We start from the raw sequence: 111,350 nt of genomic DNA on the forward strand, positions 1-111,350 counted from the left end.
ACGTGGTGAGCGAGATGACCGATGTCCGCAATCGCGAACTGGCGGAAGTGACCCGCGCCGATGATTTCGTCGTCAGCAACAAGCTGGTGAGCTTGATGCTCGCCCAGGCCTCCGAGAACGAGTTCATGGCGGCGATCTTCGACGAGTTGCTCGATGTGGAAGGATCAGAGATCTACATGCGCCCGATGAGCGACTATGTGGATATCTCGCAGCCGGTGAACTTCTACACGGTCGCGCTCGCAGCGCTTCGCCGCGGCGAAATCGCCATCGGCCACCGCCGCCAGCGCGACAGCGACGCGGATCCTCGTAATCTCGGCGGCGTGACGGTCAATCCGAATCGCTCGGAACTGCTTGCTTACACCGAGAAGGATATGGTGATCGTGCTGGCGCAGGATTGAGGGAATGAACCGCGCCCCGGGACGCGAAAATCTGTTAACCGAGGCAGAGCCTATCACTTGCAACAGGCGAGCTTGTCCGATGTGATGCGCGCCATGGATGCGCCGGACCGCTATTGTGGCCCCAGGTGCTTTTGCGATGGGAAACCTGCATGGCATTCGCGGACAACACCAAGCGACTCGCGGTTCTCATTGACGCAGACAATACATCCAGCAAAATCGCAGATCGGCTCTTCGAGGAGGTCGCGCGTCTCGGAGAAGCGAGCGTAAGGCGCATATACGGTGATTTTTCCAGTCCCCGCATGAAGGGGTGGACCGAGACGCTCACCCGGCATGCGATCGTGCCGCAGCAGCAGTTCGCCTATACTGTTGGTAAAAATGCCTCGGATATCACCCTCGTCATCGACGCGATGGATCTGCTCCACACCGAACGTTTTGGCGGCTTTTGCCTCGTCTCGTCCGACAGCGATTTCACGAGGCTGGCATCGCGCATTCGTGAGCAGGGGGCCGATGTCTACGGATTTGGTGAACAGAAGACGCCGGAAAGTTTTCGCCAGGCCTGCAGCCGCTTCATCTATACGGAGAACCTGTCCGTGGATCCGCCAGTGGAGCGGGAGACGAAACCGGCACCTCCGGGCAGCCCTCCGAATGCCGCTGTTCCGATCATCAAGCGGGTCTTGGTCGATATCGACAGCGACGACGGCTGGGTCGCTCTATCGACCTTGGGTACACGGCTATCCAATCTGAAGTCGGACTTCGATTCCCGTACCTATGGTTCGTCGAAGCTGAGCGATCTCGTGAGGAAAACCGGCGCATTCGAGGTGGAGACTGCGGAAGGAAAGGCGATGCGCATCAGGCTGCGTCGCAAACCATCGCAGAACTAGTTCAGAAATTATTTTGGAAAGAAAATGGTGGGCGATGAGAGACTCGAACTCCCGACATCCTCGGTGTAAACGAGGCGCTCTACCAACTGAGCTAATCGCCCGTCCGCTTACCGGATCATGTCCGCCGCGTCGGTGGCCGTGATCTATGCGGATCGCAGAATTTCCGCAAGAGTTTTTCTCGCAATTTTTTCTTTTTTTGCGAAGGCCCCTGCATTGGCGTGTGGAAAACGTTCGAGAATCCCGCAAATGCGCCTGCGGCCTGGTGTCGCGAGAAGAGGGGAGGCGAGGAGGGTTGTCGAGGGCTCCGGGATAAATTTCGGCCGGTCATGGTTTTGTCTTGAAACCTGCTTGACACCTCCAGATGAACCCCGTAGAGAGCCGCTCAACGACAGGGCAAGCCCGGTCGCCGGGGGCCACTTGATCCCCATTCTGGAAATGCGCGGGTGTAGCTCAGTCGGTTAGAGTGCCGGCCTGTCACGCCGGAGGTCGCGGGTTCGAGCCCCGTCACTCGCGCCATTCCAGGAAATATCAAGTCAAGGCCGTCTCTTAACGGTCGCCGTGGGTGATGCCCACGACAATGCGCGGGTGTAGCTCAGTCGGTTAGAGTGCCGGCCTGTCACGCCGGAGGTCGCGGGTTCGAGCCCCGTCACTCGCGCCACTTTATAACCGGAAAACTGTCGATACCTGCGGTCTTTGTGCACCGCGATGCGGATTGCACGCGACAGGCTTTTTACCCGCTGGTAAGGTGCTCTTCGGTATCGAGTGAAAAGGCTTCCGCTGGACTTGCGCTGGCTGTCCGCCTGCGCTAACCACGGCTCGTTGCAACTCTCTTTCGGCTTGTCGGCTCCGCCCTAAATGCTTCGTGGCATTAGAGACAAGCAGGGTGATATGATGACTGAACTGCTCAGTTCCTACCTTCCGATCGCCATCTTTATCGGTATTTCCCTCGTCATCGGCATCGCGCTTCTCGTGGCGCCGTTCGCCGTGGCCTACAAGGCGCCCGATTCGGAGAAGCTGTCGGCCTATGAGTGCGGCTTCAACGCGTTTGACGATGCGCGCATGAAGTTCGACATCCGCTTCTACCTGGTGTCGATTCTCTTCATCATCTTCGACCTCGAAGTCGCCTTCCTGTTCCCCTGGGCAGTGTCCTTCAGTGCGGTTGGCTGGTTCGGCTTCTGGTCGATGATGGTTTTCCTTGGTGTTCTCACCATTGGCTTTGTCTATGAATGGAAGAAGGGGGCGCTCGAATGGGAGTGATCCAGTCCGACGCCACGATGGTGGCTCCGCAGGCCAAGGGCATTATTGACCCCAATACGGGCAAGCCCATCGGCAGCGATGACCGTTTCTTCGGCGAGATCAACAATGAGCTCGCCGACAAGGGTTTTCTTGTCACTTCGACCGACGAGCTGATCAACTGGGCTCGCACCGGTTCTCTGATGTGGATGACCTTTGGTCTGGCCTGCTGCGCCGTCGAAATGATGCAGCTGTCCATGCCGCGTTACGATGCCGAGCGTTTCGGCTTCGCCCCGCGCGCCTCACCGCGTCAGTCCGACGTCATGATCGTCGCCGGCACGCTGACCAACAAGATGGCACCCGCGCTGCGCAAGGTCTACGACCAGATGCCCGAGCCGCGTTACGTCATCTCGATGGGCTCCTGCGCCAACGGTGGCGGTTACTACCACTATTCCTATTCCGTCGTGCGCGGTTGCGATCGTGTTGTGCCGGTCGACATCTATGTGCCGGGCTGTCCCCCCACGGCAGAAGCACTGCTTTACGGCGTGCTCCTGCTGCAGAAGAAGATCCGGCGTACCGGAACGATCGAGCGGTAAGGCGAAGGGACTGATAACATGAGTGAAGCCCTGAACGAGTTGGCATCCTACCTCGCAGAAATGCGTGGCGCCCTCATCGCTTCGAGCGAGATCCGCTTCGGCGAGCTGACGCTGACGGCGAAGTCGGAAAACCTGATTTCGCTCCTGACTTTCCTGCGCGACGACGTCCAGTGCGGCTTCGTCAACCTGATCGATATTTGTGGGGCAGACTATCCGAAGCGCGAAGACCGCTTCGACGTGGTCTATCACCTCCTGTCGCCGCGTCAGAACCTGCGCATCCGCATCAAGGTCGCGACCGGCGAGTTCAAGCCTGTGCCGTCCGCCTGCCCGGTTTTCCCGGGCGCCGACTGGTTCGAGCGCGAAACCTGGGACATGTACGGTATCCTGTTCACGGATCATCCGGACTTGCGCCGCATCCTGACGGACTACGGTTTCGAAGGGCATCCGCTGCGCAAGGACTTCCCGACGACCGGTTTCGTCGAGGTCCGCTACGACGACTCGGCCAAGCGCGTGGTCTACGAGCCCGTCGAACTGAAGCAGGAATTCCGCAGCTTCGACTTCCTCTCGCCTTGGGAGGGCACGGACTATGTGCTGCCCGGCGATGAAAAAGCAGCAAAGTGAGCGGAAGGGCAGGGACCATGACTGAACACAACGTCCGCAACTTTAATATCAATTTTGGGCCTCAGCATCCGGCAGCCCATGGCGTTCTTCGCCTTGTTCTCGAGTTGGACGGTGAAATCGTCGAGCGTGTCGATCCGCATATCGGACTGCTCCATCGCGGCACCGAAAAGCTGATCGAGACCAAGACCTATCTGCAGGCGCTGCCCTATTTCGATCGTCTCGACTATGTCGCGCCGATGAACCAGGAGCATGCCTATTCGCTGGCGGTCGAAAAGCTGCTCGACATCCAGATCCCGATCCGCGGCCAGCTCATCCGGGTGCTCTACTCGGAAATCGGCCGTATCCTCTCGCATCTTCTGAACGTCACAACGCAGGCCATGGACGTCGGTGCGCTGACGCCGCCGCTCTGGGGCTTCGAAGAGCGCGAAAAACTGATGGTGTTTTATGAGCGTGCCTCCGGTGCGCGCATGCACGCCGCCTATTTCCGTCCCGGTGGGGTTCACCAGGATCTGCCGCATGACCTCGTCGAGGACATCGGCAAGTGGTGTGATCAGTTCCCGGAAAAGCTGGATGACATCGACGACCTTCTGACCGGCAACCGCATCTTCAAGCAGCGAAACGTCGACATCGGCGTTGTCAGCCTTGAGGACTGCTGGGCCTGGGGCTTCTCCGGTGTCATGGTGCGCGGTTCGGGTGCTGCGTGGGATCTGCGTAAGTCGCAGCCGTACGAATGCTACGCCGATCTCGACTTCGACATCATGGTCGGCAAGAACGGCGATTGCTATGATCGCTACCTGATCCGCATGTTCGAAATGCGCGAGTCGGTGAAGATCATGAAGCAGTGCGTCAATCGTCTGCTGGGCGATGCCAAGACAGGTCCGGTTTCGTCTCTGGATGGCAAGGTCGTGCCGCCGAAACGTGGCGAGATGAAGCGCTCGATGGAAGGCTTGATCCACCACTTCAAGCTCTACACCGAAGGTTATCACGTGCCGGCAGGCGAAGTGTATGCCGCCGTTGAAGCGCCGAAGGGCGAATTCGGCGTCTACCTCGTCTCCGATGGCACGAACAAGCCTTACCGCTGTAAGATCCGTGCGCCGGGTTATGCGCATCTGCAGGCCATGGATTTCATGTGCCGCGGCCATCAGCTGGCAGACGTATCCGCCATCCTCGGCTCCCTCGACATCGTGTTCGGAGAAGTAGACCGCTGATGTTGAGAGCTTTCGCCGCAACCGTCCTCTGTCTTGCCGCCGCCACCTCTGTGGTGGCGCAGGACAATGACGCTGTTTCGACGAAGGCAACCGTGTCGATGGCCAAGCTGATCGAGCAGGGCTACGAGATCAAGAGTTCGTCCTGGACGGGATCGAAACTCTTCGTGTTTCTGCAGAAAGACAAGTCGGCCTATGCCTGCGAATTCGCCAATGTGACGAATACGCGGTGTGGTTCCATAAACTGAGACAAGGCGTGAGGAAGTATGTCCGTTCGTCGACTAGCCGAAGAGCAATTCCAGCCCGCAGCGTTTTCCTTCAACGCGGAAAACATCGCCTGGGCTGAGGCCACCATCCGCAAGTATCCGGCGGGCCGCCAGCAATCGGCGGTCATTCCGCTGTTGATGCGCGCGCAGGAGCAGGAAGGCTGGGTCACCAAGGCGGCGATCGAGTATGTCGGCGAAATGCTCGACATGCCCTTCATCCGCGTCTTAGAAGTTGCGACCTTCTACACCCAGTTCCAGCTGAAGCCGATCGGCACCCGCGCCCATATCCAGGTCTGTGGTACCACGCCCTGCATGCTGCGTGGCGCGGAAGATCTCATCCACGTCTGCAAGTCGAAGATCCATCCGGAACCGCTTCATCAGAATGCCGATGGCACTCTGTCCTGGGAAGAGGTCGAGTGTCAGGGCGCCTGCGTCAATGCACCGATGGTCATGATCTTCAAGGATGCCTACGAAGACCTGACGCCGACACAGCTCGAGCACATCATCGATCGCTTCGCCGCAGGCCGTGGCTCCGACATCAAGCCTGGTCCGCAGGTCGACCGTGTATTCTCCGCGCCAGTTGGTGGTCCGGTCACGCTGACGGATGCCATCGAGCCGATCCGCTTTGCTGATGCGCCGGCTCCGGACGTCGCTGCAGAAGCCTCGGTGCCGCCGGCCAATGCGGGCCGACCCGTCACCGATACGCCGGTCACCGATCCGAAGCTGAAGACGCCGGCGACCGACAAGAAGGGCGCTGCTGAAAATCTCAAAGTCAAGGGTGATAGCGCCGATACGGCGCGCCCCGTGAAGGAAACGGCTGCGGCACCGGTGGCATCTTCTGCCGTTGTCCTTGACGAGAAGAACCGTCCGGCCGGCATCGAGCGTCCTGCAACGCCTGATGATCTCAAGATGATCTCGGGCGTCGGTCCGAAGATAGAGGCCACGCTGAACGGCCTCGGCATCTACACCTTCGAACAGATCGCCAAATGGAAGAAGGCGGAGCGCGAATGGGTGGATACCTACCTGAAGTTCTCCGGCCGCATCGAGCGGGACGACTGGGTCAAGCAGGCCAAGGCGCTCGCCAAGGGCGGCGAGGCGGAATACATCAAGGTCTTCGGCAAGAAGCCGCGTTGAGGGTTTAGGATATGTTGAAGGATCAGGATCGCATCTTTACCAATATCTACGGCCTCAAGGACAAGTCCCTGAAGGGGGCGATGTCGCGCGGCCATTGGGATGGTACGAAGCAGATCATCGAAAAGGGCCGGGACTGGATCATCAACGAGATGAAGGCGTCGGGCCTGCGTGGTCGTGGCGGCGCCGGCTTCCCGACGGGTCTCAAGTGGTCCTTCATGCCGAAGGAATCGGATGGCCGTCCGCATTATCTCGTCGTCAATGCCGACGAATCGGAGCCCGGCACCTGCAAGGACCGCGAAATCATGCGCCACGATCCGCACACGCTGATCGAAGGCTGCGTCATCGCCGGTTTCGCCATGGGTGCACACACGGCCTATATCTACGTTCGCGGCGAATACATGCGCGAACGCGAAGAGCTGCAGCGCGCCATTGACGAATGCTATGACGCCGGCATTCTCGGCACGAACAATAAGTGCGGCTGGGACTTCGACGTCTATGTCCATCACGGCGCCGGCGCCTATATCTGCGGCGAAGAAACCGCTCTGCTTGAAAGCCTTGAGGGCAAGAAGGGCCAGCCGCGTCTCAAGCCGCCTTTCCCGGCGAACATGGGCCTCTATGGCTGCCCGACCACGGTCAACAACGTCGAATCGATCGCCGTTGCCCCGACCATCCTGCGTCGTGGCGCCTCCTGGTTCTCGTCCTTCGGCCGTCCGAACAATGTCGGCACCAAGCTGTTCATGGTATCCGGCCACGTCAACAAGCCCTGCACCTTCGAAGAGACCATGGGCCTGACTTTCCGCGAAATCATCGAAACCCATTGTGGCGGTATTCGCGGCGGCTGGGACAATCTGCTCGCGGTCATTCCGGGCGGTGCATCCTGCCCGGTCGTCAAGGGCGAAGACATGGCTGACGCGATCATGGACTTCGACGGCATGCGCGAGGTGAAGTCCTCCTTCGGCACCGGCGGCATGATCGTCATGGACAAGTCGACCGACATCATCAAGGCGATCTGGCGCATTGCGGCCTTCTTCAAGCATGAGAGCTGCGGCCAGTGCACGCCGTGCCGCGAAGGCACCGGCTGGATGATGCGCGTCGTCGAGCGCATGGTGAAGGGGAATGCCCAGAAGCGCGAAATCGACATGCTGCTGCAGGTTTCGAAGCAGGTCGAAGGGCACACGATCTGTGCGCTGGGTGATGCGGCAGCCTGGCCGATCCAGGGCCTGATCCGCAATTTCCGCCCGGAAATCGAAGCGCGCATCGATCAGTACACGCGCAACGCGATCGCCCACGGGGTGGTCATGGAAGCGGCGGAATAAGGACGGATAGGAATGGTGAGCGGTTCGGACAAAGAGGGAAAGGGCCGGCCGGGCGATCCGGCTGACGTTCCCCCCGTGTCCGACGCGACCGATCCACTGATGAACCCGGCGGCCGCTCTGGCCGCTGCGACGGCATTCGGCTTCGGCATGGCAGCCCAGATGAGCCGGTTTTTCCTCGGCTCCCTGCAGGGTGCCATGGACCTGACCGGAGAGCTTGCCCGCCAGCTGGAAGACGAGCGCAAGGCCAAGGAAGCCAGCACGGCGGCTGAGAAGGTTATGCAGCCGAAGGCGGAGGCGGTGACGGAAGAGGTAACGGCTGCACCCGCTGCGCCCGAGCCGAAGACGGCAAATGCAGGCCCGTCGAAGGCTCAGCCGAAGACGGTTGCCAGACCGGCTGCGAAGGCCAAGGTCGAGGCGTCTAAGCCGCTGGCCAAGGCTGTGGCAAAGACGAAGGCGGCGAAGCAGCCGGTAGCGGTGATCGCGACGAAGGCGGTCGAGCCAGCCGAGACTGCGGCGCCCGCAAAGATGTTGAAGGCAGCGCCGGTCCGCAAGGCTGGCAAGGCCGACGACCTGAAACGGATCGACGGCATTGGGCCGAAGCTCGAGCAGGTGCTGAAGGGCAGGGGGATCACCCGCTTACAGCAACTGGCCGAGATGGAGCCGGAGGCGCTGGAGGGGCTGGACAGGGAGCTCGGGCTCGACGGTCGCACGCTGCGGGATGACTGGGCCGGTCAGGCCAGACGTCTGGCAGGCGGTAAGGCCGCCACCGACAAGTAATTTAGGGTTCGACGGCGCCGGCGCGTCTTTCGGACTGGGGACATTGAACGGGCGGCAAAACCCTGAGGGTTGGGTCGCCGGTGGAGCTGAAAGGCTCCGGAGATGCGCGAAAGCGTGAGGCAGGAAGGCGAATATGGCAAAGCTGAAGGTCGACGGTAAAGAGATCGAGGTTCCGGATCATTTCACGCTGTTGCAGGCGTGTGAGGAAGCCGGCGCCGAAGTCCCGCGCTTTTGTTTCCATGAACGACTGTCGGTCGCTGGCAATTGCCGGATGTGCCTCGTCGAAGTGAAGGGTGGGCCGCCGAAGCCGGCAGCCTCCTGCGCCATGGGCGTGCGCGACGTGCGCGGCGGCCCGAACGGGGAGCTTCCGGAAGTTTTCACCAACACGCCGATGGTCAAGAAGGCCCGCGAAGGCGTGATGGAATTCCTGCTGATCAACCACCCGCTGGATTGCCCGATCTGCGACCAGGGCGGCGAATGCGACCTGCAGGACCAGGCTATGGCCTTCGGGATCGACAGCTCGCGTTACACCGAGAACAAGCGCGCCGTCGAAGACAAGTATATCGGACCGCTGGTCAAGACTGTGATGAACCGCTGCATTCACTGCACGCGCTGCGTCCGCTTCACCACCGAAGTCGCCGGTATCGCCGAACTCGGCCTGATCGGCCGTGGCGAAGACGCCGAAATCACAACCTATCTCGAGCAGGCGATGACGTCGGAGCTGCAGGGCAACGTTGTCGACCTCTGCCCGGTCGGCGCGCTGACCTCCAAGCCCTTCGCCTTCACCGCCCGCCCCTGGGAACTCGGCAAAACCGAATCGATCGACGTCATGGACGCACTCGGTTCGGCAATCCGCGTCGATACCCGTGGCCGCGAAGTCATGCGCATCATGCCGCGCGTCAACGAGCAGATCAACGAAGAGTGGATCTCCGACAAGACCCGCTTCATCTGGGACGGCTTGAAGACACAGCGTCTTGACCGCCCCTACGTGAAGAAGGATGGACGTCTACAGCCTGCTAGCTGGGCCGAAGCCTTCGCCGCCATCAAGTCGGCCGTCGCTTCGACCTCCGCCGACAAGATCGGCGCCGTCGCCGGCGATCTCGCTTCCGTCGAAGAGATCTTCGCGCTGAAGTCGCTCGTCAACGCTCTGGGATCGACGAATACCGACTGTCGCCAGGATGGGACGGCAGTAGATCCGTCGCTCGGTCGCTCGACCTATCTCTTCAATACCTCCATCGAAGGCATCGAGGCTGCGGACGCGATCCTGATCGTCGGCGCCAACCCGCGTTACGAAGCGGCCGTGCTCAACGCCCGCATTCGCAAGCGCTGGCGCCGTGGTGGCCTGCCGATCGCGCTGATCGGTGAAGGTGGCGACCTGCGTTACCCTTACGATTACCTGGGCGCAGGCACCGATACCCTGGCTGATCTCGTTTCCGGCAAGAACAGCTTCGCCGAAACCCTGAAGGCCGCCAAGAACCCGCTGATCATCATCGGCCAGGGCGCTCTGTTGGGCGCTGACGGCGCCGCCGTGCTCGCCAATGCCGCCAAGCTCGCGCAGGATGTCGGTGCGCTCACCGAAGAGTGGAACGGCTTCTCCGTTCTCCACACGGCCGCATCGCGCGTCGGCGCACTCGATCTCGGCTTTGTGCCGGGGCAGGGGGCTGTTACGGCCGGCCAGATGCTGTCGTCGCTCGATGTTGTCTTCCTGCTCGGCGCAGACGAATTGGACTTCTCGACCAAGACCGCCAAGTGCGTCGTCTATATCGGCAGCCATGGTGACAACGGCGCGCATTTTGCCGACGTCATCCTGCCGGGCGCGACCTATACCGAAAAGTCGGGCACCTGGGTCAACACCGAAGGCCGCGTCCAGATGGGCAACCGCGCAGGTTTCGCGCCGGGCGAGGCTCGTGAAGACTGGGCGATCCTGCGCGCACTCTCGGACGTGCTCGGCAAGAAGCTGCCGTTTGATTCGCTCGCCCAGTTGCGCGTGAAGTTGTACGAAGCTTACCCGCATTTCGCCGAGATCGACGAAGTTGCGCCGGGCGCTGTTGCAGATATTGCTGCACTGGCGAAAAAACCGGGCAAGTTGGGCAAGTCTGTGTTTGCGTCGCCGGTCAAAGACTTCTATTTGACGAACCCGATCGCGCGTGCTTCGGCCGTCATGGCTGAGTGCTCCGCATTGGCCCGCAACAATTTCAAGGCTGCGGCAGAGTAAGGGCAGGAGACCATGGATAATTTCGTTTCCACCTATGTATGGCCTGCGGCCATCATCGTCGGTCAGTCGCTGCTTCTGCTCGTCTGCCTGCTGGTGTTCATTGCCTACATCCTGCTCGCCGACCGCAAGATCTGGGCGGCTGTTCAGCTGCGACGTGGCCCGAACGTCGTCGGTCCCTGGGGGCTGTTCCAGTCCTTCGCCGACTTGTTGAAGTTCGTCTTCAAGGAGCCGATCATTCCGGCCGGCGCCAACAAGGGCGTTTTCCTGCTGGCGCCGCTGGTCGCCGTGACGCTCGCGCTTGCGACCTGGGCCGTTATTCCGGTCAATGCGGGATGGGTGATCGCCAACATCAATGTCGGCATCCTCTTCGTCTTCGCTGTCTCGTCGCTCGAAGTCTACGGCATCATCATGGGTGGCTGGGCTTCGAACTCGAAATATCCTTTCCTCGGGGCGCTCCGCTCTGCGGCCCAGATGGTGTCCTACGAAGTCTCGATGGGCTTCATCATCGTCACCGTGTTGCTTTGCGTCGGCTCGCTGAACCTCTCGGACATCGTCATGGCCCAGACGGATGGTCTCGGCACGCGTCTCGGCCTGCCGGCCTCCTTCCTCGACTGGCACTGGCTCGCACTTTTCCCGATGTTCGTGGTCTTCTTCATCTCGGCATTGGCGGAAACCAACCGTCCGCCCTTCGACCTGCCGGAAGCCGAATCCGAACTCGTCGCCGGCTTCATGGTCGAGTACGGCTCGACGCCCTACATGATGTTCATGCTCGGCGAATACGCGGCCATCGTTCTGATGTGCTCGCTCACCACCATCCTCTTTCTCGGAGGCTGGCTGCCGCCGGTGGACATCGCGATCCTGAACTGGGTGCCGGGCTTTATCTGGTTCGTTCTCAAGGCGGGCTTCGTCTTCTTCCTCTTCGCGATGGTGAAGGCATTCGTCCCGCGCTACCGCTATGACCAGCTGATGCGTCTCGGCTGGAAGGTTTTCCTTCCGATCTCGCTCGCCATGGTCGTGATTACCGCATTCGTGCTGAAGCTGATGGGTTGGGCGTGATGACGCCCGATCGCAACCTCAGCTGCATTGGAGAATAAGATGGCAATTGCACAGGCTATCAATTCGCTCTTCCTGAAGGAGTTCGTCGGCGCGTTTTTCCTGTCGATGCGCTACTTCTTCAAGCAGAAGGCGACGATCAACTACCCGTTCGAAAAGGGCCCGGTTTCGGCGCGCTTTCGCGGTGAACACGCGCTGCGTCGCTATCCCAACGGGGAAGAGCGCTGCATCGCCTGCAAGCTGTGCGAGGCGATCTGTCCCGCCCAGGCCATTACCATCGAGGCTGGCCCGCGCCGAAACGACGGCACCCGCCGCACGGTGCGCTACGACATCGACATGGTGAAGTGCATCTATTGCGGTTTCTGCCAGGAAGCCTGCCCGGTCGATGCGATCGTCGAGGGACCGAACTTCGAGTTCGCCACCGAGACCCGCGAAGAACTGTACTTCGACAAGGCACGGCTTTTGGATAACGGCGACCGTTGGGAACGCGAGATCGCGCGCAACATCGCGATCGACGCACCGTATCGCTGATCCCTCCGGATCACGTCCTGGCGGGACTTCCGCCTTCGCCAGGACAACTCAGGTTTTGTAACGGGCATGACGGTGGGGATACCGGCCATGCCTTATCGGGCGACGGGGCAGGGCCCACGTCCGGGGGAAGATGAAAAGGCACCACCATGGGTCTTCAGGCTCTCTTTTTCTATCTCTTCGCCTTCATCGCCGTGGCTTCGGCCTTCATGGTGATTTCGGCACGGAACCCGGTCCATTCGGTCCTGTTCCTCATTCTCACCTTCATCAATGCGGCGGCACTGCTGCTGCTCACGGGCGCTGAGTTCCTGGCGATGATCCTTCTCGTCGTCTATGTCGGCGCGGTTGCGGTCCTCTTCCTCTTCGTCGTGATGATGCTCGACATCGACTTCACCGAACTGCGTGCCGGCGCTGCAAAGCATGCGCCTGTCGCAGCGCTGATCGGTCTGATTGTCGCGATCGAATTGATCGTCGTCATCGGCGGCAGCGTCATCAGCCCGGCGGCCAAGAGCGCGATCACGCAGCCGATCCCGGCCATCACGGAGCGTCAGAACACCCAGGCGCTGGGTGACGTGCTCTATACCGACTATGTCTTCTTCTTCCAGATCGCAGGCCTGGTTCTGTTCGTCGCCATGATCGGCGCGATCGTGCTGACCCTGCGTCACCGGACAAACATCAAGCGCCAGGACATCTCGGCCCAGGTCGCCCGCACACCCGAGACTGCCGTCAAGGTGGTCAAGGTCAAGTCGGGCCAGGGCATCTGAAGCGAGCACGAGGTCAAGGAACGTAAATCATGGAAATCGGTCTTTCCCACTACCTGACGGTCAGTGCACTGCTCTTCACCCTGGGCGTCTTCGGTATCTTCCTGAACCGCAAGAACGTCATTGTCATTCTGATGTCGGTCGAATTGATCCTGCTCGCGGTCAACATCAACATGATCGCCTTCTCGCATTTCCTCGGCGACCTTGTCGGCCAGGTCTTCGCGCTGTTCATCCTGACGGTGGCTGCAGCGGAAGCCGCGATCGGTCTCGCCATTCTGGTGGTCTTCTATCGTAATCGCGGCTCGATCGCCGTCGAAGACGTCAACATGATGAAGGGCTGACACGGCTATGCTCATCTACAAAGCTATTGTCTTTCTTCCTCTGCTTGGCGCGCTGATTGCCGGCCTCGCTGGACGCCAGATCGGCGCTAAGGCGTCGGAATACGTGACCACCGGTCTGATGATCATCGTGGCGCTTCTCTCCTGGGTCGTCTTTTTCCAGGTGGCGCTCAGCCACGAAGCCCATGAAGTGATCAAGGTCCCGGTCCTGCGCTGGATCCAGTCCGGCGGCATAGACGTCGAATGGGCGCTGCGCGTCGACACCTTGACGGCGGTGATGCTGATCGTCGTGAACTCGGTCTCCTGCCTGGTTCACCTCTATTCGATCGGCTACATGCACCACGACCCGCATCGGCCGCGCTTCTTTGCCTATCTGTCGCTCTTCACCTTCGCCATGCTGATGCTGGTGACCTCCGACAACCTGCTGCAGATGTTCTTCGGCTGGGAAGGCGTGGGTCTGGCCTCGTATCTGCTGATCGGCTTCTGGTTCAAGAAGCCGTCCGCCTCGGCTGCCGCCATGAAGGCCTTCATCGTCAACCGCGTCGGCGACTTCGGCTTCATCCTCGGCATCGGCGCCGTCTTCGTCATGTTCGGCTCGATCAATTTCGAGACGATCTTTGCCTCGGCGCAGTCTTATCTGCCGGCTGAAGGCGCAGGCTCGCCGGAAGTCGTGCTGAACCTCTTTGGCCTGCAGCTCGACCGCAGCCATGCGCTCACCGGCGCCTGCCTGCTGCTGTTCATGGGCGCCATGGGTAAGTCGGCCCAGTTCCTGCTGCACACCTGGCTGCCGGACGCCATGGAAGGCCCGACACCGGTCTCGGCTCTGATCCATGCCGCAACCATGGTCACCGCCGGTGTCTTCCTCGTCGCCCGCATGTCGCCGCTGTTCGAACTGTCGCATGATGCCCTGACGGTCGTCACTGTCGTCGGCGCGATCACGGCCTTCTTCGCCGCAACCGTCGGTCTGGTGCAGAACGACATCAAGCGCGTCATTGCCTATTCGACCTGTTCGCAGCTCGGATACATGTTCGTGGCGCTCGGCGTCGGCGCTTATGGCGCGGCCATCTTCCACCTCTTCACCCATGCGTTCTTCAAGGCGCTGCTGTTCTTGTGCGCCGGCTCGGTCATCCATGCCGTCGATGGTGAGCAGGACATGCGCCACATGGGCGGCCTGCGTCCGCACATCAAGTGGACCTTCTACATGATGCTGCTCGGCACGCTCGCGATCACCGGCGTCGGCATTCCCTTCACGCCCTTCGGCTTTGCCGGCTTCTTCTCCAAGGACGTGATCATTGAAGCGACCTATGCCTCGCATTCGGCCGTCTCGGGCTTTGCTTTCTCGATGTTGGTCATCGCCGCGCTGTTCACGAGCTTCTACTCGTGGCGCCTGATGTTCCTCACCTTCTTCGGCAAGCCGCGCGCGTCCGCAGACGTGATGCATCATGTGCATGAATCGCCGATGGTCATGCTGCTGCCGCTCTTCCTGCTGGCGATCGGCGCCGTCTTTGCCGGTGTCGTCTTTGAAGGCTTCTTCTACGGCCACGAATACATGGAGTTCTGGAAGGGCGCGCTCTTCACCCTGCCGGAGAACGAACTGCTGGAAGAATTCCACCACGTTCCGGCCTGGGTAGCGCTCAGCCCATTCATCGCCATGGTCGTCGGCTTCGTTACCGCCTGGTACATGTACATCAAGAACCCGTCGACGCCGAAGAAGCTGGCAGAGAGCCAATGGCTCCTCTACCAGTTCCTGCTCAACAAGTGGTACTTCGACGAACTCTATGACTTCCTCTTCGTCCGCTCGGCCAAGGCGCTTGGTCGCTTCCTGTGGAAAAAGGGCGACGTTGCCACCATCGACGCCTACGGCCCGAACGGTGTTGCCTCGGCGGTCGGCGGTCTCACCCAGCGGGTCGTGCGCCTGCAGTCGGGTTACCTCTATCACTATGCCTTCGCGATGCTGATCGGCATTGCGGCCCTTGTTACCTGGATGATGCTCGGGAGCTCCTTCTGATGACCGATTGGCCCATTCTCTCGACGGTCACCTTCCTTCCCCTGGTTGGCGTCGCTCTGCTTCTGCTGACCCGTGGAGACACCTCTCTCGGCCGCCGCAACATCCTCAACGTCTCGTTGCTGACGACGGTGTTCACTTTCGTCGTCTCGCTCTTCGTCTGGATCAACTTCGACAATTCCAATGTCGGCTTCCAGATGGTCGAGGAGCATGCCTGGCTCGGCACGGGCATTTCCTACCGCGTCGGCGTCGATGGCATCTCGGTGCTCTTCGTCGTCCTGACGACGCTACTCATGCCCTTCTGCGTGCTCGCCAGCTGGACGTCTGTCGAGAAGCGTCTGAAGGAATACATGATTGCCTTCCTCGTCCTCGAGACACTGATGCTCGGCGTCTTCGTCTCGCTCGACATCGTGCTCTTCTACGTCTTCTTCGAAGCGGGCCTCATTCCGATGTTCATCATCATCGGTGTCTGGGGTGGCAAGGACCGCGTCTACGCGTCCTATAAGTTCTTCCTCTACACGCTGCTCGGCTCGGTGCTGATGCTGCTCGCCATCATGGCGATGTATTGGGAAGCCGGCACGACCGATATCGCAGCCCTTCTGCAGCATGACTTCCCGCCGCAGATGCAGACCTGGCTGTGGCTCGCCTTCTTCGCGTCGTTTGCCGTGAAGATGCCGATGTGGCCGGTCCACACCTGGCTGCCGGACGCACACGTTCAGGCACCGACGGCAGGTTCGGTCATCCTGGCGGGTATCCTCCTGAAGCTCGGCGGCTACGGCTTCCTGCGCTTCTCGCTGCCGATGTTCCCGCTCGCCTCGGACTACTTCGCGCCTTTCGTCTTCTCGCTGTCGGTCATCGCGATCATCTACACCTCGCTGGTTGCGATGATGCAGGAAGACATCAAGAAGCTGATCGCCTATTCGTCGGTCGCCCACATGGGTTATGTCACGATGGGTATCTTCGCTGCCAATACGCAGGGCGTGCAGGGTGCGATCTTCCAGATGATCAGCCACGGCTTCGTCTCCGGCGCGCTCTTCCTTTGCGTCGGCGTGATTTATGACCGTCTCCACACCCGCGAAATCGCGGCCTATGGCGGCCTGGTCAATAACATGCCGAAATATGCGCTGGCCTTCATGGTCTTCACCATGGCCAATGTCGGCCTGCCGGGTACATCGGGCTTCATCGGCGAATTCCTCACCTTGATCGGCGTCTTCCGCGCCAACACCTGGGTGGCGCTCTTCGCTGCGACCGGGGTCATCCTGTCCGCCGCCTATGCGCTCTGGCTCTACCGCCGGGTTATCTTCGGTGCGCTGGAAAAGGAAAGCCTGAAGAGCCTGCTCGATCTTTCCGCCCGCGAAAAGCTCGTGCTCTACCCGCTGATTGCCCTCACCATCTTCTTCGGTGTCTATCCGGCGCCGATTCTCGACGCGACGGCTGCTTCCGTCGATCACCTGGTGAACAACTATTCCGCAGCCTTGCAAGCAGCCCAGTCTCTGGCGCTGATTGCGAACTGACGACAGGATCCTTTGGACATGACCGTTGAAACTCTCATTGCAAGCCTGCATCTGGTCACGCCGGAACTGATCCTGGCCGTGGGTGCCATGGTGCTGCTCATGATCGGCGTGTTTTCCGGCGATCGGTCGACCAACGTCGTCACGGGTCTGGCCGTTGCACTGCTCGTCTTCTCGGGCGCCTGGCTGATCTTTTCGGATCCGTCCGGCCAGGCCTTCAACGGCGCCTACATCGCCGATGGCTATTCCCGTTTCATGAAGATCCTCGCCTTGATCGGCTCGATCACGGCGATGATCATGGCTGTCGGCCACGCGCGCTACGACCACCTCGACAAGTTCGAGTTCCCGGTTCTGCTGGTACTCGCGACCCTCGGCGTCATGCTGATGATCTCGGCCAACAACCTGATCACCCTCTACATGGCGCTTGAACTCCAGTCGCTCGCGCTCTACGTCGTGGCCGCGATCAACCGTGACAGCCTCCGCTCGACGGAAGCCGGCCTCAAGTACTTCGTGCTCGGCGCTCTCTCGTCCGGCATGCTGCTCTACGGCATGTCGCTGGTCTACGGTTTCACCGGCAACACCGGCTTCGAGCAGATCGCTGCCGTTTTGTCGCAGGGCGAACCGGGCCTCGGCCTGATCTTCGGCCTCGTCTTCGTACTGGCCGGTCTTGCCTTCAAGATCTCTGCCGTGCCGTTCCACATGTGGACGCCTGACGTTTACGAAGGCGCACCGACCCCGGTCACCGCCTTCCTGGCTGCCGCCCCGAAGGTCGGCGCCATGGCGATCCTGGTCCGCATCGTCATTGACGCCTTCCTGCCGATCTTTGCCGAATGGCAGCAGATCGTCGTTTTCATCTCAATTGCCTCGATGGTGCTGGGCTCGGTTGCCGCGATCGGTCAGAAGAACATCAAGCGACTGATGGCTTATTCCTCGATCGGCCATATGGGTTATGCTCTGGTCGGTCTTGCTGCCGGCAATGACACCGGCGTCGCCGGCGTTCTGCTCTACATGCTGATCTATCTCGTCATGACGCTCGGCACCTTCGCCTGCATCATGGCGATGCGCCAGAAGGAAGGCGGCAATGTCGAGAACATCGATGATCTCGCTGGCCTTTCGACCACGCGTCCCTTCATGGCCTTCGTGCTAACCGCGCTGATGTTCTCCCTTGCCGGCATCCCGCCGCTTGCCGGCTTCTTCGCCAAGTACTTCGTCTTTGTCGCCGCCATAGAGGCCAAGCTCTACGCTCTTGCCATTATCGGTGTCATCGCCTCGGTGATCGGTGCCTACTATTACCTGCGCATCGTCAAGGTGATGTGGTTCGATGAAGCCAAGGGCGAGTTTGCACGCACGGCTGTTGAGTTGCGTCTGGTCTTTGGCCTGTCCGGTCTCTTCGTCGTCGGCTACGTCCTCTTCGGTGGACCGCTCGGCACGGCTGCGGAAGCGGCAGCAAAGACGCTGTTTAATTGAGCGGCGTCGGCAAGGCCCGCCGGATTTCGATCGATGATTTCCGGCATGTCCCATTGGACGAGGTTTCGTCCACCAATACCGAAGCACTCGCCCGCGCTCGCGCGGGCGATTCCGGTTTTCTCTGGATCACCGCTGAACGCCAGACCGGCGGACGCGGTCGTCGTGGTCGCGAATGGGTGTCGGAGCGCGGCAATCTCTATTCCTCGTTGCTGCTTGTCGACTTCGCACCGACCGAGGAACTGAGTTCGCTGCCGCTCGCCGTGGCGCTCGCCGTTCATGAGACGATTGTCTCCGTTATGCCGCCGGGTTCCGCGACCGTTGATATCAAGTGGCCGAACGACGTCCTGATCGATCGCCGTAAGACTTCCGGCATTCTGCTTGAGGCCGAGCGACTGCAGGACGGTCGTATGGCTTTGGTCATCGGCATCGGCATCAATATCCGGGCGCGACCGGATCTTGCGCAATATCCGGTGACATCGCTCGCCGACCAAGGCGTGTCGATCTCGCCGCAGGAGCTTTTTGCCCGGCTCTACGTTGCTATGGCGGATGCCTTGTCTGTTTGGGACCGGGGCAGGGGGATCGCTGAGATCGTTGCCCGCTGGCGCCGTGTCGCCTGCGGCATTGGTGAGAAAATCACGGTGAACCTGCCGGACAGGTCGATTTCAGGTATCTTTTCTGGAATTGATGATAAGGGACTTTTGTTGCTCGACAGCGCGGCTGGAACTCTGTCCATCGCCGCCGGTGACGTGTTTTTCGGGTAAGACGGATCGGATAGAAAGAATGGCCAAGAACGACGAACTGGTTTTCCTGCCGCTGGGCGGCGTGGGGGAAATCGGAATGAACCTCGCATTGTACGGCTATGGCCCGCCGTCCAATCGCCAATGGATCATGGTCGACTGCGGTGTCACTTTTGCCGGCCCGGATCTGCCGGGCGTCGACCTCGTGCTTCCCGACCTGCGCTTCCTGAAGTCGCAGAAGAAGAACCTCAAGGGCATCATCATCACGCATGCTCATGAAGACCATTACGGCGCGCTGAACGATCTGTGGCCGGGCCTCAACGTGCCGGTCTACGCCTCGGGCTTTACCGCCGGCATGCTCGAAGCCAAGCGTGACTATGAGGGCTCGCGTGCCGAAATCCCGATCACACCCTTCAAGCAGGGCGACCGCATCAATGTCGGCCCCTTTGAGATCGAAGCCATCGGCGTCAACCACTCGATCCCGGAGCCGATGTCGCTGGTGATCCGTACGCCGCTTGGCAATTTGGTGCATACCGGCGACTGGAAGATCGACCAGAACCCCTCGCTGGGGCCGCTGACCGATGAAGCCCGTTTCCGTGCAGTGGGTGAAGAAGGTGTTCTCGCCCTGATGTGCGATTCCACCAATGCCCTGCGTGACGGCGTGTCGCCATCCGAAGAGGAGGTGTCCGAAGGGCTGCGCAAAATCATCGAGGCAGCCGAGGGTCGCGTTGCGATTACCACCTTCTCGTCGAATGTCGGCCGTATCCGCTCGATCGCCCAGGCGGCCGAAGCCGCCGGCCGCGAAGTGCTGTTGCTCGGCAGTTCCTTGAAGCGGGTCACGGCTGTCGCCGACGACATCGGCATCATGCAGGGCCTGCGCCCCTTCATCGCCGAAGACGAATACGGCTTCATTCCGCGCGACAAGGTCGTCGTGATCCTGACCGGCAGCCAGGGTGAGCCACGTGCAGCGCTTGCTAAGCTCTCGCGCGATGAAATGCGCAATGTTGCCCTGACCTCGGGCGATACCGTGGTCTTTTCGTCCCGCGCCATTCCCGGCAACGAAAAGGCGATCCAGGACATCAAGAACGGTCTCGTCGAACAGGGCGTGCACATCATCACCGATGCGGAAGCACTGGTGCATGTGTCGGGCCATCCGCGCCGCAACGAACTCTTGAAGATGTACGAGTGGACCCGCCCGCAGATCCTCGTGCCGGTACATGGCGAGGCCGCCCATCTTGTCGCCCAGACTGAACTCGGTCTGCAGGCAGGTATCAAGACCGTGCCGCGGGTGCGCAATGGTGACATCCTGCGTTTGGCCCCCGGGCCTGCCGAAGTCATCGATCAGGCACCTTTCGGTCGTGTCTACAAGGATGGTCGTCTGGTCGGTGACATGGAAGAAATGGGCATCGGCGACCGCAAGAAGCTGTCCTATGTCGGTCATGTCGCGGTCAATGTCGTGCTCGACAGCCGCTTCGACTTCCTCGGGGACCCCGATGTCGTGCCGATCGGCCTGCCCGAATACGATTTCGAAGGCGAAGCCATGGAAGACACCCTCTACGACGCCGTGCTCGGCGCCGTCGAAAGCATTCCCCGCAGCCGTCGCAAGGATCTCGAAACCGTGCGCGAGGCCATCCGCCGCGCGGTACGCTCGACAGCGAACGAGGTGTGGGGCAAGAAGCCGGTTGTCACGGTATTCCTGACCAAAGTCTGACAGACGGCGCGTGGACCCTCGCTTAAGCTGGTGCCACGTTAGCTGAAGCCATGCCGGAGGTTCTTATGCTGGGCCGCGTTAATCACATCGCCATCGCCGTACCCGATCTTGCGGCCGCGACTGCAAGTTACAGGGACATACTCGGCGCGCATGTGTCGCAGGCCCAGCCACTGCCCGAGCACGGGGTGACCGTTGTTTTCGTCGAATTGGAAAACACCAAGGTCGAGCTCCTGGAGCCGCTCGGCGCGGAATCGCCGATCACGGCTTTCCTCGCCAAGAACCCTACCGGCGGCATGCACCACATTTGTTACGAGGTGGTCGACATTCTCGCCGCCCGCGATCAGCTTTCGGCAGCCGGCGCACGCGTGCTTGGCTCCGGTGAGCCGAAGATCGGCGCCCATGGCAAGCCTGTCCTCTTTCTCCATCCCAAAGATTTCTTTGGCACGCTGATCGAGCTTGAACAGGTATAAACGACCGGGCTCCTCGTTCATTTTATTGTCATGCGACGCTTTGACCTTTGTCTGTCGGGGCCTCCGGCATTATAGCAATCCGATCCGCCCACCGTGACCATCGGGCGGCCTGAACGCGGAGAACGATCTATGCCATTCCTCTCGGGCCTCGCCGTCTATTTCGTCATCTGGTGGCTAACCCTGTTTGCAATCCTGCCGATCGGCCTGCGCACGCAGGAGGAGGATCAGTCCGTCGTGCCCGGCACTGTGGCAAGCGCGCCGACCCGCTTCCGTGGCGGCCGCGTCATGCTTCTCACCACGCTCGTCTCCGGCGCCATCTACGGCGCCTGGTTCCTGGCTGAAACCTATTTCGGATGGGGTTTCAAAGATTTGCCGGTGTTCGTGCCGGGCCTTGTCCAGCAATAATCAATTCCGCGGAAATGGACCATCTTGCGCTGGCGCGTCTGTTGGATGGGCTTGCGGCACAACGGCCTGATGTAAGGGCAAAAAAAAACAAGGTCGAAAGACCTTGTTCAAAAATATCGCGTGATCCTTCACCAATTAAGGGGCAGCGACAAAGCGCGCCTAAGATCTGATCCTCCCAAGACTTTACCGCGACTATGGCAAAGATTTGACCTCCCTGCCTCTTTTATGGGCTGAACCTAGCCCAAACTATGGACGTTGTCACCCCCAATTCTTGCAGAATTGTAACAGTCTCCCAAAAAATTTTTGGTATGCGGAATTGTCGCATCAGCGTCATGTGATGACCTTGAGCCATGCTCATTATGCAAGGAGGAACGGGTTCTGCGTCTGGCTGTGGGCGAGCGGGCTCTCGCCTGCTTGCGGGTTTTCTTCTGAAGTCCAACCAGCTATGAACGCATCCTGATATCCGTCTTCAATCGCTGATTCCGCGCGGCCGCGCGGCATCGTCAAACGTCTGGAATCCGTTATGCGTCTGTCGCGCTACTTCATGCCGATCCTCAAGGAAAACCCCAAGGAAGCGGAAATCGTCTCCCACCGCCTGATGTTGCGGACGGGCATGATCCGCCAGCAGAGCCAGGGCATCTATTCCTGGCTGCCGCTCGGCAAGCGCGTGCTCGATAAGGTGAACGCGATCATCCGCGAAGAGCAGAACCGCGCCGGCGCCATCGAGCTTTCCATGCCGACCCTGCAGTCGGCCGAGCTTTGGCAGGAAAGCGGACGCTACGAGGACTATGGCAAGGAAATGCTGCGCATCAAGGACCGGCAGGACCGTCCGATGCTCTATGGTCCGACCAACGAGGAGATGGTCACGGACATCTTCCGCTCGTCGGTGAAGTCCTACAAGAGCCTGCCGCTGAACCTCTACCATATCCAGCTGAAGTTCCGCGACGAGATCCGTCCGCGCTTCGGCACCATGCGCTCGCGCGAATTCCTGATGAAGGATGCCTATTCCTTCGACCTCACCCAGGCCGACGCGATCCACTCCTACAACAAGATGTTCGTCGCTTACCTGCGCACCTTCGACCGTCTCGGCCTGCGCGCCATCCCGATGCGCGCCGACACCGGTCCGATCGGCGGCAATCACAGCCATGAATTCATCATCCTCGCCGACACCGGCGAATCGGAAGTTTTCTGCCACAAGAGCTTCGTCGATTTCGACATCCCCTCTGTTGATACCGATTTCGACGATGTCGCTGGTCTCCAGAAGATCTTCGACAAGTGGACCTCGGTCTATGCCGCGACCTCGGAAATGCATGATGAGGCCGCTTTCGGTGCCATCGGCGAGAACGACCGCCTGTCGGCACGCGGCATCGAGGTTGGCCACATCTTCTATTTCGGCACGAAATATTCCGAGCCGATGGGCGCCAAGGTTCAGGGACCTGACGGCAAGGAGCACCTTGTCCACATGGGATCCTACGGCATTGGCCCGACACGCCTTGTTCCCGCCATCATCGAAGCCTCGCATGACGACAACGGAATCATCTGGCCGGCTTCGGTCGCGCCTTTCGATGCCGTGGTGATCAACATGAAGGCCGGCGACGAGGCCTGCGACAAGGCTTGCGAGACGCTCTATGCAGCGCTGCAGGCTGCCGGCAAGGACGTGCTCTACGACGACACGGACGACCGGGCAGGGACCAAGTTCGCGACCGCCGATCTCATCGGCGTTCCCGTCCAGATCATCGCCGGGCCGCGTTCCGTGGCATCAGGCGAAATCGAACTCAAGGATCGCCGCACCGGCGCCCGTGAGACGATGACGATCGAGGCGGCGATCAACAAGCTGACCGCCTGAGCGCGATGGCTTTGACGCTGTCGGACAGACCTGAAGGCAAGGAGTGACCATGGCGAGCAAGGCTGCTGGCAACGAGACGGCAGGATCCGCGAAAGGCTCGCCTGCGCGCGCCTTTTCGGGCTTCGAGCGCATGGTGGCCTGGCGCTACCTGCGCGCCCGGCGCAAGGAAGCCTTCATCTCGGTTATTGCCGGTTTTTCCTTCATCGGCATCATGCTGGGGGTCGCGACTCTCATCATCGTGATGGCGGTCATGAACGGCTTTCGCACCGAGCTCGTCTCCCGCATTCTCGGCATCAATGGTCACATGATCGTCCAGCCGGTCGATCAGCCTCTGTCAGACTATGCCGATCTGGCGACCCGCTTCAGTGCCGTCCAGGGCATCAAAATGGCGCTGCCCCTCGTCGAGGGTCAGACGCTCGCCTCCGGTCGCGAAGGTGCCGGCACCGGTGCCTTGGTTCGCGGCATCCGGCCCGACGATCTGACCAAGCTTTCGGTGGTTTCCTCCAATATCCGCCAAGGCGACATGGTCGGCTTTGCCACAGGGCAGGGCGTCTTGATCGGTTCGCGCATGGCGGCCCAATTGGGCCTGTCCGCCGGGGACACGATCACGCTCGTCTCGCCGGAGGGCGACGTCACGCCGCTCGGCGTCAATCCGCGCGTCAAGTCCTATCCGGTCTCTGGCATCTTCGAGATCGGCATGTCGGAATACGATGCCTCGATCATCTACATGCCGCTCGAAGAGGCGCAGCTCTATTTCAACGTCGAGGGCATCGTCCAGTCGATCGAGCTCTTCATCGACAATCCTGATGATGTCGACCGGCTGCGCCCGCTCGTCGAACAGGCTGCGGGCCGCCAGATCTTCATCACCGACTGGCGCCAGCGCAACCAGACCTTCTTCTCGGCCCTGCAGGTCGAGCGCAACGTGATGTTCATGATCCTGACGCTCATCGTGCTCGTTGCCGCGCTCAACATCATTTCCGGCCTGATCATGCTGGTGAAGGACAAGGCCAGCGACATCGCCATCCTGCGCACCATGGGGGCGACCTCGGGCGCCATCATGCGAATCTTCTTCATGACGGGGGCGGCCATCGGCACTGCCGGTACGTTCGCCGGTGTGATCCTCGGTGTCGTCGTCTGTCTCAACATCGAGAGCATCCGCCAGTTCTTCTCCTGGGTCTCGGGCACTGTTCTCTTCGATCCCGAACTCTATTTCCTCAGCCAGTTGCCCGCCGACATGAATGTCAGCGAGACGGTGTCCGTGGTGGTCATGGCGCTCAGCCTGTCCTTCATGGCGACCATCTTCCCGGCCTGGCGGGCCTCGCGCCTGGATCCCGTCCAGGCGCTGCGATACGAATAAGGATGCCGATCCCGATGGCCAATGACATCGTTCTGTCTCTTGCCGGCATCGACCGCCATTACGGCCAGGGCGAAACCGTGCTTTCGATCCTGAAGGGTGCAGATTTTACCCTGCGCACCGGTGAGACCGTCGCGCTCGTTGCGCCCTCGGGTACCGGCAAATCCACCCTCTTGCATGTCGCCGGCCTGCTGGAGCATCCCGACGGCGGTGGAGTTACGCTCGGCGGTATTCCCTGCCAGGAACTGCCGGACGAACAACGCACCGCGATCCGTCGCAACTCCGTCGGCTTCGTCTATCAGTTTCACCATCTGCTGCCGGAATTCTCAGCGCTCGAAAACGTGATGATGCCGCAGCTGATTGCCGGCCTGACCCGCAAGGAAGCGGCCGAGCGCGCCAAGCAGCTGCTGGATTACATGCGTGTCGGCCACCGCGCCGACCACCGACCGGCCGAACTCTCCGGCGGCGAACAGCAGCGTGTGGCGATCGCCCGTGCGGTTGCCAATGCGCCGCTGGTGCTGCTTGCCGATGAACCGACCGGCAACCTCGATCCCGAAACGGCATCCTACGTCTTTTCGGCATTGGAAGCGCTCGTGCGCCAATCGGGCCTGTCGGCGATGATCGCCACCCACAATCACGAGATCGCGGGGCGGATGGACCGTTGCGTGACGCTCATCGACGGCAAGGTCGTCGAGATCGAGGCCTGACCCTCCACTCCATCGCTGCTCATTATGCGGACGGGACTTTTGTTCCCGCTTCCGGCCGGGCTTTTTTGGGGTTGACGCAAGAACGAAAAGGGAACAAGATGAAAACATAGAGGAACAAGGAGACGGACATGACCGAAATCATTCGTGACGTTGCTGCATTCACCTCCATGGCCGTATTTGTTGCCAGCATGACCCTCCTGATGCTTGCGCTCTGAGCGGCCGCCGTTGAAACCTGTATACATGTGTCCGTCGCGGCAAACGTGACTGGACTTCGCAGTCCCGACCATCGAAAATCCCGCTGATTCAGTGCAGTGCGAGGGTGATCGACATGGGCGAAGGCAACAGCGGAGTGGACGCTCCATCGGGTCCCATGGTCGGACCGGGTTTTGTTCATCTTCGCGTGCATTCAGCCTATTCGCTCCTTGAAGGCGCGCTGCCGCTCAAGAAAATTCTGGGCAAGGCGGTGGCCGACGACCAGCCCGCGATTGCCATCACCGATACCAACAACCTGTTCGTCGCGCTTGAATTTTCTCAGAAGGCGATCGGTGACGGCGTGCAGCCGATCATTGGCTGCCAGCTGTCGATCGATATGGAAGATTCGACGGGAGAAAAGCGCGGCGGCAACGGGCATATGCCGGACCTGCCGTCCATCGTCGTGCTCGCCTCGGATGCCGCGGGTTACGAGCGGCTGGTGGATCTCGTCAGCCGCGCCTATCTGGGCGGCGATGCCGGCCAGCCGGTCCATATAAAGCTGTCTTGGTTACAGGAGAGCGGCACTGAGGGCCTGATTGCGCTCACCGGCGCTGCCGGCGGTCCGATCGACCGCATGCTGCGGGATGGCCATTCCGCCTCTGCGGAGGCGCGCCTCTTGGCACTCAGGCGCCTCTTCGGAGATCGGCTTTATGTCGAATTGCAACGGCATGGCAATTACGACCGGACCCATGAGCGCCGGGTGGTGCAACTGGCTTACGACCACGACCTGCCGCTTGTCGCGACCAACGAGGCCTTTTTTCCGACGCGAGACGACTATGATGCGCATGATGCCCTGATGGCAGTGGCGCACAACGCCATTGTCTCTAACGACGACCGCTTCCGCCTCACACCCGATCATTACCTGAAGAGCCGCGCGGAGATGCAGGCGCTCTTCTCCGATCTGCCGGAGGCTCTGGAGAATACGGTCGAAATCGCCCGCCGCTGCTCCTTCGTCCTCTCGACCCGCAAACCGATCCTGCCCCGTTTCACCGGCGGCAGCGACGATCCGGAAGAGGCGGAACGCGAGGAAGCACTGGAACTGCGCCGTCAGGCGATTGAAGGCCTCGATAACCGCCTCGCAGCGCTCGGCATGGCACCGGGTTACGAGGAGAAGGACTATCGCGACCGGCTCGAATTCGAGCTCTCGGTCATCGAGCGCATGAAGTTCCCCGGCTACTTCCTGATCGTTTCGGACTTCATCAAATGGGCCAAGCAGCATGACATCCCGGTGGGACCGGGCCGTGGTTCGGGTGCAGGTTCGCTGGTCGCCTATGCGCTGACCATCACCGACGTGGACCCCTTGCGTTTCTCGCTGCTCTTCGAGCGCTTCCTCAATCCGGAACGCGTCTCGATGCCCGACTTCGACATCGACTTCTGCCAGGAGCGCCGCGAAGAGGTCATCCGCTACGTCCAGCGGAAATATGGCCGCGAGCAGGTGGGGCAGATCATCACCTTCGGATCGCTCCAAGCCCGTGCGGCCCTGCGCGACGTCGGTCGTGTGCTGGAAATGTCCTATGGCCAGGTCGACAAGATCTGCAAACTCGTGCCCAACAATCCCGCCAACCCGACGCCGCTCTCCAAGGCGATCGAGGAGGAGCCCAAGCTGCAGGAGGCCGCCGCCGAGGAACCCGTCGTCGCGCGCCTCCTCGAAATCGCCCAGAAGATCGAAGGGCTCTACCGTCACGCTTCGACACACGCCGCTGGTATCGTCATCGGCGACCGCCCTTTGTCGAAGCTGGTGCCGATGTACCGCGATCCGCGCTCCGACATGCCGGTCACTCAGTTCAACATGAAATGGGTCGAGCAGGCCGGTCTGGTGAAGTTCGACTTCCTCGGCCTGAAGACGCTGACCGTGTTGAAGACCGCCGTCGACTTCGTCGTCGAGCAGCGCGGTCATAAGGTGGATCTGGCGGCGATCCCGCTCGATGACAAGCTCACCTACGAGATGCTTTCGCGCGGGGAAACTGTCGGTGTCTTCCAGGTGGAAAGTGCGGGCATGCGCAAGGCTCTGATCGGCATGCGTCCCGACTGCATCGAGGACATCATCGCGCTGGTGGCGCTCTATCGTCCGGGCCCGATGGAGAACATCCCGGTCTACAATGCCCGCAAGCATGGCGAGGAGGAACTCGCCTCCGTTCACCCGAAGATCGACTATCTCTTGAAGGAAACGCAGGGCGTCATCGTCTACCAGGAGCAGGTCATGCAGATCGCCCAGGTTCTATCGGGCTATTCGCTCGGCGAAGCCGACCTTCTGCGCCGCGCCATGGGTAAGAAGATCAAAGCCGAGATGGACCAGCAGTCGGCCCGTTTCGTCGACGGCGCGATGAAGAACGGCGTGTCGAAGCCCCAGGCCGAGAACATCTTCGAACTGCTGGCGAAGTTCGCCAACTACGGCTTCAACAAGTCGCATGCCGCGGCCTACGCGATCGTCTCCTACCAGACCGCCTATATGAAGGCGCATTACCCGGTCGAGTTCCTGGCTGCGTCCATGACCCTCGATATGGCCAACACCGAAAAGCTCGTCGACTTCCGTCAGGATGCCGGACGCCTCGGTATCGAAGTTGTGCCGCCTTCGGTGCAGACGTCTTTCCGCCATTTCCAGACCGGGCCCAACCGCATCTATTACGCACTCGCTGCCATCAAGGGTGTCGGCGAAAACGCAGTCGAACACATCGTCGAGGTCCGCGGAGACAAGCCTTTCGAAAGCCTGGAAGATTTCTGCCTGCGCATCGACCCCAAGCAGATCAACCGCCGTGTTTTTGAAAGTCTGATCGCCGCCGGCGCCTTCGACTGCTTCGGCCGTGACCGTGCCGAACTGATCGGCAGCCTTGACCGCATCATGGGCTATGCCCAGCGTGCCCAGGAAAACGCCGTAAGCGGCCAGTCCGACATGTTCGGTTCAGGTGGTGCAAGCGGTCCGGAAAAGATCGCCTTCGCGCCTTACACGCCGTGGCTGTCGTCGGAAAAGCTGATGCGCGAGTTCCAGGTGCTCGGCTTTTATCTGTCTGCCCATCCGCTCGATGCCTATCGCAGCCTTCTCGACAAACTGCGCGTCCAGAATTTCGCCGATTTCTCGGTCGCGGTGAAGCAGGGTGCGACGGCCGGTCGTCTGGCCGGAACTGTCATCTCGAAACAGGAGCGCAAAACCCGTACGGGCAACAAGATGGGCATCGTCACCTTCTCTGATGCATCAGGCCAGTATGAAGCGGTGCTCTTCTCCGAAGGCCTGAACCAGTATCGCGACCTGCTCGAATCCGGCAAATCGCTGGTCATCACGGTCGCCGCCGAAGAGCGCCCGGAAGGCGTTGGCCTGCGCATCCAGACGGCGCAGTCGCTGGAGGAGCAATCAATCCGCATGCAGAAGGCGATGCGCGTCTATGTCCGCGATTCCGGCCCCTTGCGTGCAGTCGCTGCCCACCTCAACGCTCGCGGCGACGGCCTCGTCTCCTTCATCGTCATCAAGGACGAGGGCAAGCGCGAGATCGAGGTCGAGCTCACCGAACGCTTCCGTATCTCACCCGAAATAGCTGCCGCCATGCGCTCGACGCCGGGCGTGCTGGATGTCGAACTGGTGTGAGGAGTTTCAGCCCTTCGTCCGCGTCACGGTAATGAAATCCGTGCCGTCGCCGGTCTCTGGCCCGATCCCGCTGTCGGAGATGGTGATCGACGAGCCTTCGCTCAGCATCGTCTCGATCTTGGCGCGCACGTCGTCTGGAATATCCAGGCGGGCGAGGGCGGCTTCGGCGGTGAAGAGAGCCGCATCATCAGCCGGTTCGGTAATGCCCAGCCGCTTCAGCGTTGGCGCCGGCAGGTGGTTGTCGATGCTGACGCTGCGCCAGTCGACCTTGCCCTTGAACCGGTCGACGTGGCTTGCTTCGAGGAAATGCGTGCCCAGCCCCTTTTCCGGTTCCCGGATACCAATTGCCGCCTCAAACACCGGCTTGAACTTCTGCCGCACCAAGATCTGTCCGGCGAGTGGCTTGTCTCGCCCAGCGGAGGCGGAGAGTTCGGTGATGAAGCGGGGCGAGAGGAGTTCGCCGTCCTTCTCGATCGACTTCCAGCGCTTGTAGCCACGGATGGCCGCCAGCGTCTGGCTTCCCAGCACGCCGTCTGTCGCACCGGCATCGAAGCCGAGCTCGGTCAGCATTTCCTGAACGTCGCGGACCTCCTCGCGCTGGCTGCGCCGGGTGATCAGGATACGGAGCGGCGGCTCGTCTTCGAGCACCAGTTGCGCGGCGGCCCCCGTCTTCGGCAAGACTTCGTTCATCGCCACCTCGACGGGCTTGAGCGAGGCCTCGATCTTGGTCGGTCGCAGTTCGGCATCCGACAACAGACCGCCCGCGGGGATCGGCTGGCGCGGCGTAAAAAGGTTGGCCTGCGAGATCGGCCGCGGCGTCACCGGGTCGTCGGTGATGATCACATGGGCGCCCCGCTCGGTCATCGAAAACAGCGTCTTGGCAAAACCGTTCGGCAGGCGCACGCAGCCATGTGATGCCGGATAGTTCGGCACTTTGCCTTCGTGAAGCGCGATGCCGGACCAGGTGAGCCGCTGCATGAACGGCATGGGCGCATTCGAATAGATGTTGGATTCGTGGTACTTGCGCTTTTCAAGAATGGAAAAGATGCCGGATGGCGTCGAGTGTCCGGGCTTGCCCGTCGACACCTTCGAAGTGACCAGAACCTCGTCGCCGTCATAGACGGTCAGCGTTTGCGTGGCCTTGGACACGTAGATCTGCAAGGGGCCGCGATCACTGGCGGAAGTGGGGCCGCTGAGAACGCTGCTGGCCATGAGGCCGAGGCTGAAGGCGAGGGCGAAACGCTGGAACATGATACGACCGGGAACACGCGATACAGGATGACGCGATGCTACCCGGCGAAGTTTAAGAAAAGTTTCGTGATCTCGTGTGGGCGGTGGTCATACACGTATCTTTGATCAGCTTTCCACAGGCGTCACGCCTTCAGACAGGCTTTACGCGACCTCTGCGCTGTTCCCGCAATTGCGGCGAGGCGACGGCCAGCAGGAGGGCGGCTATCGGCAGTGCAAAGGCATGGCCGAGATGCTTGAAGCCGAGAGCGCCGACCAGCCCGCCGAAAAAGAACATCGACACGATCGGCAACAGGATCGAAAGCTTGCGGCCGTCAACCGGGATCGGCGGGTGAGAGCGCAGCCGTGCGATCCAGAGATAGGCAAACTTGCCGAGCTCGATCCCCATATCCGTCACCATGCCCGTCAAATGGGTGGTGCGGATACGAGCGCCTGAAATCTTGGTGATCGTCGCATTCTGCAAACCCATGACGTAGCAGAGAAGCAGGGCGGTGGCCGGCGCGACGGCCGTCTCCTGCAGCGTGCCGAGACCCGCAAAAACGATCAGCAACCCTGACTCAAGCGCCAGCGGATAGGCATATTGCTGGCGCCGCGCATGCCGTCGCGCCCAGTTGATCAGGATGGCGGACGAAGCCGCGCCACAGAGGAAGGCAAAAAGCAGCGCAAGACCTGAGCCAACAAGGCCGAACAATCCGAGCGCGAGATCGTCGGCGATCGATGAGACGACACCGGTCATGTGCGAGGTATAGCGCCCCACGGCCAGAAAGCCTCCCGCATTCATCGCGCCGGCAACGAAAGCGAGGATGACGCCCAGCAGCAGATCATTGCCGCGACGCCGGTGATAGGAGGCCGCCACCCTGAATTGGCGCCACCGCCTGTCTTTACTGTGCGGGCGCACGGGCTGTCGCATCGTGGGCTCTGGAGTGTCGGGAAGGGTCATGGCAGACTCAAGGTCGCTTGCTTGGGAAGGTGTATCCGGTCTGCACCGTACCCTTGCCAAACTTGTCGCGCAATTTGTCCATGGCCGCTTCCGCGGCCGCCCGCCGTGTCGCCTGCGCATCGACCAGATCCGGTGGATCGGCAGTGGCCGCATCGCGAAGGTCGCTCACTCCGATGCCGATCAGCCGGAAGCGCGTGCCATCGGTTTCCTTCTCGAGCAGCGCCATGCCGGTGCGAAAGATCCGGTCGGCAAGCTGCGTCGGATCGTCGAGACGCCGGTTTCGGGTGCGCGACTTGAAGTCCGCGGTCTTGAGTTTGAGGACCACCGTATGGCCCGCTATCCCCTGCCGTTTCAGCCGCCACGCAACCTTTTCCGACAGTTCCCGCAGATGGACGATCAGGTCTTCCGGCTTGCTGATATCCTCGAAGAAGGTTGTTTCGGCAGAGACACTCTTGGCCGGGTCGTTGGGATGCACTGTGCGATCGTCGATACCGCGCGACAGCCGCGCCAGCCGCTGCCCCATGACGCCGTAACGTCGCATCAGGTCCGGCTCGTTCATCACCTGCAACTGTCCGATGGTGCGGATCCCGTCCGCCTGGAGCGTCGTCGCCAGGGCCTTGCCGACGCCCCAGATCAGCGACACCGGTTTGTCGGCGAGGAATGCCACCGCCTCGGCAGCCCCGATCACTGAGAAACCTCGTGGCTTTTGCAGGTCGGAGGCAACCTTGGCGAGGAACTTGCAATAGGAGAGGCCGACGGAGATCGTGATGCCGATCTCCTGCTCCACGCGCCTTGCAAAACGCGCCAGCACCCGCGCTGGCGGTTCGTGATGCAAAAGCTCGGTGCCGCGCAGTTCGAGAAAGGCCTCGTCGATCGAGATCGGCTGCACAAGCGGTGTCAGTTCTTCCATGATCGCCCGCACCTCTCGCCCGACGCGAACATATTTCTCCATGTCCGGCTTTATCACGATGGCTTGGGGGCAGGCCTCCAGCGCCTTGAACATCGGCATCGCCGAACGAACGCCGTGGATGCGCGCCACATAGCAGGCGGTGGACACCACCCCGCGCTTGCCGCCGCCAATGATGACAGGCTTGTCGACGAGGTCGGGATTGTCTCGCTTCTCGACTGCTGCATAAAAGGCGTCGCAGTCCACATGCGCCAGCGTCAGGTCATAGAGTTCCGGGTGATAGACCAGTCGGGGGCTGCCGCAGGCACGGCAGCGCCGTAGTCCTTCGGGCTGCCCCTTGAGGCAGTCACGGCAGAAGCCCGGAGAAGAGTGATCGCTGGCTGGCATCGTTGGAACAAAGGTTGAACATTGCCACCCTAGGCCGTGACCAATGACGTGACAAGGCCCTCTTTCGCGCCAATCACGCTGTCCCCATCCTCTTGTCCGCAAGCGCGGCTTCAACTGCGAAAATGCGCCTCGATCAGTTGCCGTGCCTCAAGCCAGTCCCGGGCCCGCAGAACGGGTGCCTGCGGCTCGGGAGCAAAGCGGAAGATGGCGACATCTGGCGGAAGGTAGACGAGTGCCGATTCGGGCACATGCGCGCCGACGGAACTCAGATTGCCGAGCATGTCATCGACAAAAGCGACGGGGAGGGAGCGCCCGCCATGCAGGCGGGCAACGATCGGCCCCTTGGGATCCTCGCTCGAAATCATCGGATAGGACAGCGTCAGCCGGTCGAGCAGCCGGCGCCGCACCTCGGCGTGACGCGGCGGCATGGCCGTGAGAAATACGAGGTCGGCTTCGCTTGCCAGCCCATGGAGGCTGTCCACCGCTTCCGCAAACGGTGTCTGCCAGCGCTCCTGTTCGACGAAGAAGTCGTGGATCAGGTTCCTGACGGCGAGCGCGTCCAGCACGGTCTCCGCCGCGTCAACGATGTTGCCGGTCAGCTTGAACGAGCGCGGCAGCAGACGGAGATCGCGCCCAGTGAGAAAAGCCTCGAATGGTGTCGCAAATTGCAACACCACGTCATCGACGTCGCAGACGACCAGCGGGCGATCGGCAAGCTTGATGTGCTCCGGATCGGTGAGCATCAGAACTCACCCGAATCCAGGCCGGGCCGGACATAGTGGTGATAGGCGGCGACGACAACTTCGGGCTTGGTCTCCGTCGCCTCGCAAAAAGCCATTAGTGTCGGCTCGTGCTGCATCAGGAAATCCAGCATTCCCGCAAGAAAACCTGGGTCCTGCACCGCTCCACGCAACTGCCCGGGCTGTATTCCGGAGAGTGCCAGGAAGCGCGAAAGCATGTCCGGTTCGTTTGCCAGCCACCCCAGAACCGCCACCGCCGTATCTTCGGCACTCGCAGGTATATCTCTGTTTTTCATAAAGTCTTTTCCTGTTTCCCTGGCAAATTACCGATTTCGAAACCAAATAGCACTAGCATGCAAGCTGACGGAAGATGCGAACTCGCGCGTGGGCCGAGCATCAGGCCCCTGGAGACGCGGGACAAAGGACCGGGTGAATGCCGAAAAAGGTAATGATTGTCGAAGACAACGAGCTCAATATGAAGCTCTTCCGCGATCTTATCGAGGCCTCCGGCTATGAGACGGTCCAGACCCGCAACGGCATGGAAGCGATGGATCTTGCGCGTCGCCACAAGCCGGATCTGATTCTCATGGACATCCAATTGCCCGAGGTCTCAGGTCTGGAAGTGACAAAGTGGCTGAAGGACGACCCGGATCTGCACGTCATCCCGGTCATCGCGGTCACTGCCTTCGCCATGAAGGGCGACGAAGAGCGCATCCGCCAAGGGGGCTGCGAGGCCTATGTCTCGAAGCCGATTTCCGTTCCGAAGTTCATCGAGACCATCAAGACCTATCTCGGGGATGCGTAAGGAGCCGATGTCATGACAGCGCGCATTCTGGTCGTCGACGATATTCCTGCCAATGTAAAGCTGCTCGAAGCGCGGCTGATGGCTGAGTATTTCGAGGTCTTGACGGCGAGCAACGGTTTTGACGCGCTCGACATCTGCGACCGCACCCAGGTTGATGTGATCCTCCTCGACATCATGATGCCGGAAATCGACGGCTTCGAAGTGTGCGAGCGGCTGAAGTCCAATCCGCGCACGGCACATATCCCGGTGGTCATGGTGACGGCGCTCGATCAGCCTTCGGATCGCGTGCGTGGCTTGAAAGCGGGCGCCGACGATTTCCTCACCAAGCCGGTGAATGACCTGCAACTGATCTCCCGCGTGAAGAGCCTCGTGCGCCTGAAGACGCTGAGCGACGAACTTCGCATCCGCCACGACGGCACGCGCCAGGTCGGTGAGGAAGACAGCCTGCGGCTGACCGACGGCCGTCTGGAAGAGCAGGCGCAGGTTCTGCTCGTCGACAGTCGTGGCGCCTCCCAGGAGCGCATCATCAAGGCCCTGAAGCCGATTGCCGAAGTCAGTGCACTCTCGGATCCGCAGGCGGCGGTCTTCGAAGCCGCCGAAAACGGCTACGATCTGGTCATCGTCAACAGCAACCTCACCGATTACGACCCGCTGCGGCTTTGCTCGCAGCTCCGCTCGCTCGAGCGCACCCGCTTCATTCCGATCCTGCTGATTACCGAGCAGGGCGACGAGCAGATGATCATCCGGGCGCTTGATCTCGGCGTGAACGATTACATCGTGCGTCCGCTCGATCCGAACGAACTCTTGGCCCGTGTGCTGACCCAGGTCCGCCGCAAGCGCTATAATGACCGCCTGCGCAACAGCGTGCGCCAGACGATCGAGCTGGCCGTCACAGACGGCCTCACCGGCCTTCACAATCGTCGTTATCTCGATACGCAGCTTCGAACGCTCTTTGCCCGCGCCAAAGTGCGGGGTAAGCCGCTCACCATCTGCATCACCGACATTGACCGCTTCAAGTTGGTCAATGATGCTTACGGCCATGATGCCGGTGATGAAGTGCTCAAGGAGTTCTCCGGCCGCATCCGCTCCACCGTCCGCGGTGCCGATCTCGCCTGTCGCTACGGCGGTGAGGAGTTCGTTGTCGTGATGCCGGATACCACGGCCGAGGTGGCAGCAAGCGTTGCCGAGCGTCTGCGCTTGATGATAGAAGCGCGACCTTTCCAGCTCCGCTCGGGAGAAACGCCGCTCACGCTCACCGCTTCCATGGGGATTGCAACGCTTGTGCCCGGCATCGACACGCCGGAACAGTTGCTCAAGCAGGCGGATAGGGCGCTTTACGAAGCGAAGAATTCCGGCCGCAATCGCGTCGTCGCTGCAGCGGCTTGAACTGTTCATTCACAGTTTTTTGTAGTGCTTCGAAAAGCGGCGACAATCGCCGTCTTGCCGTGTTTTTGGGCAGTTACAGTTGTATGATTTTCCTGCCTTGACTATTAGTCGGCCGGCCTGCGGATTTTTCCCTGCAAAAGCAATGAATTCATTTTTGGAATCCATCTGTCTATTTTTATATTAGCGTTTTCAGCTGCAATTGATCTCACTTGACGTGAGGTTTATCGGATCCGCAATGTGGCTAAGCTTCCCGTCTGGAAAATCGACTATCCGTCTTCTCTTGCTGCAATCTCGGCAGCACTGAAGGCCAACACTGACTGGCAACACTTGGTGTACCGAATTTAACCATATCAAGAGCATGCAACGTCCGGCAGTTAATAAACTGTTGATTTTTTACTCTACTTGGGAGACTTTGACGCCATCGAAAAAGACCTCTTCAAGAGGTTCCGAATACCCCATGATGCTCAGGTCCGCCGCATCTCCTGGGTCGTGGGGTCGGTCGGTTGGTGTGCAGCGTCAAAGCGGTTCCTCGTGCCGTGTTTGCATGCCGACCGACCCCCTTTCTGACAAAACACCGGTCCCGCAAGGGAGCCGGTGTTTTTGTTTGTGCCGGTGGCGGAGGGGAGGCGAATGGCTGCCCAATCCGGCGGCAAAGAAAAAGGCGCGTCACAGAGGTGACACGCCTTTTATAAAACCGGTCGGATCAGAGATTACTTGATCTTGGTTTCCTTGAACTCGACATGCTTCTTGGCAATCGGGTCATACTTGGTCTTCGTCATCTTGTCCGTCATCGTACGGCTGTTCTTCGTGGTAACGTAGAAGAAACCCGTGTCGGCCGTCGACAGAAGCTTGATCTTGATGGTTGTAGCCTTGGCCATGGTCGTCCTGCCTCTAATAAACGAAGCCGTGGACGACCGAACGAGGCCCACGGCAAATCTGGCGCGAAACTACAAATCGCGCCCGAAAAGTCAAGTGTGTTTCCGGCTAAAAAGCAGACGCCCTATGGAAAGCACGACATAGAGGGCGAAGAAGCCCGCGATTGCCCAGGCGAATCCGTCGTTTCCGGTAAGATCGATCGCTGCCCCAATCGCCTGTGGACCGGCGACCGTGCCGACCGCATAGCAGAAGATGAAGGCGGCATTGGCGGCGGCGAGATCCGCCCCGGTGAGTCGCGAGCCGAGATGGCTGAGCCCGATGGTATAGAGGCCGGACACACAGCCGCCCCAGAATAGCAGCACGACTGCCATCAGTTGCCAGTGGTCGGTGAGCAGCGGTAGCGCCAGAGAGCCACACAGCCCGATGAAGGCGAGAACTGACAGAAGAAGCCTCCTATCCTTCATCCGGTCGGAGAGCAGTCCCAGCGGGATCTGGAAGACCATGTTGCCGATGCCCATGACGGTCAGCAGCAGGGCGGCTTGCGTCTCGGTGAACCCGGTACGCGTGGCATAAATCGGAAACAGCGACAGGCCGCCCGCCTCGACCGCCCCGAAGACGAAGACGGCGACAGTCGCGGTCGGAACCAGGAAGATATAGCGGAAGAAATGCATCTCCGGCTTTTCATCGAGAGCGGGGCTTTCGAAGCGGGCGATGTAGATCGGGATCGCCGCCGCGAGGATCGCGATCGCCCCGACCGCGAAGGGCAAAAGGCCGTCGCTGCCGATCGCCGAAAAGATCAGCGGGCCGGAGGCGAAGCCGACGGCGAGCATGGTGGCATAGATCCCCATGACCAGGCCGCGCTTGCGCGAAGGCGCCGCTGCATTGATCCAGAATTCAGAGAGGATGAAGAGCGTGGTCGTCGCTCCATGGAAGACGATGCGCAGCGGAAACCACATCCAGAACTGCGTGGCATAATAGAAACCGACAGCGCTGATTGCCGAAAGCAGTACGGCCCAGAGCATGGTCGGTACAACGCCCAGCTTGTGGGCGATCTTCGTGGTGACAGGAGCCGCTGCCATGGCGGCGATCCCGGCCATGGCCGAGTTCAACCCGATCAGGGTGGACGAGATGCCGCGCTTTTCCAGGATGATGCTGAGCAGCGGCAGGCCAAGCCCGATGGCAATCCCCACGGCCGATATCGCGGAAATAGCTGCCACAAGCGAAGGCCAGTGGATCTCCTCGCGATCACCGTTCAACAGCTCGCTGCCGTCAGACATTCGGCACCACGGGAGTTGTGGCGCTGATCGTGCGAGCTCTCGGCCGCAGCAGACTGGGGTTCGGCATCTTGAAGGGCATGGAAAGTTACGAGCTCCCGACCGTATTTTGAGGGCGCGGCATGTTCACACCGTAAATCGCCCTGCTGTCAACCTGTCCGACGGGGTTCACCGCGAATCGAAAATAACAGGAAGAGTGATAGTTAAGCGTAAAGAGCCACGTCTGAGTGACAGTGGCTGACCTGCAAAAGCCTGCAGTCAGCTGTCGTGGGCTTCTTCATGTTCTCCGCCGAAGCCATGCATGCGCAGCGCCCATTGAAGTCCGACGACGCCGCCCTTGATCGGCTGCAGGCTTAGCAGCGAGGCGACCACGCCGATCGGCGCCCAGATGGCAAAATGCACCCAGCCGGGAAGCACGAAGACGAGGTCGGTCGCCATGAAACCGCCGACCAGGACGTGCCCGAGGATGAGGATGACGAGATAGGCGGGGAGATCATCGGCGCGATGGTGGTGGAAGTCTTCGCCGCAGGCCGCGCAGTTGTCGACCACCTTGAGATAGCTGCGAAACAGCTTGCCCTGGCCGCAGTTCGGGCAGCGGTTCAGCATGCCGCGCTTGATCGAACGTCCAAGCGGCCGTTCCACGTCGCTCGCACCGCCGAATTGCATCGTCACGTCCGTCTGCTTTGCCGTCATCATGTTTCTCCGGGGCGTCGTGATCTCACCGTCTCGATCGCGGCGGCCGTGTGCCGGGCTGTTTTCTGCCCCGACCGCCGGCCTTGTGGAAGGAACGCGCGCCTGCCGGCATCTTGCGCCCTTCGCTCAGCATTTCGAAACGCAGCGCACCGGCGAGCGGGACGGCTTCCACGAGCCGCACCTCGACGGTGTCGCCGAGCTGATAACCCAATCCAGACTTCTCGCCCGTCAAGGCCTGGTGAGCTTCGTCGTAGATATAGTAGTCCCGTCCGAGAGTTGAAACCGGGATAAAGCCATCTGCGCCAAATTGCGGCAGGCTGATGAAGAGACCCGACTTCGTGACACCGCCGATCTGCCCCTGGAAATCCTCGCCAATGCGACCCGCAAGGTGGTGAGCCACCAGCCGGTTGACGGTATCGCGCTCGGCCGCCATCGCACGTCGCTCGAAGGTCGAGATCTCGGCGGCGATGTCGTCGAGGCTTGCTTCTTCCTCCTGCGTGATCCCGCCTTCACCGAGTCCCAGCGCACCGACCAGCGCGCGGTGCACGATCAAGTCCGCATAACGCCGGATGGGCGAGGTGAAATGCGCGTATTTCATCAGGTTCAGGCCGAAGTGGCCGATATTGTCGGGGCTGTAGATCGCCTGGCTCTGGCTACGCAACACCATCTCGTTGACGATGATCTGGTGCGGTGTGCCCTCGGCCTTCGCGAGGATCCCGTTGAACGAGTTCGACCGCATGTTGCCGCCCTTGACCAGCGACATGCCGAGCGTTGCGAGGAACTCCCGCAGCACCTCCTGCTTGGCGAGTGTCGGCGCATCATGGATGCGGTAGACCAGCTTCTGCCGCTTGGCCTCCAGCGTCTCTGCGGCAGCCACATTCGCCTGAATCATCATCTCCTCGATCAGCTTGTGCGCATCGAGGCGCTCCGGCACGAAGACGCGGTCAACTGTGCCGTCTTCCTTGAGGATGATCTTGCGCTCGGGCATGTCGAGCTCGAGCGGCTGCCGCCGGTCGCGGCCACGCTTAAGGATGGCGTAAGCCCCCCAGAGCGGCTTCAGGATCGGCTCGAGCAGCGACCCGGCCTTGTCGTCCGGCTGGCCGTCGATCGCCGCCTGTGCCTGCTGATAGGAGAGTTTGGCCGCACTCTTCATCATGATGCGATGGAAAGTATGACGCACCTTGCGCCCCTCGGCCGAGAAGACCATGCGCACGGCAAGCGCCGGTCGGTCGACGCCTTCGCGCAGCGAGCAGAGATCGTTGGAGATCCGCTCCGGCAGCATCGGCACGACGCGGTCCGGGAAATAGACCGAATTGCCGCGCTTCAGAGCCTCACGATCCAGAGCCGATTTCGGCCGCACATAATAGGAGACATCGGCAATCGCGACAGTGACGACCACGCCGCCCGCATTGTCTTCCGCGGTATCCGGTTCCGCATAGACGGCGTCGTCATGGTCCTTGGCATCATGCGGATCGATGGTGATCAGCGGCACCTGTCGCCAGTCCTCGCGGTGAGACATGCTGGCGGCCTCCGCGGCTTCGGCCTCTGCGATCACCGACTGCGGGAAGATGTAGGGAATGCCGTGCGCATGGATGGCGATCATCGAGATCGCCTTCTCCGAGGCGACCGAGCCGACGATGTTCAGCACCCGCGCGCGGGTCAGCCCGAAGCGGGCCGCACGCGACACCTCGACCTCGACGAGATCGCCGTCCTTGGCCTCGCCGATATCGGCGGCATCGACCTGCATTTCTTCGCCGCGTCGCTCGATCGGCATCAGGCGTGCGCCACCGTCGCCCATCATCCTGATCACGCCGAGCACGGCACCGCGCTGGCGGTCAATCACCTTGATCACACGCGCCGTATAGGCAGGGCCGGACCGGTCCTTGTTGGCGAAGATCTTGGCGAGAACCCGGTCGCCGAGACCACCGACGGGCGCCTTGCCCTTTGAGCGGTCCGAACTCGACTGGCGGATCAGCACGGCCGGTGCCGCACCGGCATCCTCAGGCCACTCGGCGGGCCGACCGATCAGCTCGCCGTCCTTGTCGCGGGTGGTGATGTCGAGAACGGTCACCGGGGGCAGGGCACCCGGCCGCGCCAGCGACTTCCGCGTCTTGTTGACGAGCCCGTCATTTTCCAGCTCGCGCAGCGCCTGCTTCAGTTCCACCCGGGTGTCGCCCTTCAGCCCGAAGGCCTTGGCGATCTCGCGCTTGGAAGCGCGGTCGGGATTGTCGGTGATGAACTGCAGCAGCACTTCGCGCGACGGTACCTCGCCATGGATGATGGCGCCGGTTTCCTTCGCCTTGGCCGCGCCTTCCGCACGCCGGCTCTTGCGGTTGCCGGAGCCGGGGATCTCGGAGGGGTCGCGGAATTTTCTGCTCAAGTCGCACTCTTTTTCGTTGTTGTCTTGGCCTTGGCCTTGGCCGGCGCCTTCGCCGCGGCCTTTGCCTTCGGTTTTGCTGCAGCCTTCTTCGGCTTCGCCTCGGTCGCATCGCCGGCCTTCGCCTTGGCGGCCTTGGCCGGAGCCTTCTTCGCCTTCGTCTTGCCGCCGCCGTCCTTGGCCGCGCGCTCGGCGATCAGCACCAGGGCTTCCTCGACGCTGACCGTCTGCGGGTCCTTGCCCTTGGGCAGGGTGGCATTCACCTTGCCCCAGTTGACATACGGTCCGAAGCGGCCGTCACGAACGGTAATCGCGCCGCCGTCCGGATGTTCCCCGAGTTCTTTCAGCGCAACCGCTGCCGTGCGGCCCCTCCCGCCGGGATTAGCCTTCTTCTCGGCAAGCACGGTCACGGCACGGTTGATGCCGATCGACAGCACGTCCTCGATGCCCTCGAGATTGGCATAGGTCCCGTCATGCAGCACGAACGGTCCGTAGCGTCCGAGACCGGCCGAGATCATCTTGCCGGTTTCCGGATGCGGGCCGACATCGCGCGGCAGCGACAAGAGCGACAACGCCTTCTCGAAATCGATATCGGCAGGCGCCCAGCCCTTCGGCAGCGACGAGCGCTTGGCGTCCTTGCCGTCGCCCCGCTGGACGTAAGGCCCGAACCTGCCGGAACGCAGCGTGATCTCCTCGTCCGTCACCGGATCCTTGCCGAGCGCCTTCGGTTCGTTGCCGGCGGCTTCTGCCTCGGCATTGCCGTCATTGGTCAGCTGGCGGGTGTAATTGCATTCCGGATAGTTCGAGCAGCCGACGAAGGCGCCGTATTTGCCGAGTTTGAGCGACAGGTTGCCTGTGCCGCAGACCTGGCAGATGCGCGGATCCGATCCGTCTTCGCGCTTCGGGAAGACCAGCGGCGCCAGAGCCTCGTTCAGCGCGTCGAGCACATTGGTGACGCGCAGTTCCTTGGTGTCTTCGATCTGCGAGAAGAAGTCGTTCCAGAAGTCGCGAAGCACGTCCTTCCAGTTGAGTTCGCCAGCCGAGATCTTGTCGAGCTTTTCTTCAAGGTCGGCGGTGAAATCGTATTCGACATACTTCGTGAAGAAGTTTTCGAGGAAGGCCGTAACCAGCCGTCCCTTGGAATGTGGGATGAGCTTGCGCTTGTCGGTGATCACATATTCGCGGTCGCTGAGTGTCTTCAGCGTCGCGGCATAGGTCGAGGGACGGCCGATGCCGAGCTCTTCCATCTTCTTGATCAGCGAAGCTTCCGAATAACGCGGCGGCGGCTCGGTAAAGTGCTGGCTCGAGTTAATCTTGCTCTTGGCCAATGCCTCGCGGGCATTGATCTCCGGCAGGCGACCATCCTCGTCGTCACCATCCTCTGCGGGTTCGCCATCTTCGCGCTGGTCGGTATAGGCGGCAATGAAGCCGTCGAAGCGGATCACGGAGCCGACGGCGCGCAAGCCGGCCTTTTCGCCCTTGTTGTCGGCGAGGATCTCGACCGTCGTGCGCTCGATTTCCGCCGATGCCATCTGGCTCGCAATGCCGCGCTTCCAGATCAGGTCGTAGAGGCGCTGCTGGTCTGCGTCGAGGAAACGGCGAACCTTGTCCGGCGAGCGATTGAAATCGGTCGGGCGAATGGCCTCGTGGGCTTCCTGGGCGTTTTTCGCCTTGGTCGAGTAGAAGCGCGGCTTCTCCGGCACGTAGCGCGGGCCGAACTGGTCGGCGACCGCGCCGCGAGCAGCCTCGATCGCTTCGGGTGCCATCTGCACGCCATCGGTACGCATATAGGTAATGAGACCGACGGTCTCGCCGCCGATGTCGATACCTTCATAAAGCTTCTGCGCGACCTGCATGGTGCGCGAGGCCGAGAAGCCAAGCTTCGAGGACGCAGCCTGCTGCAGGGTAGATGTGGTGAAGGGAGGCCCCGGATTGCGCTTGACCGGCTTCGCCTCGACGCTGTCGACGGCAAAGGCGGCACCTTCGAGCAGTGCCTTGATCGCACTGGCCTGCTCGCCATTGGTCACCGAGTTGCGCTGCATGCGCTTGCCCTGATGCGAGACGAGCTTCGCCTCGAATTCGTCGCCGCGCGGCGTCTTCAAAAGCGCCGAGATATTCCAGTATTCTTCCGCAACGAAGCGTTCGATTTCGGTTTCGCGGTCACAGACGAGCCGCAGCGCCACCGACTGCACGCGGCCGGCCGAGCGGGCGCCGGGCAGCTTGCGCCACAGAACCGGCGAAAGGTTGAAGCCGACGAGATAGTCCAGGGCCCGGCGCGCGAGATAGGCGTCGACCAGCGGCGTGTCGATGTCGCGCGGGTTGGCCATGGCGTCGAGCACGGCCTTCTTGGTGATGGCGTTGAAGACGACGCGCTTGACCGGCTTGTCGCCGATCACACGCTTCTTCTTCAAGAGATCGAGCACGTGCCAGGAAATCGCTTCCCCTTCACGATCCGGGTCGGTCGCGAGGAACACGCCGTCGGAGGATTTCACTGCGTCGGCGATGTCCTTCATCCGCTTCTGAGAGGCGGTATCGACCTCCCACAGCATTTCGAAATCCTGGTCCGGAAGCACGGAGCCGTCCTTGGCCGGAAGATCACGCACATGGCCGAACGAGGCGAGCACCTTGTATCCCGATCCGAGATACTTGTTGATCGTCTTGGCCTTTGCCGGAGATTCTACGACGACGACATTCATACTTCACTGCACCTTCATCAGTCTTCACAACCGATGGCACCGCGCCACCGCCTTGGAAAACCGACGTTTCGACATGGAGGGCGAAACGCCTGCGGTCAAGAGGTATGGCCGATTTTCCGAAATTGCAACGTTACACAACCAGGAGGAGATTAACGGAAGATTGCAATCTAGAATAAATGAGCTATTGTATTTGGGGGATAAATGGTGAGGGCGCGAATTGTCGTCCTCCACAGCGACGAGCACCGGTCATGGCAAGACAGATAGGCGAGACGAACGGTCGCGGCACCCGCACGATGGAGAACATCGCATATATACGCCAAATGCTCGGAGAACTTCGTGCCGTCGCGGAAAACGAAGGCGCCGAAATGCTCTGCTACCTGATCGAGATGGCCTATGTTGAAGCCGGGGATGTGCAGTCCGGACGACGCTCTTTGACCATCTTAAACGGCGAGCGAAACAAATCCCCCCGCATGCCGGTCTAGCCGCCCGGCAAGATCGAGTTCCAGCAGCACCAGATAGACAGTAGAGGCTGCAAAGCCGGTGTGGCGAATGATATCGTCGATCTCGACCGGTGTCGGGCCGAGTGCCTGCACGATCGTCAGTCTTTCGTCGTCATTGGGTGGCGGCGCCATCATACGCTCGGTCCCTTCGTCATCAGGTTCGTCCGCTTCCGGCTGGCTGAACAGGTCCATTTGCGAAATTGGTGCCAGCGCCTGCAGCACGTCGAGCGCCCGCGTCGTCACCGTCGCCCCATCCTTCAGCAGGCCGTTGGTTCCCTCGCAGCGGGGATCGAGCGGCGAGCCGGGCACGGCAAAGACGAGCCGCCCGAATTCACCAGCAAGCCGGGCCGTGATGAGCGAGCCGGAACGTGCGGCGGCTTCGATCACCACAACCCCAAGTGATATCCCGGCGATCAGCCGGTTGCGTCTTGGAAAATCCCTTGCCCGAGGCTCCCATCCGAACGGCATTTCGGAAACGGAAAGTCCCCGTCCATCGCAGATGGCCCGGAGCAGATCGATGTTCTCGGGGGGATACGGCTGATCAAGCCCGCCGGCCATGGCAGCGATCGTGCCAGTCTCGAGGCTCGCTCGATGCGCGGCAGCGTCTATCCCGCGGGCGAGTCCGGAGACGATGCCGTAACCGGCATTGCCGATCTCGCGCGCCATCATCGCGGCAAATTTGGCGCCGCTGATCGAGGCGTTGCGCGAGCCGACGATGCCGACGGCAGGCAGGGTGGCAACGGAAAGATCGCCCTTTGCGGCGAGGAGGGGAGGGGCGCCATCGATCTGACGCAGAGCCGGCGGATAGTCCGGCTCACCGATACCGATGAACCGCGCCCCGAAGCGCCGGGCAATCTCGATCTCGCGCTCGGCCTCGGCGATGGTCGCGATGCGGATGGAGCGAGCCGATCCGCCACGCCTGGACAGTTCCGGCAAAGCGTCGAGTGCGGCTTCTGCCGTGCCGAAATGATTGATCAGGTCGCGGAAGGTGGCTGGGCCGACATTGTCGCTGCGGATCAGCCGCAGCCAGGCGATCCTCTGTCGGTCCGTCAGCGCAATCCCTTTTCGTCCTGCGCCGCCTGACCCCATAGCTCCCTTAGCCCTTCAGCCCTTTTGGCCGATTTTGCCCTCTGTCCCTGCGATCAGACGCTCGATATTGGACTTGTGACGCCAATAGGTAATGACGGTCATGGCAGCGGTGACGAGGGCAGCCTCTTCAACCCCAAGTATCCACAATACAACCGGAATGACAAGTGTGGCGACGAGGGCCGACAAAGACGAGTAGCGGGTCACGAAGGCGACCGAGAGCCAGGAGACGGCAAAGACCAGTACCATCCAGGGGGCGACGCCGAGCAGCGTGCCAATATAGGTCGCAACACCCTTGCCGCCCTTAAAGCCGAGCCAGACCGGGAAGAGGTGACCGATGAAGGCGGCAAAGCCTGCGAGCAGTCCGGCATTGTGGCCGAACACCGCCTGGGCGATCAGCGCCGCCGCCGTTGCCTTCAAAGCGTCGAGCAGCAGCGTGGCGGCCGCCAGTTTCTTGTTACCGGTGCGCAGCACATTGGTCGCGCCGATATTGCCGGACCCGATAGACCGGAGATCCCCGAGCCCGGCCATCTTGGTCAAAAGCAGGCCGAAGGGGATCGAGCCCAGGAGATAGCCGAGCGCGAGCACGATGGCGAGATTGGGAAAGCCGAGAGCGGAATAATCGACGGTAGGCATCAGTGTCCCCTTTTAAGAAAGCGAGTGCACGCAGCGCCCGGCGACGTAAGTCGCAACGGTTCGGCCCGAGAAGCGCGCATCCTCGAAGGCAGTATTTTTAGACCGCGCCAGCAGGCTGTCGCGCGAGACGAGCCACGGCTCGTCGAGGTCGATAAGCGCGATATCGCCGGCAGCGCCCGGCTTCAGCGTGCCGCCGGGCAACCCGAAGATCTGCGCCGGCCGAGTCGACATCGCATCGATCAGCCGCATGAGCGGCACCTGGCCGGCGTGATGCAGCCGCAGCGCGGCCGACAGCATGGTCTCGAGCCCGATCGCGCCGTCCGCCGCCTCGCCGAAGGGCAGGCGTTTGGTGTCGACGTCCTGCGGGTCGTGCGAGGAGACGATGATGTCGATCTGCCCCTTGGCGAGCGCTTCGACCATCGCCATGCGATCGTCTTCGGAGCGCAGCGGAGGGTAGAGCTTGAAGAAGGTCCGGTATTCGCCGATGTCGTTTTCGTTGAGGCTCAGGTGATTGATCGAGATGCCGCAGGTGACCTTGGCGCCGCGCTTGCGCGCCACCTCGATCGCCTCGACCGATTCCGGCACGGAGATCTGGGAGGCATGATACTTGGCGCGGGTGAGCCCGGCGATACGCAGGTCGCGCTCGAGTGGGATGATCTCGGTTTCGCGGGGAATGCCGCCGAGACCGAGCCAGCTTGCCAGCAACCCCTCGTTCATCACGCCATTGGCGGCGAGATATTTCTCCCGCGTTTCGAGCGCGATCACGGCACCGAATTCGCGCGCATAGGTCATCGCGCGCCTGAGAACCTGCGTGTCGTTCAGGCCATGCCGACCATTGGTGAAGGCGACGGCGCCGGCAAGCTGCAACAGACCCATTTCGGTCATTTCACCGCTGGTCATGCCCTTGGTCAGGGCCGCTGCCGGGTAGACGTTGACGCAGGCCGTATCGCGGGCCGTCTTCTTGACGAATTCGACCAATGCGATGTCGTCGATAACAGGGTCCGTCTCCGGCATCATGATGAAGGAGGTGATCCCCCCGGCCGCCGCCGCGCGGCTCGCAGACGCGATCGTCTCGCGATGTTCCGCGCCCGGCTCTCCGACGAAGACGCGTGCATCGACGAGACCCGGAACGGCGACGAGCCCGCGGCAGTGGCGAATGTCAGCGCCCTCTGGTGCCCCCTGATTCTGGGCATCGGCACCGGATGCGAGGATCAAGCCGTCATGGCCGACAATGATCGTTCCGACCTCGTCGAGACCGCGTGACGGGTCGATGATGCGGGTATCCTTGAGGACGAGCGGTTTCATCATGCGCCCAATCCTTCCGAACGCGGACCCTGGTTCTGCGAGACGAGCAGCGTTTCCATGACTGCCATGCGCACGGCCACACCCATTTCCACCTGGCTCTCGATGACGCTCTGCGGACCGTCGGCCACTTCAGACGCGATCTCGACGCCCCGGTTCATCGGGCCGGGATGCATGACGAGCGCATCCTCCTTCGCAGCCTTCAGCTTTTCGGCGTCGAGCCCGTAGAAATGGAAGTATTCGCGCACCGAGGGAACGAAAGAGCCGGACATACGCTCGCGCTGCAGGCGCAGCATCATCACGACATCAGCGTCTTTCAGCCCTTCCTTCATGTCGTGGAAGACTTCGCAGCCCATGTCGGCAATTCCGGCCGGGAGCAGCGTCGCCGGTGCGACGACCCGCACACGGGCACCCATGGCGTTGAGCAGCAGGATGTTGGAGCGCGCGACGCGCGAATGCAGAACGTCGCCGCAGATCGCGACGATGATGCGCGACAGCTTGCCCCGGGCGCGGCGGATGGTGAGCGCATCAAGCAGCGCCTGTGTCGGATGTTCATGCTGGCCATCGCCGGCATTGACCACCGAACATGCAACCTTCTGCGCGAGCAGGGCAGCAGCGCCGGCGGACGAATGGCGCACGACCAGAACGTCCGGCCGCATGGCGTTCAGCGTCATCGCTGTATCGATCAGCGTCTCGCCCTTTTTGACCGAGGAATTGCCGACCGACATGTTCATCACGTCGGCGCCGAGGCGTTTGCCCGCAAGCTCGAACGAGGACTGCGTCCGCGTCGAGGCTTCGAAGAAAAGGTTGATCTGGGTGAGGCCCCTCAGCGTCGAAGTCTTCTTCTCCCGCTGGCGGCTGATTTTGACGGCTTCGTCCGCCTTGTCGAGCAGATAGGTAATGTCCTGCTCGGTAAGGCCCTTGATGCCGATGAGATGGCGATGGGGAAAGAAGACCATGGACGTCCTCCTGAGATGTCACGCGGTCTATAATGATTGCCATGCATGGGAGCAAGCATATGCTATGTGGATTGCGGCGCGGTCCCCATGTAATAGGAGCCGACTGCGGGTATGCAGTGTTCCCGGATGCGCGGCCGCATTCTGCGGATCTGCCGTACCCTCCATGGAATTTGACAAGGCGAACCGTTGGCGGACCAACGTGCGTCTGCTTACGAGATCGGCAAGACTAGATGAACCGGACTGAAGAAAAACTCGCCGCCCTGAACCAGCCCAAGCCCTGGTCCGGCATCAATGCCTATCGTGCCGACCCGCTGCTGGTCGATCTCTCGTCTTCGCTCTCGCGCCCTTTGCGCGAGGAATACGATGTCATCGGCAAATATGTGACCTCGCCCGAAGCGCAGGAACTGGCCCGCATGGCCAATGCCAGCCCGCCGCAATTGCGCACCCATGGCGTGCGCGGCGAGCGGCTCGATGTTGTAGAATTCCACCCGGCCTGGCATGCCCTGATGCGCCGTTCCATGGCATCCGGCCTGCATTCCTCCGTCTGGGAGGACCAGTCGGAGGCGCGTGGCCACGAGCACAAGGCCCGCGCGGTCCGCTTCTTCCTGACCGCCCAGCTCGAATCGGGCCATCTCTGCCCGCTCACCATGACCAGCGCGTCGGTGGCCGCTCTGGTTGCCTCGCCGGCAGTCCAGAAGGAATGGACGCCAAAGATCCTGTCGCGCAAATACGACAGCGGCAACAAGCCGCCGATGCAGAAGACGGCCGTCACCATCGGGATGGGCATGACGGAAAAGCAGGGCGGCACGGATGTGCGTGCCAACACCACGACCGGCGAGCGCGTCGGCGAGGGCATCTACCGCCTCTCCGGCCACAAGTGGTTCATGTCCGCGCCGATGAGCGACGCTTTCGTCATGCTCGCCCAGACCAAGGACGGCATGGGCTGTTTCCTCGTGCCCCGCTTGCTTGAGGATGGCTCCGCCAATGGTCTTGAGTTCCAGCGACTGAAGGACAAGGTCGGCAATCGCTCGAATGCCTCCTCCGAGGTCGAGTTCTCAGAAACCTTCGGCTTCCTGCTCGGTTCTCCCGGCGATGGTGTGCGCACCATCCTCGATATGGTCACCCTGACCCGTCTCGACTGCGCCCTTGCCTCGGCCGGCATCATGCGCGCATCGATGGCCGAAGCCGTGCATCATGTGCGCGGACGGGCCGTATTTGGCAAGAATCTGATCGACCAGCCGATGATGACCCGCGTGCTCGCTGACATGGCGCTCGACGTGGCCGCCGCCACCGCACTCGCCTTCCGTCTCGCCGACAGTTTTGACAAGGCTCGCGAAAACCCGGTCGATGCGGCCTATGCCCGCGTCATGACGCCGGTTGCCAAATACTGGATCTGCAAGATCGCGCCCGGCCTTATCTATGAAGCGATGGAATGCATCGGCGGCAGCGGTTACGTGGAGGAACGCCCGATCGCCCGCCACTATCGCGAAGCCCCGGTCAACGCGATCTGGGAAGGCTCCGGCAATGTCATGGCACTCGATGTCTTGCGTGTGTTGAGCCGCGGCAAGGATCTCTTCGAAACCCTGTTTGCAGGGCTGGAACGTGATCTCGGCCCCTCGGGCAAGAAGACGGTCGAGGTTCTACGGGCAGCAACGGCACTCGCCGACCGAGACGAGGGGGCAGGGCGCCTTCTGATCGAGCAACTGGCACTCGCGGCCGGTGCCGCCGAACTCTATCGCCTCGGTGCCGGCAAAATCGCCGATGCCTTCCTCGAATCGCGCCTCGCCGGCGGCTGGCGCCATACCTATGGCGTGCTCGATGCCCGTTTCGACTCGCGTTACGTGATCGACCTGCTTTACCCGCCGGCCACCTGAGTCACGAGATAAAGCACGACCGGGATGGTGAAGAAGGCAACCACCGTCTGCACGGTGGCCGCTGCCGCATAGAGTTCGGCGTCGCCGCCCATTTGTCGCGCCAGCACATAACCGTTCATCGCGGTGGGCACTGCGGCCCCGAGCGCGATCATCACTACCGTCTGGCCTGATAGCCCGGCGGCGAGCGCGATCCCGACCGAAACGATCGGAAACAGCAGCAGTTTCAGCGCGACCGACAGGATTACCGCGCCGCTCGGCCGCAGCGCATCTTCAACGCGCAGTCCTGCTCCGACATTGACCAGTCCGAGCGGCAGGGAAGCCGCCGCCAACAGACCGATGGTCGTCAGGACCGGCTCGTAGACGGGCACACGCATGAGATTGAGGATGACCCCGAGGCCCGATCCGAGGATGATTGGATTAGAGATGATGCGGATCGCAAAAGTCTTGAAGCTGCGGCTCTGCCCGGAAAACCAGACCATGACACCGACATTGATCAGGTTCAGCGGAATGATGATCGCCGCCATGATGACGGCGATGACGGCAAGCCCCTCATGGCCGGCGAGTTTCTCGCCGATGGCAAGCGCCATGAAGCCGTTCCAGCGAGTCGCGGTCTGGAAAACCGAGGTGTAAGAGGACGCCGGCATGCCGGCCCGCTTGAGCAGCGGCCAGAGCGCCAGGGAAACGCCGGTCATGATGCCGACGGCAATCAGCGACACAAGGCTCACCCGTCCGCCGTCGAGTGCGGCAAAGTCGATCCTCACCATGGTGTGGAAGAGAAGCGCCGGGAACAGCACGTAGTAGCCGAACTGCTCGAGCCCGCTCCAGAAACTCTCCTGAATCACGGGTGCGCGACGAAGCCCGACCCCGATCATGACGAGCAGGAAGATCGGCAGGATGCTTTCGAAAATGATCAGCATGGGAGGTCCGGCTGCGGAGGTGAAGGGGCGATCGTTAACGCTCCGAGCCCTGGCAGGCGACGAGAAACGACCCGCTGCCGTGCTCGCGCCGGAAATCCTTGATCTGGTTTATCCCCAGCCGCCGTTAACCTTAACAAAGGGTTTACGTTGCGCCGAGCGGGCGAACAGGACACCTTTTCCCCGGGACAGGCGTTGAAAGGCGTAATCGGTGAAAGTCGTGGCTCCGGCAAGGCCGGTGATAACCATCATGATGATGGTCTTCTTCGCGGGGCTGGCACTCGATATCGCCGTGCCGGCTCTCGTGTTGAGCACGATGGCTGGATTGAGATGGCTGGTAGAGAACTGGCCTGCGGCGAATGATTCGCTGCTGTTGCGAAAGGCAGAGACGGCATGAAGACATTTCTGCTCTTGTGGGCCATGCCCATTGCGTTTCTCGGCGCCTGGTACAGCCTGTCCTATTACGACATGAGCTTTGGCATCTTCATGCTGACGCGGGAGGCCCATGATCTGGTTTTCCGGATCTATGGCAATGTGCTCGGCATTCCGCCGGAAACCATTCCGCCGCTGGTCATGCGCGCTGTGGTCGTCGATAGTCTCGTGCTGTTCGCCATCATGGCCTTCCGCCGCCGCAAGACGATCAAGGCCTGGTGGGCTGCCCGTCAGGTGTCATCGCCGGACGTGGTGGAAACGCGAGCCAGCCCCGAGAGCCTGTCCAGCGCGCCCTGAAGGATGAAGCTGGCGGCGGCCGAATCGATCCGCTCGCTGCGCTTGGCGCGAGAGACATCCATTTCGAGGAGAGCCCGTTCAGCGGCCACGGTGGACAGCCGTTCGTCCCAGTAGACGAAAGGGATCTCCGTTTTATCGGCCATGGTCCGGACAAAAGCCCGGGTTGCCTGCACGCGTGGCCCGGATGAGCCGTCCATGTTGACGGGCAGGCCGATCACGAAGGCCGCGACTTTCTCCTTGGCGGCAAAGGCCAGCAGCAGTTCGGCATCCTGAGTGAACTTCACCCGCTTCAGGACCGGGCGAGGGGTGGAAAAACGCCGCCCGAGATCGGAAACAGAGAGCCCGATCGTCTTGGTCCCGAGATCGAGACCAGCAATCGCCTGGTTCGGCTGAAGCCGTTCGGCCAGTTCCTCGATGGTCAGTGTTGCCACGGCTCGTACCCCTTCAACGCCTCAGCGCTTGCGAACGAACTCGGTGCGCAGCACCAGGCCCTTGATCGCGTCGTGCCGGCAGTCGATCTCTTCCGGATTGTCGGTCAGACGGATCGAGCGGATCACGGTGCCCTGCTTCAGCGTCTGGCCGGCGCCCTTGACCTTCAGATCCTTGACCAGCACGACGGAATCGCCATCGGCCAGTACATTGCCGGATGCGTCGCGGGCTTCAGGCTTGGCATTCTTCGCCGCAGCCTCGGCTGCAGACAGCCATTCGCCCGTGGCCTCGTCATATACATAATCGTCGTCGGCCATGGTCGGTCCTTCCTGTCACGCAGCAATACGGCTGCCATGAAGGTCGCATAGACCAGCGCTGACCCTTGCGCAACTGACGCACCCTTCCAGCAGTTGCCGGGCCTGGCATTTGCCATATATTGCCCCGCGACACCGCAAACCGGAGAGATACCATGAAGATTACCTGGCTCGGCCATTCCGCCTTCCGCCTCGACAGCGCCACCGCGTCGATCCTGATCGATCCGTTTCTGTCCTACAACCCGAGCTTTGCCGGGCTGGACCTGAAGGACCAGACCAAGGGCGTCACGCATATCCTTCTCACCCACGGCCACGGCGACCATGTCGGCGATACGGTTCAGCTTGCCAAGGAAACCGGCGCAACCGTCCTTGCCAATGCCGATCTCGCGGCCTGGCTCGGATCCAAGGGTCTCGATAAGATCGAAATGGGCAACACCGGTGGCACCGTCGGCTTCGAAGGTTTCTCCGTCACCTTCACCAATGCCTTGCATTCGTCGGCCCAGATCACCGAGGACGGCGTCTCCCATGCACTCGGCAATGCCAACGGATTGATGCTGCATTTCGACGACGAAGCCTCGCTTCTGCACATGGGTGACACCGACATTTTCTCGGACATGCAGTTGATCAACGAATTGCACAAGCCGGATATCGGTCTGGTGCCGATCGGCGACCGCTTCACCATGGGCGGTGCGGTCGCGGCACTCGCCTGCCAGCGCTTCTTCGATTTCAAGACCGCCATCCCCTGCCACTACGGCACCTTCCCGATCATCGACCAGACGCCGGAGAAATTCGTCGCCGGCATGGACGGCACCCGGACCCGCGTCTTGACCCCGCAACCCGGATCCTCCGTCGAGGTCTGACGAAACCCCGTTGCACCGGCGCTTGACGGCCATTATAGCGAAGAAAACAGTCCATCCGGAGAATGCCCATGTCTGTCGATCTCGCCACCGTCAAGCGCGTTGCCCGTCTTGCCCGTCTCGCTGTCAGTGAGGAGCAGGCCGAGCGCATGACCGGTGAACTGAACGGCATCCTCGGCTTCGTCGAGCAGCTCGACGAGGTCGATGTGACGGGTGTGGAGCCAATGACCTCGGTGACCCCCATGGCCATGAAGAAGCGCGCCGACGTGGTCACCGACGGCAACAAGGCCGACGCCATCGTCGCCAACGCTCCCGCGACCGACCGCAATTTCTTCCAGGTGCCAAAGGTCGTCGAGTAAGATCCGACGCTTTCTCCGCCGAGTCCCGCATTTCCCGCCCGTCCGGGCGCAGACAGTCTGAAGTGAACCTGCCATGAGCGAACTGACCAGCCTCACCATCGCCGACGCCCGCGCGAAACTCGCCGCCAAGGAGATCAAGGCCGTCGAACTGACGGATGCCTATCTCTCTGCGATCGAGGCCGCCAATGGTGCGCTGAACGCCTACGTCGCCGTGACGCCTGAGATTGCCCGCGAGATGGCCAAGGCCTCCGACGCGCGCATTGCGGAAGGCAAGGCTGGCGTGCTCGAAGGCATTCCGCTCGGCGTCAAGGACCTCTTCGCCACCAAGGGCGTGCACACCCAGGCCTGCAGCCACATCCTCGACGGCTTCAAGCCGGAATATGAATCGACGGTGACGAGCAACCTGTGGAACGCCGGTGCCGTCATGCTCGGCAAGCTCAACATGGACGAATTCGCCATGGGTTCGTCGAACGAAAGCTCTTACTACGGCCCTGCCGTCAACCCGTGGAAGGCCAAGGGTTCCGACGAGAAGCTGGTCCCCGGCGGCTCGTCCGGCGGATCGGCCGCAGCCGTTGCCGCCCATCTCTGCGCCGGTGCCACAGCCACCGACACCGGCGGCTCCATCCGCCAGCCCGCCGCTTTTACCGGCACCGTCGGCATCAAGCCGACTTACGGCCGCTGCTCGCGCTGGGGCATTGTCGCCTTCGCCTCGTCCCTCGACCAGGCCGGCCCGATCGCCCGCGATGTGCGTGATGCTGCAATCGTTCTGAAGTCCATGGCCAGCACCGACGCGAAGGACACAACCTCCGTCGATCTGCCGGTTCCGGATTACGAAAAGGCCATCGGCGGCTCCGTGAAGGGTATGAAGATCGGTATCCCCAAAGAATACCGCGTCGAGGGCATGTCGGAAGAGATCCTGGCACTCTGGAGCCAAGGCATCGCCTGGCTGAAGGAAGCCGGTGCCGAGATCGTCGACATCTCGCTGCCGCATACCAAATACGCACTGCCGGCCTATTACATCGTCGCCCCGGCCGAAGCCTCGTCGAACCTTGCCCGTTACGACGGTGTCCGCTACGGCCTGCGCGTCGATGGCAAGGACATTGCCGACATGTACGAGAAGACCCGCGCGGAAGGCTTCGGCAAGGAGGTCCAGCGTCGCATCATGATCGGCACCTATGTGCTCTCGGCCGGTTATTATGACGCCTATTACCTGAAGGCCCAGAAGGTCCGCACCCTGATCAAACGCGACTTCGAACTGGCTTTTGAGGCCGGCGTCGATGCGATCCTCGCCCCGATCACCCCGACCTCGGCCTTTGCCATCGGCGACAAGGAACTGGCCGCCGATCCGGTCAAGATGTACCTGCAGGATGTCTTCACCATCACGCTGAACATGGCCGGCCTGCCGGGCATCTCGGTTCCCGCCGGCATCGACAGCAAGGGTCTGCCGCTCGGCCTGCAGATCATCGGAAAGCCCTTCGAGGAAGAGACCCTCTTCAAGACCGCCCATGTCATCGAACAGGCTGCCGGCACGTTCACGCCGGCCAAGTGGTGGTAAGCGACTTCCTCATTCGTGACATGAGAGCGGCCGATGCTGACAGCGTCGGCCGTGTCGGTTTCGAGGCCTGGGCGACCAATCCGGTGCTGAACGCCTTCGGCGCGGACATGGTGATCCGCATCCGCGCGAGCTTCCACGCCTTCGCCAAGAACCACTTCAACCTCATCACCGTCGGGGAACTGGGCGGCGAGATCGTCGGCTGGACGGCTCGCGAGGGCGACCGCGATTACATCTCCGACCTTTGGGTGGATCCGGCCCATCAGGGTCTCGGCATCGGCTCTGCTCTCCTGTCTGCCACGCTGCGCACCATGCGCGCCGAAGGCCTGACGCGCGCGAGGATCGACACCCATGCGGCGAACGAAGGCGCGATCCGGCTCTATGAGGAACTGGGTTTCAAGGTGATCTGGCGCGGCATGCAGCATTCACCGTCCATGGGGATGATGGTCGACAAGGTGAAGATGCAGCAGCCGCTTTAGCGGGAGCGCCGCCGCTGGCTTTCGACATAGGCCTTCAGCACGGCATTCATGCGCGTCTGATATCCTTTACCTTGTCCTCGAAACCATTCGAGCACATCGTCGTCGAGCCGAACGGTAATCTGTGTTTTTGTCGATGGCGTCACGAGCACGGCCGCTTCGAAAAACGCATCATCAAGTTCCGGAATGTCGCTGTAATCGATATCGGCGTCCTGACGCGACTGCAGTTCCTTAAGACGGGCGGCGGAGATGGTCATGATACTTCTGCCTTTCTTTGCGGTTGGCCAGCCGGGCGGAAATGATTCGAATGCGACCGGCGCGGTCGGTGTGGACGACCACAATGACAATCAGTTGCCGGATCGCCCCGATGCTGACCCTGCGGGTTTCTCCGTAATCACGACGGGTATCGACGCCGGTCAAAACGTCACCCTCGAAGATGAGCATGGCCTCCTCGAAGGAGATGCCATGCTTCACCTGGTTGGCGACATTCTTCCCGGCGTCCCACTCATAGTTCATGATCGAGTGTAACTACGCACGTAGTGACAAGCAAGCGCGATCCTGGCCTCAACCTTACCGGTTATCCAGTTCGGCCCTGACGAGCCGCAAGCCCCGCTCGGTGATCCTGTAAGGCTTGCCCTCCCGCGAACTGATCGCCTTCAGCCGTTTGAGCCTGCGGAAGAGTTCGACATCGAAGCCGGGATAGAGCCAGCCGTCGCGGGAAAAGCACAGTGCTTTCTCGATCTTGCGTCTTTCGTCGCGGCGGATTTCAATCCAGCCGCCTTGGGCCATGAGATGGAGGATACGCTGGTCTGAGCGTGAAATGTCCATGAGATGATGTCCGGAGAACGCGCATTGTCGCGCGCATGAAAACGGATCCGGCGCCGCTGGGCGTCGGGGCTTCGTTTTCTGGCCCTGTCCATTGGATCCACGTGGGGATCTCGGGGCAGGGCCTTTACCGGGTCTCAGACAAACCGAACATCAAAGCTCCTACAGACCTGCAAAAGATAGCACAGGGACCGTGAACCGTCCACGCTGGTGATCTCGGCTCCTCTGGCCAAGAATCGGTGCAGGTGTTTTACTGCCGGCAACGAAGAGGGATGAATGATCACGATCCGCAAGGCGCGACAGGAGGAAGCCGAAATCCTGGCCGAAATCGGCCTGCGCGCCTGGCAAAAGGCGATGATCCCGGTCGGCGAAACGCAGGATATGGCCGACAATGCCCGCAACGCCTTTCTGCGCTTTACCCGCGACGGCTGGATCTGCATCACCGTGATCGAGAGATCGGGCCAACCGGTCGGCTGGGCGGCCCGAGAGGATCTCGATGAGACAATCACGGACTTTTGGATCGATCCGGACTTCGAAGGGCAGGGACTCGGCACCGAACTGCTTGCCGCCGTCGAAATCGAAATCGTAGACAAGGGATTTTCCAAGGCGAGCCTGCAGACACACGCCATGAATGCACAAGCCCTGCGCTTCTTTGAAAAGCACGGCTATGCCGTGAACTGGCTGACGGTTACCTACAATCCCAAGCTCGATCGTGAGGTTCAGTCCGTAGGCCTGTCCAAGCAACTCGCCCAGCAGCAAACGCTCGGATACGGCCAGGAATTCTGACCCCGCCGGTCACGCCGCCAGCAGCACCGTGGTAACCACGAGCAATCCCAACTGTACGTTCGCCATCAGCGGCACGAGCCAGCCGAACGGCGGCTTGCGTGTCTTGTGGCGCAGAAACCGTTGCGCCAGATAGGCGCCGCTGGCGCCGCCGAAGATGGTGAGCAGGATGAGCCGCCGCTCGGGGATGCGCCGAAGCGACTGGCGTGCCGCATGTTTGTCAAAGGCGAAGATCGCAAAGCTCAGGAGGTTCCATCCGATAAGCGCAATCAGCAGCACGGCTTGAGGGGTAAGGGCCAAGAAATGTGTCATGACTCTCTGTAGCCTCTTCCACCACCTGTCATCCACCCTCGATGAGCGCTGTCAGCATGCCCGCAGCCAGGGCCTCAAGCCTTGCACCGTCGGCGCATTTGCTCTACCTCACGAGACGAAACGTCCACGCATGACACGAGCATCCGATGACCCTGGTAGACACCCGCACGCCCGATCCGAAACGCTTCATTCCCGGCGCCACCGGCGATTGGGAAGTCATCATCGGCATGGAAGTCCATGCCCAGGTGCTGTCGAAGTCCAAGCTGTTTTCCGGCGCCTCGACTGTCTTCGGCAATGCGCCGAATTCCAACGTCTCGCTCGTTGATGCCGCCATGCCCGGCATGCTGCCCGTCATCAATGAGGAATGCGTGGCCCAGGCCGTGCGCACCGGTCTTGGCCTCAAGGCCCAGATCAACAAGCGCTCGATCTTCGACCGCAAGAACTACTTCTATCCGGACCTGCCGCAGGGCTATCAGATCTCGCAGTTCAAGGACCCGATCGTCGGCGAAGGCAAGATCATCATCTCGCTCGGCCCCGATCGTCAGGGCAATTTCGAGGATATCGAGATCGGCATCGAGCGCCTGCATCTGGAACAGGATGCCGGCAAGTCGATGCACGACCAGCATCCGACCATGTCCTATGTGGATCTCAATCGCTCCGGCGTGGCGCTGATGGAAATCGTGTCGAAGCCCGACATGCGCTCCTCCGACGAAGCCAAGGCCTATATGACCAAGCTGCGTTCGATCGTGCGCTACCTCGGCACCTGCGACGGCAACATGGACGAAGGCTCGATGCGCGCCGACGTCAACGTCTCCGTGCGCAAGCCGGGCGGCGAATTCGGCACGCGCTGCGAGATCAAGAACGTCAACTCGATCCGCTTCATCGGCCAGGCTATCGAATACGAAGCCCGTCGCCAGATTGCGATCCTCGAGGATGGCGGCGTCATCGACCAGGAAACCCGTCTCTTCGACCCGAACAAGGGCGAAACGCGCTCCATGCGCTCGAAGGAAGACGCGCATGACTATCGCTACTTCCCCGATCCGGACCTGCTGCCGCTGGAATTCGACGACGCCTATGTCGAGGCGCTGAAGAAGGACCTGCCGGAACTGCCCGACGACAAGAAGGCCCGTTTCGTCGCCGAACTCGGTCTCTCCGTCTACGACGCCTCCGTGCTCGTTTCGGAAAAGGCGATCGCCGATTATTTCGAGGCTGTCGCCGAAGGCCGCGACGGCAAGACGGCCGCCAACTGGGTCATCAACGATCTCTTGGGCGCCTTGAACAAGGCCGGCAAGAGCATTGAAGAGACGCCGGTTTCGCCAGCCCAGCTCGGCGGTATCATTGATCTCATCAAGGCCGAGACCATCTCCGGCAAAATCGCCAAGGACCTCTTCGAGATCGTCTGGAACGAAGGCGGCGACCCTGCTGAAATCGTTGAGGCGCGCGGCATGAAGCAGGTGACCGACACCGGCGCCATCGAAAAGGCCGTCGACGAGATCATCGCCGCCAACCCCGACCAGGTCGCCAAGGTGCTGGCAAAGCCGACACTCGCCGGCTGGTTCGTTGGCCAGGTGATGAAGGCAACCGGTGGCAAGGCTAACCCGCAGGCCGTCCAGGCGCTGGTCAAGGCCAAGCTCGGCCTGCCCGAGGAGTAAGCGCTTGTTCTTTGTCCGCACCGCCACAGATCGCGATGTCGAATCGCTGCGCGGCCTGCTGACGTTGAGTTTTCACGCCACCTACGACCGGTTCTACGGACCGGCTAAGGTCGCCGAGCTGATCGCGGTCTGGCATTCCCCGGCCGAGATCAAGCGGCGCATCCACGTCAAAGGCGGCGAATATCTCGTCGCCGACGACGGCAAGCGGATCGGCGGCATGGCTTTCGCGGCCATGTCGGAAAAGCTGACCAAGACCGCAATGCTGCACCAGCTCTATGTTCATCCCGACCATCAGCGCCAGGGCATCGGTCGCGATCTCTTCGCCGAGATCGAGACATGCTTTCCCGATGCCGAAATTCTCCGCCTAGAGGTCGAGCCTCAGAACGCCGGCGCGATAGCCTTTTATGAGGCACATGATTTCGTCGAGGTCGACCGGACCAAGAATTGCGGCGGTCCCGACAGCGGCATCGAAGCTGTGATCATGGAAAAGCCGCTCAAGTGAGCGGCTTTTCGACTCTCAGACTTTCGTTCAGTTGAACGGCGGTTCCGTGATCTTGCCGTTCTCGTCGATCAGCTGCACCGCCGAGCATTCCACAAGCCCGTCCTTCTGTGCCGTGCTGCAGGCCAGTTCGGCGGCCTTCAAGGCCAGCTCTCGTGTCTGCCAGCCACAGGAATACTGATGCCAGTGAGGACCGCCGTCCGCCATCATGAACACGTCGACGCTCCAGTTGGCCGGATAGCAGGTCGCATTGACCTGACAATCCTCGGCGGTGCCCCCACCATCGATGCATTGCTTGACCGCGCAATCGATCGCTGAGGCCGTGTCCTTGTCGAGGCATTGGCCGGCACTCATCTCCGGCGCCTGAACGAAGGCAATCGCCTTGCGGCCGCCCTCCTGGGCCTGAACGGCCGCGGCCGAGAGAGTTACGCACAGAATTGTCGCCAGCCGTCGCATGCCTGTCATCAAGAAGTCCCCCGGGGTCGTTATGCGAATGAACACTAGCGCGACAGCGGGGGTGGCATGCAAGTCCAATCAGTGCAGATAAGAGAAGCAACCGAGAATGATCTTAAGGCCATTGTCGCGCTCTTTGCCGACGACCCGCTGGGTGGCCACGGCGATACCACCGACCCTGACGCGCTGCCCGCCTACAGGGCCGCCTTTTCCCGCATCGCGGCGTCGCCCAGCGAAACACTCTATGTTGCCGAACTTGACGGCGAGGTGGCCGGCACCTTCCAGACGATGGTCACCACAACGATGACCGCTCTCGGCAGTTCAAACATGATCATCGAGGCGGTCCAGACACGCGCCGACATGCGGGGCAGGGGCATCGGCGCCGCGATGATCGGCTTCGCCGTTGAAAAGGCTCGCGCGGACGGTATGCGCCTCGTCCAGCTGACCTCGAATGCCGCCCGCAAGGATGCCCACCGCTTCTACCAGCGCTTCGGCTTCGCCCCCTCCCATCTCGGCTTCAAGCTCAAGCTGAAATGAGGGGGCTGCGACCCAGAATCACTAGACAAGCGAAAGGCGAGGCGGCATAAGCGGAGGCACGATCGGTGGCCGCCTGCGGCTGCCAGCATAGCCACGGCAAAGCCCAAGGACACGCCATGAAGCAGTTTCTGTTGCAGATCTTCACCTGGTGGAACGGTCAGACCATGGGGACCCGCTTCTTCACCTGGCGCCAGGGCAAGCGAGTAGGCGAAGACGAAGCCGGCAACGTCTATTACGAAGGCCCGATGACAAGCTGGGGCCAACCGAAGCGCTGGGTCATCTACAACGGCTATGCCGATGCCTCGAAGATCTCCGCTGGTTGGCACGGCTGGATGCACTACCGCACCAACACGCCGCCCTCGAAGGAAGACTACAAGCCCCGCGAATGGCAGAAGGCCCACCGTCAGAACCAGACCGGCACGGCGGACGCCTATCGCCCGCAGGGTTCGATCGCGGCTGCCGGCGAACGTCCGCGTGTCACTGGCGATTACGACGCCTGGACCCCCGGCAACTGAGCCGGTTACCCGATTTGGCCATAATCCGGCGTTAGGGCCTCATCCGTGAGGCCCTTGTCATATCTGGCCTGCGGAATTCCCTTGGTAGTGGATCGACGAAAGCGAGCGGGACATGAAGCATAGCGTTTGGAGTTTGGCCGTTCCGGTTCTGGGATTTGCCATGCTCGCCCCGCTTCTGGCGCCCGTGCCCGCCAATGCCACTCGCCTCGAAAACCCGGTGGCCGAATTCGCCGGCATCGACAAGATCACCGGCCGAATCACCACCTTCGACGTCTATGTCAACGAGACTGTGCAGTTCGGTGCGCTCCAGGTTACGCCGAAAGTCTGCTATTCGCGCGACGAGACTGAAGCCCAGAAGATCGACGCCTTCATCGAGGTCGACGAGATCACGCTCGATCGCAAGATCCGCCGCATCTTTTCCGGCTGGATGTTTGCCGACAGCCCCGCACTCAATGCGGTCGAACACCCGATCTATGATGTCTGGCTGACCGGCTGCAAGGTGAAGTCCGACGTGCCGGCCCCGCCGGGCGTCGAGGTCGCGGCAAAGCCCGCACCGGAACCCGCCAAGCCCGATGCCGCCCCGGCCGCCGATCCGAATGCCGCACCCGCGACCGACCCCGGCACCGCCCCCGCCACCGATCCCAACACGGCTCCGCTGAGCGACATCGCCCCGGCCCAGCCCGCGCCGGGGACCGTCCCGCCGCTTGACGCGCCGCAACAGGTTCCCGACGAGACCTATGGCGGCGCCCTTCCGCCACCCGACGGTTACCCGCAGGACGGCGCCCCCCAGAACGCCTACCCACAAGACGGCTACCCACAGGACGGCGATCCCGCCCTGCAAGGCGGCGATCCCTATTCTCAGGGCCAGCCGCAGCCGATCGCACCCCCGCCGACCCCGCCCGGCGGCGTCGGCCTCTACTAAGCGGTCGTCCAGCCTCTCCCAAGGGCAGCACCATCGAATTGAGAAGAATGGTCCCCTCCCTAACCTTCCCCACAAGGGGGAGGGCTGAACCCGGACACGTCCTTCTGTTTGTGGAGCCGAGGGCTTGCCGCGAATCCTTTCCCTCCGATTAAGGGAGATGCTCCCCCTTCGATTGGCTCAGGAAAGCCGAGGTGAGATTTTGTGCCTTCCAGGCTTATCGTTTGACTTCCCCGCCTCGGGAGAACATGAAGAGAACACAGAAGGAGTTCTCCCATCATGTCGCTCGCCGAAAAATTCATCGTCCTTCCCTTCAAGAAGAACCGCGGCAATGTCGTGCCCGGCGAGATGCGCCAGGCCTCCAGCGCCGCCGCCGCCGAAAAGATCGCCACCGCCATGTCCGCTCGCCACCTCGGCGTCGCCGCCTATTCGATCCAGGTCGACGAGGAAAGCGGCGACATGACCAGCCCCAGGCTGATCATCGCCTTTGGCGAGACGGCGGATCTGACGGTGAACTGAAGCGCCTGGCGGAAAGACCCTCCCAAGCCCTCCCCACAAGGGGGAGGGCTTAAACCGGCTTCACGCCGGTACTGTGTGGTGAAGCCCCGAGGGTGGGCTCGTGCCCAACTGAAATGCTGGATTGCTCTTTAGTGGAGCTTAACGACAGACAGTTTTTCCGTTAGGCAAGACGCCAGCCCCAGAAGTTCTCCCCCCTTGAGGGGGAGATGCCCGGCAGGGCAGAGGGGTAACTCCTCGCACCACGCCTCCATTCTCCCCTTGACGCATCCCCCACACAGGCTTGCAATGCCCCCTGATCGGCATCTCTGGGAGGAGAAACCATGCCCACGCCAAAAAACACCATCTGCCTCTGGTACGACCGCGACGCCGAGGACGCCGCGCGCTTCTACGCAACCGTCTTCCCCGATAGCGAAGTGAAATCCGTCCATCGTGCGCCCTCCGATTACCCCTCCGGCAAGGCCGGCGATGTTCTGACCGTCGATTTCACTGTCGCTGGCATCCCCTGCCTGGGACTGAACGGCGGCCCCGCCTTCAAACACTCGGAAGCCTTCTCCTTCCAGATCGCGACCGACGACCAGGAGGAAACCGACCGCTACTGGAACGCCATTATCGGCAATGGCGGACAGACAAGCGCCTGCGGCTGGTGCAAGGACAGATGGGGCATCAACTGGCAGATCACCCCGCGTGTCTTGACGGAGGCGCTCGCGGCCGGTGGCGCGGAGGCAAAGCGGGCGTTCGAGGCGATGATGCAGATGGGGAAGATTGATGTCGCGAAGATCGAGGCGGCGCGGCGGGGGTGAGCAACGAGCTCCCTCATCTGCGGCCCCCGGTCGATCGATTGAATCGCTCTACCCGAATATTTTTTTGAACCTTCCTCGAATTTCCTTGTGCCTTAAGGCGCCGTTGCGCGTTGTAGGCCGGTGCGACGCTGCGATCGCGGAGACTGGACGCAAGTCGGCGCTCGCACGATCTGATCTCGGGATCCGGTGGCTGGAGTAATTGATGGCGCTTCAAACGATTTTCTCGCCTTCCGAGAACTGTTGGCGGACCGAAAGAGCCGATGACTTCTCGATCCTCATCGATGCCAATGACTATTTCACCTCGATCCGCGCCGCGATGATGGCGGCCAAGCGCACGATCTTCTTTGTCGGCTGGGATTTCGATGCCTCCATCACGCTCGGTCACCCCAGGGTGGATGACGGCGCCCCGCGCCGCGTCGGCGACTTCCTCCTTTGGCTGGCGCGCCGCACCCCGGGCCTGGAAATCCGCATCCTGCTCTGGAGCCCGGCGCCGCTTGCCAGCTGGGCCAGGCCCTCGAACCTTCCCTATCTCTTGCGCTGGAAATGGAACCGCCAGATCTCCGTCCGTCTGGACGACAAACATCCGCTGGGCAGTTCGCATCACCAGAAGATGCTGGTGATCGACGACACGGTCGCCTATTGCGGCGGCATCGACGTGACGCTGGATCGCTGGGACACGCGGGAGCATCTGGACGAAAACCCCGACCGCCGCCGCCCCAATGGCAAGCCCTATGGACCCTGGCACGACATATCGAGCCGCTTCACCGGTCCCGCCGCCCGCGCGCTTGCCGAACTCTGTCGCCACCGCTGGACCCGCGCCGGCGGCAAGGCCGTGCCGCTCGTGACGCACGTGCCCCCCGCACCGGAACGCGCCCCCAACTTCTCCTTCGGCCCGGTCGACCTCGCGATCGCCCGCACGAGCCCTGCCTATCGTGAGGAGAGCGCCGTCACCGAAATCGAAAAGCTCTATCTCGATATGATCCATTCCGCCCGACGTTTGGTCTATGCCGAGAGCCAGTATTTTGCCTCCCGCGCCATCGCCCAGGCGATCGCCCGTCGACTGGCCGAGCCGGATGGACCGGAATTCGTCCTGATCAATCCGACGACCTCGGACAACTGGCTGGGCCAGATCGCCATGGACACGGCCCGCGCCCGCCTCGCCGAATCCCTGCGCCGCCACGACACCTACGGCCGTTTCCGGATCTACCATCCGGTCACCGCCAAGGGGCAGCCGATCTACGTGCATGCCAAGCTGATGATCGCGGATGACCAGTATCTTCGCGTCGGCTCGTCCAACATCAACAACCGCTCCATGCGCTTCGACCAGGAATGCGACGTCGCGCTGGAAGCGGGCGGCTCGGCGGAACTTTCACGCAAGATCGAGCGCTTCCGCAACGACCTCCTGGCCGAACATCTGAGCGCCACGCCGGACACGGTCGATCAGGCGATCCGAGAAAGCGGCTCGCTGATCGCAGCCATCGAGCGAATGCGCGCGCAAAACGCAAAGGCGGGCAGCGCCACGCTCGGGCCCTACGAGACGCCCGAAATCTCCGACCTGGAAAAATGGCTCGCCGACCATGAAATCCTGGACCCCGAGGGGTCTGACGCGGTGTTCGAGCCGATCGAGAAGCGCGGGCTGTTTCGGGGGAGGCTGAAGCGGCCGTTGCGGCGGAAGGCATAACTATACAACAGGCGCTCGTGCTTCGACGAAGAATCATACGACGGCGGCTCAATTCGTGAACCAAAGACGGACGCTATCGCCGTCAGCAGCTGCGACTTTTACGAGATCGACGCCATTATCGTAGGCTGGGATGCTCCCTGCTTTGATCAGATTGTAAAGCAGTTCGTTCGATACAGTTCCATCAGGGAGGATGCCGCTCGGAAGGCTGAATCCAAGCAGCGGCCACACGCATGAGATTATTGACTCTTCGTGGCTGTCGAAAGCAGTTCGCGGCAAATGCGTAAGGTCGAGATCGGCGGAAATTATTCCGCACGCTGCTACCATTTCCCCGTCTCTTGGCCTATAAACAAAGCCTCCACTCATTCCGTGTTCGGCAGGGATGGACGTTGAGAAACACGGGAACCGATACTGGTTGTACCCTTCCTCATGAACGGCAGTCACAACACCTATTCTTATAGGAACCGAACGTTCAACGCGAAGCATCTGCCCGAATCCATCTGGCTCGAGAGGTGGCGATGTCTCAGAGACATCCATTGCGCCGCATGAGACGAGGTGAACGACATCGCCAACTGAAGGTACGCTGAAATCTAAAGGGACTGCATAGGGGACGGGGCAGTCTTCATTTTTCTGTGGGACGATTAGACACAGCGCGATATCCAAGTTCTCAGAGTAGGTTACGTAAGCAACATCCGTGAGTTGCGTCCTGCCGTGATCTGCTTGCAAGACCTTTAGGTGGCGTGGATCAATCGATACTTTTGGCTGGACAAAGAAACCGGGCACGGCAGACGGAGCGTGTCTGGATGGCCTTTGGAAGTGCTGAAGCCCATCGATGACGTGTCGCGCAGTGGCGACTACGTAGAAGTCTGTACTGCCCGCAATTATGAAGCCGGTTCCCATGAGTTTTGGGTTCTTGTTTAGGTCGAAGCCTAAGAAGGAAACAAGTACCGGGCGGAATTGGCGAACGAGATGTTGATTCTCAGAGGAAACATCCAGCCATTTTCGTCCCAATGGATCGTTTGGTATCATGGCTTAACAGTCCCGTGATTGTCATTCGGCGAAGCAGAGTAAGCTTGTATTGCTTAAGAAGCGACCATGCAGAACTGCTGCGCCCCCCCCTCAAAACCTAAGCGTCTCACTCTCCATCGCCCTGTCCAGCAACACCCCATACTCTGCCTTCGGAATATCCACCGCCCCAAACGTCTTCAGATGCTCGGTGGTGAACTGCGTGTCCAGGAGCGTAAAGCCGCGCTCCCTCAATCGCTCCACGAGATAGACGAGACAGATCTTCGACGCATTCGTGCGCCGGGAAAACATGCTCTCGCCGAAAAACGCCGAGCCGAGCGACACCCCGTAGAGGCCACCCACCAGTTCCTCGCCCTCCCAGGCTTCGACGCTGTGGGCGTGGCCGAGGCGGTGCAGCGCGCCGTAGAGATCTTTGATCTGCTGATTGATCCAGGTGCTCGGCCGGTCGTCGGCCGCTTCCGCGCATTTTTCCACCACCCGGTCGAAGGCGGTGTCGAAGCGGATGTCGAAGGGGGCTTTGCGGATGGCTTTTTGCAGGCTTCTCGAGACGTGGAAACCGTCAAGCGGGATGATCCCGCGAAGTTCGGGTTCGACCCAGAAGAGTTCGGGGTCGTCGGCCGATTCCGACATCGGGAACATCCCGATGGAATAGGCGCGCAGCAGGAGTTCCGGCGTGATGCTTTGGTCCCTGCTGCGTCGCCCAGCCATGGTCTTTACGTGGCCGAGGTTTCGGCCAGGTATTTTTCCAGCCAGTGGATGTCGTAGTCGCCGTTGGCGATGTCCTGGTTGGACACGAGATCCTGGAAGAGCGGCAGCGTCGTCTTGATGCCGTCGACGACGAATTCGTCGAGAACGCGGCGCAGACGCATCATGCATTCGACGCGGGTGCGTCCATGCACGATCAGCTTGCCGATCAGGCTGTCATAGTAAGGCGGGATCTTGTAGCCGGCATAGACGCCCGAGTCGACGCGAACGCCGAGACCACCCGGTGCATGGAAATGCGTGATCGTGCCGGGCGACGGCACGAAGGTGCGCGGGTCCTCGGCATTGATGCGGCATTCGATGGCATGGCCGGAAAAGACGATCTGGTCTTGGGTGACCGAGAGGCCGGCACCCGAGGCGACGCGGATCTGCTCGTGCACGAGGTCGATGCCGGTAATGGCTTCGGTGATCGGATGCTCCACCTGCAGGCGGGTGTTCATTTCGATGAAATAGAACTCGCCGTTTTCGTAGAGGAATTCGATCGTGCCGGCGCCGCGGTACTTCATCTTCTTCATCGCTTCGGCGCAGATCGAACCGATCTTCATCCGCTGCTCGACGTTGAGGGCAGGGGAATTCGCCTCTTCCCAGACCTTCTGGTGGCGGCGCTGAAGCGAGCAGTCGCGTTCGCCGAGATGGATGGCATTGCCCGCACCGTCACCGACCACCTGCACCTCGATATGGCGCGGCTTGCCGAGATATTTTTCCATATAGACCGCGTCGTTACCGAATGCGGCGAGCGCCTCGGAGCGCGCCGTGGAAACGGCTTCTTCCAGCTCGGCCTCGGTCTTGGCCACTTTCATGCCGCGACCACCGCCGCCGGCGGTCGCCTTGATGAGAACGGGGAAACCGATCTCGCGGGCGATCTTCAGCGCGTTTTCCGGCAAAACTTCGCCGTCCGAACCCGGAACGACCGGGATGCCGAGTTCGACGGCGGTCTTCTTCGCCGTGATCTTGTCGCCCATCAGGCGGATATGCTCCGCCGTCGGCCCGATGAAGGTGATGCCATGGGCGTCGAGGATATCGGCGAACTTGGCGTTCTCCGACAGGAAGCCGTAGCCCGGATGCACGGCGTCGGCGCCGGTGATCTCGCAGGCAGCCACGATCTGGTGGATGTTGAGATAGCTGTCGCGCGACGGCGGCGGGCCAATGCACACGCTTTCGTCGGCGAGCCGCACATGCATGGCATCAGCGTCAGCCGTCGAATGAACGGCGACGGTCGCAATGCCGAGTTCCTTGCAGGCGCGCAGCACGCGCAGCGCGATTTCGCCGCGGTTGGCAATGAGGATCTTCGAGATATTGCTCATCGGCTTACTCGATGATGACCAGAGGCTCGCCGTATTCGACCGGGCTTGCATCATCGATAACGATCTCGACGACCTTGCCGGACTTGGGCGAGGGGATCTGGTTCATCGTCTTCATGGCTTCGATGATCAGCAGCGTCTGGCCTTCCTTGACCGTCGCGCCGACCTCGACGAACGGCCGGGCGCCGGGAGCCGGCGACAGATAGACGGTGCCGACCATCGGCGCGGTCACGGCCTTCGAGAGGTCGCGACCAGCAGGCGCGGCCGGTGCTGCGACGGCAGTAGGGGCTGCGGCAGGTGCCGGGGCGGCCGGTGCCTGGTAGGCATAGCCCTGCATCTGCTGCGGCATCATGACAGGCGTGCCGTTGCGCGAAACGCGGATGCGCAGGTCATCCTGCTCCACTTCGATCTCGGTCAGATCCGTGTCGTTGAGGATGTTTGCGAGATCGCGGATCAGCGCCTGATCGATACCCGTTTTCTTGTCAGCCATGGATGGATGTCCTGTATTCTTGTTATTGCGTGATGGTTTTCAGCGCCTGGAGCGCCAGGATGTAGCTATGAGGACCAAAACCGCAGATCACGCCCTTCGCCGCGGGCGCTATCACCGATTTGTGGCGGAATTCTTCTCGTGCATGCACGTTCGAGATATGCACCTCGATCACCGGAATCGGCGATACGGCCTTGATCGCATCATGAAGCGCGATGGAGGTATGGGTATAGGCTCCGGCATTGATCGCCACGCCAACCGCCTTTTCGCCGGCCTCGTGCAGCCAGCTCACGAGGTCACCCTCGTGGTTGGACTGGCGGAAGTCGATGGTCAGGCCGAGTTCGGCACCGGCGGCCTTGCAGTCCGCCTCGATATCGGCGAGCGTCTTGCCGCCATAAATCCCCGGTTCCCGCTTGCCCAGCATGTTGAGATTGGGGCCGTTCAGCACGAAAATGGTTTTGCTCATCTACGCTTCCGTCGACTTTCAACCGCCTCCTATAGACCGAGAGCCCCTGCAGGGAAAGCCCTTAGGCCGGATCGCGGCGCCCCATCCCCGGAAATCGGGGATAAGGTTACGTCGAAGGGCGGCCGAAAGGTCCGATCTCAGCAACTCGCCTTGCCGCAGGAACGGACATTGCCGACCTTCTCTTCGATCGCGTCGGAGCCGACGGCGCCTGGCACCATCTCGTTGCCAATGACGTAGGATGGCGTGCCGGTGATGCCGAGGCTGGTGGCGAGTGCATAGGTTTCCTGTACGGACGCCTCGTTCGGGCTCTCTGCCATCTTCGCGCGGATCGCGTCTTCCTTGACGCCGAGACCGCCGGCAATCGCGATCGCGCTCGTCTCGTCGGCGCGTTCCCCTGAGGTCATCATGGCGCGGAAGAAGTCGCCGTATTTCTCGGGCGCGAGCTTGCGCACCGCGTCCGAAACCTTGTGGGCGGCCAGCGAATCCGGTCCGAGGATCGGGAATTCCTTCAGCACGTAGCGGATGTTCTTGTCCTTCTCGAGCACCGCTTCCATGTCGGGATGGGCGCGACGGCAATAGCCGCAATTGTAGTCGAAGAACTCTACGACGGTGACGTCACCCTTGGGATTGCCGATCGCGAGATCATGGCCGGACTGGAAGATCGTGTCCTTATTGGTCGAGACGGCGGCCGCCGATTGCTCGATGCGCGCCGCCTCCTGCTTCTTCTGCAGCGCGTCCTGCACCTCGAGCATGATCTCCGGATTTTCGAGCAGATATTCCTTGATGAACGCGCCCATTTCCTTCTTCTGCGCGTCGTCGAGCGCGCCCGCCGGCAGCGGCATCAGGGCCGGCAGCAGAGCAACGGCTGTCGCGGCGATCGTCTTGAAGTTCAGGCCCATGGCGTCTCTCGTCCTCGTTTCTGCAAATTCGCTGATGCCGGCAGGTCGGCATGGCTCGAATGCCTAACCTAACGGCCAGCGCTGGCAAGGGAAATCGCATTTTTTGCCCGCACTTGTCCCAAGCCTCCATTGTGATGCCACGCGCTTTGCGGCAAATGTCTGGCAGTCCGCATTCAGGAGCCGAATTCTTGATCTCGATTTCAAGACGCAGTGCCGTCGAACCCTTTCACGCCATGGATATCCTGGCAGAGGCCACCCGCCGCAGGGCAGAGGGGCGGCCGGTCATTTCCATGGCCGTCGGCCAACCCGGTCATCCCGCGCCTCAGGCGGCTTTGGCTGCGGCGCGTGTCGCGCTGGAAGGCGGCCGCATCGGCTATACGGATGCACTCGGCATGACGGGGCTGAGACAGGAGTTGGCGGAGGAGTACCGCCGTCGCCACGGCGTTGCAATCGACTGGAACCGCATCGTCGTCACGACAGGCTCCTCCGCCGGCTTCAACCTCGCGTTCCTCTCGCTCTTTGACGCGGGCGATGCGGTCGCGATCGCGCGCCCCGGCTACCCCGCCTACCGCGCCATCCTCTCCGCCCTCGGTCTGAGGGTGATCGAGGTCGCCGTCGGTGCCGAGACCGGCTACACGTTGACACCCGACAGTCTCGAGCGGGCGCAAGAGGAGGCCGGTGTGCGCCTGAAGGGCGTGCTGCTCGCCAGCCCCGCCAATCCGACCGGCACCGTCACGACGCGCGCCCAACTCGCCGATGTCTACGCATACTGCAAGGGGCAGGGGATCACGCTGATCTCCGACGAGATCTATCACGGCCTGACCTATGGCGCGGAGGAGGCGACGGCGCTGGAGATCGGCGACGAGGCCGTCATCATCAATTCCTTCTCGAAATACTATTGCATGACCGGCTGGCGCATTGGCTGGATGGTCCTGCCCGAAGAACTGGTCCGTCCGGTCGAATGCCTTACCCAGAGCCTCTACATCTCCGCGCCGGAGCTCTCGCAGATCGCAGCACGTGCGGCTCTCTCTGCCACCGCCGAACTGGACAGCTACAAAGCCGCCTGCCGCGCCAATCGCGATTTCCTGGCGACGCGCCTGCCGGAACTCGGCCTGCCGCTGCTCTCGCCGATGGATGGCGCCTTCTACGCCTATGTCGATGCTGGCAGCCTTACCAATGACAGCATGGCCTTTGCCAGGCGCATCCTTGCTGAGACCGACGTCGCCGTCACCCCCGGCCGCGATTTCGATCCGCTCGACGGCCATCTGGCGCTGCGCCTCTCTTATGCGGGCACGATGCAGGAGATGATCGAGGCGACGGAGCGGCTGGCAAAGTGGCTTTCATAGGTATTTCGGCAATTCGCAAAGTGGATTCTGCGCCAGCGGCTTGGCGGCGTTTTCTGACTCATTCTCACAAGGCCTTGAATCAGCCTGTGAACACGCGACGGGCTGAAAGGCAGGCACCGCTATGACCACGCAGTCTTCTACCCAACCGGGCGCTGCACCCGAAATCCTCACCGCCCGCACCCGGATGCGCGGCCATCGTATCTCGGATTTCGACGCTATGGTGGCGATGTGGCGCGATGAGATCGTCACCCGTTTCATCCTCGGCCGGCCTTCGAGCGCGACCGAAACCTGGAGCCGCCTCCTGCGCTATATCGGCCATTGGCAGGCGCTCGGTTTCGGCTACTGGGCCATCGAGGATCGCGACACAGGCCGCTTCATCGGCGAGGTCGGTTTTGCCGATTACAAGCGCGAGATCGAGCCGACGCTTGGAGACGCTCCCGAAGCAGGCTGGGTACTGGCGCCGGAGGTGCATGGCAAGGGCATCGCGACGGAAGTGATGACGGCGGCCCTCGACTGGGCCGACCGCAACTTCACCGACCCGAAGACCGTCTGCATCTTCGATCCCGACCATCAGGGCTCGATGCGGGTCGCGGCGAAACTGGGTTATCAGCCGGCTCATCTCGCCACCTTCATGGACAAGCCGACCCAGGTGATGACGCGGCTGCGGCAACCCGCCTGATCCGCGAGGCGGATATCCGGCAGACATGCGAAGCGATCCCCCCGGAGCAGTTTGCCTGCCGTCGACGGTCGAAACGATGCAAAAAGGCCCCGCGAGCGGGGCCTTTGACATTTAGGATCTGCAGGCGGTTCTCAGAAGAAGCCGCGCTTCTGCCACCATCCGCCCTTCTTGGGCTTGGAGGCGTCAGGCGTCTCTTCGGTCGCCTTGGCCGAGGTGACCACTGGCTCGGAGACCGTGACGTTGGATTCGCGATTGGCGCGGATCGGCTTTTCGTCAACAAGAACAGGCGCTTCCGCCACAGCAGGCGTTTCAGCGACCGGCTCTGCCGCAGCAACCGGTTCGGCCACGACAACAGGCTCAGCAGCAGGCGTTGGCGCAACCGCCTCGGTCACCACGGGTTCGACAGGCTCGGCGACGGCCTTGGCCTTGCGGGTCCGCCGCGGCTTCGGCGTCTCGGCAACGACGGCAGCCTCTTCCTCGACGGCAGCCATGACCGGCGTCACTTCGACGACACGCTCGTCGGCAGCCTCTGCGGCCGTCTCGTCGTCGCTGTCAGCGTCGTTCTCGTCGCCTTCCTCGCCATTGCCCTCGATCGAGCCTTCCTCGCCCGGACGGTTGCGGCGGCCGCCACGCTTGCCGCGACGGCGGCGCTTGCGCTTCTGGCCGTCTTCGCCAAGGGTGTCGCCATCGGCATCCACGCGTGCATCGCCATTGGTCTCGATGGCATCGTCTTCGCCCTCGTCGCCATCCTCGTCATCGGCATCGCTGCCATTCTCCCCGGCAGCCTGGCCTTCGATGCTACCATTGCCGTTCTGGCCATTCTTGCCGCGACGGCGACGGCGACGCTTGCGCTTGCGGTTGCCCTGTTCGTCGCTGGAAGCGGCCGCAGGAGCGGATGGTGCACGGGCGGCGGGCTCGGCGGAGACGATGACGTCATCCTCCTCGTCCTCGTCCTCAGGCTCCGGCACATAATCGTCTTCTTCTTCGATCTCCGGCAGAAGCGACAGCAGGCTTTCGATCTTAACCGGGTTTTCGACTGCTTCGCCACGCTCGATCGTGAAGTGCTGCGAGCCGCCATGCTGGGCCGGCATTCCGCCATCGATCACGATCGACACGCCGAAGCGCCCCTCGTAATCGACAATCGTGTCGCGCTTCTGGTTGAGCAGGTAAAGTGCAGTCTCGGGTGTCGTGTGCACGGTGATGTCGTGCGTGGTGCTCTTCAGCAGGAATTCCTCGATGCCGCGCAGAACATGCAGGGCAACGGAAGACTGCGAGCGGATGAGGCCCGTGCCTGCGCAGTGCGGGCAGACCTGAGTCGTTGATTCCAGCACCGAGGCACGAATGCGCTGGCGCGACATTTCGAGCAGGCCGAAATGCGAGATTCGGCCGACCTGGATGCGCGCGCGGTCGTTCTTCAGGCAATCCTTCAGCTTCTTCTCGACAGCGCGGTTGTTGCGCTTTTCTTCCATGTCGATGAAGTCGATGACAATGAGGCCGGCAAGGTCGCGCAGGCGCAGTTGGCGCGCCACTTCTTCGGCAGCTTCCAGGTTCGTCTGGAGGGCCGTGTCCTCGATCGAATATTCGCGGGTCGAACGGCCGGAGTTGACGTCGATCGACACCAGAGCTTCCGTCTGGTTAATGATGATGTAACCACCGGACTTCAGCGTCACCTGCGGTTGCAGCATCTTGTCGAGCTGGGCTTCGATACCCGAGCGCGCGAAGATCGGATGCAGGTCGCGATAGGGCTGAACCACCTTGGCATGGCTCGGCATCAGCATCTTCATGAAGTCTTTGGCTTCGCGATAGCCTTCTTCACCCGAGACGATGATCTCGGAAATGTCCTTGTTGTAGAGGTCGCGGATCGAGCGCTTGATCAGCGAGCCTTCTTCGTAAACCAGGCACGGCGCAGTCGAAGCGAGCGTCAGCGTGCGCACGTTTTCCCACAGACGCATCAGATATTCGAAGTCGCGCTTGATCTCGACCTTGGTGCGGTTGGCACCGGCCGTGCGCAGGATCACGCCCATGCCCTGCGGCACTTCGAGACCACGAGCGATTTCCTTCAACCGCTTGCGGTCGGTCGGCTGGGTGATCTTGCGGGAAATGCCGCCGCCACGCGCCGTGTTCGGCATCAGAACCGAGTAGCGGCCGGCGAGCGACAGATAGGTGGTGAGAGCGGCACCCTTGTTGCCGCGTTCTTCCTTGGCGACCTGCACGAGCAGGATCTGCCGGCGCTTGATCACTTCCTGGATGCGGTACTGCTTGCGCGGCTTGCGCACGACACGGTCCGGAACCTCTTCCATGGCGTCTTCGGCGCCGACGGATTCGATCTCTTCCTTTTCCTCGACATGGTCGTCGTCGTCATCGTCGTCGTCATTGCGACCACGGCGACCGCCGGCGTCTTCGGAAATTTCGTCCATGTCGACCATGGCGGCGATCGTGCCGCCGGATGCGTCGTCGTCGGAAGCGTCTTCCGAAGTTGTTTCTTCGCCAGCGGCGGCCTTCTTGGCGCGCGGCTTGCGAACCCGCTTCGGCTTTGCCTTCGGCGCAACTTCGTCTTCGGCAACGGACGTCGCTTCGGCTTCAACTGCCTCGGCTTCGGCTGCGGCCGGCTCGGCAGCCGCCTCGTTTTCTTCGGACGTTGCCGCAGCCTGGGCTACGATGCCGATATCCGGCTGGTCTTGATGGGCGGGATCGTTGAAGACTTCATCGCCTTCGACGTCGTTTTCCTTGCGGTGCTCTTCCGCTTCGGCGCGCAGCAGCGCCTGACGGTCGGCGAGCGGGATCTGGTAGTAATCGGGGTGGATTTCGGCGAAGGCCAGGAAGCCGTGGCGGTTGCCGCCGTAATCGACGAAGGCGGCCTGCAGCGAGGGCTCGACCCTCGTTACCTTCGCGAGATAGATATTACCGCGAATTTGCTTCTTGTGTTGGGACTCGAAGTCGAATTCTTCAATACGGTTACCGCGAACAACGACTACGCGCGTCTCTTCCTCGTGAGACGCGTCGATCAGCATTTTGTCTGCCATTTAAGCTGTGCTCCTCGGCGCCCTCGGTCGGTGGTCCACCCGCGCGCTGTACAAAGAAGCGGCTGGAACCTAGCGGACTGTGCGCCGGATATAGATGTGGACGCACGGAGGACCAGATTTGCAACATCCGCACGGTCCTCGGGAAATCTTCAGATCCCGGTCCGTTCGTGGTCATGTCAACCTGTTGCAAAGACATCAAAAACCGTACGTCAACGACAATGATATGGATCCCTCGGGACCCGATGAATGCTCGGTCAAGAGCGTTGGTGGAGAGCCACCGTTGATGGGCCGGCCAAGCCGGCATGTTGAACCAGTTTCAGGTAAAAAGTGCCGAGACGGCAGATGAACGTTCCGGCTGAACAGGCGCCAAATCCAGTGTTTGAGGTTGGCAGCCGTGGCGGAAACTCTATCCCGTTTGCACTTTTATCCCTCGTTTGCCTTGTATGTTTTCTCCGTCACAATAGCAAGAGCAAACGGATTTATGCCATATTGGCAGTCGATTAGAGCAGTTGCTTCAATCGCGGTGATTCAGTCGGAAACGAGGTCACAAGACGTGATTTTCCGTCACGATTTGGTCATGGAGACGGCGCGGGCGGCATGCAAGCGGATGAAACGGCGCAAGGGGCGTGAATGTGACATCGATCACAAACGATTGTTCCGCGCGATGGGGACGGGTTTTGAACAGCGAATTTTTGTACGCCGACGGCAAACGAGCCGCCCCGATGGCCCGAATCGTCCTGGCGATCCTCTGCCTCGTGTCGCTGGTCCTGGCAGGGCAGGGGTCCGCCTTCGCATCTGCAACGGAAGCGCCCGGCGAAAAGCTGCTCGCCTATTCCGCACGCATTGCCGGTGACGATGCCCGTACCCGTATCGTCATCGATTTCGACCAGAAGCCGGAATTCGAGATCCGCTATATCGCAAGCCCCGACCGCATTGTCGTTGACCTGCCAGCGACTGCCTTCGGCTTTGCCGCAGAGACACTTGCCCCGACGGGCCTGTTCAGCGACATCCGCTACGGCTCCATGGATGACGCCTCCGCCCGCCTTGTTCTGACCGCTGCTCGGCCGGCTCGTCTGGTCACGGCGGAAGCGGTGGAGAATGAAGACGGCAAGGGATATCGTCTGGTCCTCGACGCGGAGCTGGTGCCACAGCAGGATTTCGCCTCCCTCGTCGCCGCCCAGGCCTGGACGCCCGCCGAAGCCCCGCCACCAGCGATCGACCCCGCCCAACTCCGCGTCGCTTCGGAGGCCTCCGAATTCGTCATCGCCATTGACGCCGGCCACGGTGGCATCGACACCGGCGCGACCGGTGCCACGAGCAAGACTGCGGAGAAGGACATAACGCTGGCCTTCGCGAAGGTGCTGCACGACAAGCTCGGCAGCGAGCCCGGTATCCGCACAGTTCTCACCCGCGATACCGATCGCTTCCTCTCCCTGTCTGAGCGCGTTGTCGTGGCTCGTCAGAAGGGCGCGCAGCTCCTGATTTCGCTGCATGCCGACACTCTACGCCAGAGCGACATCCGCGGTGCGACCGTCTACACAATCTCCGACAAGGCCTCTGACCATATGGCGGCCCAGCTTGCTGAGCGGGAAAACTTCTCTGACACGCTGGGTGGCGTCGAAATGCCGGCCGAGAGTGCCGAGGTCAACGACATCCTGCTCGATCTGACCCGCCGCGAGACCCAGGCCTTCTCGATCTCGCTCGCCCAGGCCGTTGTTGGCTCCTTCGAAGGGCAGATCTCGCTGATCAACAATCCCCACCGCCATGCCGGCTTTCGCGTGCTGCAAGCGCCCGACATGCCCTCCATCCTGCTGGAACTCGGTTTCCTGTCGAACAAGGACGACGAACAACTCTTGCTCGATCCTGCCTGGCGCGAGAAGGTCGCAGATCTGCTGGTCGAGGCCATCAGGCGTTACCGGGCGCCGCTCGTCGCCAATGGCGGATAGGTCACACTGGCGTGTAAGCTGTTGAGCCCGGAGGGGGATCCGTGACCCGGCCCTATTTTCCTCACATTGTGCCAGTTACTCGAAGGCTCGTGTCTCACGGTCCACGCGCCTCGAATCGCTTTGACCGTGCGAGTGCCTCGCATGTCTTGCCAAGCATTGCATGACGTGCAAAACGCCACGGGGTGTGCGAAGCTTTTCGCGGCGCGCTAACCCTGAAGCCATAGCCGGTAGCGGAACATGATCAGACTGATTGGATATCTCTTCGGATTGGCGTCCGTGCTGGCGCTCGGCCTCGCTGTTGTCGTGGCCGTCTATCTGAACGGGATGACCAAGGATCTACCGAACTACGAGGTCCTGGCGAGCTACGCCCCGCCCGTCACCACCCGCATCCATGCCGGCAACGGCGCGCTGATGGCCGAATATGCTCGCGAGCGCCGCCTTTTCCTGCCGATCCAGGCCATTCCGGATCGCGTCAAGGCGGCTTTTCTTTCGGCCGAAGACAAGAATTTCTACAACCACCCCGGCGTCGACATCTATGGTCTCGGCCGCGCCATTCTGGTCAACCTGCAGAACTTCGGCTCCGGCCGCCGCCCCGTAGGCGCCTCGACCATCACCCAGCAGGTCGCGAAGAACTTCCTGCTCAGCGCTGACCAGACCATGGACCGCAAGATCAAGGAAGCGATCCTCTCCTTCCGCATCGAGCAGACCTATTCCAAGGACAAGATCCTCGAACTCTATCTGAACGAGATCTTCTTCGGCATGAATGCCTACGGCATCGCCGGCGCAGCGCTCACCTATTTCGACAAGTCGGTCACGGAACTGACCGTCGCCGAAACCGCCTATCTCGCAGCCCTTCCCAAAGGCCCGAACAACTACCATCCCTTCCGTCGTGAAGCCGCCGCCCTCGAACGTCGCAACTGGGTCATCGACCGCATGGTCGAGAACGGCTTTGTCACCAAGGAAGAGGGGGAGAGCGCGAAGCAACAGCCACTCGGCGTCAAGATCCGCCGCACCGGCTCCTATCTCTTCGCCTCGGACTATTTCTCCGAGGAGGTCCGTCGCCAGATCATCGAGAAATACGGCGACAAGGCCCTTTATGAAGGCGGCCTGTCTGTCCGCACTTCGCTTGATCCCGACATGCAGATCGCAGCCCGCAAGGCGCTGCAGTCGACGCTCTTGACCTATGACCAGCGTCGCGGTTTCCGGGGGCCGATAAAGCAGATCCCGCTCACGCCCGACTGGGGCGTGCCGCTCGCCGAGATCCCGACCCTGGCCGACGTTCCCGAGTGGAAGCTCGCAGTTGTTCTCGACGTGTCATCCGATGGCGTCGACATCGGTCTGCAGCCCTCCAAGGAAGGTGGCGGCAAGGTCGCGGCGGAGCGTACCCGTGGCCGCATCGAGCCTGACAATATGGAATGGGCCTACCGCTCTGCCACCGGCGATCGCAAGTCGGCGAAGTCGCCGCAGGGCGTTCTGTCGCCGGGTGATGTCGTTTATGTCGAGGCGCTCGAGCCGAACGGCAATTCCTATCGCCTGCGCCAGCTCCCGAAGGTCCAGGGTGGTCTCGTCGCCATGGATCCGCATACGGGCCGCGTGCTCGCCATCACCGGTGGCTTCTCCTACTCGCAGTCTGAGTTCAACCGCGCCACCCAGGCCATGCGCCAGCCGGGGTCCTCGTTCAAGCCCTTCGTCTACGCGGCCGCTCTCGACACCGGCTACACTCCGGCTTCGGTCATTCTCGATGCGCCGATCGAATTCGTCTCCGGCGGCCAGGTCTGGCGCCCGCAAAACTATGGCGGTGGTTCGGCCGGTCCGCAGACCTTGCGCATGGGCATCGAGAAGTCGCGAAACCTGATGACGGTTCGCCTGGCCAACGACATGGGCATGAACCTGGTTGCCGAATATGCCGAGCGCTTCGGCGTCTATGACAAGATGAACCCGGTGCTCGCCATGTCGCTCGGCTCTGGTGAAACCACGGTGCTGCGCATGGTTTCGGCCTATGCAGTCTTCGCCAATGGCGGCAAGCAGATCAAGCCGACGCTGATCGACCGCATCCAGGATCGCCACGGCAAGACCATCTTCCGCCACGAGGACCGCATCTGCGAAGGCTGCAATGCCGAAGAGTTCAATGGGCAGGAAGAACCCACCGTCGTCGACAACCGCGAGCAGGTCCTCGATCCGATGACCGCCTACCAGATCACCTCGATGATGGAAGGTGTCGTCACCCGCGGCACGGCCGCAGGCAAGATCAAGCTCGACCGTCCGGTGGCCGGCAAGACAGGCACGTCGAACGACGAGAAGGACGCCTGGTTCGTCGGTTATACACCCGATCTCGTCGCCGGCGTCTATATCGGCTTCGACAATCCCGCGCCCCTCGGCCGCGGCTCGACGGGCGGCGCCTTGGCGGCTCCGATCTTCAACGATTTCATGAAGGTCGCCACGGCCAATACGCCGCCGGGCAAGTTCTTCGTGCCGGCCGGCATGAGCTTCATCCCGGTCAACCGCACCACTGGCATGTTTGCGCTCGAAGGCGAGCCGGACACGATCATCGAAGCCTTCAAGCCCGGCACGGGCCCAGCGGATTCGCTCTCGGTCATCGGCATGGATGGTTATGCGCCGCCGGAGGAAATCCTCAAGGCCTCGCCCCAGGCGAACCAGGCCGTCACATCGGGCGCCGGCGGCCTGTTCTGACCTGACCCCTTCCATGTCCCTCCGCGCCGACCCTTTACATCAGGGGCCGGCGCAACTATTCGAGGGGCCAGTTTTTGCCCTGTCTCTCATCGAGGCGCAGTACATCGAGGTTGAGAACCAGACTTATGCGGAATGAAATCGAGAACGTAGTCGACGAAATCAAGCAGGCCATAACCCTGCTGAGGAGGCATCTTTGACTGGGACCAGGCGATAAGACGACTGGACTGGTTGAACAACAAGGCCGAAGACCCGAACCTCTGGAACGATGCCCAGGAAGCCCAAAAGCTGATGCGCGAGCGCCAGCAGCTGGACGACAGCATTGCCGGCGTCAAACGTCTCGAACAGGCGATGAAGGACAACATCGAACTGATCGAGATGGGCGAGGAAGAGGGCGACGAATCGGTCGTCAAGGATGCCGAAGATCAGCTGAAGGCCCTGAAGACGGAGGCGGCCCGCCGCCAGGTCGAGGCCATGCTGTCGGGCGAAGCCGACGGCAACGACACCTATATCGAAGTCCATTCCGGCGCCGGTGGCACGGAAAGCCAGGACTGGGCGAACATGCTTTTGCGCATGTACACCCGCTGGGCCGAACGCTCGGGCTTCAAGGTCGAAGTGCTGGAAGTGCATGACGGCGAAGAAGCCGGCATCAAGTCTGCGACCATTCTGGTCAAAGGCCACAATGCCTATGGCTGGATGAAGACCGAGTCGGGCGTTCACCGCCTGGTGCGCATCTCGCCCTACGACTCGAACGCCCGTCGCCACACGTCCTTCTCGTCGATCTGGGTCTACCCGGTCGTCGACGACTCGATCAACATCGAGATCAACGAAAGCGACTGCCGCATCGACACCTACCGCTCGTCGGGCGCCGGTGGTCAGCACGTCAACACGACCGACTCGGCCGTGCGTATCACGCACATTCCGACCGGCATCGTGGTCGCATGCCAGCAGGAGCGCTCACAGCACAAGAACAAGGCCAAGGCCTGGGAAATGCTGCGCGCCCGCATGTACGAGGCGGAACTGATGAAGCGGGAGGCCGCTGCCAATGCTGAAGCCGCCTCCAAGACGGATATCGGCTGGGGCCACCAGATCCGCTCCTATGTTCTGCAGCCGTATCAGCTGGTCAAGGACCTGCGCACCGGCGTCGAGAGCACCGATCCGGACAGCGTCCTGAACGGCGAGCTGAACGAGTTCATGGAAGCGGCTCTCGCCCACCGCATCAGCGGCAAGGCTTCGGAAGTCTCGGATATCGACTGATCCTCAGGCAGCGATGGACCGGAACGAACAAGGCGGTGTGTCCCGGGACATGCCGCCTTTCGTCTGTCGGGGGAGAGCGCGGCTTCGGATCGAAGCCGGGCCGGTGGGCCAGCCTTCAGTTGCTGGCGCGCTCAACCCTGATGTCGCCGAGTTCATCGATCAGCACCGTCCACTCTTCGACGGGATCACGTGTCGGATCGGTGCGCAGATAGACGGTCGCCATGAAGCCGGGCGTCCCTGATACGCCGCTGGTGCTCTCCGGCTGGATGCCTGTGACATAAGGCTTGATCGCTGTGAACTCTTCAAGTTCGACACTTTCGACGAGCCGTGGCCCGCTCTCTTCAGCGGCGATCATCTGGAGATAGACGCGCGCCGTGCGGTCCGGCTGGCGGATCGCGACCAGCTTGTAATAACCACGGCCATTGGCAGAGGCGCTTGCCGTATCCCCGGCCTTCGCACCTGGCGCGCCGTCGACACCGCCTTCCCAGAAGCCGCCGCTCACGACGAAAGTGGCCGTCACCGGCAGCTGGTCGATATCCTCCGCCCGCGAAAGGGATGTAGCGGCAAGGAAAACAAGCAGACTGACGGCAACGCGCTTCATCGGCACCTCAATCGGAAAACTGTTCGGCAAGGATACGATCCGACCACGACCGGTCGGGATCGGACAGGATATGCGCGGTCGTATCCTCGGACTGGCGTATCTCCACCCTCAGAACCGATTTCACCTCGGAATGATCCGCAACCGCGTTCACCGGCCGCTTTTCCGGCTCCAGCACCTCCAGCACGACCGTCACCTTGTTCGGTAAAAGCGCGCCCCGCCAGCGGCGCGGCCGGAAGGCGCTGACCGGTGTCAGTGCCAGAAGCGGCGCCTCAAGCGGCAGGATAGGGCCGTGGGCAGAAAGATTATAGGCGGTCGAGCCGACCGGGGTCGCCACCATCAATCCGTCGCAGATCAGTTCTTCGAGCCGTACCTGGCCGTCGATCAGGACCCTGAGCTTCGCCGCCTGATAGGACTGCCGAAGCAGCGACACCTCGTTGATCGCAAGCGCAAACGAAGTCGATCCGTCGGCATTTTCCGTGGTCATCTGCAGCGGATGGAAATCGTTCTCGACCGCTTCGGCGATCCGCTCGCGCAGACCATCGACGGCATAGTCGTTCATCAGGAAGCCGACGGAACCCCTGTTCATTCCGTAGATGAGCTTCCCGCTGTTCATCGTATCGTGCAATGTCTGCAACATGAACCCATCACCGCCGAGCGCGACGATCACGTCGGCATCGCGAGTGTCGGTATCGCCATAGGTGCGAATCAGCTCCTGCCGCGAAGCTTGCGCTTCTTCGGTGTTGGAAGCGATGAAGGACAGCGACCGGAACGTACGCGACATGGCAGGCCCTTGTGGAACAGGCGCCAGTGGTACATGACAAATGCCTGTAACCACAAGTCATTTGCAGCCGCAATCGGTTCGCCCCGCGGGCTCTCGGTCATCAGGACCTCGTGATCGCCATTCACCATACACGCTAACCGTCCGTCGATTTTTTGCTTTACGACAAACCTATTTCCGCCTAAAGACGCCTCACTGCCCTTGTAGCTCAGTTGGTAGAGCACCTGATTTGTAATCAGGGGGTCGCGGGTTCGAACCCTGCCGGGGGCACCATCCTTTCTCGACATGTGACGGATTTTTCGCTGTTGTGCCGCACGTTTCTTTGGCATGCTTTCGCCGCACCGAGGACAATTGCATGCGAAGACATTTCCTGGCCGGCCTGGCTTCCCTGATCCTGTTTCATCTGGCTTCTACGCATTCCGCCCAAGCCGCCGACATCCGCTATGCCTGCGACAACGGCACCACCTTGACCGTTGCCTTCTCCGAGGCGGCGGCCAATGTGACTTTGCCCGACGGCGCCAAGGTTTCTCTGCCACAGCAGGCTTCCGGTTCCGGTTTCTGGTACTCCAATGGACGCTACGAATTGCGTGGCAAGGGCGATGAAGCGCAGTTTGCCATTGGCCGCATGGCGCCCGCCAACTGCAAGGTCGACGACCAGCCAGCCGAAGTCTTCGACCGTTCCACTCGCGCGGAAGTCGACGTGCCGGCCGGCGAGACAGGCTTCGATATGCCGGGCAAGCTCACCTGTTTGCGTTATCCGAACTTCGCCCTGAAGCAGCTGGATCTGGGAGAAAAGGGCGCGGCCGGCCTGTTCATCGCGCCGTCGGAAGGCCCGTGCAAGCTCGATTCCGCCGTGGATCGCAAGATCGTGGACGACGCGGCCGGCTATCTCTGGGGCGCGGTCGGCCCTTACGCCGTATTCCGCGGTGCCGATGGATGGAATGGCGGCATGCCTTTCGTCGTCTACGACGCCCGCACGGCTACCCGTCTTCTCGACGATATCGTTGCCGACAATTTTGATTCCCTGACGCTGGCCGGCGAGGAACTCACGCTACGCTATCGCCGGACCTATGGCGCTGAATGCTCGCTTCTGGCCGATCCGCAAGGCTGCGGGAAGACAATCCGCGAGGCGCTCGGCCTTGCACCCGACCGCGCCATGCCCGATTGCCGGGCTGCCTACAAGCCGGCGATCGATGCCGACCCAAAGGCTGCCAAGGATATCGAAGCCTGGCCAAGCGTCATCGATTACCCGGTGCAGCGCCAACTCACCCCCACCGGCACAAAACTGACACCCGTCGAGGGCGACCTCACCTGCCGCCCGTCGATGTGATCCGGCACCAGGCCGTGTGACGGGACGGCAGACGCCAATTGCCGGTACGCTCAGTCCTCGGCGTCGAGTCGGGCCGCTTCCTGGATGTCGCGCAAGAGGTCCGGCAGCGCGCTCTGCACGCGGTTCCAGCTGGGCATAAATGGCGTTGCATTCGGATTGTCGAGATAGACCTGGCCGGCCTCGATCAGATTGGCGGCGAAGAGTTCCACCGCCTGTTCTTCGCGATGCCGGTCGGTGGTGAGCCCGTTCATCCGCGCATCGTGATGATAGGTCTCCACAAGGTCGAGCGCCGTTCGGTAGTAGGTCGCCTTCAACGTCCTGAACGCATCCTGGCTGAATATGACGCCATCGGTCGCGAGTTTGCGGTAAAGCGCCTTGGTGATGTCGATCGACATGCGAGACAGCCCTCTGGCCGCATCTTCGGGCGACAGCGGTTGATGCTTGTGGTCATAGGCGTCCGCAATATCCACCTGGCAAATTGCATGGTTGGACTGGTTGCGCCACAGCTCCGAAAGCACGCCGATTTCCAGCCCCCAGTCGGAGGGAATGCGGATATCCGAAAGGATCTGCGTCTGCATGGCAAACTCGCCGGCGAGCGGATAGCGGAAGGCCTTGAGGTAGTCGATATAGGGATGGTGGCCGATCACCCTTTCGAGGCTGAGCAGCAGCGGCGTCACCAGAAGTCGCGTCACGCGACCATTGAGCGACCGATCGGCAATCCTTGGATAATATCCTTTGGAAAAGACGTAAGGGAAACGCGGATTGGCGACGGGATAGACCAGCCGCGCCAGCATGTCGCGTGAATAGGTGACGATATCGCAGTCATGCAGGGCAACCACGCCCGCCTGTCGGCCGGCCAACACATAACCCATGCAGAACCAGACATTGCGTCCTTTGCCCGGCTGGTCGGGCGACAAATCCTCCGCCTTCAGCTTCTCGTCGACGGCGCGCAGCCGCGGCCCGTCATGCCAGAGAATCGTATGTTTCTGCGGAAGGCGGGAAAAGTATTGCTTGGCATGGCGAAACTGTTGTTCATCCGCTTGATCCAGGCCGATGACGATTTCCGCGATATAAGGGGCTTGCGACAGTTCGGAAACGATATGCTCAAGGGCAGGGGCTTCAAGCTCGGAATAGAGCGATGGCAGGATCAGCGTGATCGGCCGGGTTGAGGAGAAGACGGTCAGTTCCTTCTCCATGCGCTCTAGCGAGCGCTCCCTGAGATTGTGCAGGGTGGCAACCACGCCATTCTGGTGAAAATCCGCCATGGCTGAAATCCTTTCGTGATGATGCCGGTTGCGGCCGGCTCAGAGAAACCCCGTGGCAACGAGTTGATGGATCATGATGTTCCAGCCGAGTGGGCCGGCCTGCTGCGAGCGCAGGATCTTGCCCCGCCGTTCCCGGTCCATGACGGGCAGCGGCGGATGCGCCGGATTGACAATGATGATGCCGCAATCGGCGGCTTCCAGCATGGCGAGATCGTTGGGCGCATCGCCCAGGGCAACCGTGCGCACAGGCGCATCAAGACCACGCTGATAATGGGCGACGACCTCCGCCATCCGCTCGGCCTTGGATGTCTTTGGCATCAGCGTCAGAAAGCGTCCGCCCTGAGCGGCGGTGAAGCCTTCCGATGCAATCGCATCGAGAAACGCCCGCTTCTGCGCCTCGCTCCCCATAAAATGCCCGGGCTCGGAGAAGCGTCGCCGGCGCGCAAGTTCCGCAGACGCCAGCGGAAGCCCGGTTTCCCGCGAGATCCGTGCAACGTCCCAGTCGCCAAACCCCTCGAAGGAACCGCACAGTTCTTTAGGTAATTTCCGAAGAAGCGATCGCAGCTGGTTGTATGGACTCGATGATTGCGTGTCCGGCCCCTTGTCGTCCTGCCCCATGCCGACGACGCCCGCACCGTTTTCCACGATCATCGGATGCGAAATCCTGATCGCCTCGGCAATCGGCCGCATTTCCGCTTCGGTCTTGCTGCTGGCAAGAATCAGAGGAATGCCGCGTGCCTTTAAGAGCTCAAGTGCCGGTCTTGCCGCCTCAAAGGAATAGCTGTCGTGATCGAGCAGCGTTCCGTCGAGGTCGGTGAAGACGAGCTTCATCAGCTCTTGGCCGCCAGATGCTGCCGGGAGGCATAGAGTGCGATGGCGGCTGCATTGGAAACGTTGAGCGACTTGATGGCGCCCGGCATGTCGAGACGGGCGAGCGCCGACACGGTCTCGCGCGTCTTCTGCCTGAGACCCTTGCCCTCCGATCCGAGCACCAGCGCGATCCTGTCGCCGACAAGCGTGCTCTCCATCGGGGCGGGGCCTTCCGAATCGAGTCCAACAGAGAAGAAGCCGAGCTTGTGCAGTTCATTCAGGGCGTCGGCGAGGTTGGTCACCTGGATATAGGGGATGAGTTCGAGCGCCCCGGAGGCCGATTTCGCCAGCACGCCAGATTCCGTCGGACTGTGGCGCTGCGTGGTGATCACCGCGCCGGCATCGAAGGCGACGGCCGAGCGCATGATCGCCCCGACATTGTGCGGATCGGTGACTTGGTCGAGCACCAGGATCAGCGGGCTGTCCTTCAGCGCTTCGAGTCGGCGAACCGGCAGCGGCCGCGTCTCCAGCATGACGCCCTGGTGGATCGCTTCAGGTCCGAGGATCTTGTCGAGGTCCTGTGGTGTCACCGTTTCGAAGGGGATGCCGAGCTTTTCCACAGATTGGATTTCGAGCCTGACCAGCGCGTTCTGCGTGGCCGAGAGCTTGATCAGCTTGCGTTCGGGATTGTCGAGTGCTGCGCGCACCGTATGCAGCCCGTAGAGCAGCACCTGCTCAGGTGCCAGTTTCGGCGGAGTCCAGTCCGCATTGCTCTTGCGCGGCTTTTGCGGCCCCGGCGTGGGGATCTCGCCCCGCTCACGCTTGGCATCGCGCACCTGACGACGCAGCGTTGCGTAATGGGTGTCGCGGGCGGTTTTGTCGGTTTTCGGATCTTTGGCCATGCGCCCTTATAGCGGGGGGCAGGGGGCGGGCATAGACCCGACCGCAAAATCAGGCTCATGTCGGCGCCATGAAACTTTTCGGAATTTTTCGTCAAACACCGTGTTGACATGTGCCGGTTGGGCCGTCATATACCCGCCGCAGATCAGGGGGCGACGCACTCTGGTCGGGACTAAAAAGCTTGGTCGCCAGATCCGGACGAAAGAATGGAGAGATGCCCGAGTGGTTAAAGGGGACGGACTGTAAATCCGTTGGCTCAGCCTACGTTGGTTCAAATCCAACTCTCTCCACCATTCGTCCTCGGATCTGAATATGCGGGTATAGCTCAATGGTAGAGCAGCAGCCTTCCAAGCTGAATACACGGGTTCGATTCCCGTTACCCGCTCCAGATCACATTCAAGCCCAACACGCTGATTTTTCTCGCTTTTGACCTTGGGCCTCGTGCAGTGCATGCCGCTTTCCGTAAGGTCAGCCGAGAGCCTTCGACCACCCGCAGTTCCGCCCCCGGGCGCCCCCGCATTTAAGGCTTGCGCATTGCGAGTGAAAGCCTTAAACGGCGGGACCAAACCGGTTCGCCGGGGTAACCCCGTTTCGTTCACAGGAAGCATTCAAATGGCAAAGAGTAAGTTTGAGCGCACAAAGCCGCACGTCAACATTGGGACGATCGGCCACGTCGACCACGGCAAGACGTCTCTGACGGCAGCGATCACCAAGTATTTCGGTGAATTCAAGGCCTATGACCAGATCGACGCTGCTCCGGAAGAAAAGGCCCGCGGCATCACCATCTCGACGGCGCACGTCGAGTATGAGACGGCCAACCGTCACTACGCCCACGTCGACTGCCCCGGCCACGCCGACTACGTCAAGAACATGATCACCGGTGCTGCGCAGATGGACGGCGCGATCCTGGTTTGCTCGGCCGCCGACGGCCCGATGCCGCAGACCCGCGAGCACATCCTGCTTGCCCGTCAGGTTGGCGTTCCGGCGATCGTTGTCTTCTTGAACAAGGTTGACCAGGTTGACGACGCAGAACTTCTGGAACTCGTCGAACTCGAAGTTCGCGAACTCCTGTCGTCCTACGACTTCCCCGGCGACGACATCCCGTTCGTCAAGGGTTCGGCACTGGCTGCTCTGAACGACAGCGACAAGAAGATCGGCGAAGACGCCGTTCGCGAGCTGATGGCTCAGGTCGACGCCTACATCCCGACGCCTGAGCGTCCGGTTGACCAGCCGTTCCTGATGCCGATCGAAGACGTGTTCTCGATCTCGGGTCGTGGTACGGTTGTCACGGGCCGCGTTGAGCGTGGTATCGTCAAGGTTGGCGAAGAAGTCGAATTCGTCGGCATCCGCGACACCAAGAAGACGACCGTCACTGGCGTTGAAATGTTCCGCAAGCTGCTCGATCAGGGCCAGGCCGGCGACAACATCGGTGCGCTTGTTCGTGGTATCCAGCGCGACGACGTCGAGCGTGGCCAGGTTCTTTGCAAGCCGGGTTCGGTCAAGCCGCACAAGAAGTTCATGGCAGAAGCCTACATCCTGACGAAGGAAGAAGGCGGCCGTCATACGCCGTTCTTCACCAACTATCGTCCGCAGTTCTACTTCCGCACGACGGACGTGACGGGTATCGTTTCGCTGCCGGAAGGCACGGAAATGGTTATGCCGGGCGACAACGTCACGGTTCAGGTTGAGCTGATCGTTCCGATCGCGATGGAAGAAAAGCTGCGCTTCGCAATCCGCGAAGGCGGCCGCACCGTCGGCGCCGGCATCGTCGCCTCGATCATCGAGTGATGATCGAGAGGTCGATGGCGTAAGCTGCCGACGGCACGAAAAGTGTTCAGATGGCGCGCAAGCGCGATCTGAACGCGGCGCCGGCATCGTCGCCTCGATCATCGAGTAATTGGTTTTCCCTCATGGGATGACAGGAGCCCCGCTGGAAACGGCGGGGCTTCTTGTTTTATGGAAGATCGGAGAAAGGGTTGCCATGAACGATTTCAAGCAGATCCTCGCCGGCTACGATGTGATTGCACTAGTAGCCAACAACGAGCGCATCGACGTCGAGCAGTTGGCAACTCAAATGCCGGAGCGAACGCTGTTTGTATTCTTTACCGGATGTGAGAAGATTTTACGTCGCAGGTTTGAGCGCGACTCCGCGCTATGCCACCGTCTGCGCAATGAAACTACTTTTCTCAAGGGGCAGAAATACTTCGACATGGCGCATTCGCTGTTGCCCGAAAACCTGAAGGCAACAGTGGGTGTCATAGCAGGTTCGGGAAAGGCTGTTGTGAGCGAGAAGCCGCGGCAGCGGCAAACCAATCTCACTCCGTTCCTGATCGATTTTGACTATGAGTTTCCCGGCTTCTACCCCGAAGACCGCATGCCCTCCACAGGCTTTGCGCTCGCCATGTGGCTGATCGAGCATTGCCGCGATGCGAAGATAGCATTATGCGGCTTCACCGGTGTTGCGGGAGTAAAATACTCTGTCTATCCCGCCCATGATTGGACCTTCGAGCAAACTCTGCTGGAATTGATGAATCTCGACGGGCGGCTATTTCGAGCCGAGGATAGGCACAAGCCTGGTTCCGGTGGAAGTTTCGCACGCATTAAGGCGCGCTATCCGCAATTCTCCGATGCCCAGATCGGTCTGGTTGCCAGCCAGGTCCTGGCAAGCCGGTTCACCGGGATGGAGTGGCAGATGGCGAAGCTATGGGACAGGAACGGCCGCTGGCAAAGATTGGCGGCTAACGGGCTGCGTCGGTTAAAGCGGGCCTTCAGTCTTCGTTTGGGAAGCTGAACAAGACAGTCCGACTGCGCGCAGGCGCAGCCGGACCATCGAGGCGTTTCAGCCCTTGCGCTGGGTCACATGCAGCATCCGGTCGCGCGCGGCGAACCATTCCTCCGCATAGTCGTCATTGGCGTATTCGGTGAAGTAGGGACCGCCATCCGTAAAGTGGACGAGATCCGCATCTGGATTATGCTCGTATTCGTTTACCAGCCAGTTCCATGTTTTCGGCAGTCCGCCGATCTGGTCGTCGCTGTCGAGCCACTTGAATTGATGCAGTTGCAGTCCAGTCGCGCTGTTGACGTAGTCCGGGGTAAGCGTGGTGCATTTCGCATTGTTGAACAGGATGACGCTCGACCAGTTCTTCTTCTCGTACTTGGTTTGCGTCTGGCCCAGGAACTTCGTGTCGATCTTCGGAACGTAGTCATGCTTCACGCACATTGCGGCGTAACGATCGTCGCGCAGTTCCCAGAGCTTGGCGATGTCCGTACGCATCAACATGTCGCAGTCGGCGAACAGGGTCCAACCTTCGAAACCGCTCAAATAGGGTACGAGAAACCGTGAAAACGAAAACTCTGTCGACTGCAGGCTGTTGCGCTCGCGCGTGAAGATGCCACCGAGATTTTCGAGAGAAATCGGCAGGAACTCCACCGGAATGGAGCTCTTTTCCATAATGCTCTGGCAAAATACATGGTAGGCGACGACCTCGTTGCTGTCGAAGCCGATAAAGACGCGGGCCTTGTCCACTGGCAAATTCCTTTGGCTAGTTTGTAGTCTTGGGCGAGGATGGTTTAGTTCAGTTGGCCATGGGAAGAAAGCCTCCGATGCGCCGTTTCAGGGTTGGCTTTGGTCACCCCCCTCCGCCAGACGCAACAACTCCGTCACGAGATAGCCGTTGATCCTCATGCCGGTGAGGTCGCATTCGGCAATCGAGACATCCGCCATGCTGCCGAAGCGAATCGTGCTGCCATTGAAGTCCACATGTGTAAGGCTCGCGGCATGCATCACCACGTTCTCGACCACGGCGGCAGCCATCGAGACGTTCCGGATCGCGATCTGCTCCGCATTGGCGTCCGTGATTAACACCCGCCCGAGATCGACATTGCTGAACACCGCTTCTTTCAGCGAGATGTCGGTGAACCGGGACTCGGAGAGATCCGAATCGTCGAATTCGGAGCCGGGCAGGGCAGCATTGCTGATCCGGATCATGACGGTCCTCCAATAGCGGCACCTCCGACTATCCGGGAATCGTTGATGTCTTGCAAGGGTTGCTGATTCCGGCTCACCTGACCATAATATGGTGAAGCAGGGGCCAATTGCGCACTTGGGGCCAGACTAGGAGGTTGTCTCCAGGATGAGGCTGCCCGGATTGGTAACGTCCGCGCAGCCCTTTGGCCGCTTTGGGGAAAAGCGGAAAAAAGTCTCTTGCCATTCGTGCGCTGCCGTCTTAAAGGGAGCGCCAAGCTTCGAGCGAAACACGTTTCGTCTGAAGACTAGGCTTAGGGGTATAGCTCAGTTGGTAGAGCGGCGGTCTCCAAAACCGCAGGTCGTCGGTTCAAGCCCGGCTGCCCCTGCCATTTCCGCCCGGCGCGCCTGAAGCGCTGACGGGCAAGACGATCTGGCAAAGCCGAAAAGTTGCAGAAGACCTTTTCCCCCTTGTGAAATGGGGAATCGGTCGTTATGTAGGGTTCAAACAGACACGCGGTGCGTGGGGCTGGCCAAGGTCGGCTTTACGCGCCGTAAATGCGTGGGCATTAAATGGCATCCAAGAGTAATCCATTCGCGTTTCTGCAGCAGGTACGCTCCGAGACGTCCAAGGTTACGTGGCCCTCGCGTCGCGAAACCACGATTTCGACGCTCATGGTCTTGGCTATGGTGTTTTTCGCTGCGCTGTTCTTCTTCGGCGCGGACCAGCTCATCAGCTGGCTGCTCAGCCTCGTGCTGAGCGTCGGTAATTAATCGGGCGGAAAAAATCATGGCTGCACGTTGGTACATCGTCCACGCATATTCGAATTTTGAAAAGAAGGTCGCCGAGGACATCGAGCACAAGGCCAAGCAGAAGGGTCTCGATCACCTCTTCGAAAAGATCCTGGTGCCGACCGAGAAGGTTGTTGAGGTCCGGCGCGGCCGCAAGGTCGATAGCGAACGCAAGTTCTTCCCCGGCTACGTCATGGTTCGCGCGAACCTGACCGACGAGGCCTATCACCTGATCAAGAATACCCCGAAGGTCACGGGCTTCCTCGGTTCCGACAACAAGCCGGTCCCGATCCCCGATTTCGAGGCTGAGCGCATCCTGGGCCAGGTCCAGGAAGGTGTCGAGCGTCCGAAGTCGACCGTGTCCTACGAAATCGGCGAACAGGTTCGCGTCTCCGACGGTCCGTTTGCTTCGTTCAACGGCGTTGTCCAGGATGTGGACGAAGAGCGCTCGCGCCTCAAGGTCGAGGTCTCGATCTTTGGCCGCGCGACGCCGGTCGAACTCGAATACAGTCAGGTCGAGAAGGTCTGATTGCAGAAAGGGAAGGCGACTTCCCGATCCGCGTGGGAGGATGGCGGCCTTTAGCCGGGCCCGTCAGACGCACCACGCAACCGCAGCCGCCAGCCGAGGCTGGCATAATGGACCGGGCAACCGGTCTGAAGTGAAAGGCAGAGAGTAATGGCTAAGAAAGTTGCAGGCCAGCTCAAGCTCCAGGTCAAGGCAGGATCGGCTAACCCGTCCCCGCCGATCGGCCCGGCCCTTGGTCAGCGTGGCATTAACATCATGGAATTCTGCAAGGCGTTCAATGCCGCCACGCAGGAAATGGAAAAGGGTATGCCGATCCCGGTCGTCATCACCTACTACCAGGACAAGTCCTTCACCTTCGCAATGAAGCAGCCGCCGATGACTTATTGGCTGAAGAAGGAAGCTAAGATCACCTCCGGCTCGAAGACTCCGGGCAAGGGTGCGAAGATCGGCACGATCACCAAGGCACAGGTCCGCGCAATTGCCGAAGGCAAGATGAAGGATCTGAACGCCGCCGACATCGAAGGCGCAATGCTGATGGTTGAGGGCTCTGCCCGCTCCATGGGCCTGGAAGTGGTAGGTTGATCATGGCCAAGGTAGCAAAGCGTATTCAGAAGATCCGCGAAGGCGTTGACCCGACGAAGCTCGTCGCTCTGTCGGACGCCATCTCGATGGTCAAGGAACGTGCCGTCGCCAAGTTCGACGAAACGATCGAAATCGCCATGAACCTCGGCGTCGACCCGCGTCACGCAGACCAGATGGTCCGCGGCGTGGTCAACCTGCCGAACGGTACGGGCCGTGACGTTCGTGTCGCCGTCTTCGCTCGTGGCGCCAAGGCCGACGAAGCCAAGGCGGCCGGTGCAGACATCGTCGGCGCCGAAGACCTGCTCGAAATCGTCCAGAGCGGCAAGATCGACTTCGATCGTTGCATCGCCACTCCGGACATGATGCCGCTCGTCGGGCGTCTCGGTAAGGTTCTCGGCCCGCGTGGCATGATGCCGAACCCGAAGGTTGGTACGGTTACCATGGACGTTACGGGCGCCGTCAAGGCTTCCAAGGGCGGTGCCGTCGAGTTCCGTGTCGAGAAGGCTGGTATCATCCATGCCGGTATCGGCAAGGCCTCCTTCGACGCCAAGGCGCTCGAAGAAAACATCAAGGCTTTCGCTGACGCCGTCGTCAAGGCAAAGCCGGCTGGTGCGAAGGGCAACTACGTCAAGCGCGTAGCGATTTCCTCGACCATGGGTCCGGGCGTCAAGATCGACCCGGCCACGGTTACGGCCTGATAGAATTTGGCCGGAGCCCTCGCTCCGGCCCACCAAGTTTCCGGCCTTTCGGGGCCGGGAATGCCTGGTGTCAAAACCAGGCACTCCTGTCCGAGATTGTGGGCGGCCTTCGGGCCTTAATATCTGCCTGCATGAGACGGGTGAGATCCGGTATTTAAACGTCTGATGACGTCTTGAAGTTCGGTTCGAGCCTTATTCGCCTTTTGGCTGGAAATACTTCCGACCGGAGGGGACAGGATCCTCAAGCGTCGCTTGGGATCTCGAAATGGATCCCCTGAGGCAAAGGCAAACCCGGTGGGGCCTGCAGGATTGCGGTCCCATCAACTGGAGACAGACAGTGGAAAGAGCGGAAAAACGCGAATTCGTCACAGAACTGAACGAAGTCTTCAAGGCTTCCGGTTCGGTTGTTGTGGCCCACTATGCTGGTGTCACGGTTGCGCAGATGAACGACTTCCGTTCGAAGATGCGCGCTGCTGGCGGCACCGTCAAAGTCGCGAAGAACCGCCTGGCCAAGATCGCTCTTCAGGGCACGGAGTCGGAAGGGATGTCTAACCTGTTCAAGGGTCAGACACTCATTGCCTACAGCAATGACCCGATCACCGCTCCGAAAGTCGTCATGGATTTCGCCAAGACCAACGACAAGATCGTTGTTCTCGGTGGCGCCATGGGAACAACCACGCTCACCGCCGATGCAGTCAAGTCGCTTGCGACCCTGCCGTCGCTGGACGAGCTGCGTGCGAAGCTGCTGGGCATGATCCAGACTCCGGCTACCCGCATCGCAGGCGTGGTTCAGGCACCGGCAGCTCAACTTGCTCGCGTGTTTGCGGCCTATGCCAAGAAGGACGAAGCCGCGTAAGGCGGTTTTTCGCTGTTCATACCCTAACCCGTTCGCTTCGAACCGAACATCTATTAAGGAACTAGTAAAATGGCTGATCTCGCAAAGATCGTTGAAGACCTCTCCTCGCTGACCGTTCTGGAAGCTGCTGAGCTTTCCAAGCTGCTCGAAGAAAAGTGGGGCGTTTCGGCTGCTGCTCCGGTAGCCGTTGCTGCTGCTGGTGGCGCTGCTGGTGCCGCTGCTCCGGCTGAAGAAGAAAAGACCGAGTTCGACGTCATCCTCACGGATGCCGGCGCCAACAAGATCAACGTCATCAAGGAAGTTCGTGGCATCACCGGCCTCGGCCTCAAGGAAGCCAAGGACCTCGTCGAAGGCGCTCCGAAGGCTGTCAAGGAAGGCGTTTCCAAGGCTGAAGCCGCTGACCTCAAGAAGAAGCTTGAAGACGCCGGCGCTAAGGTCGACGTTAAGTAATATCGGAATACGGCGGGAGAGGGATCCCTCTCTCGCCGGTTTCCTCCGAACATATTACCCAGGAACCGTCTGAAAACGGTTCCTGGGTAATGGGTTCTCAAGAGGATGGTCTTGACCCGAATGCCCGGCAAACCGGCCGGCCGTTCGGATCTCGAGACGAGATTGAGCGATCCATTTTTTGACGGAGCCGCCTGGCCAGCGGTCACCGTCTGTTGCAGGCCCGGGTGCAAACTGACAAGGAGCGACGATGGCTCAGACCCTTACCTTTAACGGTCGCAGGCGCGTACGCAAGTTTTTCGGAAAAATTCCAGAAGTCGCAGAAATGCCGAACCTCATCGAGGTTCAGAAGGCATCTTATGACCAGTTCCTCATGGTTGACGAGCCGAAGGGCGGCCGTCCCGACGAGGGGTTGAATGCCGTTTTCAAGTCCGTCTTCCCGATCACCGATTTTTCCGGTGCGTCGATGCTCGAATTCGTCTCCTATGAATTCGAGCCGCCGAAGTTCGATGTTGACGAATGCCGCCAGCGCGACCTGACCTATGCTGCACCGCTCAAGGTCACGCTGCGCCTGATCGTGTTCGATATCGACGAGGATACGGGCGCAAAGTCCATCAAGGACATCAAGGAACAGTCTGTCTACATGGGCGACATGCCGCTCATGACGAACAACGGTACCTTTATCGTCAACGGCACCGAGCGCGTCATCGTCTCGCAGATGCACCGTTCGCCGGGCGTATTCTTCGACCACGACAAGGGCAAGTCCCACTCCTCCGGCAAGCTGCTGTTTGCTGCCCGCGTCATCCCCTATCGCGGCTCCTGGCTCGACATCGAATTCGACGCCAAGGACATCGTGCACGCCCGTATCGACCGCCGCCGCAAGATCCCCGTGACCTCGCTGCTGATGGCGCTCGGTATGGACGGCGAAGAAATCCTGTCGACCTTCTACTCGAAGTCGGTCTACCAGCGCGACGGCAAGGGCTGGCGTTATCCCTTCAACGCGGAAACGTTGAAGGGTGCCAAGACCATCTCCGACATGATCGACGCCGACACCGGCGAAGTGGTTGTTGAAGGTGGCAAGAAGCTGACCCCACGTCTGCTGCGTCAGCTCACCGACAAGGGCCTGAAGTTCCTCAAGGCTTCCGACGAAGACATGTTCGGCAACTACCTCGCCGAAGACCTGGTCAACATGTCGACCGGTGAAATCTACATGGAAGCCGGTGCGGAAATCGACGAGAAGTCGCTGCCGCAGATCTTGGAATCCGGTTTCGACGAAATCCCGGTTCTCGGCATCGACCACATCAATGTCGGCGCCTACATCCGTAACACGCTCGCCGCCGACAAGAACGAGAACCGTCAGGACGCTCTGTTCGATATCTACCGCGTCATGCGTCCGGGTGAGCCGCCGACCATGGATTCGGCTGAAGCCATGTTCCAGTCGCTGTTCTTCGACGCCGAACGCTACGACCTGTCGGCCGTCGGTCGCGTCAAGATGAACATGCGTCTCGACCTCGACTGCCCGGATACCGTCCGCGTTCTGCGCAAGGACGACATCCTGGCCGTGGTCAAGATGCTGGTCGAACTGCGCGACGGCAAGGGCGAGATCGACGACATCGACAACCTCGGCAACCGTCGCGTTCGCTCGGTCGGTGAATTGATGGAGAACCAGTACCGACTGGGTCTCTTGCGCATGGAGCGCGCGATCAAGGAACGCATGTCGTCGATCGAGATCGACACGGTCATGCCGCAGGACCTGATCAACGCCAAGCCGGCTGCTGCCGCCGTCCGCGAATTCTTCGGCTCCTCGCAGCTGTCGCAGTTCATGGACCAGGTGAACCCGCTTTCGGAAATCACCCACAAGCGCCGTCTTTCGGCTCTTGGACCGGGTGGTCTGACCCGCGAGCGCGCAGGCTTCGAAGTCCGCGACGTTCACCCGACCCACTACGGCCGCATCTGCCCGATTGAGACGCCGGAAGGCCCGAACATCGGTCTGATCAACTCGCTCGCAACCTTCGCCCGCGTCAACAAGTACGGCTTCATCGAAAGCCCGTACCGCAAGATCGTCGACGGCAAGGTGACGAAGGACGTCGTCTATCTCTCGGCCATGGAAGAAGCCAAGTACTACGTGGCTCAGGCCAATTCGGAGCTGACGTCCGAAGGCGCCTTCGTTGAAGAGTTCGTCGTCTGCCGTCATGCCGGTGAAGTCATGCTGTCCCCGCGCGACACCATCAACCTGATGGACGTCTCGCCGAAGCAGCTGGTTTCGGTCGCGGCCGCTCTCATCCCGTTCCTGGAAAACGACGACGCCAACCGCGCTCTCATGGGCTCGAACATGCAGCGTCAGGCCGTGCCGCTTCTGCGTGCCGAAGCCCCGTTCGTCGGAACCGGCATGGAGCCGATCGTCGCGCGTGACTCAGGTGCTGCCATCGGCGCCCGTCGCGGTGGCGTGGTCGATCAGGTCGATGCGACCCGTATCGTTATCCGGGCGACCGAAGACCTCGATGCAGGCAAGTCCGGCGTCGACATCTACCGTCTGCAGAAGTTCCAGCGTTCGAACCAGAACACTTGCGTCAACCAGCGCCCGCTGGTCGCCGTCGGCGACATCCTGAACAAGGGTGACATCATCGCGGACGGTCCGTCGACCGACCTCGGCGATCTGGCTCTCGGCCGCAACGCGCTCGTCGCGTTCATGCCGTGGAACGGCTACAACTACGAAGACTCGATCCTGATGTCGGAGCGCATCGTCGCCGAAGACGTCTTCACCTCGATCCATATCGAGGAGTTCGAAGTCATGGCTCGCGACACCAAGCTTGGTCCGGAAGAAATCACGCGTGACATTCCGAACGTTTCGGAAGAAGCGCTGAAGAACCTCGACGAAGCCGGTATCGTCTATATCGGTGCCGAAGTGGCTCCGGGCGACATCCTGGTCGGCAAGATCACCCCGAAGGGCGAAAGCCCGATGACGCCGGAAGAAAAGCTTCTGCGCGCCATCTTCGGTGAAAAGGCCTCCGACGTTCGCGACACGTCCATGCGTATGCCTCCGGGCACGTTCGGTACCGTCGTCGAAGTTCGCGTCTTCAACCGCCATGGCGTTGAGAAGGACGAGCGCGCGATGGCGATCGAGCGCGAGGAAATCGAACGCCTCGCCAAGGACCGCGACGACGAACAGGCGATCCTCGACCGTAACGTCTACGGCCGTCTGATCGACATGCTGCGCGGCCAGATCTCGATTGCCGGCCCGAAGGGCTTCAAGAAGGGCGTCGAACTCACCAACGCCGTCGTCTCCGAATATCCCCGCTCGCAGTGGTGGATGTTCGCGGTCGAAGACGAAAAGGTGCAGGGCGAACTCGAAGCGCTCCGCGGCCAGTACGACGAATCCAAGTCGCGCCTCGAACAGCGCTTCATGGACAAGGTCGAGAAGGTCCAGCGCGGCGATGAAATGCCCCCGGGCGTCATGAAGATGGTCAAGGTCTTCGTCGCTGTGAAGCGCAAGATCCAGCCGGGCGACAAGATGGCCGGCCGTCACGGCAACAAGGGTGTCGTCTCGCGCATCGTACCGGTCGAGGATATGCCGTTCCTCGAAGACGGCACGCATGTCGACATCGTGTTGAACCCGCTCGGCGTTCCCTCGCGCATGAACGTTGGTCAGATCCTCGAAACCCATCTTGCCTGGGCATGCGCCGGCATGGGCAAGAAGATCGGCCAGATGCTCGAGGATTATCGCAAGCACCTCGACATCAGCGAGCTGCGTACCGAGTTGACCGAGATCTATGCGTCCGAAGCCCATGACGAGGTCAAGAACTTCGACGATCAGTCGCTGGTTCGTCTCGCCGAAGAAGCCAAGCGCGGCGTATCGATCGCCACGCCGGTCTTCGACGGTGCGCATGAGAGCGACGTATCGGCGATGCTGACGAAGGCGGGTCTCAACCCGTCGGGTCAGTCGACCCTGTATGACGGCCGCACCGGTGAAGCCTTCGACCGTCAGGTCACCGTCGGCTACATGTACATGATCAAGCTGAACCACCTTGTCGACGACAAGATCCACGCTCGCTCGATCGGTCCGTACTCGCTCGTCACCCAGCAGCCGCTCGGTGGTAAGGCGCAGTTCGGTGGTCAGCGCTTCGGGGAAATGGAAGTCTGGGCTCTGGAAGCCTACGGCGCCGCCTACACCCTGCAGGAAATGCTGACGGTGAAGTCGGACGACGTGGCCGGTCGTACCAAGGTCTACGAAGCGATCGTCCGTGGCGACGACACCTTCGAGGCGGGTATTCCGGAAAGCTTCAACGTTCTCGTCAAGGAAATGCGCTCGCTCGGCCTCTCGGTTGAGCTGGAGAATTCCAAGCTCGATGACGTTGGCTCGACGCCGCTGCCCGACGCAGCCGAATAACGGTTTGACAAAGGCGTGCGTGGTTCGCCACGCACGCCACCCCCTGACTGCCCGGCGGCCAAAATCGGGCGGGTGAGGGGAGTTTCGCCGCATTTCGCGGTTATTGTCATTTCAAGGGTCTGAGGCGGCATCCCGGGACTTCGCCGCCATCCAGACCCAATCGAGGGCTTTAAGCCCCATAAGGAGACAGGCATGAACCAAGAGGTCATGAACCTTTTCAATCCGTCGGTGCCGGCTCAGCACTTCGACAGCATCCGGATCTCGATCGCGAGCCCGGAAAAGATCCTGTCGTGGTCCTATGGCGAGATCAAGAAGCCGGAGACCATCAACTATCGCACGTTCAAGCCGGAACGCGATGGTCTCTTCTGCGCGCGCATCTTCGGGCCGATCAAGGACTACGAGTGCCTTTGCGGCAAGTACAAGCGCATGAAGTACAAGGGCATCATCTGCGAAAAGTGCGGCGTTGAAGTCACACTGTCGCGCGTTCGCCGTGAGCGCATGGGCCATATCGAGCTCGCCGCTCCCGTTGCCCATATCTGGTTCCTGAAGTCGCTTCCGTCGCGCATTTCCACGCTGTTGGACATGACGCTGAAGGATGTCGAGCGCGTTCTCTACTTCGAGAACTACATCGTGACCGAGCCGGGCCTGACCTCGCTCAAGGAAAACCAGCTTCTTTCCGAAGAAGAATACATGATCGCCGTCGACGAGTTCGGCGAGGACCAGTTCACCGCCATGATCGGCGCTGAAGCCATCTACGAGATGCTGGCCTCGATGAACCTCGAGAAGATCGCTGGCGACCTGCGCACCGAGTTGGCTGAAACCACCTCGGACCTGAAGCAGAAGAAGCTGATGAAGCGCCTGAAGATCGTCGAGAACTTCATGGAGAGCGGCAACCGTCCGGAATGGATGATCATGAAGGTCGTCCCGGTCATCCCGCCGGACCTGCGCCCGCTGGTTCCGCTCGATGGCGGCCGCTTCGCGACGTCTGACCTGAACGATCTCTATCGCCGCGTCATCAACCGTAACAACCGTCTGAAGCGCCTGATCGAACTGCGCGCTCCGGGCATCATCATCCGCAACGAAAAGCGCATGCTGCAGGAATCTGTAGACGCGCTCTTCGACAACGGCCGCCGTGGCCGCGTCATCACCGGCGCCAACAAGCGTCCGCTGAAGTCGCTGTCCGACATGCTCAAGGGCAAGCAGGGCCGCTTCCGCCAGAACCTGCTCGGTAAGCGCGTCGACTATTCGGGCCGTTCGGTCATCGTGACCGGTCCGGAACTGAAGCTGCACCAGTGCGGCCTGCCGAAGAAGATGGCGCTCGAACTGTTCAAGCCGTTCATCTATGCCCGCCTCGACGCCAAGGGTTACTCCTCGACCGTCAAGCAGGCCAAGAAGCTGGTCGAAAAGGAAAAGCCTGAGGTCTGGGATATCCTCGACGAGGTCATCCGCGAGCATCCGGTTCTCTTGAACCGCGCACCGACGCTGCACCGCCTGGGCATCCAGGCCTTCGAACCCACGCTGGTCGAAGGCAAGGCCATCCAGCTGCACCCGCTCGTCTGCACGGCCTTCAACGCCGACTTCGACGGCGACCAGATGGCCGTTCACGTGCCGCTGTCGCTCGAAGCCCAGCTCGAAGCTCGCGTCCTGATGATGTCGACGAACAACATCCTGCACCCGGCCAACGGTGCACCGATCATCGTTCCGTCGCAGGACATGGTTCTCGGCCTCTACTACCTGTCGATCATGAACCAGAACGAGCCGGGCGAAGGCATGGTCTTCTCGGACATGGGCGAACTGCACCATGCCCTGGAAAACAAGGTCGTCACCCTGCACGCCAAGATCCGTGGCCGCTTCAAGACCGTCGACGCCGAAGGCAAGCCGGTTTCGAAGATCTATGAGACCACGCCTGGCCGCATGATCATCGGCGAATTGCTGCCGAAGAACGTCAACGTGCCGTTCGACATCTGCAACCAGGAAATGACCAAGAAGAACATCTCCAAGATGATCGACACGGTCTACCGTCACTGCGGTCAGAAGGACACGGTCATCTTCTGCGACCGGATCATGCAGCTCGGCTTCACCCATGCGTGCAAGGCCGGCATCTCGTTCGGCAAGGACGACATGATCATCCCGGAAACCAAGGCGAAGATCGTTGGCGACACCGAAACCCTGGTCAAGGAATACGAGCAGCAGTATAATGACGGCCTGATCACCCAGGGCGAAAAGTACAACAAGGTCGTCGACGCCTGGGGCAAGGCCACTGAAAAGGTCGCCGAAGACATGATGGCCCGCATTAAGGCCGTTGAGTTCGACAAGGAGACCGGTCGTCAGAAGCCGATGAACGCCATCTACATGATGTCGCACTCGGGTGCTCGTGGTTCACCGAACCAGATGCGTCAGCTGGGTGGTATGCGTGGCCTCATGGCCAAGCCGTCGGGTGAAATCATCGAGACGCCGATCATCTCGAACTTCAAGGAAGGCCTGACCGTTAACGAGTACTTCAACTCGACCCACGGTGCCCGTAAGGGTCTCGCAGACACCGCCTTGAAGACCGCGAACTCGGGTTACCTGACCCGTCGTCTCGTCGACGTCGCGCAGGATTGCATCGTCAACATGGTCGATTGCGGCACCGACAAGGGCCTCACCATGACCGCCATCGTCGATGCCGGTCAGGTCGTTGCTTCCATCGGCGCCCGCGTCCTCGGTCGTACGGCACTGGACGACATCGATCATCCGGTCACCGGCGAGCGCATCGTCAATGCCGGCAACATGATCCTCGAGGCTGATGTCATCGAGATCGAAAAGGCCGGCATCCAGTCGATCCGCATCCGTTCGGCACTGACCTGCGAAGTCCAGACGGGCGTCTGCTCGGTCTGCTACGGCCGCGACTTGGCCCGTGGTACGCCTGTCAACATGGGCGAAGCCGTCGGCGTCATTGCTGCTCAGTCGATCGGTGAGCCGGGCACCCAGCTCACCATGCGTACCTTCCACTTGGGCGGTACCGCGACCGTGGTCGACCAGTCGTTCCTGGAAGCCTCGTACGAAGGTACGGTGCAGATCAAGAACCGCAACATGCTGCGCAATTCCGAAGGCACGCTGATTGCCATGGGCCGCAGCATGGCCGTCACCATTCTCGATGAGCGTGGTGTCGAGCGGTCCTCGCAGCGCGTGGCCTATGGTTCGAAGGTCTTCGTTGATGACGGTGACAAGGTGAAGCGCGGCCAGCGTCTGGCCGAGTGGGATCCGTACACCCGTCCGATCATGACGGAAGTCGAGGGTATCGTGCATTTCGAGGACGTCGTCGACGGTCTCTCCGTGCTCGAAGCCACCGACGAGTCGACCGGCATCACCAAGCGTCAGGTCATCGACTGGCGTTCGACCCCGCGCGGTTCGGACCTCAAGCCGGCGATCGTCATCAAGGACGCCAGTGGCAACGTGCTCAAGGTGGCCCGTGGTGGCGAGGCCCGCTTCCACCTGTCCGTCGACGCGATCCTGTCGGTCGAGCCGGGTCAGAAGGTCTCCCAGGGCGACGTTCTTGCTCGTTCGCCGCTGGAAAGCGCCAAGACGAAGGACATCACCGGTGGTCTGCCGCGCGTTGCCGAACTGTTCGAAGCCCGTCGTCCGAAGGACCACGCCATCATCGCTGAGATCGATGGTACGATCCGCCTCGGCCGCGACTACAAGAACAAGCGTCGCGTCATCATCGAGCCGGCCGAAGACGGTGTCGAGCCTGTCGAATACCTGATCCCGAAGGGCAAGCCCTTCCACCTTCAGGAAGGCGACTATATCGAAAAGGGTGACTATATCCTCGACGGTAACCCGGCTCCCCACGACATCCTGGCGATCAAGGGCGTCGAGGCACTCGCCTCGTACCTGGTCAACGAAATCCAGGAAGTCTACCGACTGCAGGGCGTTGTGATCAACGACAAGCACATCGAAGTGATCGTTCGCCAGATGCTGCAGAAGGTTGAGATCACCGATGCAGGCGACAGCCAGTACATCGTGGGCGACAATGTCGACCGCATAGAACTGGACGACAACAACGAGCGCCTGATCGAGGAAGGCAAGAAGCCGGCATACGGCGAGCCCGTCCTCCTCGGCATCACCAAGGCCTCGCTGCAGACGCCGTCGTTCATCTCGGCTGCATCCTTCCAGGAAACCACCAAGGTTCTCACGGAAGCTGCGATCGCCGGCAAGACCGACACGCTGCAGGGTCTCAAGGAAAACGTCATCGTCGGCCGCCTCATCCCGGCTGGTACCGGCGGCACCATGACGCAGATCCGCCGCATCGCGACTTCGCGCGACGACCTCATCCTCGAGGAACGCAAGAAGGGTTCGGGCGCCGACGTGGCAACCCCGATGCTGCAGAATCTGGCAGGCGAAAGCGCTCCGGCTGCCGAGTAATCGAAAGCCTGATTGTCGTGACTGAACAAAGACCGCCCGGAGACATCCGGGCGGTCTTTTCCATTCCGCCAAGGCGGCGAGGGGGCGGAGATCGCAAGGGTGGAGGCTGTGCTGCCCGTCGGTTGGACCTGAAGCGGCAAAAGAAAAGGCCGATCGGACGACCGGCCTTCAGCTTTTGCGGCGTGCTGGTATCGTCTTACGCGAAACGGATGATCGCCACTTCGCCTTCCAGCGCGCCCTGATAGGCCGATGCATGCGGCTCTTCGTCCGGTGCGCCATTAATCATGCCGATTTGGTCGAGGTCGGCCTCCAGGAAGCCCTCTTCGGAGAGAGCGTTCAAGGTCAGGCGCACGGCGGTGTCGTCATCCGGGGCAGTCAGGATGACATGCAGATCGATAGGCTCGCCGCCTTCGTTCTCGTAGGCCTTGGCGATCACGATGAAGACCATCGGCTCGTCGCGGGTATTGTCGTTGTCAGGGCTGGTGATCATGGCGTCCGGTCTTCTTGCTGGAGGAAACGATTCTCTGGTTCCGGCCGATTCGACCAGACGGGCAGGGCGGTTGACCCTTCATCTCTCCTTATCTAGAAGTTTCCCTCGGCAAGCCAAGCCAAATCAGGACCGATGTCGCATTTTCCCGCGTCAAATGGCCCGGCAGCCTCTCCCCCGGGGGCTGGAATTCATTAATTCTCGTTTGAGACTTGACGCAAAGAGGGGAAAACAGTAGTACCCCGGCCATCGGAGCCTATGTGAGACCGGGTTTTTCGGGACGCCATGTCCCGAAGTTCGTCTCAAACAAGTCTCCAAACGCACGTTGACGACACGAATGCTGCACGCACGACGCGTCTTTCGGGATGCGTCCTCTGTCTTTTGTGGTCCATCCGCGAAAAACGGGTCGGGCCACATTTTGCGCATGAAGAAAACTGTGCGGCCGCCGCCGGAAACGGCAAACCAAAGGGCCTGAGAGGGCTTGAGACTAGATTTTGCAAGGGATGGGTATATGCCTACCGTAAACCAGCTGATCCGCAAGCCACGTCAGGCACAGGTAAAGCGCAATAAGGTTCCTGCTCTGCAGGAAAATCCGCAGAAGCGCGGCGTTTGCACCCGCGTCTACACCACGACCCCGAAGAAGCCGAACTCGGCTCTGCGTAAGGTTGCCAAGATCCGTCTGACCAATGGCTTCGAAGTCATCGGCTACATTCCGGGCGAAGGCCACAACCTGCAGGAACACTCCGTCGTCATGATCCGTGGCGGCCGCGTAAAGGACTTGCCGGGCGTGCGTTACCACATCATCCGCGGCGTTCTCGATACCCAGGGTGTCAAGAACCGCAAGCAGCGCCGCTCCAAGTACGGTGCGAAGCGTCCGAAGTAATTCGGCCATTACCAGATATCCGGCGCTGCGCGAGGTTCTCCGCGTGATAAAGCGTCCCTAACCGTTGAGAGACAAAGTATGTCCCGTCGCCATAGTGCAGAAAAGCGCGAAATCAATCCGGACCCGAAGTTCGGCGATCTCGTCGTCACCAAGTTCATGAACGCCATCATGCTTCACGGCAAGAAGTCCGTCGCTGAAAGCATCGTCTACGGCGCGTTCGATGTGGTCCAGGCCAAGGCCAAGGCTGAGCCGATCGCGATCTTCCATCAGGCGCTCGACAACGTCGCGCCGCATGTCGAAGTCCGTTCGCGTCGCGTTGGTGGTGCAACCTACCAGGTCCCGGTCGACGTTCGTCCGGAGCGCCGCCAGGCCCTCGCCATCCGTTGGCTGATCACTGCTGCGCGCAAGCGCAACGAAACCACTATGGTTGACCGTCTGTCTGGCGAGCTGCTCGATGCCGCCAACAACCGCGGTAGCGCCGTCAAGAAGCGCGAAGACACCCACAAGATGGCCGACGCAAACCGCGCCTTCTCGCATTACCGCTGGTAATCCACCGATCGAATATTGAAAGGCAGTCCGTTATGGCTCGCGAATATAAAATCGAAGACTACCGCAACTTCGGTATCATGGCGCACATCGACGCCGGCAAGACCACGACCACCGAACGCATCCTCTACTACACCGGTAAGTCTCATAAGATCGGCGAAGTCCATGACGGCGCTGCCACCATGGACTGGATGGAGCAGGAGCAGGAACGCGGCATCACCATCACCTCTGCTGCGACCACGACCTTCTGGAAGGGTCGTGACGGCAAGATGCGCCGCTTCAACATCATCGACACCCCCGGCCACGTCGACTTCACCATCGAAGTCGAGCGTTCGCTGCGTGTTCTCGACGGTGCTGTTGCCCTTCTCGACGCCAACGCCGGTGTTGAGCCGCAGACCGAAACCGTATGGCGTCAGGCTGAAAAGTACCACGTCCCGCGGATGATCTTCTGCAACAAGATGGACAAGACCGGTGCTGACTTCTACCGCTCGGTAGAAATGATCAAGACCCGCCTCGGCGCCACCGCCGTCGTCATGCAGCTGCCGATCGGCGCTGAAAGCGAGTTCAAGGGCGTCGTCGACCTGATCGAGATGAACGCGCTGATCTGGCGCGATGAGTCCCTCGGCGCTGCCTGGGACGTTGTTGAGATCCCGGAAGACCTGAAGGAAAAGGCCGAAGAATATCGCGAAAAGCTGATCGAGACGGTTGTCGAGATCGACGAAGAAGCGATGGAAGCCTACCTGAACGGCGACATGCCGGACAACGACAAGATCCGCGAACTCGTTCGTCGCGGCACGATCGACGTCAAGTTCCACCCGATGTTCTGCGGCACCGCGTTCAAGAACAAGGGCGTTCAGCCGCTGCTCGACGCCGTTGTCGATTACCTGCCGTCTCCGCTGGACATCCCGGCGATCAAGGGCATCGACTTCAAGACCGAAGCCGAAATCGAGCGTCACGCTGATGATTCCGAGCCGCTCGCGATGCTCGCGTTCAAGATCATGAACGACCCCTTCGTCGGTTCGCTCACCTTCGCACGTATCTATTCGGGCAAGCTCGAAAAGGGCGTCTCGGTTCTGAACACGGTCAAGGACAAGCGCGAGCGCGTCGGCCGCATGCTGCAGATGCACTCGAACAGCCGTGAAGACATCGAAGAAGCCTTTGCCGGCGACATCGTTGCTCTGGCTGGCCTCAAGGAAACTACGACGGGTGACACGCTCTGCGATCCCCTGAAGCCGGTTATCCTCGAGCGCATGGAATTCCCCGAGCCGGTCATCCAGATCGCGATCGAGCCGAAGTCCAAGGGCGACCAGGAAAAGATGGGCCTCGCGCTCAACCGTCTGGCTGCCGAAGACCCGTCCTTCCGCGTCAAGACCGACCAGGAATCCGGCCAGACCATCATCGCTGGTATGGGCGAACTTCACCTCGACATTCTCGTCGACCGTATGCGTCGCGAGTTCAAGGTTGAAGCCACCGTCGGTGCGCCGCAGGTTGCTTACCGCGAAACCATCACGCGTCAGCACGAAGAAGACTACACGCACAAGAAGCAGTCCGGTGGTACCGGTCAGTTCGCGCGCGTCAAGCTCATCTTCGAACCGAATCCGGAAGGCGACGACTTCAAGTTCGAGTCCAAGATCGTCGGCGGTGCTGTTCCGAAGGAATACATCCCGGGCGTTCAGAAGGGTATCGAAAGCGTTCTGTCCTCTGGTCCGCTCGCTGGCTTCCCGATGCTGGGCGTCAAGGCGACCCTCGTCGACGGCGCCTTCCACGATGTCGACTCGTCGGTTCTCGCCTTCGAAATCGCCTCGCGTGCCTGCTTCCGTGAAGCAGCCAAGAAGGCCGGCGCTCAGCTGCTCGAGCCGATGATGAAGGTCGAAGTCGTAACGCCGGAAGACTATGTCGGCGACGTGATCGGTGACCTGAACTCGCGTCGTGGTCAGATTCAGGGCCAGGAACAGCGCGGCATTGCGATCGTGATCAACGCTCACGTTCCGCTCGCCAACATGTTCAAGTACGTCGACAACCTGCGCTCGATGTCGCAGGGCCGTGCACAGTACTCGATGACCTTCGATCACTACGCACCGGTCCCGTCGAACGTTGCTGCTGAAATCCAGGCAAAGTATTCCGGTCAGAAGTGACCGGGATACCCCGCCCGTCCAATTGAAGATTGAGTTTCCCCGCACGGGGACCAGAAAATGGAGAGCCGAAAATGGCAAAGAGTAAGTTTGAGCGCACAAAGCCGCACGTCAACATTGGGACGATCGGCCACGTCGACCACGGCAAGACGTCTCTGACGGCAGCGATCACCAAGTATTTCGGTGAATTCAAGGCCTATGACCAGATCGACGCTGCTCCGGAAGAAAAGGCCCGCGGCATCACCATCTCGACGGCGCACGTCGAGTATGAGACGGCCAACCGTCACTACGCCCACGTCGACTGCCCCGGCCACGCCGACTACGTCAAGAACATGATCACCGGTGCTGCGCAGATGGACGGCGCGATCCTGGTTTGCTCGGCAGCCGACGGCCCGATGCCGCAGACCCGCGAGCACATCCTGCTCGCCCGTCAGGTTGGCGTTCCGGCGATCGTTGTCTTCCTCAACAAGGTTGACCAGGTTGACGACGCAGAACTTCTGGAACTCGTCGAACTGGAAGTTCGCGAACTCCTGTCGTCCTACGACTTCCCCGGCGACGACATCCCGTTCGTCAAGGGTTCGGCACTGGCTGCTCTGAACGACAGCGACAAGAAGATCGGCGAAGACGCCGTTCGCGAGCTGATGGCTCAGGTCGACGCCTACATCCCGACGCCTGAGCGTCCGGTTGACCAGCCCTTCCTGATGCCGATCGAAGACGTGTTCTCGATCTCGGGTCGTGGTACGGTTGTCACGGGCCGCGTTGAGCGTGGTATCGTCAAGGTTGGCGAAGAAGTCGAATTCGTCGGCATCCGCGACACCAAGAAGACGACCGTCACCGGCGTTGAAATGTTCCGCAAGCTGCTCGATCAGGGCCAGGCCGGCGACAACATCGGTGCGCTCGTTCGTGGTATCCAGCGCGACGACGTCGAGCGTGGCCAGGTTCTCTGCAAGCCGGGTTCGGTCAAGCCGCACAAGAAGTTCATGGCAGAAGCCTACATCCTGACGAAGGAAGAAGGTGGCCGTCATACGCCGTTCTTCACCAACTATCGTCCGCAGTTCTACTTCCGTACGACGGACGTGACCGGCATCGTGTCGCTTCCGGAAGGCACGGAAATGGTTATGCCTGGCGACAACGTCACGGTTCAGGTTGAGCTGATCGTTCCGATCGCGATGGAAGAAAAGCTGCGCTTCGCTATCCGCGAAGGTGGCCGCACCGTCGGCGCCGGCATCGTCGCCTCGATCATCGAGTAATCGATTGTTGCAAGCGGCCTCGGGCTCCGGTCCGAGGCCGCTTCGCATTTCTAGCTGCAACCGGCGCAAGCCAGTGATGCAGCGAAAGCAGAGCTCGGCATTTCGGTCTGTATGACCGATTGACGGGGGGCCGTTTGCGGTGTATGTCGCCGGCCACGATCAGAATCGTCAGGCGATTTGTGCCGGGGGATTCGTAGCGCTGCAAGTTTAAGGCCTGGTGACGGGTCGAGTTTGGCAGGGCTCCTTAAGAATAGAAGAGTGACAGGGACCGTTTCGTCCCTGTGATTTTTGAAAATTTGGGGCCGGCCAGTCATGGTAATTCACTGTCTCTGCGTATGCGGGACGCAAGAAAAGAAACAAGGACAAGTCGAATGAACGGCCAGAATATCCGCATCCGCCTGAAGGCGTTTGATCACCGGGTTCTCGATGCCTCCACGCGCGAAATCGTGCAGACGGCAAAGCGCACCGGTGCAAGCGTCCGCGGCCCGGTTCCGCTCCCGACACGCATTGAAAAATTTACCGTCAACCGTTCGCCTCACGTCGACAAGAAGAGCCGCGAACAGTTTGAAATGCGCACGCATAAGCGCCTGCTCGATATCGTTGATCCGACCCCCCAGACCGTGGACGCGCTGATGAAGCTCGACCTGGCTGCCGGCGTCGACGTCGAGATCAAGCTCTAAGAAGGAATTCCGGCGAGAGCCGAAATAACAAGGAAGGTACGTGGCAAGACCTGCCAACGACTTCTCGAAACGGGAAACCCGAAGGTTCGGAAGGGCCGGAGTGGAATCCTTAAACAAAGAGGAAAGGTCAGGATCGCGAGATCCCGTCCGCGACTCTCAAGAGGAATGAACCAATGCGTTCAGGTGTGATTGCACAGAAAGTGGGTATGACCCGCGTCTATAACGACGCTGGCGAACATGTCCCGGTTACAGTTCTGCGTCTCGACAACGTACAGGTCGTGGCTCAGCGGACTGCCGACAAGAACGGCTATGTCGCGCTTCAGCTCGGTGCCGGTACGTCCAAGGTCAAGAACACGTCGAAGGGCCTTCGCGGTCACTTCGCAGCTGCGAGCGTTGAGCCCAAGGCCAAGCTCGTTGAATTCCGCGTTTCCGAAGAAAACCTCATCGATGTCGGCGCACAGCTGACCGCAAGCCATTTTGAAGCCGGCCAGCTGGTCGACGTCACGGGCACGACGATCGGTAAGGGTTTTGCCGGGGCCATGAAGCGCCACAACTTCGGTGGTCTGCGCGCGACCCACGGTGTTTCCGTCTCGCACCGCTCGCATGGTTCGACCGGTTCCAACCAGGATCCGGGCCGCGTTTGGAAGGGCAAGCGCATGGCTGGTCACATGGGTCAGACCCGCGTCACCACCCAGAACCTCGAAGTCGTTTCGACTGATGAAGATCGCGGTCTCATCCTGGTAAAGGGCGCAGTGCCCGGTTCCAAGGGTTCCTGGATCATCGTCCGCGACGCCGTCAAGTCGTCGAAGTAAGGGAGCCAAGCACATGGAATTGAACGTCAAGACCCTCTCGGGCACGGACGCCGGCAAGGTTTCTCTGTCTGACGAAATCTTCGGCCTTGAGCCGCGTGAAGACATTATCGCCCGCATGGTTCGTTACCAGCTGGCCAAGAAGCGCCAGGGCACGCACAAGAGCAAGACCCGCGCTGAAGTCTCGCGCACCGGTGCGAAGATGTACAAGCAGAAGGGCACCGGTCGTGCTCGTCACCATTCGGCCCGCGCCCCGCAGTTCCGCGGCGGTGGTAAGGCTCATGGCCCGGTTGTTCGCAGCCACGCCCATGATCTGCCGAAGAAGGTTCGTGCACTCGCTCTGCGTCACGCCCTGTCGGCAAAGCTGAAGTCGGAAGACCTGATCATCGTTGATAATCTGGTTGCTGCCGAAGCCAAGACCAAGACCCTGGTCGGCACCTTCGCCTCGCTCGGCCTCACCAACGCTCTCGTCATCGGCGGTGCCGAAATCGACAGCAACTTCAAGCTCGCTGCCGCAAACATCCCGAACATCGATGTTCTGCCGGTTCAGGGCATCAACGTTTATGACATCCTGCGCCGCGGCAAGCTCGTCCTGTCGAAGGCTGCTGTGGAAGCTCTGGAGGAGCGGTTCAAATGACGGATCTTCGCCACTACGACGTGATCGTATCTCCGTCGATCACGGAAAAGTCGACCATGGTGTCTGAGAACAACCAGGTCGTCTTCAACGTCGCCAAGGGCGCCAGCAAGCCGGAAATCAAGGCTGCTGTCGAGGCTCTCTTCGGCGTCAAGGTCACCGCCGTCAATACGCTGCTCCGCAAGGGCAAGACAAAGCGTTTCCGCGGCTTCATCGGCAAGCAGAAGGACGTCAAGAAGGCGATCGTTACGCTCGCTGAAGGTCAGTCCATCGACGTGTCGACGGGCGTCTGAGGTAGGGAACAAAAACAATGGCATTGAAAAGCTATAATCCGACGACCCCGAGCCAGCGTCAGCTGGTCATCGTCGACCGCTCGGGCCTCTGGAAGGGCAAGCCGGTCAAGGCGCTGACGGAAGGTCTGTCCAAGAGCGGTGGTCGTAACAACCTCGGCCGCATCACGGCTCGCTTCATCGGTGGTGGTCACAAGCGTACCTACCGTCTCGTTGACTTCAAGCGTCGCAAGTTCGACGTCGAAGG

General features: G+C 61.0%; 107 protein-coding genes, 7 tRNA genes and 1 pseudogene (2 of these 115 cut by a window edge). 76 read left to right on the plus strand and 39 right to left on the minus strand.

Annotation, left to right across the window (positions count from 1 at the left end; translation table 11 throughout):
* Positions 1–398, plus strand: partial view of a CASTOR/POLLUX-related putative ion channel gene (locus FJQ55_RS07645; RefSeq protein WP_140827031.1) — the end only. 1,504 nt of this gene lie to the left of the window's left edge; 398 of the gene's 1,902 nt are visible here — the last part of the coding sequence; its start codon lies off the left edge, out of view; it ends in the stop codon at positions 396–398.
* Between the two features lie 149 nt (positions 399–547).
* Positions 548–1,279 carry an NYN domain-containing protein gene (locus FJQ55_RS07650; RefSeq protein ID WP_140827032.1) on the plus strand — a complete coding sequence of 244 codons (732 nt, stop codon included), beginning with the start codon at positions 548–550 and terminating at the stop codon, positions 1,277–1,279.
* A 25-nt stretch (positions 1,280–1,304) separates the two neighbouring features.
* Here the strand turns inward: FJQ55_RS07650 and FJQ55_RS07655 are convergent.
* Positions 1,305–1,380, minus strand: a tRNA-Val gene (locus tag FJQ55_RS07655).
* A 338-nt stretch (positions 1,381–1,718) separates the two neighbouring features.
* On the opposite strand from FJQ55_RS07655, the gene FJQ55_RS07660 reads away from it, so the two are divergent.
* The 26 genes from FJQ55_RS07660 (at position 1,719) to dnaE (ending at position 29,364) form a co-directional block, all read left to right on the plus strand.
* Positions 1,719–1,795, plus strand: a tRNA-Asp gene (locus tag FJQ55_RS07660).
* A gap of 65 nt (positions 1,796–1,860) precedes the next feature.
* Positions 1,861–1,937, plus strand: a tRNA-Asp gene (locus tag FJQ55_RS07665).
* 233 nt (positions 1,938–2,170) lie between these two features.
* Entirely contained in the window at positions 2,171–2,536 is a 366-nt protein-coding gene (locus FJQ55_RS07670; protein WP_140827033.1) for an NADH-quinone oxidoreductase subunit A, read from the plus strand.
* Positions 2,527–3,108 carry a NuoB/complex I 20 kDa subunit family protein gene (locus FJQ55_RS07675; RefSeq protein ID WP_062274623.1) on the plus strand — a complete coding sequence of 194 codons (582 nt, stop codon included), beginning with the start codon at positions 2,527–2,529 and terminating at the stop codon, positions 3,106–3,108. The genes FJQ55_RS07670 and FJQ55_RS07675 overlap by 10 nt, the downstream gene beginning before the upstream one ends.
* Before the next feature lie 18 nt (positions 3,109–3,126).
* Positions 3,127–3,729 (plus strand): NADH-quinone oxidoreductase subunit C, encoded by a 603-nt coding sequence (locus tag FJQ55_RS07680; protein WP_140827034.1) that lies wholly within the window; start codon positions 3,127–3,129, stop codon positions 3,727–3,729.
* A gap of 17 nt (positions 3,730–3,746) precedes the next feature.
* Entirely contained in the window at positions 3,747–4,937 is a 1,191-nt protein-coding gene (locus tag FJQ55_RS07685) for an NADH-quinone oxidoreductase subunit D (RefSeq protein ID WP_140827035.1), read from the plus strand.
* Positions 4,937–5,182 (plus strand): hypothetical protein, encoded by a 246-nt coding sequence (locus tag FJQ55_RS07690; protein WP_140827036.1) that lies wholly within the window; start codon positions 4,937–4,939, stop codon positions 5,180–5,182. The genes FJQ55_RS07685 and FJQ55_RS07690 overlap by 1 nt, the downstream gene beginning before the upstream one ends.
* A gap of 18 nt (positions 5,183–5,200) precedes the next feature.
* Positions 5,201–6,334 carry an NADH-quinone oxidoreductase subunit NuoE gene (gene nuoE, locus FJQ55_RS07695; RefSeq protein WP_140827037.1) on the plus strand — a complete coding sequence of 378 codons (1,134 nt, stop codon included), beginning with the start codon at positions 5,201–5,203 and terminating at the stop codon, positions 6,332–6,334.
* 11 nt (positions 6,335–6,345) lie between these two features.
* A complete protein-coding gene (gene nuoF / locus FJQ55_RS07700) occupies positions 6,346–7,650 on the plus strand; it encodes an NADH-quinone oxidoreductase subunit NuoF (RefSeq protein ID WP_140827038.1) in 1,305 nt (434 codons plus the stop codon).
* Between the two features lie 12 nt (positions 7,651–7,662).
* Entirely contained in the window at positions 7,663–8,427 is a 765-nt protein-coding gene (locus FJQ55_RS07705) for a 5' DNA nuclease (RefSeq protein ID WP_140827039.1), read from the plus strand.
* A gap of 133 nt (positions 8,428–8,560) precedes the next feature.
* Positions 8,561–10,642: an NADH-quinone oxidoreductase subunit NuoG gene (gene nuoG, locus FJQ55_RS07710; protein ID WP_140827040.1), complete on the plus strand. Its 2,082-nt coding sequence runs from the start codon at positions 8,561–8,563 to the stop codon at positions 10,640–10,642.
* Between the two features lie 12 nt (positions 10,643–10,654).
* Positions 10,655–11,698: an NADH-quinone oxidoreductase subunit NuoH gene (gene nuoH / locus FJQ55_RS07715; RefSeq protein ID WP_140827041.1), complete on the plus strand. Its 1,044-nt coding sequence runs from the start codon at positions 10,655–10,657 to the stop codon at positions 11,696–11,698.
* Between the two features lie 39 nt (positions 11,699–11,737).
* Positions 11,738–12,226 (plus strand): NADH-quinone oxidoreductase subunit NuoI, encoded by a 489-nt coding sequence (gene nuoI / locus FJQ55_RS07720; protein WP_062274599.1) that lies wholly within the window; start codon positions 11,738–11,740, stop codon positions 12,224–12,226.
* Positions 12,227–12,372: 146 nt separating this feature from the next.
* On the plus strand, positions 12,373–12,987 hold the full coding sequence (locus FJQ55_RS07725) for an NADH-quinone oxidoreductase subunit J (RefSeq protein WP_140827042.1): 615 nt from the start codon (positions 12,373–12,375) through the stop codon (positions 12,985–12,987).
* Between the two features lie 29 nt (positions 12,988–13,016).
* Positions 13,017–13,325 carry an NADH-quinone oxidoreductase subunit NuoK gene (gene nuoK / locus FJQ55_RS07730; RefSeq protein ID WP_062274594.1) on the plus strand — a complete coding sequence of 103 codons (309 nt, stop codon included), beginning with the start codon at positions 13,017–13,019 and terminating at the stop codon, positions 13,323–13,325.
* 7 nt (positions 13,326–13,332) lie between these two features.
* Positions 13,333–15,330 carry an NADH-quinone oxidoreductase subunit L gene (gene nuoL, locus FJQ55_RS07735; RefSeq protein WP_140827043.1) on the plus strand — a complete coding sequence of 666 codons (1,998 nt, stop codon included), beginning with the start codon at positions 13,333–13,335 and terminating at the stop codon, positions 15,328–15,330.
* Positions 15,330–16,841: an NADH-quinone oxidoreductase subunit M gene (locus FJQ55_RS07740; RefSeq protein ID WP_140827044.1), complete on the plus strand. Its 1,512-nt coding sequence runs from the start codon at positions 15,330–15,332 to the stop codon at positions 16,839–16,841. The genes nuoL and FJQ55_RS07740 overlap by 1 nt, the downstream gene beginning before the upstream one ends.
* Before the next feature lie 18 nt (positions 16,842–16,859).
* Complete coding sequence (gene nuoN, locus FJQ55_RS07745; protein ID WP_140827045.1) at positions 16,860–18,305, plus strand: NADH-quinone oxidoreductase subunit NuoN; 1,446 nt, start codon at positions 16,860–16,862, stop codon at positions 18,303–18,305.
* A complete protein-coding gene (locus FJQ55_RS07750) occupies positions 18,302–19,066 on the plus strand; it encodes a biotin--[acetyl-CoA-carboxylase] ligase (protein WP_140827046.1) in 765 nt (254 codons plus the stop codon). The genes nuoN and FJQ55_RS07750 overlap by 4 nt, the downstream gene beginning before the upstream one ends.
* Positions 19,067–19,085: 19 nt before the next feature.
* Positions 19,086–20,753, plus strand: a complete 1,668-nt coding sequence (locus tag FJQ55_RS07755) for a ribonuclease J (RefSeq protein WP_140827047.1) — start codon at positions 19,086–19,088, stop codon at positions 20,751–20,753.
* Between the two features lie 65 nt (positions 20,754–20,818).
* On the plus strand, positions 20,819–21,223 hold the full coding sequence (gene mce, locus FJQ55_RS07760; protein WP_140827048.1) for a methylmalonyl-CoA epimerase: 405 nt from the start codon (positions 20,819–20,821) through the stop codon (positions 21,221–21,223).
* A gap of 129 nt (positions 21,224–21,352) precedes the next feature.
* Complete coding sequence (locus tag FJQ55_RS07765) at positions 21,353–21,628, plus strand: DUF1467 family protein (RefSeq protein ID WP_140827049.1); 276 nt, start codon at positions 21,353–21,355, stop codon at positions 21,626–21,628.
* 523 nt (positions 21,629–22,151) lie between these two features.
* The gene (gene proS, locus FJQ55_RS07770) at positions 22,152–23,474 is read left to right on the plus strand and encodes a proline--tRNA ligase (protein ID WP_140827050.1); all 1,323 of its coding nucleotides are present in this window, start codon (positions 22,152–22,154) and stop codon (positions 23,472–23,474) included.
* A 49-nt stretch (positions 23,475–23,523) separates the two neighbouring features.
* Positions 23,524–24,831, plus strand: coding sequence for a lipoprotein-releasing ABC transporter permease subunit (locus FJQ55_RS07775; protein WP_140827051.1), 1,308 nt, complete (start codon positions 23,524–23,526; stop codon positions 24,829–24,831).
* Positions 24,832–24,845: 14 nt separating this feature from the next.
* Positions 24,846–25,535 (plus strand): ABC transporter ATP-binding protein, encoded by a 690-nt coding sequence (locus FJQ55_RS07780; RefSeq protein ID WP_140827052.1) that lies wholly within the window; start codon positions 24,846–24,848, stop codon positions 25,533–25,535.
* Positions 25,536–25,863: 328 nt separating this feature from the next.
* A complete protein-coding gene (dnaE, locus tag FJQ55_RS07785) occupies positions 25,864–29,364 on the plus strand; it encodes a DNA polymerase III subunit alpha (RefSeq protein ID WP_425467510.1) in 3,501 nt (1,166 codons plus the stop codon).
* A gap of 6 nt (positions 29,365–29,370) precedes the next feature.
* Here the strand turns inward: dnaE and FJQ55_RS07790 are convergent, their stop codons facing one another.
* The 5 genes from FJQ55_RS07790 to FJQ55_RS07810 form a co-directional block, all read right to left on the minus strand.
* Positions 29,371–30,615 carry a L,D-transpeptidase family protein gene (locus tag FJQ55_RS07790; protein ID WP_140827054.1) on the minus strand — a complete coding sequence of 415 codons (1,245 nt, stop codon included), beginning with the start codon at positions 30,613–30,615 and terminating at the stop codon, positions 29,371–29,373.
* Positions 30,616–30,745: 130 nt separating this feature from the next.
* Positions 30,746–31,552: a YoaK family protein gene (locus tag FJQ55_RS07795; RefSeq protein ID WP_246085051.1), complete on the minus strand. Its 807-nt coding sequence runs from the start codon at positions 31,550–31,552 to the stop codon at positions 30,746–30,748.
* Between the two features lie 7 nt (positions 31,553–31,559).
* Positions 31,560–32,846 carry a DNA polymerase IV gene (locus FJQ55_RS07800; RefSeq protein WP_140827055.1) on the minus strand — a complete coding sequence of 429 codons (1,287 nt, stop codon included), beginning with the start codon at positions 32,844–32,846 and terminating at the stop codon, positions 31,560–31,562.
* Positions 32,847–32,956: 110 nt separating this feature from the next.
* A complete protein-coding gene (locus FJQ55_RS07805) occupies positions 32,957–33,589 on the minus strand; it encodes a hypothetical protein (protein WP_140827056.1) in 633 nt (210 codons plus the stop codon).
* A complete protein-coding gene (locus tag FJQ55_RS07810) occupies positions 33,589–33,882 on the minus strand; it encodes a DUF3572 domain-containing protein (RefSeq protein WP_062274552.1) in 294 nt (97 codons plus the stop codon). The genes FJQ55_RS07805 and FJQ55_RS07810 overlap by 1 nt, the downstream gene beginning before the upstream one ends.
* A 137-nt stretch (positions 33,883–34,019) precedes the next feature.
* Between FJQ55_RS07810 and FJQ55_RS07815 the strand changes: the two genes are divergently transcribed.
* Both FJQ55_RS07815 and FJQ55_RS07820 read left to right on the plus strand, forming a co-directional pair.
* Complete coding sequence (locus tag FJQ55_RS07815) at positions 34,020–34,391, plus strand: response regulator (protein WP_062274548.1); 372 nt, start codon at positions 34,020–34,022, stop codon at positions 34,389–34,391.
* A 12-nt stretch (positions 34,392–34,403) separates the two neighbouring features.
* Positions 34,404–35,777: a PleD family two-component system response regulator gene (locus tag FJQ55_RS07820; protein WP_140827057.1), complete on the plus strand. Its 1,374-nt coding sequence runs from the start codon at positions 34,404–34,406 to the stop codon at positions 35,775–35,777.
* A gap of 710 nt (positions 35,778–36,487) precedes the next feature.
* Here the strand turns inward: FJQ55_RS07820 and rpmG are convergent.
* The 5 genes from rpmG to topA form a co-directional block, all read right to left on the minus strand.
* Positions 36,488–36,655 carry a 50S ribosomal protein L33 gene (gene rpmG, locus FJQ55_RS07825; RefSeq protein WP_003587245.1) on the minus strand — a complete coding sequence of 56 codons (168 nt, stop codon included), beginning with the start codon at positions 36,653–36,655 and terminating at the stop codon, positions 36,488–36,490.
* A gap of 90 nt (positions 36,656–36,745) precedes the next feature.
* Positions 36,746–37,930, minus strand: coding sequence for an MFS transporter (locus tag FJQ55_RS07830; RefSeq protein ID WP_062274543.1), 1,185 nt, complete (start codon positions 37,928–37,930; stop codon positions 36,746–36,748).
* Positions 37,931–38,185: 255 nt separating this feature from the next.
* Positions 38,186–38,620: a DUF983 domain-containing protein gene (locus FJQ55_RS07835; RefSeq protein WP_140827058.1), complete on the minus strand. Its 435-nt coding sequence runs from the start codon at positions 38,618–38,620 to the stop codon at positions 38,186–38,188.
* Positions 38,621–38,645: 25 nt separating this feature from the next.
* On the minus strand, positions 38,646–40,901 hold the full coding sequence (gene rnr / locus FJQ55_RS07840) for a ribonuclease R (RefSeq protein ID WP_246085129.1): 2,256 nt from the start codon (positions 40,899–40,901) through the stop codon (positions 38,646–38,648).
* A 95-nt stretch (positions 40,902–40,996) separates the two neighbouring features.
* Positions 40,997–43,693 (minus strand): type I DNA topoisomerase, encoded by a 2,697-nt coding sequence (gene topA / locus FJQ55_RS07845; RefSeq protein ID WP_140827059.1) that lies wholly within the window; start codon positions 43,691–43,693, stop codon positions 40,997–40,999.
* Positions 43,694–43,941: 248 nt separating this feature from the next.
* On the opposite strand from topA, the gene FJQ55_RS07850 reads away from it, so the two are divergent.
* Entirely contained in the window at positions 43,942–44,175 is a 234-nt protein-coding gene (locus FJQ55_RS07850; protein ID WP_140827060.1) for a hypothetical protein, read from the plus strand.
* Here FJQ55_RS07850 and dprA read toward each other — a convergent pair.
* The 4 genes from dprA to FJQ55_RS07870 are packed head-to-tail and all read right to left on the minus strand — an operon-like array spanning position 44,134 to position 48,176.
* Positions 44,134–45,282 carry a DNA-processing protein DprA gene (gene dprA / locus FJQ55_RS07855; RefSeq protein WP_140827061.1) on the minus strand — a complete coding sequence of 383 codons (1,149 nt, stop codon included), beginning with the start codon at positions 45,280–45,282 and terminating at the stop codon, positions 44,134–44,136. The two genes, FJQ55_RS07850 and dprA, sit on opposite strands and share 42 nt — an antisense overlap.
* Before the next feature lie 15 nt (positions 45,283–45,297).
* Entirely contained in the window at positions 45,298–45,915 is a 618-nt protein-coding gene (plsY, locus tag FJQ55_RS07860; protein ID WP_140827062.1) for a glycerol-3-phosphate 1-O-acyltransferase PlsY, read from the minus strand.
* A 12-nt stretch (positions 45,916–45,927) separates the two neighbouring features.
* A complete protein-coding gene (locus tag FJQ55_RS07865; protein WP_140827063.1) occupies positions 45,928–47,223 on the minus strand; it encodes a dihydroorotase in 1,296 nt (431 codons plus the stop codon).
* Entirely contained in the window at positions 47,220–48,176 is a 957-nt protein-coding gene (locus FJQ55_RS07870; RefSeq protein ID WP_140827064.1) for an aspartate carbamoyltransferase catalytic subunit, read from the minus strand. The genes FJQ55_RS07865 and FJQ55_RS07870 overlap by 4 nt, the downstream gene beginning before the upstream one ends.
* A 230-nt stretch (positions 48,177–48,406) precedes the next feature.
* On the opposite strand from FJQ55_RS07870, the gene FJQ55_RS07875 reads away from it, so the two are divergent.
* Complete coding sequence (locus tag FJQ55_RS07875; RefSeq protein ID WP_140827065.1) at positions 48,407–50,050, plus strand: acyl-CoA dehydrogenase family protein; 1,644 nt, start codon at positions 48,407–48,409, stop codon at positions 50,048–50,050.
* On the opposite strand, the gene FJQ55_RS07880 is transcribed toward FJQ55_RS07875, so the two are convergent.
* Positions 50,032–50,967: an AEC family transporter gene (locus tag FJQ55_RS07880; RefSeq protein ID WP_140827066.1), complete on the minus strand. Its 936-nt coding sequence runs from the start codon at positions 50,965–50,967 to the stop codon at positions 50,032–50,034. The genes FJQ55_RS07875 and FJQ55_RS07880 overlap by 19 nt on opposite strands.
* A 108-nt stretch (positions 50,968–51,075) precedes the next feature.
* On the minus strand, positions 51,076–51,216 hold the full coding sequence (locus FJQ55_RS23320; protein WP_161596965.1) for a hypothetical protein: 141 nt from the start codon (positions 51,214–51,216) through the stop codon (positions 51,076–51,078).
* On the opposite strand from FJQ55_RS23320, the gene FJQ55_RS23420 reads away from it, so the two are divergent.
* Together FJQ55_RS23420 and FJQ55_RS07885 are read left to right on the plus strand one after the other, a co-directional pair.
* Positions 51,215–51,361 carry a hypothetical protein gene (locus tag FJQ55_RS23420; protein WP_167507694.1) on the plus strand — a complete coding sequence of 49 codons (147 nt, stop codon included), beginning with the start codon at positions 51,215–51,217 and terminating at the stop codon, positions 51,359–51,361. The genes FJQ55_RS23320 and FJQ55_RS23420 overlap by 2 nt on opposite strands.
* On the plus strand, positions 51,358–51,693 hold the full coding sequence (locus FJQ55_RS07885) for a DUF6105 family protein (RefSeq protein ID WP_140827067.1): 336 nt from the start codon (positions 51,358–51,360) through the stop codon (positions 51,691–51,693). The genes FJQ55_RS23420 and FJQ55_RS07885 overlap by 4 nt, the downstream gene beginning before the upstream one ends.
* Here FJQ55_RS07885 and ruvX read toward each other — a convergent pair.
* Positions 51,627–52,124, minus strand: coding sequence for a Holliday junction resolvase RuvX (ruvX, locus tag FJQ55_RS07890; protein WP_140827068.1), 498 nt, complete (start codon positions 52,122–52,124; stop codon positions 51,627–51,629). The genes FJQ55_RS07885 and ruvX overlap by 67 nt on opposite strands.
* A gap of 21 nt (positions 52,125–52,145) precedes the next feature.
* Positions 52,146–52,439 (minus strand): alkylphosphonate utilization protein, encoded by a 294-nt coding sequence (locus tag FJQ55_RS07895; protein WP_113379381.1) that lies wholly within the window; start codon positions 52,437–52,439, stop codon positions 52,146–52,148.
* A gap of 152 nt (positions 52,440–52,591) precedes the next feature.
* Between FJQ55_RS07895 and FJQ55_RS07900 the strand changes: the two genes are divergently transcribed.
* The 4 genes from FJQ55_RS07900 (at position 52,592) to FJQ55_RS07915 (ending at position 55,683) form a co-directional block, all read left to right on the plus strand.
* On the plus strand, positions 52,592–53,296 hold the full coding sequence (locus FJQ55_RS07900; protein WP_140827069.1) for a metal-dependent hydrolase: 705 nt from the start codon (positions 52,592–52,594) through the stop codon (positions 53,294–53,296).
* Between the two features lie 68 nt (positions 53,297–53,364).
* Positions 53,365–53,652 (plus strand): Asp-tRNA(Asn)/Glu-tRNA(Gln) amidotransferase subunit GatC, encoded by a 288-nt coding sequence (gene gatC / locus FJQ55_RS07905; RefSeq protein ID WP_062274501.1) that lies wholly within the window; start codon positions 53,365–53,367, stop codon positions 53,650–53,652.
* 73 nt (positions 53,653–53,725) lie between these two features.
* Positions 53,726–55,207, plus strand: coding sequence for an Asp-tRNA(Asn)/Glu-tRNA(Gln) amidotransferase subunit GatA (gene gatA, locus FJQ55_RS07910; RefSeq protein WP_140827070.1), 1,482 nt, complete (start codon positions 53,726–53,728; stop codon positions 55,205–55,207).
* A 20-nt stretch (positions 55,208–55,227) separates the two neighbouring features.
* Positions 55,228–55,683, plus strand: a complete 456-nt coding sequence (locus FJQ55_RS07915; RefSeq protein WP_140827071.1) for a GNAT family N-acetyltransferase — start codon at positions 55,228–55,230, stop codon at positions 55,681–55,683.
* Here FJQ55_RS07915 and FJQ55_RS07920 read toward each other — a convergent pair.
* The 3 genes from FJQ55_RS07920 to FJQ55_RS07930 are packed head-to-tail and all read right to left on the minus strand — an operon-like array spanning position 55,680 to position 56,508.
* Positions 55,680–55,937 (minus strand): BrnA antitoxin family protein, encoded by a 258-nt coding sequence (locus FJQ55_RS07920; RefSeq protein WP_140827072.1) that lies wholly within the window; start codon positions 55,935–55,937, stop codon positions 55,680–55,682. The genes FJQ55_RS07915 and FJQ55_RS07920 overlap by 4 nt on opposite strands.
* The gene (locus tag FJQ55_RS07925) at positions 55,912–56,196 is read right to left on the minus strand and encodes a BrnT family toxin (protein ID WP_140827073.1); all 285 of its coding nucleotides are present in this window, start codon (positions 56,194–56,196) and stop codon (positions 55,912–55,914) included. The genes FJQ55_RS07920 and FJQ55_RS07925 overlap by 26 nt, the downstream gene beginning before the upstream one ends.
* 54 nt (positions 56,197–56,250) lie before the next feature.
* A complete protein-coding gene (locus FJQ55_RS07930) occupies positions 56,251–56,508 on the minus strand; it encodes a YjhX family toxin (protein ID WP_140827074.1) in 258 nt (85 codons plus the stop codon).
* A 273-nt stretch (positions 56,509–56,781) separates the two neighbouring features.
* Between FJQ55_RS07930 and FJQ55_RS07935 the strand changes: the two genes are divergently transcribed.
* Positions 56,782–57,291 carry a GNAT family N-acetyltransferase gene (locus FJQ55_RS07935; RefSeq protein WP_140827075.1) on the plus strand — a complete coding sequence of 170 codons (510 nt, stop codon included), beginning with the start codon at positions 56,782–56,784 and terminating at the stop codon, positions 57,289–57,291.
* 9 nt (positions 57,292–57,300) lie between these two features.
* On the opposite strand, the gene FJQ55_RS07940 is transcribed toward FJQ55_RS07935, so the two are convergent.
* The gene (locus FJQ55_RS07940; RefSeq protein WP_140827076.1) at positions 57,301–57,600 is read right to left on the minus strand and encodes a DUF1294 domain-containing protein; all 300 of its coding nucleotides are present in this window, start codon (positions 57,598–57,600) and stop codon (positions 57,301–57,303) included.
* Between the two features lie 146 nt (positions 57,601–57,746).
* Here FJQ55_RS07940 and gatB point away from each other — a divergent pair, with 146 nt between their 5' ends.
* Positions 57,747–59,252 (plus strand): Asp-tRNA(Asn)/Glu-tRNA(Gln) amidotransferase subunit GatB, encoded by a 1,506-nt coding sequence (gene gatB / locus FJQ55_RS07945; protein WP_140827077.1) that lies wholly within the window; start codon positions 57,747–57,749, stop codon positions 59,250–59,252.
* Positions 59,253–59,256: 4 nt separating this feature from the next.
* On the plus strand, positions 59,257–59,754 hold the full coding sequence (locus FJQ55_RS07950; protein WP_140827078.1) for a GNAT family N-acetyltransferase: 498 nt from the start codon (positions 59,257–59,259) through the stop codon (positions 59,752–59,754).
* Positions 59,755–59,781: 27 nt separating this feature from the next.
* Here FJQ55_RS07950 and FJQ55_RS07955 read toward each other — a convergent pair whose 3' ends face one another.
* A complete protein-coding gene (locus FJQ55_RS07955) occupies positions 59,782–60,216 on the minus strand; it encodes a hypothetical protein (RefSeq protein ID WP_140827079.1) in 435 nt (144 codons plus the stop codon).
* A gap of 57 nt (positions 60,217–60,273) precedes the next feature.
* Here FJQ55_RS07955 and FJQ55_RS07960 point away from each other — a divergent pair, with 57 nt between their 5' ends.
* From FJQ55_RS07960 to FJQ55_RS07985, 6 genes and pseudogenes are all read left to right on the plus strand, one after another.
* Positions 60,274–60,741, plus strand: coding sequence for a GNAT family N-acetyltransferase (locus tag FJQ55_RS07960; RefSeq protein WP_140827080.1), 468 nt, complete (start codon positions 60,274–60,276; stop codon positions 60,739–60,741).
* A gap of 116 nt (positions 60,742–60,857) precedes the next feature.
* On the plus strand, positions 60,858–61,256 hold the full coding sequence (locus FJQ55_RS07965) for an NADH:ubiquinone oxidoreductase subunit NDUFA12 (RefSeq protein ID WP_140827081.1): 399 nt from the start codon (positions 60,858–60,860) through the stop codon (positions 61,254–61,256).
* Positions 61,257–61,368: 112 nt separating this feature from the next.
* Positions 61,369–61,803, plus strand: a pseudogene (locus FJQ55_RS23660) (DUF2155 domain-containing protein); the annotation flags it as partial.
* Between the two features lie 651 nt (positions 61,804–62,454).
* Positions 62,455–62,694 (plus strand): hypothetical protein, encoded by a 240-nt coding sequence (locus FJQ55_RS07975; protein WP_140827083.1) that lies wholly within the window; start codon positions 62,455–62,457, stop codon positions 62,692–62,694.
* A 320-nt stretch (positions 62,695–63,014) separates the two neighbouring features.
* Positions 63,015–63,494 (plus strand): VOC family protein, encoded by a 480-nt coding sequence (locus FJQ55_RS07980; RefSeq protein ID WP_140827084.1) that lies wholly within the window; start codon positions 63,015–63,017, stop codon positions 63,492–63,494.
* Positions 63,495–63,696: 202 nt separating this feature from the next.
* Positions 63,697–65,175, plus strand: a complete 1,479-nt coding sequence (locus FJQ55_RS07985) for a phospholipase D-like domain-containing protein (RefSeq protein ID WP_140827085.1) — start codon at positions 63,697–63,699, stop codon at positions 65,173–65,175.
* 48 nt (positions 65,176–65,223) lie between these two features.
* On the opposite strand, the gene FJQ55_RS07990 is transcribed toward FJQ55_RS07985, so the two are convergent.
* The 6 genes from FJQ55_RS07990 to FJQ55_RS08015 all read right to left on the minus strand — a co-directional run bounded on the left by FJQ55_RS07990 (position 65,224) and on the right by FJQ55_RS08015 (position 70,113).
* Positions 65,224–66,201 carry a trypsin-like peptidase domain-containing protein gene (locus FJQ55_RS07990; protein WP_140827086.1) on the minus strand — a complete coding sequence of 326 codons (978 nt, stop codon included), beginning with the start codon at positions 66,199–66,201 and terminating at the stop codon, positions 65,224–65,226.
* Positions 66,202–66,291: 90 nt separating this feature from the next.
* Entirely contained in the window at positions 66,292–66,906 is a 615-nt protein-coding gene (gene aat / locus FJQ55_RS07995) for a leucyl/phenylalanyl-tRNA--protein transferase (RefSeq protein ID WP_140827087.1), read from the minus strand.
* Between the two features lie 5 nt (positions 66,907–66,911).
* The gene (accC, locus tag FJQ55_RS08000; RefSeq protein ID WP_140827088.1) at positions 66,912–68,264 is read right to left on the minus strand and encodes an acetyl-CoA carboxylase biotin carboxylase subunit; all 1,353 of its coding nucleotides are present in this window, start codon (positions 68,262–68,264) and stop codon (positions 66,912–66,914) included.
* A gap of 4 nt (positions 68,265–68,268) precedes the next feature.
* A complete protein-coding gene (accB, locus tag FJQ55_RS08005; protein ID WP_140827089.1) occupies positions 68,269–68,751 on the minus strand; it encodes an acetyl-CoA carboxylase biotin carboxyl carrier protein in 483 nt (160 codons plus the stop codon).
* A 22-nt stretch (positions 68,752–68,773) separates the two neighbouring features.
* Positions 68,774–69,214 (minus strand): type II 3-dehydroquinate dehydratase, encoded by a 441-nt coding sequence (aroQ, locus tag FJQ55_RS08010; RefSeq protein ID WP_140827090.1) that lies wholly within the window; start codon positions 69,212–69,214, stop codon positions 68,774–68,776.
* A 137-nt stretch (positions 69,215–69,351) separates the two neighbouring features.
* Entirely contained in the window at positions 69,352–70,113 is a 762-nt protein-coding gene (locus tag FJQ55_RS08015) for a DsbA family protein (protein WP_140827091.1), read from the minus strand.
* Between the two features lie 188 nt (positions 70,114–70,301).
* On the opposite strand from FJQ55_RS08015, the gene FJQ55_RS08020 reads away from it, so the two are divergent.
* Both FJQ55_RS08020 and FJQ55_RS08025 read left to right on the plus strand, forming a co-directional pair.
* The gene (locus FJQ55_RS08020; RefSeq protein WP_140827092.1) at positions 70,302–71,459 is read left to right on the plus strand and encodes a pyridoxal phosphate-dependent aminotransferase; all 1,158 of its coding nucleotides are present in this window, start codon (positions 70,302–70,304) and stop codon (positions 71,457–71,459) included.
* Between the two features lie 121 nt (positions 71,460–71,580).
* Positions 71,581–72,138, plus strand: a complete 558-nt coding sequence (locus tag FJQ55_RS08025; RefSeq protein ID WP_140827093.1) for a GNAT family N-acetyltransferase — start codon at positions 71,581–71,583, stop codon at positions 72,136–72,138.
* Positions 72,139–72,269: 131 nt separating this feature from the next.
* On the opposite strand, the gene FJQ55_RS08030 is transcribed toward FJQ55_RS08025, so the two are convergent.
* Positions 72,270–75,161, minus strand: a complete 2,892-nt coding sequence (locus tag FJQ55_RS08030; RefSeq protein ID WP_140827094.1) for an Rne/Rng family ribonuclease — start codon at positions 75,159–75,161, stop codon at positions 72,270–72,272.
* Between the two features lie 722 nt (positions 75,162–75,883).
* Here FJQ55_RS08030 and FJQ55_RS08035 point away from each other — a divergent pair.
* The 3 genes from FJQ55_RS08035 (at position 75,884) to prfB (ending at position 81,052) form a co-directional block, all read left to right on the plus strand.
* Entirely contained in the window at positions 75,884–77,107 is a 1,224-nt protein-coding gene (locus tag FJQ55_RS08035; RefSeq protein WP_140827095.1) for an N-acetylmuramoyl-L-alanine amidase, read from the plus strand.
* 237 nt (positions 77,108–77,344) lie between these two features.
* Positions 77,345–79,798, plus strand: a complete 2,454-nt coding sequence (locus tag FJQ55_RS08040) for a penicillin-binding protein 1A (RefSeq protein WP_140827096.1) — start codon at positions 77,345–77,347, stop codon at positions 79,796–79,798.
* A gap of 125 nt (positions 79,799–79,923) precedes the next feature.
* Positions 79,924–81,052 (plus strand): peptide chain release factor 2 gene (gene prfB, locus FJQ55_RS08045; RefSeq protein WP_167507695.1). Its coding sequence is split into 2 segments (ribosomal slippage): positions 79,924–79,992 and positions 79,994–81,052, totalling 1,128 coding nucleotides; the frame shifts between segments, so codons are not numbered across the junction.
* A 115-nt stretch (positions 81,053–81,167) separates the two neighbouring features.
* Here the strand turns inward: prfB and FJQ55_RS08050 are convergent.
* Positions 81,168–81,653, minus strand: coding sequence for a hypothetical protein (locus FJQ55_RS08050; protein WP_140827098.1), 486 nt, complete (start codon positions 81,651–81,653; stop codon positions 81,168–81,170).
* Positions 81,654–81,660: 7 nt separating this feature from the next.
* On the minus strand, positions 81,661–82,434 hold the full coding sequence (locus FJQ55_RS08055) for an NAD kinase (RefSeq protein WP_140827099.1): 774 nt from the start codon (positions 82,432–82,434) through the stop codon (positions 81,661–81,663).
* Positions 82,435–82,628: 194 nt separating this feature from the next.
* On the opposite strand from FJQ55_RS08055, the gene FJQ55_RS08060 reads away from it, so the two are divergent.
* Positions 82,629–82,704 (plus strand) — tRNA-Thr (locus tag FJQ55_RS08060).
* A gap of 82 nt (positions 82,705–82,786) precedes the next feature.
* Positions 82,787–83,761: an MliC family protein gene (locus FJQ55_RS08065; protein ID WP_140827100.1), complete on the plus strand. Its 975-nt coding sequence runs from the start codon at positions 82,787–82,789 to the stop codon at positions 83,759–83,761.
* A gap of 50 nt (positions 83,762–83,811) precedes the next feature.
* Here the strand turns inward: FJQ55_RS08065 and FJQ55_RS08070 are convergent, their stop codons facing one another.
* From FJQ55_RS08070 to rlmB, 3 genes are read right to left on the minus strand one after another with little or no spacing between them, the layout of a single operon-like run.
* The gene (locus FJQ55_RS08070) at positions 83,812–85,026 is read right to left on the minus strand and encodes a glycosyltransferase family protein (protein WP_140827101.1); all 1,215 of its coding nucleotides are present in this window, start codon (positions 85,024–85,026) and stop codon (positions 83,812–83,814) included.
* A gap of 39 nt (positions 85,027–85,065) precedes the next feature.
* The gene (locus FJQ55_RS08075; RefSeq protein ID WP_140827102.1) at positions 85,066–85,857 is read right to left on the minus strand and encodes an HAD-IIB family hydrolase; all 792 of its coding nucleotides are present in this window, start codon (positions 85,855–85,857) and stop codon (positions 85,066–85,068) included.
* Entirely contained in the window at positions 85,857–86,738 is an 882-nt protein-coding gene (gene rlmB / locus FJQ55_RS08080) for a 23S rRNA (guanosine(2251)-2'-O)-methyltransferase RlmB (protein ID WP_140827103.1), read from the minus strand. Before rlmB ends, FJQ55_RS08075 begins: the two co-directional genes overlap by 1 nt.
* A 206-nt stretch (positions 86,739–86,944) precedes the next feature.
* Between rlmB and FJQ55_RS08085 the strand changes: the two genes are divergently transcribed.
* The 4 genes from FJQ55_RS08085 to FJQ55_RS08100 all read left to right on the plus strand — a co-directional run bounded on the left by FJQ55_RS08085 (position 86,945) and on the right by FJQ55_RS08100 (position 89,527).
* A tRNA-Tyr gene (locus FJQ55_RS08085) sits at positions 86,945–87,029 on the plus strand.
* A 21-nt stretch (positions 87,030–87,050) separates the two neighbouring features.
* A tRNA-Gly gene (locus tag FJQ55_RS08090) sits at positions 87,051–87,124 on the plus strand.
* 224 nt (positions 87,125–87,348) lie between these two features.
* Positions 87,349–88,524 carry an elongation factor Tu gene (gene tuf, locus FJQ55_RS08095; RefSeq protein ID WP_062274162.1) on the plus strand — a complete coding sequence of 392 codons (1,176 nt, stop codon included), beginning with the start codon at positions 87,349–87,351 and terminating at the stop codon, positions 88,522–88,524.
* Positions 88,525–88,717: 193 nt separating this feature from the next.
* Positions 88,718–89,527, plus strand: a complete 810-nt coding sequence (locus tag FJQ55_RS08100) for a hypothetical protein (protein WP_140827104.1) — start codon at positions 88,718–88,720, stop codon at positions 89,525–89,527.
* Positions 89,528–89,575: 48 nt separating this feature from the next.
* Here the strand turns inward: FJQ55_RS08100 and FJQ55_RS08105 are convergent, their stop codons facing one another.
* On the minus strand, positions 89,576–90,262 hold the full coding sequence (locus FJQ55_RS08105) for a glycosyltransferase family protein (protein ID WP_140827105.1): 687 nt from the start codon (positions 90,260–90,262) through the stop codon (positions 89,576–89,578).
* Positions 90,263–90,349: 87 nt separating this feature from the next.
* Positions 90,350–90,724, minus strand: a complete 375-nt coding sequence (locus FJQ55_RS08110; RefSeq protein ID WP_140827106.1) for a pentapeptide repeat-containing protein — start codon at positions 90,722–90,724, stop codon at positions 90,350–90,352.
* Between the two features lie 292 nt (positions 90,725–91,016).
* Between FJQ55_RS08110 and FJQ55_RS08115 the strand changes: the two genes are divergently transcribed.
* The 9 genes from FJQ55_RS08115 (at position 91,017) to rpoC (ending at position 103,392) form a co-directional block, all read left to right on the plus strand.
* Positions 91,017–91,092 (plus strand) — tRNA-Trp (locus FJQ55_RS08115).
* A gap of 181 nt (positions 91,093–91,273) precedes the next feature.
* A complete protein-coding gene (gene secE, locus FJQ55_RS08120) occupies positions 91,274–91,474 on the plus strand; it encodes a preprotein translocase subunit SecE (RefSeq protein ID WP_062278356.1) in 201 nt (66 codons plus the stop codon).
* Positions 91,475–91,490: 16 nt separating this feature from the next.
* On the plus strand, positions 91,491–92,021 hold the full coding sequence (gene nusG / locus FJQ55_RS08125; protein WP_062278354.1) for a transcription termination/antitermination protein NusG: 531 nt from the start codon (positions 91,491–91,493) through the stop codon (positions 92,019–92,021).
* Positions 92,022–92,168: 147 nt separating this feature from the next.
* The gene (rplK, locus tag FJQ55_RS08130; protein ID WP_140827107.1) at positions 92,169–92,600 is read left to right on the plus strand and encodes a 50S ribosomal protein L11; all 432 of its coding nucleotides are present in this window, start codon (positions 92,169–92,171) and stop codon (positions 92,598–92,600) included.
* Positions 92,601–92,602: 2 nt separating this feature from the next.
* Positions 92,603–93,298: a 50S ribosomal protein L1 gene (gene rplA, locus FJQ55_RS08135; protein WP_140827108.1), complete on the plus strand. Its 696-nt coding sequence runs from the start codon at positions 92,603–92,605 to the stop codon at positions 93,296–93,298.
* 337 nt (positions 93,299–93,635) lie between these two features.
* A complete protein-coding gene (gene rplJ / locus FJQ55_RS08140) occupies positions 93,636–94,154 on the plus strand; it encodes a 50S ribosomal protein L10 (RefSeq protein ID WP_110794112.1) in 519 nt (172 codons plus the stop codon).
* A gap of 69 nt (positions 94,155–94,223) precedes the next feature.
* Positions 94,224–94,604, plus strand: coding sequence for a 50S ribosomal protein L7/L12 (gene rplL / locus FJQ55_RS08145; protein WP_140827109.1), 381 nt, complete (start codon positions 94,224–94,226; stop codon positions 94,602–94,604).
* Between the two features lie 247 nt (positions 94,605–94,851).
* The gene (gene rpoB / locus FJQ55_RS08150) at positions 94,852–98,988 is read left to right on the plus strand and encodes a DNA-directed RNA polymerase subunit beta (RefSeq protein WP_140827110.1); all 4,137 of its coding nucleotides are present in this window, start codon (positions 94,852–94,854) and stop codon (positions 98,986–98,988) included.
* A 192-nt stretch (positions 98,989–99,180) separates the two neighbouring features.
* The gene (rpoC, locus tag FJQ55_RS08155; RefSeq protein WP_140827111.1) at positions 99,181–103,392 is read left to right on the plus strand and encodes a DNA-directed RNA polymerase subunit beta'; all 4,212 of its coding nucleotides are present in this window, start codon (positions 99,181–99,183) and stop codon (positions 103,390–103,392) included.
* A gap of 196 nt (positions 103,393–103,588) precedes the next feature.
* Here rpoC and FJQ55_RS08160 read toward each other — a convergent pair whose 3' ends face one another.
* Positions 103,589–103,882, minus strand: coding sequence for a transcriptional regulator (locus FJQ55_RS08160; protein WP_140827112.1), 294 nt, complete (start codon positions 103,880–103,882; stop codon positions 103,589–103,591).
* Between the two features lie 508 nt (positions 103,883–104,390).
* Here FJQ55_RS08160 and rpsL point away from each other — a divergent pair.
* From rpsL to rplB, 9 genes are all read left to right on the plus strand, one after another.
* Positions 104,391–104,762 (plus strand): 30S ribosomal protein S12, encoded by a 372-nt coding sequence (gene rpsL, locus FJQ55_RS08165; RefSeq protein ID WP_003507760.1) that lies wholly within the window; start codon positions 104,391–104,393, stop codon positions 104,760–104,762.
* A gap of 78 nt (positions 104,763–104,840) precedes the next feature.
* Positions 104,841–105,311 (plus strand): 30S ribosomal protein S7, encoded by a 471-nt coding sequence (gene rpsG, locus FJQ55_RS08170; RefSeq protein WP_110794107.1) that lies wholly within the window; start codon positions 104,841–104,843, stop codon positions 105,309–105,311.
* 32 nt (positions 105,312–105,343) lie between these two features.
* Positions 105,344–107,443: an elongation factor G gene (gene fusA / locus FJQ55_RS08175; RefSeq protein WP_140827113.1), complete on the plus strand. Its 2,100-nt coding sequence runs from the start codon at positions 105,344–105,346 to the stop codon at positions 107,441–107,443.
* Positions 107,444–107,514: 71 nt separating this feature from the next.
* The gene (tuf, locus tag FJQ55_RS08180) at positions 107,515–108,690 is read left to right on the plus strand and encodes an elongation factor Tu (RefSeq protein ID WP_062274162.1); all 1,176 of its coding nucleotides are present in this window, start codon (positions 107,515–107,517) and stop codon (positions 108,688–108,690) included.
* A gap of 371 nt (positions 108,691–109,061) precedes the next feature.
* Positions 109,062–109,370: a 30S ribosomal protein S10 gene (gene rpsJ, locus FJQ55_RS08185; protein WP_009109911.1), complete on the plus strand. Its 309-nt coding sequence runs from the start codon at positions 109,062–109,064 to the stop codon at positions 109,368–109,370.
* A 173-nt stretch (positions 109,371–109,543) separates the two neighbouring features.
* Positions 109,544–110,182 (plus strand): 50S ribosomal protein L3, encoded by a 639-nt coding sequence (gene rplC, locus FJQ55_RS08190; RefSeq protein WP_140827114.1) that lies wholly within the window; start codon positions 109,544–109,546, stop codon positions 110,180–110,182.
* 13 nt (positions 110,183–110,195) lie between these two features.
* Positions 110,196–110,816, plus strand: coding sequence for a 50S ribosomal protein L4 (rplD, locus tag FJQ55_RS08195; protein ID WP_062282877.1), 621 nt, complete (start codon positions 110,196–110,198; stop codon positions 110,814–110,816).
* A complete protein-coding gene (locus FJQ55_RS08200) occupies positions 110,813–111,106 on the plus strand; it encodes a 50S ribosomal protein L23 (RefSeq protein ID WP_062282880.1) in 294 nt (97 codons plus the stop codon). Before rplD ends, FJQ55_RS08200 begins: the two co-directional genes overlap by 4 nt.
* 17 nt (positions 111,107–111,123) lie before the next feature.
* Positions 111,124–111,350, plus strand: partial view of a 50S ribosomal protein L2 gene (gene rplB / locus FJQ55_RS08205; protein ID WP_140827115.1) — the 5' portion only. 610 nt of this gene lie beyond the right edge of the window; 227 of the gene's 837 nt are visible here — the first part of the coding sequence; its start codon is at positions 111,124–111,126; its stop codon lies off the right edge, out of view.

The organism is Rhizobium glycinendophyticum, from assembly GCF_006443685.1.
In the GTDB taxonomy this organism is placed as follows: domain Bacteria; phylum Pseudomonadota; class Alphaproteobacteria; order Rhizobiales; family Rhizobiaceae; genus Allorhizobium; species Allorhizobium glycinendophyticum.

Excerpts from the sequence above, each read along its gene's own strand:
- FJQ55_RS07650 (WP_140827032.1), top strand. The coding sequence starts at position 548 with ATGGCATTCGCGGACAACACCAAGCGACTCGCGGTTCTCATTGACGCA.
- FJQ55_RS07670 (WP_140827033.1), top strand. The coding sequence starts at position 2,171 with ATGACTGAACTGCTCAGTTCCTACCTTCCGATCGCCATCTTTATCGGT.
- FJQ55_RS07675 (WP_062274623.1), top strand. The coding sequence starts at position 2,527 with ATGGGAGTGATCCAGTCCGACGCCACGATGGTGGCTCCGCAGGCCAAG.
- FJQ55_RS07680 (WP_140827034.1), top strand. The coding sequence starts at position 3,127 with ATGAGTGAAGCCCTGAACGAGTTGGCATCCTACCTCGCAGAAATGCGT.
- FJQ55_RS07685 (WP_140827035.1), top strand. The coding sequence starts at position 3,747 with ATGACTGAACACAACGTCCGCAACTTTAATATCAATTTTGGGCCTCAG.
- FJQ55_RS07690 (WP_140827036.1), top strand. The coding sequence starts at position 4,937 with ATGTTGAGAGCTTTCGCCGCAACCGTCCTCTGTCTTGCCGCCGCCACC.
- nuoE (WP_140827037.1), top strand. The coding sequence starts at position 5,201 with ATGTCCGTTCGTCGACTAGCCGAAGAGCAATTCCAGCCCGCAGCGTTT.
- nuoF (WP_140827038.1), top strand. The coding sequence starts at position 6,346 with ATGTTGAAGGATCAGGATCGCATCTTTACCAATATCTACGGCCTCAAG.
- FJQ55_RS07705 (WP_140827039.1), top strand. The coding sequence starts at position 7,663 with ATGGTGAGCGGTTCGGACAAAGAGGGAAAGGGCCGGCCGGGCGATCCG.
- nuoG (WP_140827040.1), top strand. The coding sequence starts at position 8,561 with ATGGCAAAGCTGAAGGTCGACGGTAAAGAGATCGAGGTTCCGGATCAT.
- nuoH (WP_140827041.1), top strand. The coding sequence starts at position 10,655 with ATGGATAATTTCGTTTCCACCTATGTATGGCCTGCGGCCATCATCGTC.
- nuoI (WP_062274599.1), top strand. The coding sequence starts at position 11,738 with ATGGCAATTGCACAGGCTATCAATTCGCTCTTCCTGAAGGAGTTCGTC.
- FJQ55_RS07725 (WP_140827042.1), top strand. The coding sequence starts at position 12,373 with ATGGGTCTTCAGGCTCTCTTTTTCTATCTCTTCGCCTTCATCGCCGTG.
- nuoK (WP_062274594.1), top strand. The coding sequence starts at position 13,017 with ATGGAAATCGGTCTTTCCCACTACCTGACGGTCAGTGCACTGCTCTTC.
- nuoL (WP_140827043.1), top strand. The coding sequence starts at position 13,333 with ATGCTCATCTACAAAGCTATTGTCTTTCTTCCTCTGCTTGGCGCGCTG.
- FJQ55_RS07740 (WP_140827044.1), top strand. The coding sequence starts at position 15,330 with ATGACCGATTGGCCCATTCTCTCGACGGTCACCTTCCTTCCCCTGGTT.
- nuoN (WP_140827045.1), top strand. The coding sequence starts at position 16,860 with ATGACCGTTGAAACTCTCATTGCAAGCCTGCATCTGGTCACGCCGGAA.
- FJQ55_RS07755 (WP_140827047.1), top strand. The coding sequence starts at position 19,086 with ATGGCCAAGAACGACGAACTGGTTTTCCTGCCGCTGGGCGGCGTGGGG.
- mce (WP_140827048.1), top strand. The coding sequence starts at position 20,819 with ATGCTGGGCCGCGTTAATCACATCGCCATCGCCGTACCCGATCTTGCG.
- FJQ55_RS07765 (WP_140827049.1), top strand. The coding sequence starts at position 21,353 with ATGCCATTCCTCTCGGGCCTCGCCGTCTATTTCGTCATCTGGTGGCTA.
- proS (WP_140827050.1), top strand. The coding sequence starts at position 22,152 with ATGCGTCTGTCGCGCTACTTCATGCCGATCCTCAAGGAAAACCCCAAG.
- FJQ55_RS07775 (WP_140827051.1), top strand. The coding sequence starts at position 23,524 with ATGGCGAGCAAGGCTGCTGGCAACGAGACGGCAGGATCCGCGAAAGGC.
- FJQ55_RS07780 (WP_140827052.1), top strand. The coding sequence starts at position 24,846 with ATGGCCAATGACATCGTTCTGTCTCTTGCCGGCATCGACCGCCATTAC.
- dnaE (WP_425467510.1), top strand. The coding sequence starts at position 25,864 with ATGGGCGAAGGCAACAGCGGAGTGGACGCTCCATCGGGTCCCATGGTC.
- FJQ55_RS07790 (WP_140827054.1), bottom strand. The coding sequence starts at position 30,615 with ATGTTCCAGCGTTTCGCCCTCGCCTTCAGCCTCGGCCTCATGGCCAGC.
- FJQ55_RS07795 (WP_246085051.1), bottom strand. The coding sequence starts at position 31,552 with ATGACCCTTCCCGACACTCCAGAGCCCACGATGCGACAGCCCGTGCGC.
- FJQ55_RS07800 (WP_140827055.1), bottom strand. The coding sequence starts at position 32,846 with ATGCCAGCCAGCGATCACTCTTCTCCGGGCTTCTGCCGTGACTGCCTC.
- FJQ55_RS07805 (WP_140827056.1), bottom strand. The coding sequence starts at position 33,589 with ATGCTCACCGATCCGGAGCACATCAAGCTTGCCGATCGCCCGCTGGTC.
- FJQ55_RS07810 (WP_062274552.1), bottom strand. The coding sequence starts at position 33,882 with ATGAAAAACAGAGATATACCTGCGAGTGCCGAAGATACGGCGGTGGCG.
- FJQ55_RS07815 (WP_062274548.1), top strand. The coding sequence starts at position 34,020 with ATGCCGAAAAAGGTAATGATTGTCGAAGACAACGAGCTCAATATGAAG.
- FJQ55_RS07820 (WP_140827057.1), top strand. The coding sequence starts at position 34,404 with ATGACAGCGCGCATTCTGGTCGTCGACGATATTCCTGCCAATGTAAAG.
- rpmG (WP_003587245.1), bottom strand. The coding sequence starts at position 36,655 with ATGGCCAAGGCTACAACCATCAAGATCAAGCTTCTGTCGACGGCCGAC.
- FJQ55_RS07830 (WP_062274543.1), bottom strand. The coding sequence starts at position 37,930 with ATGTCTGACGGCAGCGAGCTGTTGAACGGTGATCGCGAGGAGATCCAC.
- FJQ55_RS07835 (WP_140827058.1), bottom strand. The coding sequence starts at position 38,620 with ATGACGGCAAAGCAGACGGACGTGACGATGCAATTCGGCGGTGCGAGC.
- topA (WP_140827059.1), bottom strand. The coding sequence starts at position 43,693 with ATGAATGTCGTCGTCGTAGAATCTCCGGCAAAGGCCAAGACGATCAAC.
- FJQ55_RS07850 (WP_140827060.1), top strand. The coding sequence starts at position 43,942 with ATGGCAAGACAGATAGGCGAGACGAACGGTCGCGGCACCCGCACGATG.
- dprA (WP_140827061.1), bottom strand. The coding sequence starts at position 45,282 with ATGGGGTCAGGCGGCGCAGGACGAAAAGGGATTGCGCTGACGGACCGA.
- plsY (WP_140827062.1), bottom strand. The coding sequence starts at position 45,915 with ATGCCTACCGTCGATTATTCCGCTCTCGGCTTTCCCAATCTCGCCATC.
- FJQ55_RS07865 (WP_140827063.1), bottom strand. The coding sequence starts at position 47,223 with ATGATGAAACCGCTCGTCCTCAAGGATACCCGCATCATCGACCCGTCA.
- FJQ55_RS07870 (WP_140827064.1), bottom strand. The coding sequence starts at position 48,176 with ATGGTCTTCTTTCCCCATCGCCATCTCATCGGCATCAAGGGCCTTACC.
- FJQ55_RS07875 (WP_140827065.1), top strand. The coding sequence starts at position 48,407 with ATGAACCGGACTGAAGAAAAACTCGCCGCCCTGAACCAGCCCAAGCCC.
- FJQ55_RS07880 (WP_140827066.1), bottom strand. The coding sequence starts at position 50,967 with ATGCTGATCATTTTCGAAAGCATCCTGCCGATCTTCCTGCTCGTCATG.
- FJQ55_RS23420 (WP_167507694.1), top strand. The coding sequence starts at position 51,215 with ATGATGATGGTCTTCTTCGCGGGGCTGGCACTCGATATCGCCGTGCCG.
- FJQ55_RS23320 (WP_161596965.1), bottom strand. The coding sequence starts at position 51,216 with ATGATGGTTATCACCGGCCTTGCCGGAGCCACGACTTTCACCGATTAC.
- FJQ55_RS07885 (WP_140827067.1), top strand. The coding sequence starts at position 51,358 with ATGAAGACATTTCTGCTCTTGTGGGCCATGCCCATTGCGTTTCTCGGC.
- FJQ55_RS07895 (WP_113379381.1), bottom strand. The coding sequence starts at position 52,439 with ATGGCCGACGACGATTATGTATATGACGAGGCCACGGGCGAATGGCTG.
- FJQ55_RS07900 (WP_140827069.1), top strand. The coding sequence starts at position 52,592 with ATGAAGATTACCTGGCTCGGCCATTCCGCCTTCCGCCTCGACAGCGCC.
- gatC (WP_062274501.1), top strand. The coding sequence starts at position 53,365 with ATGTCTGTCGATCTCGCCACCGTCAAGCGCGTTGCCCGTCTTGCCCGT.
- gatA (WP_140827070.1), top strand. The coding sequence starts at position 53,726 with ATGAGCGAACTGACCAGCCTCACCATCGCCGACGCCCGCGCGAAACTC.
- FJQ55_RS07915 (WP_140827071.1), top strand. The coding sequence starts at position 55,228 with ATGAGAGCGGCCGATGCTGACAGCGTCGGCCGTGTCGGTTTCGAGGCC.
- FJQ55_RS07920 (WP_140827072.1), bottom strand. The coding sequence starts at position 55,937 with ATGACCATCTCCGCCGCCCGTCTTAAGGAACTGCAGTCGCGTCAGGAC.
- FJQ55_RS07925 (WP_140827073.1), bottom strand. The coding sequence starts at position 56,196 with ATGAACTATGAGTGGGACGCCGGGAAGAATGTCGCCAACCAGGTGAAG.
- FJQ55_RS07930 (WP_140827074.1), bottom strand. The coding sequence starts at position 56,508 with ATGGACATTTCACGCTCAGACCAGCGTATCCTCCATCTCATGGCCCAA.
- FJQ55_RS07935 (WP_140827075.1), top strand. The coding sequence starts at position 56,782 with ATGATCACGATCCGCAAGGCGCGACAGGAGGAAGCCGAAATCCTGGCC.
- FJQ55_RS07940 (WP_140827076.1), bottom strand. The coding sequence starts at position 57,600 with ATGACACATTTCTTGGCCCTTACCCCTCAAGCCGTGCTGCTGATTGCG.
- gatB (WP_140827077.1), top strand. The coding sequence starts at position 57,747 with ATGACCCTGGTAGACACCCGCACGCCCGATCCGAAACGCTTCATTCCC.
- FJQ55_RS07955 (WP_140827079.1), bottom strand. The coding sequence starts at position 60,216 with ATGACAGGCATGCGACGGCTGGCGACAATTCTGTGCGTAACTCTCTCG.
- FJQ55_RS07960 (WP_140827080.1), top strand. The coding sequence starts at position 60,274 with ATGCAAGTCCAATCAGTGCAGATAAGAGAAGCAACCGAGAATGATCTT.
- FJQ55_RS07965 (WP_140827081.1), top strand. The coding sequence starts at position 60,858 with ATGAAGCAGTTTCTGTTGCAGATCTTCACCTGGTGGAACGGTCAGACC.
- FJQ55_RS07975 (WP_140827083.1), top strand. The coding sequence starts at position 62,455 with ATGTCGCTCGCCGAAAAATTCATCGTCCTTCCCTTCAAGAAGAACCGC.
- FJQ55_RS07980 (WP_140827084.1), top strand. The coding sequence starts at position 63,015 with ATGCCCACGCCAAAAAACACCATCTGCCTCTGGTACGACCGCGACGCC.
- FJQ55_RS07985 (WP_140827085.1), top strand. The coding sequence starts at position 63,697 with ATGGCGCTTCAAACGATTTTCTCGCCTTCCGAGAACTGTTGGCGGACC.
- FJQ55_RS07990 (WP_140827086.1), bottom strand. The coding sequence starts at position 66,201 with ATGATACCAAACGATCCATTGGGACGAAAATGGCTGGATGTTTCCTCT.
- aat (WP_140827087.1), bottom strand. The coding sequence starts at position 66,906 with ATGGCTGGGCGACGCAGCAGGGACCAAAGCATCACGCCGGAACTCCTG.
- accC (WP_140827088.1), bottom strand. The coding sequence starts at position 68,264 with ATGAGCAATATCTCGAAGATCCTCATTGCCAACCGCGGCGAAATCGCG.
- accB (WP_140827089.1), bottom strand. The coding sequence starts at position 68,751 with ATGGCTGACAAGAAAACGGGTATCGATCAGGCGCTGATCCGCGATCTC.
- aroQ (WP_140827090.1), bottom strand. The coding sequence starts at position 69,214 with ATGAGCAAAACCATTTTCGTGCTGAACGGCCCCAATCTCAACATGCTG.
- FJQ55_RS08015 (WP_140827091.1), bottom strand. The coding sequence starts at position 70,113 with ATGGGCCTGAACTTCAAGACGATCGCCGCGACAGCCGTTGCTCTGCTG.
- FJQ55_RS08025 (WP_140827093.1), top strand. The coding sequence starts at position 71,581 with ATGACCACGCAGTCTTCTACCCAACCGGGCGCTGCACCCGAAATCCTC.
- FJQ55_RS08030 (WP_140827094.1), bottom strand. The coding sequence starts at position 75,161 with ATGGCAGACAAAATGCTGATCGACGCGTCTCACGAGGAAGAGACGCGC.
- FJQ55_RS08035 (WP_140827095.1), top strand. The coding sequence starts at position 75,884 with ATGGCCCGAATCGTCCTGGCGATCCTCTGCCTCGTGTCGCTGGTCCTG.
- FJQ55_RS08040 (WP_140827096.1), top strand. The coding sequence starts at position 77,345 with ATGATCAGACTGATTGGATATCTCTTCGGATTGGCGTCCGTGCTGGCG.
- FJQ55_RS08050 (WP_140827098.1), bottom strand. The coding sequence starts at position 81,653 with ATGAAGCGCGTTGCCGTCAGTCTGCTTGTTTTCCTTGCCGCTACATCC.
- FJQ55_RS08055 (WP_140827099.1), bottom strand. The coding sequence starts at position 82,434 with ATGTCGCGTACGTTCCGGTCGCTGTCCTTCATCGCTTCCAACACCGAA.
- FJQ55_RS08065 (WP_140827100.1), top strand. The coding sequence starts at position 82,787 with ATGCGAAGACATTTCCTGGCCGGCCTGGCTTCCCTGATCCTGTTTCAT.
- FJQ55_RS08070 (WP_140827101.1), bottom strand. The coding sequence starts at position 85,026 with ATGGCGGATTTTCACCAGAATGGCGTGGTTGCCACCCTGCACAATCTC.
- FJQ55_RS08075 (WP_140827102.1), bottom strand. The coding sequence starts at position 85,857 with ATGAAGCTCGTCTTCACCGACCTCGACGGAACGCTGCTCGATCACGAC.
- rlmB (WP_140827103.1), bottom strand. The coding sequence starts at position 86,738 with ATGGCCAAAGATCCGAAAACCGACAAAACCGCCCGCGACACCCATTAC.
- tuf (WP_062274162.1), top strand. The coding sequence starts at position 87,349 with ATGGCAAAGAGTAAGTTTGAGCGCACAAAGCCGCACGTCAACATTGGG.
- FJQ55_RS08100 (WP_140827104.1), top strand. The coding sequence starts at position 88,718 with ATGAACGATTTCAAGCAGATCCTCGCCGGCTACGATGTGATTGCACTA.
- FJQ55_RS08110 (WP_140827106.1), bottom strand. The coding sequence starts at position 90,724 with ATGATCCGGATCAGCAATGCTGCCCTGCCCGGCTCCGAATTCGACGAT.
- secE (WP_062278356.1), top strand. The coding sequence starts at position 91,274 with ATGGCATCCAAGAGTAATCCATTCGCGTTTCTGCAGCAGGTACGCTCC.
- nusG (WP_062278354.1), top strand. The coding sequence starts at position 91,491 with ATGGCTGCACGTTGGTACATCGTCCACGCATATTCGAATTTTGAAAAG.
- rplK (WP_140827107.1), top strand. The coding sequence starts at position 92,169 with ATGGCTAAGAAAGTTGCAGGCCAGCTCAAGCTCCAGGTCAAGGCAGGA.
- rplA (WP_140827108.1), top strand. The coding sequence starts at position 92,603 with ATGGCCAAGGTAGCAAAGCGTATTCAGAAGATCCGCGAAGGCGTTGAC.
- rplL (WP_140827109.1), top strand. The coding sequence starts at position 94,224 with ATGGCTGATCTCGCAAAGATCGTTGAAGACCTCTCCTCGCTGACCGTT.
- rpoB (WP_140827110.1), top strand. The coding sequence starts at position 94,852 with ATGGCTCAGACCCTTACCTTTAACGGTCGCAGGCGCGTACGCAAGTTT.
- rpoC (WP_140827111.1), top strand. The coding sequence starts at position 99,181 with ATGAACCAAGAGGTCATGAACCTTTTCAATCCGTCGGTGCCGGCTCAG.
- FJQ55_RS08160 (WP_140827112.1), bottom strand. The coding sequence starts at position 103,882 with ATGATCACCAGCCCTGACAACGACAATACCCGCGACGAGCCGATGGTC.
- rpsL (WP_003507760.1), top strand. The coding sequence starts at position 104,391 with ATGCCTACCGTAAACCAGCTGATCCGCAAGCCACGTCAGGCACAGGTA.
- rpsG (WP_110794107.1), top strand. The coding sequence starts at position 104,841 with ATGTCCCGTCGCCATAGTGCAGAAAAGCGCGAAATCAATCCGGACCCG.
- fusA (WP_140827113.1), top strand. The coding sequence starts at position 105,344 with ATGGCTCGCGAATATAAAATCGAAGACTACCGCAACTTCGGTATCATG.
- tuf (WP_062274162.1), top strand. The coding sequence starts at position 107,515 with ATGGCAAAGAGTAAGTTTGAGCGCACAAAGCCGCACGTCAACATTGGG.
- rpsJ (WP_009109911.1), top strand. The coding sequence starts at position 109,062 with ATGAACGGCCAGAATATCCGCATCCGCCTGAAGGCGTTTGATCACCGG.
- rplC (WP_140827114.1), top strand. The coding sequence starts at position 109,544 with ATGCGTTCAGGTGTGATTGCACAGAAAGTGGGTATGACCCGCGTCTAT.
- rplD (WP_062282877.1), top strand. The coding sequence starts at position 110,196 with ATGGAATTGAACGTCAAGACCCTCTCGGGCACGGACGCCGGCAAGGTT.
- FJQ55_RS08200 (WP_062282880.1), top strand. The coding sequence starts at position 110,813 with ATGACGGATCTTCGCCACTACGACGTGATCGTATCTCCGTCGATCACG.